The organism is Oharaeibacter diazotrophicus (assembly GCF_004362745.1).
Classification (GTDB): Bacteria; Pseudomonadota; Alphaproteobacteria; order Rhizobiales; family Pleomorphomonadaceae; genus Oharaeibacter; species Oharaeibacter diazotrophicus.
This window is the reverse complement of the sequence record NZ_SNXY01000007.1, coordinates 395710-507985: the sequence shown is the minus strand read 5'-3', so window position 1 is coordinate 507985 and position 112276 is coordinate 395710. Positions and strand designations below refer to the sequence as shown.

The 112276-nt window shown below is 71.0% G+C and carries 108 protein-coding genes, 2 tRNA genes and 5 pseudogenes (2 of these 115 running past the window's edge); 50 read left to right on the top strand and 65 right to left on the bottom strand.

Features of this window, described 5'->3' with window-relative positions:
* The 3 genes from EDD54_RS10920 to EDD54_RS10910 form a co-directional block, all read left to right on the top strand.
* Positions 1-173 carry the final stretch of a glutamine synthetase family protein gene (locus EDD54_RS10920; protein ID WP_126541198.1) on the top strand. Its footprint begins 1246 nt before the window's first position, so 173 of the gene's 1419 nt are visible here — the last part of the coding sequence; its start codon lies off the left edge, out of view; the stop codon is at positions 171-173.
* A gap of 160 nt (positions 174-333) precedes the next feature.
* Positions 334-1719, top strand: a complete 1386-nt coding sequence (locus tag EDD54_RS10915) for an aspartate aminotransferase family protein (protein ID WP_126541197.1) — start codon at positions 334-336, stop codon at positions 1717-1719.
* Between the two features lie 71 nt (positions 1720-1790).
* Positions 1791-3086 carry an NAD(P)/FAD-dependent oxidoreductase gene (locus EDD54_RS10910; RefSeq protein ID WP_245515723.1) on the top strand — a complete coding sequence of 432 codons (1296 nt, stop codon included), beginning with the start codon at positions 1791-1793 and terminating at the stop codon, positions 3084-3086.
* Positions 3087-3217: 131 nt separating this feature from the next.
* On the opposite strand, the gene EDD54_RS10905 is transcribed toward EDD54_RS10910, so the two are convergent.
* Positions 3218-3751: a BLUF domain-containing protein gene (locus EDD54_RS10905; protein WP_126541196.1), complete on the bottom strand. Its 534-nt coding sequence runs from the start codon at positions 3749-3751 to the stop codon at positions 3218-3220.
* Between the two features lie 341 nt (positions 3752-4092).
* Between EDD54_RS10905 and EDD54_RS10900 the strand changes: the two genes are divergently transcribed.
* Genes EDD54_RS10900 through EDD54_RS10885 form a run of 4 tightly spaced genes read left to right on the top strand, consistent with a single transcriptional unit; the run spans position 4093 to position 7402 of the window.
* Positions 4093-4401 (top strand): DUF2849 domain-containing protein, encoded by a 309-nt coding sequence (locus EDD54_RS10900; RefSeq protein WP_126541195.1) that lies wholly within the window; start codon positions 4093-4095, stop codon positions 4399-4401.
* A 22-nt stretch (positions 4402-4423) separates the two neighbouring features.
* Positions 4424-6079, top strand: coding sequence for a nitrite/sulfite reductase (locus tag EDD54_RS10895; protein ID WP_126541194.1), 1656 nt, complete (start codon positions 4424-4426; stop codon positions 6077-6079).
* Positions 6069-6839 carry a phosphoadenylyl-sulfate reductase gene (locus EDD54_RS10890; RefSeq protein ID WP_126541193.1) on the top strand — a complete coding sequence of 257 codons (771 nt, stop codon included), beginning with the start codon at positions 6069-6071 and terminating at the stop codon, positions 6837-6839. Before EDD54_RS10895 ends, EDD54_RS10890 begins: the two co-directional genes overlap by 11 nt.
* A 5-nt stretch (positions 6840-6844) precedes the next feature.
* Entirely contained in the window at positions 6845-7402 is a 558-nt protein-coding gene (locus tag EDD54_RS10885; protein WP_126541192.1) for a DUF934 domain-containing protein, read from the top strand.
* A gap of 88 nt (positions 7403-7490) precedes the next feature.
* On the opposite strand, the gene EDD54_RS10880 is transcribed toward EDD54_RS10885, so the two are convergent.
* Positions 7491-8537 (bottom strand): hypothetical protein, encoded by a 1047-nt coding sequence (locus EDD54_RS10880; RefSeq protein ID WP_126541191.1) that lies wholly within the window; start codon positions 8535-8537, stop codon positions 7491-7493.
* Positions 8538-8703: 166 nt separating this feature from the next.
* The gene (locus tag EDD54_RS10875; RefSeq protein ID WP_126541190.1) at positions 8704-9300 is read right to left on the bottom strand and encodes a DUF2585 domain-containing protein; all 597 of its coding nucleotides are present in this window, start codon (positions 9298-9300) and stop codon (positions 8704-8706) included.
* 236 nt (positions 9301-9536) lie between these two features.
* Between EDD54_RS10875 and EDD54_RS10870 the strand changes: the two genes are divergently transcribed.
* Complete coding sequence (locus tag EDD54_RS10870) at positions 9537-10832, top strand: efflux RND transporter periplasmic adaptor subunit (protein ID WP_126541189.1); 1296 nt, start codon at positions 9537-9539, stop codon at positions 10830-10832.
* An 18-nt stretch (positions 10833-10850) separates the two neighbouring features.
* A complete protein-coding gene (locus EDD54_RS10865; protein ID WP_126541188.1) occupies positions 10851-14048 on the top strand; it encodes an efflux RND transporter permease subunit in 3198 nt (1065 codons plus the stop codon).
* A 3-nt stretch (positions 14049-14051) separates the two neighbouring features.
* On the opposite strand, the gene EDD54_RS10860 is transcribed toward EDD54_RS10865, so the two are convergent.
* Positions 14052-14810 (bottom strand): amino acid ABC transporter permease, encoded by a 759-nt coding sequence (locus tag EDD54_RS10860; protein WP_126541949.1) that lies wholly within the window; start codon positions 14808-14810, stop codon positions 14052-14054.
* A gap of 38 nt (positions 14811-14848) precedes the next feature.
* Positions 14849-15637, bottom strand: a complete 789-nt coding sequence (locus EDD54_RS10855) for a substrate-binding periplasmic protein (protein ID WP_126541187.1) — start codon at positions 15635-15637, stop codon at positions 14849-14851.
* A 277-nt stretch (positions 15638-15914) separates the two neighbouring features.
* On the opposite strand from EDD54_RS10855, the gene EDD54_RS10850 reads away from it, so the two are divergent.
* Positions 15915-17564: a Na/Pi cotransporter family protein gene (locus tag EDD54_RS10850; RefSeq protein WP_126541186.1), complete on the top strand. Its 1650-nt coding sequence runs from the start codon at positions 15915-15917 to the stop codon at positions 17562-17564.
* Here EDD54_RS10850 and EDD54_RS10845 read toward each other — a convergent pair whose 3' ends face one another.
* Both EDD54_RS10845 and EDD54_RS10840 read right to left on the bottom strand, forming a co-directional pair.
* Positions 17565-18023 (bottom strand): VOC family protein, encoded by a 459-nt coding sequence (locus EDD54_RS10845; RefSeq protein WP_126541185.1) that lies wholly within the window; start codon positions 18021-18023, stop codon positions 17565-17567.
* 98 nt (positions 18024-18121) lie between these two features.
* Positions 18122-19399 carry an ROK family transcriptional regulator gene (locus tag EDD54_RS10840; RefSeq protein ID WP_126541184.1) on the bottom strand — a complete coding sequence of 426 codons (1278 nt, stop codon included), beginning with the start codon at positions 19397-19399 and terminating at the stop codon, positions 18122-18124.
* Positions 19400-19735: 336 nt separating this feature from the next.
* Here EDD54_RS10840 and xylF point away from each other — a divergent pair, with 336 nt between their 5' ends.
* From xylF to EDD54_RS10825, 3 genes are all read left to right on the top strand, one after another.
* Positions 19736-20779 (top strand): D-xylose ABC transporter substrate-binding protein, encoded by a 1044-nt coding sequence (gene xylF, locus EDD54_RS10835; RefSeq protein WP_126541183.1) that lies wholly within the window; start codon positions 19736-19738, stop codon positions 20777-20779.
* A 148-nt stretch (positions 20780-20927) separates the two neighbouring features.
* Complete coding sequence (locus EDD54_RS10830) at positions 20928-22247, top strand: sugar ABC transporter permease (RefSeq protein ID WP_126541182.1); 1320 nt, start codon at positions 20928-20930, stop codon at positions 22245-22247.
* 11 nt (positions 22248-22258) lie between these two features.
* On the top strand, positions 22259-23071 hold the full coding sequence (locus EDD54_RS10825) for an ATP-binding cassette domain-containing protein (protein ID WP_133673994.1): 813 nt from the start codon (positions 22259-22261) through the stop codon (positions 23069-23071).
* A 163-nt stretch (positions 23072-23234) separates the two neighbouring features.
* Here EDD54_RS10825 and glmS read toward each other — a convergent pair whose 3' ends face one another.
* From glmS to EDD54_RS10785, 8 genes are all read right to left on the bottom strand, one after another.
* Positions 23235-25061 (bottom strand): glutamine--fructose-6-phosphate transaminase (isomerizing), encoded by a 1827-nt coding sequence (gene glmS, locus EDD54_RS10820; RefSeq protein ID WP_126541181.1) that lies wholly within the window; start codon positions 25059-25061, stop codon positions 23235-23237.
* Positions 25062-25244: 183 nt separating this feature from the next.
* Positions 25245-26600, bottom strand: coding sequence for a bifunctional UDP-N-acetylglucosamine diphosphorylase/glucosamine-1-phosphate N-acetyltransferase GlmU (gene glmU, locus EDD54_RS10815; protein ID WP_126541180.1), 1356 nt, complete (start codon positions 26598-26600; stop codon positions 25245-25247).
* A 169-nt stretch (positions 26601-26769) separates the two neighbouring features.
* Positions 26770-26961, bottom strand: coding sequence for a CsbD family protein (locus EDD54_RS10810; protein ID WP_126541179.1), 192 nt, complete (start codon positions 26959-26961; stop codon positions 26770-26772).
* 61 nt (positions 26962-27022) lie between these two features.
* Positions 27023-27247, bottom strand: coding sequence for a hypothetical protein (locus EDD54_RS10805; RefSeq protein ID WP_126541178.1), 225 nt, complete (start codon positions 27245-27247; stop codon positions 27023-27025).
* A 10-nt stretch (positions 27248-27257) separates the two neighbouring features.
* A complete protein-coding gene (locus tag EDD54_RS10800; RefSeq protein WP_126541177.1) occupies positions 27258-27827 on the bottom strand; it encodes a sigma-70 family RNA polymerase sigma factor in 570 nt (189 codons plus the stop codon).
* 145 nt (positions 27828-27972) lie between these two features.
* A complete protein-coding gene (locus EDD54_RS10795; protein ID WP_126541176.1) occupies positions 27973-28596 on the bottom strand; it encodes a hypothetical protein in 624 nt (207 codons plus the stop codon).
* Positions 28597-28650: 54 nt separating this feature from the next.
* The gene (locus tag EDD54_RS10790; RefSeq protein WP_126541175.1) at positions 28651-29625 is read right to left on the bottom strand and encodes a YVTN family beta-propeller repeat protein; all 975 of its coding nucleotides are present in this window, start codon (positions 29623-29625) and stop codon (positions 28651-28653) included.
* A 65-nt stretch (positions 29626-29690) separates the two neighbouring features.
* Entirely contained in the window at positions 29691-30899 is a 1209-nt protein-coding gene (locus tag EDD54_RS10785; protein WP_126541174.1) for an ABC transporter substrate-binding protein, read from the bottom strand.
* Positions 30900-31305: 406 nt separating this feature from the next.
* Between EDD54_RS10785 and EDD54_RS10780 the strand changes: the two genes are divergently transcribed.
* The 3 genes from EDD54_RS10780 to EDD54_RS10770 all read left to right on the top strand — a co-directional run bounded on the left by EDD54_RS10780 (position 31306) and on the right by EDD54_RS10770 (position 33181).
* Positions 31306-31545 carry a hypothetical protein gene (locus EDD54_RS10780; protein WP_126541173.1) on the top strand — a complete coding sequence of 80 codons (240 nt, stop codon included), beginning with the start codon at positions 31306-31308 and terminating at the stop codon, positions 31543-31545.
* 77 nt (positions 31546-31622) lie between these two features.
* The gene (locus EDD54_RS10775; protein WP_126541948.1) at positions 31623-32375 is read left to right on the top strand and encodes an ABC transporter ATP-binding protein; all 753 of its coding nucleotides are present in this window, start codon (positions 31623-31625) and stop codon (positions 32373-32375) included.
* Entirely contained in the window at positions 32372-33181 is an 810-nt protein-coding gene (locus tag EDD54_RS10770; RefSeq protein ID WP_126541172.1) for an ABC transporter permease, read from the top strand. Before EDD54_RS10775 ends, EDD54_RS10770 begins: the two co-directional genes overlap by 4 nt.
* A gap of 18 nt (positions 33182-33199) precedes the next feature.
* Here the strand turns inward: EDD54_RS10770 and EDD54_RS10765 are convergent, their stop codons facing one another.
* From EDD54_RS10765 to EDD54_RS10750, 4 genes are all read right to left on the bottom strand, one after another.
* Positions 33200-33811 (bottom strand): NUDIX domain-containing protein, encoded by a 612-nt coding sequence (locus EDD54_RS10765; protein WP_126541171.1) that lies wholly within the window; start codon positions 33809-33811, stop codon positions 33200-33202.
* A 7-nt stretch (positions 33812-33818) separates the two neighbouring features.
* The gene (locus EDD54_RS10760; protein ID WP_126541170.1) at positions 33819-34775 is read right to left on the bottom strand and encodes an aminotransferase class IV; all 957 of its coding nucleotides are present in this window, start codon (positions 34773-34775) and stop codon (positions 33819-33821) included.
* A gap of 105 nt (positions 34776-34880) precedes the next feature.
* Positions 34881-35639: an anti-sigma factor family protein gene (locus EDD54_RS10755; RefSeq protein WP_126541169.1), complete on the bottom strand. Its 759-nt coding sequence runs from the start codon at positions 35637-35639 to the stop codon at positions 34881-34883.
* A gap of 53 nt (positions 35640-35692) precedes the next feature.
* Positions 35693-36184, bottom strand: coding sequence for an RNA polymerase sigma factor (locus EDD54_RS10750; protein WP_425374995.1), 492 nt, complete (start codon positions 36182-36184; stop codon positions 35693-35695).
* Positions 36185-36407: 223 nt separating this feature from the next.
* On the opposite strand from EDD54_RS10750, the gene EDD54_RS10745 reads away from it, so the two are divergent.
* Positions 36408-36599, top strand: coding sequence for a hypothetical protein (locus EDD54_RS10745; RefSeq protein ID WP_126541167.1), 192 nt, complete (start codon positions 36408-36410; stop codon positions 36597-36599).
* Positions 36596-38143 carry a S8 family serine peptidase gene (locus tag EDD54_RS10740; RefSeq protein ID WP_126541166.1) on the top strand — a complete coding sequence of 516 codons (1548 nt, stop codon included), beginning with the start codon at positions 36596-36598 and terminating at the stop codon, positions 38141-38143. Before EDD54_RS10745 ends, EDD54_RS10740 begins: the two co-directional genes overlap by 4 nt.
* A gap of 207 nt (positions 38144-38350) precedes the next feature.
* Here the strand turns inward: EDD54_RS10740 and EDD54_RS10735 are convergent, their stop codons facing one another.
* From EDD54_RS10735 to EDD54_RS10720, 4 genes are all read right to left on the bottom strand, one after another.
* Positions 38351-40120 carry an IlvD/Edd family dehydratase gene (locus EDD54_RS10735; protein WP_126541165.1) on the bottom strand — a complete coding sequence of 590 codons (1770 nt, stop codon included), beginning with the start codon at positions 40118-40120 and terminating at the stop codon, positions 38351-38353.
* Between the two features lie 242 nt (positions 40121-40362).
* Complete coding sequence (locus EDD54_RS10730; RefSeq protein WP_126541164.1) at positions 40363-41226, bottom strand: SMP-30/gluconolactonase/LRE family protein; 864 nt, start codon at positions 41224-41226, stop codon at positions 40363-40365.
* Positions 41223-41870, bottom strand: coding sequence for a 2-dehydro-3-deoxy-6-phosphogalactonate aldolase (locus EDD54_RS10725; RefSeq protein WP_126541163.1), 648 nt, complete (start codon positions 41868-41870; stop codon positions 41223-41225). The genes EDD54_RS10730 and EDD54_RS10725 overlap by 4 nt, the downstream gene beginning before the upstream one ends.
* Entirely contained in the window at positions 41867-42808 is a 942-nt protein-coding gene (locus EDD54_RS10720) for a 2-dehydro-3-deoxygalactonokinase (RefSeq protein WP_126541947.1), read from the bottom strand. The genes EDD54_RS10725 and EDD54_RS10720 overlap by 4 nt, the downstream gene beginning before the upstream one ends.
* A gap of 137 nt (positions 42809-42945) precedes the next feature.
* Between EDD54_RS10720 and EDD54_RS10715 the strand changes: the two genes are divergently transcribed.
* Both EDD54_RS10715 and EDD54_RS10710 read left to right on the top strand, forming a co-directional pair.
* Positions 42946-43818 carry an IclR family transcriptional regulator gene (locus tag EDD54_RS10715; protein WP_207620274.1) on the top strand — a complete coding sequence of 291 codons (873 nt, stop codon included), beginning with the start codon at positions 42946-42948 and terminating at the stop codon, positions 43816-43818.
* Between the two features lie 9 nt (positions 43819-43827).
* Positions 43828-44298, top strand: a complete 471-nt coding sequence (locus tag EDD54_RS10710; RefSeq protein WP_126541161.1) for a MarR family winged helix-turn-helix transcriptional regulator — start codon at positions 43828-43830, stop codon at positions 44296-44298.
* Between the two features lie 13 nt (positions 44299-44311).
* Here EDD54_RS10710 and EDD54_RS10705 read toward each other — a convergent pair whose 3' ends face one another.
* From EDD54_RS10705 to EDD54_RS10690, 4 genes are all read right to left on the bottom strand, one after another.
* Positions 44312-45862, bottom strand: coding sequence for a SpoVR family protein (locus EDD54_RS10705; RefSeq protein ID WP_126541160.1), 1551 nt, complete (start codon positions 45860-45862; stop codon positions 44312-44314).
* The gene (locus EDD54_RS10700; RefSeq protein ID WP_126541159.1) at positions 45859-47172 is read right to left on the bottom strand and encodes a YeaH/YhbH family protein; all 1314 of its coding nucleotides are present in this window, start codon (positions 47170-47172) and stop codon (positions 45859-45861) included. Before EDD54_RS10700 ends, EDD54_RS10705 begins: the two co-directional genes overlap by 4 nt.
* A 116-nt stretch (positions 47173-47288) precedes the next feature.
* Positions 47289-49232: a PrkA family serine protein kinase gene (locus EDD54_RS10695; protein WP_126541158.1), complete on the bottom strand. Its 1944-nt coding sequence runs from the start codon at positions 49230-49232 to the stop codon at positions 47289-47291.
* Positions 49233-49612: 380 nt separating this feature from the next.
* Positions 49613-51706, bottom strand: coding sequence for a putative bifunctional diguanylate cyclase/phosphodiesterase (locus tag EDD54_RS10690; protein WP_126541157.1), 2094 nt, complete (start codon positions 51704-51706; stop codon positions 49613-49615).
* A 289-nt stretch (positions 51707-51995) separates the two neighbouring features.
* On the opposite strand from EDD54_RS10690, the gene EDD54_RS10685 reads away from it, so the two are divergent.
* The 6 genes from EDD54_RS10685 (at position 51996) to EDD54_RS10660 (ending at position 58259) form a co-directional block, all read left to right on the top strand.
* Positions 51996-52709, top strand: a complete 714-nt coding sequence (locus EDD54_RS10685) for a FadR/GntR family transcriptional regulator (RefSeq protein WP_126541156.1) — start codon at positions 51996-51998, stop codon at positions 52707-52709.
* Complete coding sequence (locus tag EDD54_RS10680; RefSeq protein WP_126541155.1) at positions 52706-53890, top strand: PLP-dependent transferase; 1185 nt, start codon at positions 52706-52708, stop codon at positions 53888-53890. Before EDD54_RS10685 ends, EDD54_RS10680 begins: the two co-directional genes overlap by 4 nt.
* Before the next feature lie 39 nt (positions 53891-53929).
* A complete protein-coding gene (locus tag EDD54_RS10675) occupies positions 53930-55195 on the top strand; it encodes an ABC transporter substrate-binding protein (protein ID WP_126541154.1) in 1266 nt (421 codons plus the stop codon).
* A 233-nt stretch (positions 55196-55428) separates the two neighbouring features.
* On the top strand, positions 55429-56343 hold the full coding sequence (locus tag EDD54_RS10670) for a carbohydrate ABC transporter permease (RefSeq protein WP_126541153.1): 915 nt from the start codon (positions 55429-55431) through the stop codon (positions 56341-56343).
* A 7-nt stretch (positions 56344-56350) separates the two neighbouring features.
* Complete coding sequence (locus EDD54_RS10665; protein ID WP_126541152.1) at positions 56351-57181, top strand: carbohydrate ABC transporter permease; 831 nt, start codon at positions 56351-56353, stop codon at positions 57179-57181.
* Positions 57182-57194: 13 nt separating this feature from the next.
* Positions 57195-58259: an ABC transporter ATP-binding protein gene (locus EDD54_RS10660; protein ID WP_126541151.1), complete on the top strand. Its 1065-nt coding sequence runs from the start codon at positions 57195-57197 to the stop codon at positions 58257-58259.
* Positions 58260-58275: 16 nt separating this feature from the next.
* On the opposite strand, the gene EDD54_RS10655 is transcribed toward EDD54_RS10660, so the two are convergent.
* The gene (locus tag EDD54_RS10655) at positions 58276-59283 is read right to left on the bottom strand and encodes an LLM class flavin-dependent oxidoreductase (protein ID WP_126541150.1); all 1008 of its coding nucleotides are present in this window, start codon (positions 59281-59283) and stop codon (positions 58276-58278) included.
* 121 nt (positions 59284-59404) lie between these two features.
* Entirely contained in the window at positions 59405-60013 is a 609-nt protein-coding gene (locus EDD54_RS10650; protein ID WP_126541149.1) for a DapH/DapD/GlmU-related protein, read from the bottom strand.
* A gap of 180 nt (positions 60014-60193) precedes the next feature.
* Here EDD54_RS10650 and phnC point away from each other — a divergent pair, with 180 nt between their 5' ends.
* The 12 genes from phnC to EDD54_RS10590 all read left to right on the top strand — a co-directional run bounded on the left by phnC (position 60194) and on the right by EDD54_RS10590 (position 74515).
* Entirely contained in the window at positions 60194-61009 is an 816-nt protein-coding gene (gene phnC / locus EDD54_RS10645) for a phosphonate ABC transporter ATP-binding protein (protein WP_126541148.1), read from the top strand.
* Positions 61010-61054: 45 nt separating this feature from the next.
* On the top strand, positions 61055-61990 hold the full coding sequence (gene phnD / locus EDD54_RS10640; protein WP_126541147.1) for a phosphonate ABC transporter substrate-binding protein: 936 nt from the start codon (positions 61055-61057) through the stop codon (positions 61988-61990).
* Positions 61991-62063: 73 nt separating this feature from the next.
* The gene (gene phnE / locus EDD54_RS10635) at positions 62064-62948 is read left to right on the top strand and encodes a phosphonate ABC transporter, permease protein PhnE (protein ID WP_207620273.1); all 885 of its coding nucleotides are present in this window, start codon (positions 62064-62066) and stop codon (positions 62946-62948) included.
* A complete protein-coding gene (phnE, locus tag EDD54_RS10630) occupies positions 62945-63811 on the top strand; it encodes a phosphonate ABC transporter, permease protein PhnE (protein ID WP_126541146.1) in 867 nt (288 codons plus the stop codon). Before phnE (EDD54_RS10635) ends, phnE (EDD54_RS10630) begins: the two co-directional genes overlap by 4 nt.
* A 67-nt stretch (positions 63812-63878) precedes the next feature.
* Positions 63879-64343, top strand: coding sequence for a phosphonate C-P lyase system protein PhnG (gene phnG, locus EDD54_RS10625; protein WP_245515722.1), 465 nt, complete (start codon positions 63879-63881; stop codon positions 64341-64343).
* 15 nt (positions 64344-64358) lie between these two features.
* Complete coding sequence (phnH, locus tag EDD54_RS10620; protein ID WP_126541145.1) at positions 64359-64949, top strand: phosphonate C-P lyase system protein PhnH; 591 nt, start codon at positions 64359-64361, stop codon at positions 64947-64949.
* Positions 64950-64959: 10 nt separating this feature from the next.
* A complete protein-coding gene (locus EDD54_RS10615) occupies positions 64960-66069 on the top strand; it encodes a carbon-phosphorus lyase complex subunit (protein ID WP_126541144.1) in 1110 nt (369 codons plus the stop codon).
* On the top strand, positions 66066-66974 hold the full coding sequence (locus EDD54_RS10610) for an alpha-D-ribose 1-methylphosphonate 5-phosphate C-P-lyase PhnJ (protein ID WP_126541143.1): 909 nt from the start codon (positions 66066-66068) through the stop codon (positions 66972-66974). The genes EDD54_RS10615 and EDD54_RS10610 overlap by 4 nt, the downstream gene beginning before the upstream one ends.
* Before the next feature lie 46 nt (positions 66975-67020).
* A complete protein-coding gene (phnK, locus tag EDD54_RS10605) occupies positions 67021-67791 on the top strand; it encodes a phosphonate C-P lyase system protein PhnK (RefSeq protein ID WP_126541142.1) in 771 nt (256 codons plus the stop codon).
* Positions 67792-67793: 2 nt separating this feature from the next.
* Positions 67794-68501 (top strand): phosphonate C-P lyase system protein PhnL, encoded by a 708-nt coding sequence (gene phnL, locus EDD54_RS10600; RefSeq protein ID WP_126541141.1) that lies wholly within the window; start codon positions 67794-67796, stop codon positions 68499-68501.
* Between the two features lie 12 nt (positions 68502-68513).
* The gene (locus tag EDD54_RS10595) at positions 68514-69677 is read left to right on the top strand and encodes an alpha-D-ribose 1-methylphosphonate 5-triphosphate diphosphatase (protein ID WP_126541140.1); all 1164 of its coding nucleotides are present in this window, start codon (positions 68514-68516) and stop codon (positions 69675-69677) included.
* Between the two features lie 101 nt (positions 69678-69778).
* The gene (locus EDD54_RS10590; RefSeq protein WP_126541139.1) at positions 69779-74515 is read left to right on the top strand and encodes an SIR2 family protein; all 4737 of its coding nucleotides are present in this window, start codon (positions 69779-69781) and stop codon (positions 74513-74515) included.
* Between the two features lie 54 nt (positions 74516-74569).
* Here the strand turns inward: EDD54_RS10590 and EDD54_RS10585 are convergent, their stop codons facing one another.
* Together EDD54_RS10585 and ssuD are read right to left on the bottom strand one after the other, a co-directional pair.
* Positions 74570-75973: an FAD/NAD(P)-binding protein gene (locus EDD54_RS10585; protein ID WP_126541138.1), complete on the bottom strand. Its 1404-nt coding sequence runs from the start codon at positions 75971-75973 to the stop codon at positions 74570-74572.
* On the bottom strand, positions 75970-77142 hold the full coding sequence (gene ssuD / locus EDD54_RS10580) for an FMNH2-dependent alkanesulfonate monooxygenase (RefSeq protein WP_126541137.1): 1173 nt from the start codon (positions 77140-77142) through the stop codon (positions 75970-75972). The genes EDD54_RS10585 and ssuD overlap by 4 nt, the downstream gene beginning before the upstream one ends.
* Positions 77143-77350: 208 nt before the next feature.
* Here ssuD and EDD54_RS10575 point away from each other — a divergent pair, with 208 nt between their 5' ends.
* Positions 77351-77866, top strand: coding sequence for a flavin reductase family protein (locus EDD54_RS10575; RefSeq protein WP_126541136.1), 516 nt, complete (start codon positions 77351-77353; stop codon positions 77864-77866).
* 62 nt (positions 77867-77928) lie between these two features.
* The gene (locus tag EDD54_RS10570) at positions 77929-78579 is read left to right on the top strand and encodes a peroxiredoxin family protein (RefSeq protein ID WP_126541135.1); all 651 of its coding nucleotides are present in this window, start codon (positions 77929-77931) and stop codon (positions 78577-78579) included.
* 85 nt (positions 78580-78664) lie between these two features.
* Here EDD54_RS10570 and EDD54_RS10565 read toward each other — a convergent pair whose 3' ends face one another.
* Both EDD54_RS10565 and EDD54_RS22940 read right to left on the bottom strand, forming a co-directional pair.
* Positions 78665-79135 (bottom strand): RrF2 family transcriptional regulator, encoded by a 471-nt coding sequence (locus tag EDD54_RS10565; protein ID WP_126541134.1) that lies wholly within the window; start codon positions 79133-79135, stop codon positions 78665-78667.
* Positions 79129-79380 carry a hypothetical protein gene (locus EDD54_RS22940; RefSeq protein WP_126541133.1) on the bottom strand — a complete coding sequence of 84 codons (252 nt, stop codon included), beginning with the start codon at positions 79378-79380 and terminating at the stop codon, positions 79129-79131. Before EDD54_RS22940 ends, EDD54_RS10565 begins: the two co-directional genes overlap by 7 nt.
* Between EDD54_RS22940 and EDD54_RS10560 the strand changes: the two genes are divergently transcribed.
* The 4 genes from EDD54_RS10560 (at position 79379) to EDD54_RS10545 (ending at position 82762) form a co-directional block, all read left to right on the top strand.
* A complete protein-coding gene (locus tag EDD54_RS10560; RefSeq protein WP_126541132.1) occupies positions 79379-80332 on the top strand; it encodes an aliphatic sulfonate ABC transporter substrate-binding protein in 954 nt (317 codons plus the stop codon). The two genes, EDD54_RS22940 and EDD54_RS10560, sit on opposite strands and share 2 nt — an antisense overlap.
* Before the next feature lie 68 nt (positions 80333-80400).
* Positions 80401-81165: an ABC transporter permease subunit gene (locus EDD54_RS10555; RefSeq protein ID WP_126541131.1), complete on the top strand. Its 765-nt coding sequence runs from the start codon at positions 80401-80403 to the stop codon at positions 81163-81165.
* Positions 81166-81197: 32 nt separating this feature from the next.
* The gene (locus EDD54_RS10550; protein WP_126541130.1) at positions 81198-82028 is read left to right on the top strand and encodes an ABC transporter ATP-binding protein; all 831 of its coding nucleotides are present in this window, start codon (positions 81198-81200) and stop codon (positions 82026-82028) included.
* 113 nt (positions 82029-82141) lie between these two features.
* Complete coding sequence (locus EDD54_RS10545) at positions 82142-82762, top strand: glutathione S-transferase family protein (protein WP_126541129.1); 621 nt, start codon at positions 82142-82144, stop codon at positions 82760-82762.
* 25 nt (positions 82763-82787) lie between these two features.
* On the opposite strand, the gene EDD54_RS10540 is transcribed toward EDD54_RS10545, so the two are convergent.
* From EDD54_RS10540 to EDD54_RS10500, 9 genes are all read right to left on the bottom strand, one after another.
* Positions 82788-84014, bottom strand: a complete 1227-nt coding sequence (locus EDD54_RS10540; RefSeq protein ID WP_126541128.1) for an acyl-CoA dehydrogenase family protein — start codon at positions 84012-84014, stop codon at positions 82788-82790.
* A 68-nt stretch (positions 84015-84082) separates the two neighbouring features.
* Positions 84083-85507, bottom strand: coding sequence for an LLM class flavin-dependent oxidoreductase (locus tag EDD54_RS10535; RefSeq protein ID WP_126541127.1), 1425 nt, complete (start codon positions 85505-85507; stop codon positions 84083-84085).
* The gene (locus EDD54_RS10530; protein ID WP_126541126.1) at positions 85504-86319 is read right to left on the bottom strand and encodes an ABC transporter ATP-binding protein; all 816 of its coding nucleotides are present in this window, start codon (positions 86317-86319) and stop codon (positions 85504-85506) included. Before EDD54_RS10530 ends, EDD54_RS10535 begins: the two co-directional genes overlap by 4 nt.
* A gap of 67 nt (positions 86320-86386) precedes the next feature.
* A complete protein-coding gene (locus EDD54_RS10525; protein ID WP_126541125.1) occupies positions 86387-87748 on the bottom strand; it encodes an ABC transporter substrate-binding protein in 1362 nt (453 codons plus the stop codon).
* A gap of 89 nt (positions 87749-87837) precedes the next feature.
* Positions 87838-88905 (bottom strand): branched-chain amino acid ABC transporter permease, encoded by a 1068-nt coding sequence (locus tag EDD54_RS10520; RefSeq protein ID WP_425374994.1) that lies wholly within the window; start codon positions 88903-88905, stop codon positions 87838-87840.
* A complete protein-coding gene (locus EDD54_RS10515; protein WP_126541123.1) occupies positions 88905-89786 on the bottom strand; it encodes a branched-chain amino acid ABC transporter permease in 882 nt (293 codons plus the stop codon). The genes EDD54_RS10520 and EDD54_RS10515 overlap by 1 nt, the downstream gene beginning before the upstream one ends.
* A gap of 7 nt (positions 89787-89793) precedes the next feature.
* The gene (locus tag EDD54_RS10510; RefSeq protein ID WP_126541122.1) at positions 89794-90564 is read right to left on the bottom strand and encodes an ABC transporter ATP-binding protein; all 771 of its coding nucleotides are present in this window, start codon (positions 90562-90564) and stop codon (positions 89794-89796) included.
* On the bottom strand, positions 90561-91589 hold the full coding sequence (locus tag EDD54_RS10505; RefSeq protein ID WP_166653445.1) for a hypothetical protein: 1029 nt from the start codon (positions 91587-91589) through the stop codon (positions 90561-90563). The genes EDD54_RS10510 and EDD54_RS10505 overlap by 4 nt, the downstream gene beginning before the upstream one ends.
* Before the next feature lie 270 nt (positions 91590-91859).
* Complete coding sequence (locus tag EDD54_RS10500; protein WP_126541120.1) at positions 91860-92438, bottom strand: HD domain-containing protein; 579 nt, start codon at positions 92436-92438, stop codon at positions 91860-91862.
* A gap of 680 nt (positions 92439-93118) precedes the next feature.
* Between EDD54_RS10500 and EDD54_RS10495 the strand changes: the two are divergent.
* Both EDD54_RS10495 and EDD54_RS10490 read left to right on the top strand, forming a co-directional pair.
* A pseudogene (locus tag EDD54_RS10495) lies at positions 93119-93828 on the top strand (integrase core domain-containing protein).
* Positions 93825-93992: pseudogene (locus tag EDD54_RS10490) on the top strand (3-keto-5-aminohexanoate cleavage protein); the annotation flags it as partial. The pseudogenes EDD54_RS10495 and EDD54_RS10490, both read left to right, overlap by 4 nt.
* Before the next feature lie 60 nt (positions 93993-94052).
* On the opposite strand, the gene EDD54_RS10485 reads toward EDD54_RS10490, so the two are convergent.
* The 5 genes from EDD54_RS10485 to EDD54_RS22935 all read right to left on the bottom strand — a co-directional run bounded on the left by EDD54_RS10485 (position 94053) and on the right by EDD54_RS22935 (position 98345).
* A complete protein-coding gene (locus EDD54_RS10485; RefSeq protein ID WP_126541119.1) occupies positions 94053-96002 on the bottom strand; it encodes an asparagine synthetase B family protein in 1950 nt (649 codons plus the stop codon).
* Entirely contained in the window at positions 95999-96766 is a 768-nt protein-coding gene (locus tag EDD54_RS10480) for a GNAT family N-acetyltransferase (protein WP_126541118.1), read from the bottom strand. Before EDD54_RS10480 ends, EDD54_RS10485 begins: the two co-directional genes overlap by 4 nt.
* Positions 96763-97068 carry a PqqD family peptide modification chaperone gene (locus EDD54_RS10475; protein WP_126541117.1) on the bottom strand — a complete coding sequence of 102 codons (306 nt, stop codon included), beginning with the start codon at positions 97066-97068 and terminating at the stop codon, positions 96763-96765. The genes EDD54_RS10480 and EDD54_RS10475 overlap by 4 nt, the downstream gene beginning before the upstream one ends.
* Positions 97069-97092: 24 nt before the next feature.
* Positions 97093-98040 (bottom strand): hypothetical protein, encoded by a 948-nt coding sequence (locus EDD54_RS10470; protein WP_126541116.1) that lies wholly within the window; start codon positions 98038-98040, stop codon positions 97093-97095.
* Between the two features lie 143 nt (positions 98041-98183).
* The gene (locus tag EDD54_RS22935) at positions 98184-98345 is read right to left on the bottom strand and encodes a hypothetical protein (RefSeq protein WP_165644406.1); all 162 of its coding nucleotides are present in this window, start codon (positions 98343-98345) and stop codon (positions 98184-98186) included.
* A gap of 414 nt (positions 98346-98759) precedes the next feature.
* Here EDD54_RS22935 and EDD54_RS10465 point away from each other — a divergent pair.
* Positions 98760-99049 (top strand): annotated as a pseudogene (locus EDD54_RS10465) (transposase); the annotation flags it as partial.
* A 239-nt stretch (positions 99050-99288) separates the two neighbouring features.
* On the opposite strand, the gene EDD54_RS23200 reads toward EDD54_RS10465, so the two are convergent.
* The 7 genes and pseudogenes from EDD54_RS23200 to infA form a co-directional block, all read right to left on the bottom strand.
* The gene (locus EDD54_RS23200) at positions 99289-100137 is read right to left on the bottom strand and encodes a tyrosine-type recombinase/integrase (RefSeq protein ID WP_126541115.1); all 849 of its coding nucleotides are present in this window, start codon (positions 100135-100137) and stop codon (positions 99289-99291) included.
* Positions 100101-100214 (bottom strand): annotated as a pseudogene (locus tag EDD54_RS23780) (hypothetical protein); the annotation flags it as partial. The pseudogene EDD54_RS23780 and the gene EDD54_RS23200, both read right to left, overlap by 37 nt.
* A gap of 107 nt (positions 100215-100321) precedes the next feature.
* Positions 100322-100510, bottom strand: a pseudogene (locus tag EDD54_RS23775) (Arm DNA-binding domain-containing protein); the annotation flags it as partial.
* Positions 100511-100690: 180 nt separating this feature from the next.
* Positions 100691-100766 (bottom strand) — tRNA-Phe (locus EDD54_RS10450).
* A 382-nt stretch (positions 100767-101148) separates the two neighbouring features.
* Positions 101149-101337 carry a DNA gyrase inhibitor YacG gene (gene yacG, locus EDD54_RS10445; protein ID WP_126541113.1) on the bottom strand — a complete coding sequence of 63 codons (189 nt, stop codon included), beginning with the start codon at positions 101335-101337 and terminating at the stop codon, positions 101149-101151.
* Positions 101334-101957, bottom strand: a complete 624-nt coding sequence (locus EDD54_RS10440) for a Maf family nucleotide pyrophosphatase (RefSeq protein ID WP_126541112.1) — start codon at positions 101955-101957, stop codon at positions 101334-101336. The genes yacG and EDD54_RS10440 overlap by 4 nt, the downstream gene beginning before the upstream one ends.
* Before the next feature lie 31 nt (positions 101958-101988).
* Positions 101989-102207 carry a translation initiation factor IF-1 gene (gene infA, locus EDD54_RS10435; RefSeq protein WP_003503453.1) on the bottom strand — a complete coding sequence of 73 codons (219 nt, stop codon included), beginning with the start codon at positions 102205-102207 and terminating at the stop codon, positions 101989-101991.
* Positions 102208-102339: 132 nt separating this feature from the next.
* On the opposite strand from infA, the gene EDD54_RS10430 reads away from it, so the two are divergent.
* A complete protein-coding gene (locus EDD54_RS10430) occupies positions 102340-102828 on the top strand; it encodes a GNAT family N-acetyltransferase (RefSeq protein ID WP_165644404.1) in 489 nt (162 codons plus the stop codon).
* A gap of 20 nt (positions 102829-102848) precedes the next feature.
* Here EDD54_RS10430 and EDD54_RS10425 read toward each other — a convergent pair whose 3' ends face one another.
* From EDD54_RS10425 to EDD54_RS10380, 10 genes are all read right to left on the bottom strand, one after another.
* On the bottom strand, positions 102849-103301 hold the full coding sequence (locus EDD54_RS10425; RefSeq protein WP_425374989.1) for an arsenate-mycothiol transferase ArsC: 453 nt from the start codon (positions 103299-103301) through the stop codon (positions 102849-102851).
* Positions 103302-103306: 5 nt separating this feature from the next.
* Entirely contained in the window at positions 103307-103798 is a 492-nt protein-coding gene (locus EDD54_RS10420) for a UPF0262 family protein (RefSeq protein WP_126541109.1), read from the bottom strand.
* Between the two features lie 98 nt (positions 103799-103896).
* Positions 103897-104280 carry a nuclear transport factor 2 family protein gene (locus EDD54_RS10415; protein WP_126541108.1) on the bottom strand — a complete coding sequence of 128 codons (384 nt, stop codon included), beginning with the start codon at positions 104278-104280 and terminating at the stop codon, positions 103897-103899.
* Positions 104277-104693, bottom strand: a complete 417-nt coding sequence (locus EDD54_RS10410; protein ID WP_126541107.1) for an ACT domain-containing protein — start codon at positions 104691-104693, stop codon at positions 104277-104279. Before EDD54_RS10410 ends, EDD54_RS10415 begins: the two co-directional genes overlap by 4 nt.
* Before the next feature lie 26 nt (positions 104694-104719).
* The gene (gene hisD / locus EDD54_RS10405; protein WP_126541106.1) at positions 104720-106018 is read right to left on the bottom strand and encodes a histidinol dehydrogenase; all 1299 of its coding nucleotides are present in this window, start codon (positions 106016-106018) and stop codon (positions 104720-104722) included.
* 120 nt (positions 106019-106138) lie between these two features.
* The gene (locus EDD54_RS10400) at positions 106139-106570 is read right to left on the bottom strand and encodes a DUF2948 family protein (protein WP_126541105.1); all 432 of its coding nucleotides are present in this window, start codon (positions 106568-106570) and stop codon (positions 106139-106141) included.
* A 91-nt stretch (positions 106571-106661) separates the two neighbouring features.
* Positions 106662-107129: a GNAT family N-acetyltransferase gene (locus tag EDD54_RS10395; protein WP_126541104.1), complete on the bottom strand. Its 468-nt coding sequence runs from the start codon at positions 107127-107129 to the stop codon at positions 106662-106664.
* Between the two features lie 97 nt (positions 107130-107226).
* The gene (locus EDD54_RS10390) at positions 107227-108459 is read right to left on the bottom strand and encodes a choice-of-anchor tandem repeat GloVer-containing protein (RefSeq protein WP_126541103.1); all 1233 of its coding nucleotides are present in this window, start codon (positions 108457-108459) and stop codon (positions 107227-107229) included.
* Between the two features lie 251 nt (positions 108460-108710).
* Positions 108711-110000: a UDP-N-acetylglucosamine 1-carboxyvinyltransferase gene (gene murA / locus EDD54_RS10385; RefSeq protein WP_126541102.1), complete on the bottom strand. Its 1290-nt coding sequence runs from the start codon at positions 109998-110000 to the stop codon at positions 108711-108713.
* Positions 110001-110232: 232 nt separating this feature from the next.
* A complete protein-coding gene (locus EDD54_RS10380; protein ID WP_126541101.1) occupies positions 110233-110544 on the bottom strand; it encodes a hypothetical protein in 312 nt (103 codons plus the stop codon).
* A gap of 132 nt (positions 110545-110676) precedes the next feature.
* Between EDD54_RS10380 and EDD54_RS10375 the strand changes: the two genes are divergently transcribed.
* Positions 110677-110751, top strand: a tRNA-Thr gene (locus EDD54_RS10375).
* A gap of 234 nt (positions 110752-110985) precedes the next feature.
* Positions 110986-111981, top strand: coding sequence for a restriction endonuclease (locus EDD54_RS10370; RefSeq protein ID WP_245515721.1), 996 nt, complete (start codon positions 110986-110988; stop codon positions 111979-111981).
* Between the two features lie 100 nt (positions 111982-112081).
* On the opposite strand, the gene EDD54_RS10365 is transcribed toward EDD54_RS10370, so the two are convergent.
* On the bottom strand, positions 112082-112276 hold the final stretch of the coding sequence (locus tag EDD54_RS10365; RefSeq protein ID WP_126541099.1) for an SMP-30/gluconolactonase/LRE family protein. It continues 726 nt past the right edge of the window; only the last 195 of its 921 coding nucleotides appear in the window; the start codon falls outside the window, past its right edge — the gene reads right to left on this strand; the stop codon is at positions 112082-112084.

The window sequence follows — 112276 nt, the reverse complement described above, 5'->3', positions numbered from 1 at the left end:
TGCCCCGCGGCCTGCTCGAGGCCCTCGCCCTGTTCGAGGAGACCGAGGAGCTCGCCGACATCTTCGGCCAGCGCTTCGTCTCGACCTACCGCGCGATCAAGCAGCAGGAATACGAGACCTTCATGCAGGTGATCTCCAGCTGGGAGCGGGAGTATCTGCTGCTGAGCGTCTGACGACGCGGCAGTCGGCAGTAGGCAGTCGGCAGTAGGGGGCGTCGAGCGTGGGACGCCCGCCGCGCCCGAAGCCCTACTGCCGAATCCCTACTGCCGAAGCCCGACTGCCGAACCCCCACTGCCTACTGCCCAAGCCCTACTGCCTACCCCCGAGGCCGCCATGACCCTCCACAACAAGTACCCCACCGCGCACTACCGGGCGCTCGACGCCGCGCACCACGTGCATCCGTTCTCGGACACGCGCGCGCTCAACGCCGAGGGCAGCCGGATCATCGTCAAGGGCGAGGGCGTCTGGCTGACCGACAGCGACGGCAACCGCATCCTCGACGGCATGGCCGGGCTGTGGTGCGTCAACATCGGCCACGGCCGGGCCGAGGTGGCCGAGGCGGTGCAGCGCCAGATGCTGGAGCTGTCCTACTACAACACCTTCTTCAAGACCTCGCATCCGCCGGCGATCGAACTCGCGGCGCTGCTCGCCGAGATCGCGCCGGCCCGCTTCAACCGGGTGTTCTTCACCGGTTCGGGCTCCGAGGCCAACGACACCGTGCTGCGCCTCGTGCGCACCTATTGGGCGACGCTCGGCAAGCCCGACAAGCAGGTGATCGTCGCCCGCCGCAACGCCTACCACGGCTCCACCGTCGCCGGCGCCTCGCTCGGCGGCATGGGTCCGATGCACAAGCAGGGCGGCTTGCCGATTCCCGGCATCCACCACATCGCCCAGCCCTACTGGTTCGGCGAGGGCGGCGAGATGAGCCGCGACGAGTTCGGCCTGTGGGCGGCGCGCGAGCTCGAGAAGGCGATCGACGCCATCGGCGAGGACAAGATCGCCGCCTTCATCGCCGAGCCGATCCAGGGCGCCGGCGGCGTGGTGATCCCGCCCGACACCTACTGGCCCGAGGTCGCCCGCATCTGCCGCGAGCGCGAAATCCTGTTCGTCTCCGACGAGGTGATCTGCGGCTTCGGCCGGCTCGGCCGCTGGTTCGGCTCCGAGTATTTCGGCACCGAACCCGACCTGATGCCGATCGCCAAGGGCCTGTCGTCCGGCTATCTGCCGATCGGCGGCGTGATGATCTCGGACAAGGTCGCCGCCGTGCTGGAGGAGACCGGCGACTTCAACCACGGCTTCACCTATTCGGCCCATCCGGTCTGCTGCGCGGCGGCGATCGCCAACCTCGAGATCATCCGCCGCGACAAGCTGGTCGAGCGCGTCGCCGACGACATCGGACCCTACCTCCGCGAGCGCTGGTTGAAGCTCGGCGACCACCCGCTGGTCGGCGAGGCCCGGATGACCGGTCTCGTCGGCGCGCTCGAGCTGGTGCCGGCGAAGCCCTCGCGCCGCCGCTTCGAGGGCGACGGCAAGGTCGGCCTGAAGTGCCGCGACTTCTCGTTCAGGAACGGCCTCGTCATGCGCGCCGTCGGCGACACCATGATCATCTCGCCGCCGCTGGTGATCAGCCACGAGGAGGCCGACGAACTCGTCCGTCTCGCCGCCCGCACCCTCGACATGACCCACGACGCGCTGAAGGCCGAGGGGTTGATGGGCTGAGGCCGGTCGGGCGTCGACGGATCGCCGTCGGCGCCCCGCCTCCCCTTCCCTCGCCCCCGATCCACGAGCCCATGTATCCCACCGCCTTCATGCCGCCGCAGGGCGGCGCGCCGCACGTTTCGTCCTGGTACGCCGCCTCGGCCGGGCCGCTGCCGTCCTATCCGGCCCTCCGCGGCGACCGGCGCGCCGACGTCGCAGTGATCGGCGCCGGCTTCACCGGGCTGTCGACCGCGCTGTCGCTGGCGAAAGCCGGTTACGACGTCGTCGTGCTCGAGGCCAACAAGGTCGGCTGGGGCGCCTCGGGTCGAAACGGCGGCCAGATCCACCCGGGCCAGCGCCACGATCCCGACTGGCTCGCCGCCCGCTTCGGCGAAGCCGCGACCCGCAAGCTGCTCGCCTTCGCCGACGAGGCGCGGCTGTTCCAGCGCGCCCTGATCGCCGACCACGGCATGGACGTCGAGCTCGCCGACGGCCTGATCCACGCGGTGCACAAGGCCCGCTGGATCGACGACGCCCGCCGCGACGCCGAACGCCAGACCACCTACTGGGGCCGCGGCCCGATCCGCTTCCTCGACAAGGCCGAGACCGCCACCGCGCTCGGCACCGACGTCTACCACGGCGGGACGATCGACCCGCAAGGCGGCCATCTCCACCCGCTGAAATTCGCACTCGGCCTCGCCCGCGCCGCGGCGGCGGCCGGTGCGGCCATCCACGAGGACAGTCGCGTCCTGGCGATCCGCCACGGCGCCAAGGCGGTGCTGGAGACGCCGCAGGGCCGCGTCACGGCCGACACCGTGGTGCTCGCCGGCAACGGCTATCTCGGGGGGCTCGACCCGGACACCGACGCCCGGGTGATGCCGCTCAACAACTTCATCCTCGCCACCGCCCCGCTCGACGAGGATGTCATGCCCGGCGGCGAGGCCGCCAGCGACACCCGCTTCGTCGTCCACTATTGGCGCATGACGGCGGACCGCCGGATGCTGTTCGGCGGCGGCGAGAATTTCACGCCGCGCTTCCCGAAGGACATGACGGCCTTCGTGCGCCGGCACATGGCGCCGATCTACCCGCGGCTGAAGGACGTGCCGGTCGACCACGCCTGGGGCGGCACCCTCGGCATCACCGTCAACCGGCTGCCCTACCTGCGCCGTCCGAAGCCGAACGTCTGGGTCGCCGCCGGCTATTCCGGCCAGGGCGTCATGATCGCCCCCTACGCCGGGCACATCCTCGCCGAGGCGATCCGCGGCGTCGGCGAACGCTTCGACGCCTTCGCCGCCCTGCCCTGCCCGCCTTTCCCGGGTGGCACCTGGCTGCGCTGGCCGACGCTGGTCGCCGCCATGACCTGGTTCTCGATCCGCGACCGGCTGTGATACCGCGCCTGCAAAGTTCCAACCCGTGGTCGGAGCATTGCAGGCGAGAAGCGCCCGACCGGGCGCCGGCCGAAAGGCCGAAACCTCGCGAGGTCCCCACGAATCGGGACTTGGCGAGACAGGTACGAAGGTCAGGCCGGGGCGGTCGCCGGCCTGCCCTGGGCGCCGGGGAACACCGGCGTGACCTTGATCACTTCGACCGGCTCGGCCGGCGGCGGCGCCACCACGGGCGCGAGCGCCTTCGGATCGAGCCGGCACAGCGCCTCGGCGAGCCGTAGCGCGCTCTCGGCGCCCATGCGCGGCGGATCGAGGCCCTGGACGAGGCCGAAGTGCAGGTAGAGCCGGTCGACCGCGTCGGAATGGCCGGCGTAGACCGACAGCCAGTCGTCGAAGCGGCGCTCGTCGACCGCGCCGGCGGACATCACCGTGATCTCGCCGTTGCGGCGGTCGGCGGCGATGCGCATCAGGGCGGCCGAGACCATGCGGCGGTCGCCCTCCAGCACGCCGAGGAAGTGGCGCTCGTTGAACACCAGCGCGCCGGTGATGCCGGCCGCGGGGTTGTGGCGGTGGCCGGCCGAGATGATCGCCTTGAGTTCGGCTGCGAGCGGCAGGCCGAGGTCGCGGATCTTGTTGGTGCTGTAGTAGATCAACCTGTGGAGATACATTTCGGACGTCCTCCGGTCCGACCATGACCGATCGTGCGCCGGAATCTCTTCGCGAGCGTTTACGAAACCGCGCAAATGCAGCCCTCGCACCGCAATCGTGGCCGCCGCGTCCGTCGATCACGGAATGTCGATCGGATTGGTATGGTTTTCTCGAAACCGTGATCACGACCCGCGGGAGCTGCGCCGCGGACCGGCCGTCGGAGGATTTTTTCCCATCCGCGCGGCGACCGGAAATACATTCCGCGCCGACCGCGGAGATTGGAAAGCCCGACGGCGCGGCGGGCGGACATTTGTCCTATCTCATGGGCTCCCGACGAAAGTCCGTTCCGGAGACGCCAGAGATGCCGCAGATCGTCACCGCCAACCGCCTGATCGACGGCGAGGTCGTGTTCCGCGCCGCCGACGGCAGCTGGGTGCGGTCCGTGGACGACGCCGGCGTGCTGGCCGACAAGGCCTCGGCCGCCGTTGCCGAGGCCGAGGCGCAGAAGGACGTCGCCGGCGCCGTGGTGGTCGACCTCGCGGTGATCGACGTCAAGCTCGAGGACGGTCGCGTGGTGCCGGTGCGCCTGCGCGAGCGCATCCGCGCCTTCGGCCCGACCGTGAAGTCGGACCACCGCGCCGACCTGAAACCCTTCGCCGCCGACGCCTGAGCCAGAGAGCCCGAGACCCGCGATGTACCGTTACGACGAGTTCGACGCCGCCTTCGTCCGCGAGCGCGTGGCCCAGTTCTCCGACCAGGTGGCGCGCCGCGTCTCCGGCGAGATGACCGAGGACGAGTTTCGGCCGCATCGGCTGATGAACGGGCTCTATCTCCAGCTCCACGCCTACATGCTGCGCGTCGCGGTGCCCTACGGCACGCTGTCGAGCCGGCAGATGCGCCGACTCGCCCGGATCGCCCGCGTCTACGACCGCGGCTTCGGCCATTTCACCACGCGCCAGAACATCCAGTACAACTGGCCGGCGCTGAAGGACGTGCCGAAGATCCTCGAGGAGCTCGCCGAGGTCGAGATGCACGCCATCCAGACCTCCGGCAACTGCATCCGCAACGTCACCTCGGACCACTTCGCCGGGGCCGCCGCCGACGAGGTTGCCGACCCCCGCCCCTATGCCGAGATCCTCCGGCAGTGGTCGTCGATCCACCCCGAGTTCTCGTTCCTGCCGCGCAAGTTCAAGATCGCCGTCACCGGCGCCGCCCACGACCGGGCCGCGATCCGCACCCACGACATCGGCCTGCAGCTGGTGAAGAACGAGGCCGGCGAGATCGGCTTCCGCGTCTTCGTCGGCGGCGGTCAGGGCCGCACGCCGATGATGGCGCGCGAGGTGTCGTCCTACGTGCCGGCGGTCGACCTCGTCGCCTACGTCGACGCGATCCTGCGCGTCTACAACCTGTTCGGCCGGCGCGACAACAAGTACAAGGCCCGCATCAAGATCCTGGTGCACGAGACCGGCCTCGACGAGATCCGCGCCCGGGTCGAGGAGGAGTTCGCGGCGATCCGCGGCGGCGTCCTGACGCTGCCGGTGGAGGAGATCGAGCGCATCCGAACCTATTTCGCCCTGCCGGCGATGCCCGAGCGGCCGGCCCGGAGCGCGGCCTTCGAGGCGGCGCGCGCCGCCGATCCCGCCTTCGACCGCTTCGCCCGCACCAACCTGCACCCGCACAAGGTGCCGGGCTACACCTCGCTGACCATCTCGCTGAAGCCGATCGGCGGCATCCCCGGCGACGCCTCTGCCGACCAGATGGACGTGGTCGCCGACCTCACCGAGCGCTACGGCTTCGACGAGGTCCGCGTCAGCCACGAGCAGAACCTGATCCTGCCGCACGTGGCCCTCGACGACGTGCCGGCGATCCACGCGGTGCTCGCGGCGAACGGCCTCGCCACCGCCAACGCCGGCCTCGTCACCGACATCATCGCCTGCCCGGGCCTCGACTACTGCGCCCTCGCCAACGCCCGCTCGATCCCGGTGGCGAGCCGGATCTCCGAGCGTTTCGGTGCGCCGGAGCGGCAGGAGGCGATCGGGCCGCTGTCGATCAAGATCTCGGGCTGCATCAACGCCTGCGGCCACCACCACGTCGGCCACATCGGCATCCTCGGCGTCGACAAGAAGGGCGAGGAAGTCTACCAGATCACCCTCGGCGGCAGCCCGGACGAGACCGCCGCCGTCGGCGAGATCGTCGGCCGCGGCTTCTCCTCCGACGAGATCGTCGACGCGATCGAGACCGTGGTCGACACCTATCTCGGCCTGCGCACCTCCCCCGACGAGACCTTCCTCGCCGCCTACCGCCGCGTCGGCGAAGCACCGTTCAAGGAGGCGCTCTATGGCGCATGACGTCCTCGTCCCGGGCGAGGCCACGGCCGCGCCCGCCGCCCTGGCACCGGCCGAATACGCCCGCGTGCTCTCCGCCGCCTGGGACGGCCTCGACGCCGAGGCCGTGCTGCGCGCCGCCGCCGAAGGCCCCTTCGCCGGCGGACTGGCGCTGGTGTCGAGCTTCGGTGCCGACAGCGCCGTGCTGCTCGACATGATCGCCCGGATCGACCGCGCGCTGCCGGTGATCTTCATCGACACCGGCAAGCTGTTCGGCGAGACGCTGCGCTATCGCGACGCCCTGATCGCCCGGCTCGGCCTCACCGACGTCCGCTCGGTCAAGCCGACGCCGCAGCGGATCTCCGAGGTCGACCCGGACGGCACCCTGTGGTTCCGCGACACCGACGCCTGCTGCAACGTCCGCAAGGTCGAGACGCTGTCGATCGCCGTCGAGGGCTTCTCGGCCTGGATCACCGGCCGCAAGCGCTATCAAGCCGACACCCGCGCCGGCCTGCCGCTGGTCGAGGTCGACGGCGCGAAGTACAAGATCAACCCGCTCGCCGGCTGGACGTCGAAGGACGTCGAGGCCTACCGGATCGCCGCCGACCTGCCGCCGCACCCGCTGGTCGCGGATGGCTACAAGTCGATCGGCTGCATGCCCTGCACCTCGCGCGTCGCCGAGGGCGAGGACGAGCGGGCCGGCCGCTGGCGCGGCACGGCCAAGGTCGAATGCGGCATCCACCTCGGCCTGATCGGCCGCGAAGCCCAGGGAAGCGGAATCTGACCGCCATGACGATCCGGACCACGATCACCACGGCCGAACCCGCCACGGAGGGGGCCGACGTCTGGCGCAACGGCCGCTTCGAGGCGGACGGCTGGCGCCGCCTCGCCGACGACGAGGCGATCCCGGCCGAGGGCGGCGTGCTGCTGCCGGTGGCGCGCTTCCTCGGCGAGGCCGCCGCCGACACGCTCGGCAACAAGCCGGTCGGCGTGGTGGTCGGCCCCGCCGATCGCGTTCGCGACCTCGTCCCGCACTTCGACCGGCTCGCGGTGATCGCGGTCGACTTTCCGAAGTACAACGACGGCCGCGGCTTCAGCCACGCCACGCTGCTGCGCCGCGCCGGCTACGCGGGCGAATTGCGCGCGGTCGGCAACGTGCTGATCGATCAGGTCACGATGATGCGCCGCGTCGGCTTCGACGCGCTCGAGGTCCGCCACGCGGTCACCCGCCGCTACCTCGCCGAGGGCCGCGACCCCGCGCCGACGCTCTACTACCAGCCGGCCACCGCCGTCGAGGCGCCGGTCGGCACCCGGCCCTGGCTGCGCCGCCCGGAAACGATCGACTGAGACACGGGACCGCCCGCGGTCGCGATTTCCCCGCGTTCGACTTCCCCGCGTTCAACGGCCCGGCATCACACGCCGGGCCGCGCTCGTTTCACGGCGTCGCCGCGGTGCCGGGCGTCGGCACGCCACCGTCGGCGACCACCGGACCGCCCTTCGGCAGGCCGAGGAAGAGGTCGAGGCCGGCCATCTCGCCAGCGTCGAGCGGACTGCCGCCCGCGCCGAACAGCAGCGTCGGCTTGCCGCCGGCGCCGAGGCGGGCGTCGTGATAGGCCCGGAGCCGGCCCTCGAGCGCCGCGACGTCGGCGGGCCGCGCCACCTTCGGCCGCTCCACCGTGGTGCCGGCGCCGGGCAGCGCCGTCGAATCCTTGTCGACGGGGATCCCGAGCAGCTTGTCGATCGCCCGGATCGTCGCCTCGCTCGCCGGCCGCGCCGAAGCGGTCACGAGATAGGCGTTGGCCTTCTTCATCGCCGCGTTGCGGGCGGCGGGATCGGCGAGTTTCACCGCCGCGCGCTTGGCGGGATCGTAGAGCGCCAGCGCCGCCATGGTCGCGCCGAGGTCGATCCGGCGCGGCGCGGCGACGCCCGGCGCCGGTCCGCGCGGCGGTTCCACCGACGCCGGCGGGACGGCGGCGACGGGGGGCACGTCGATCGTGGCGCCGTCGGGAGCGCGGCCGACCGGATCGGGCGACGGCTCGGGCACGAGGGACGGCTCGGGTGCGCGCCGCACGATCCGCGGACGCACCGGTTCCGGCGCGGCGCGGGGGTCGTCGCCCTCCGGTCCCACGAGATAGCCGCGCGGGTCGACCCGGAACACCGGGGCGGGCCGGCCGGCGTCCGGGACGTCCTCCGGCGGGATCGGCGGCGGGTCGGACCAACCGGGTGCCGGTGCGGCGCGCGGGTCGGTGTAGACCGGCACGCCCTCGAAACCCGGCGGCGGGTCGGCGTAGACCGCGACCGGCGGCGGCGCGACGCGCGGTCTGTAGACCGGCGGCGCCTCGGGGATCGGCTCCGGCGGCACCGGGGCGAGTTCGACCCATTCGCCCCAAGCGTCGTAGTAGCCCTCGGCGACGGCCGGGGCCGTGACGGCTACGAGGGCGAGCGCGGCGATCGCGATGCGGGTGCGCCGGCGGTACGGCATCGGTGTCCTCGTCCGAAAATGGGGGCGCGGCGGCGCCGGCCCGGATCGCCGACGGCGCGGCGAACGGCGAAACCCTGGCAGGCGGTCGTGGCGAGGGTTTGGCCGGCCCGTGGCACCGAACGGGCGGGGGCGCGATCGGGTTCCGATGGCAGGACGTGGCCCGCGCTCAGGGCGCGGGGGGCATCGCTCCCTTCTGCCAGTCGAGCACGGCCTGGACCGGATGGACCAGCATCAGCACGTTGAGCGTGAGATTGTCGCGGATGACGACGAGGCAGAGGATCTCGAGGCCGATCCCGAGCGCGACCGTGGCGAGCACCGGCAGCCGGCGCGCGATCCAGAAGCCGATCATCATGGCGAGCACGTCGCAGATCGAGTTGAGGACGCTGTCGCCGTAATAGTCGAGCGCGATGGTCTGGGCGCGGTAGCGGTCGATGATGATCGGCGAGTTCTCGAGCAGTTCCCAGCCGATCTCGACCAGCATGGCGAGGAGCAGGCGCGCGCCGACGGGCATCCAGCCGGCCGGCAGCAGCCGGGCGAGCAGGAAGGTGGCACCGTAGAACAGGAAGCCGTGGATGACGTGCGAGGGCGTGTACCAGTCGGCGATCTGCTGCGAGTTGTCGGGCGAATAGACCTCCGGGGCGAACAGCTTGATCTCGCCGCAGGTGCAGATCGGCACCCGGCCCATGGCGAGCAGGGTCGCGGCGGTGGCGGCGAGGAGGACGAGCGCGGCGATCGCGGTATTGCGCGGCGAGAAGACGGCCATGGAGGCTCCGGCGGTGTCGGGTGGACGGGAGCTTGGCCGATTCCCGGGCGCCGCGATACCGGCGCGACGATCGCGACGGCGGCGTCCACGCCCGCGCCGTCACGTCATCGTGATCGGCGGGTGCGGCGGGAACCGCCGGTCGATACAAAGCGTGACACTTTCCGCCGTTTCCCTGCGGGACGGGCGTACAATATTGCCTGCGTTCCCGTGTCCCCGCGTTTCGGAGCCTTTCCCTCATGGCCGTCTGGAAGCAGGTCGTCCTCGTGTGCGTCCTCGCCGTCGCCGGCGTCTTCGCCTGGGGCGCCTATGATCCGTCCGCACGGGCGACACTGGCCGGGCTCGGCGTGCCCGAGGCGGCGCTGCCCGCCTGGGCCTTCCTGGCGCGACCGGAGGCCGACGCGGCGGCCGGCCCCGCGACCGCCGGGGCCGGCAAGCGCCCGGCCGGCGGCGGACAGGCCGGTGGTGTCCAGGCCGGTGCCGCCCAAGGTGGATCCCGCTCGGGCGGCGGCCAGGGCGGCGGCCGCGGCGGTCCGTCCGGGCCGATCACCGTCGTCGCGGCGCCGGCGTCGACGCAGAAGACCAACGACCGCGTCGTCGCGATCGGCACCGCCGAAGCGGCGCGCACGGTGACGCTGTTCCCGCGCTCGACCGGCGAGGTCACCGAGATCGGCTTCCGTCCCGGCGAGGTCGTCAAGGCCGGCGCCGTGCTGGTGCGTCTCGACGACGACGCCGAGAAGATCGCCCTCGCCAAGGCCGAGCTCACGCTCTCCGACGCCCGCGCCAAGGCGACGCGCTACGAGACGCTGGCCGGCTCGCGCGCCATATCCGCGGTCGACCGCGACACCGCGCGCTCCGAACTCCAGGCGGCCGAACTCGCCGTCCGCGACGCCCGGCTTGCGCTCGACCGCCGCGTGATCCTGGCGCCCTACGCCGGCGTCGTCGGCCTGACCACGGTGGAAGTCGGCGCCATGGTGTCGTCGACGACGGAGATCGTCACCCTCGACGAGCGCGCCACGCTGAAGATCGAGTTCCGCATCCCCGAGGCCTTCGCCTCCAAGGTCGCGCTCGGCCAGTCGGTCTCGGCGGTGACGCCGGCCCGGCCCGGCGACGACTTCGAGGGCGAGGTCACAGCGCTCGGCAGCCGCGTCGAGAGCGACAGCCGGACCCTGGTGGTCCAGGCCGCGCTCGACAACGCCGCCGACCTCCTGCGCCCCGGCATGAGCTTCCACGTCACCCTGCGCTTCTCCGGCGACGACGAGATCGCCGTGCCCGCCCTCTCCGTGCAGTGGGACCGCGACGGCTCCTACGTCTGGCGGGTGAAGGACGGCGCCGTCGAGCGCGTCGCGGTCCGGATCGTCGAGCGCAGCGCCGAGACCGTGCTGGTCGACGGCGACCTCGCCGCCGGCGACACCGTGGTGGTCGAGGGCGTGCAGCGGCTGCGGCCCGGCGCCAAAGTCGCGCTCGCCGACGCCGCCCGCGGCGACGGGCCGGCGGCCGCGACACCGCCCGCGCCCGCCGGCACTCGCGGCTGACGACAGGGGAGAGAACCGATGGTCTCCGGCGCCGCCGCCTTCACGGCCCTGTTCGTCCGCCGCCCGGTGCTGGCGCTCGTCGTCAACGCGCTGGTGGTGGTCGCCGGCCTCGCCGCCTTCCGCGGCATCGAGATCCGCGAGTTGCCCGACATCGACCGCCCGGTCGTGACCGTGACGGTGACCTACACCGGCGCTTCGCCGGAAACCGTCGACGCCGAGATCACCTCCACGGTCGAGGGCGCGGCGTCCAGGGTCGCGGGCGTCGAGAACATCTCGGGCCAGTCGCAATTCGGCCGCTCGCGCGTCACCGTGGAGTTCTCCGACGACGTCGACCTCAACGTCGCCGCCAACGATCTCCGCGACGCCGTCTCCCGCGTCCGCAACACCCTGCCGGACGACGCCGACGAGCCGCAGATCGTCAAGGCCGACGCCGATTCGGACCCGATCATGCGGGTCGCGGTGACGTCCGACACCCTCTCGATCGAGGCGCTGACCACGCTGGTGGAGGAGCGCGTCCTCGACCGGCTCGCCGCCGTCGACGGCGTCGCCGACGTCCAGGAGTTCGGCGACCAGGAGGCGGTGTTCCGGGTCGACATCAACCAGGCCGCCCTCGCCGCCCGCGGCCTCACCGTCGCCGACCTGTCGGCTGCGCTCGACAGCGTCGACTTCGACGCCCCGGCGGGATCGCTGCAGAACGCCGACCAGAGCCTCGTCGTGCGCGCCGACGCTCGCCTCGTCGACGCCGCCGCGATCGGCAACCTGCTGATCGACCCGAACACCCGGCTCGCCGACGTCGCCGCGGTGACGCTCGGACCGGACCTCGAGACCTCGCAGTTGCGCGTCAACGGCCATACCGGCATCGGCCTCGGCATCGTGCGGGCCGCCAAGTCGAACACGATCGAGATCTCCGCCGGCGTGCGCAAGGCGGTCGCCGAACTCGCCGCGACGATGCCGCCGGGCGTCGAACTCTTCGTCACCTCCGACGACGCCCAGTTCATCCGCGGCGCGCTGCACGAGGTCGAGATCGCGCTCGGCCTCGGCGTCGTCATCGTCGTCGCGGTGATCTTCCTGTTCCTCGGCGACCTCAAGGCGACGCTGATCCCGGCCGTGACCATCCCGGTCTCGCTGATCGGCACGCTGGCGGCGATGTGGCTGGTCGGCTTCTCGGTCAACATCCTGACCCTGCTCGCCCTGGTGCTCGCCACCGGCCTCGTGGTCGACGACGCCATCGTGGTGCTCGAGAACATCGTCCGCCGCCGCGCCATGGGCGCCCGAGCGCGGGCGGCGGCCGTGGTCGGCACCCGCGAGGTGTTCTTCGCGGTGCTGGCGACCACCGCGACGCTCGCCGCCGTCTTCGTGCCGATCTCGTTCCTGCCCGGCGTCGCCGGCGGCCTGTTCCGCGAATTCGGATTCGTGCTGGCGATCTCGGTGCTGATCTCGTCGGTGACCGCGCTCACCTTCGCGCCGATGCTGGCGGCGACCATCCTCGGCGACGCCGGCCGGGCCCGGCGCCGCTCGATCCTCGGCCGGATCGTCGGCGGCGCGGGCAACCTGCTCGCGGCGCTCTACGCGAGGCTGCTGAGGGCCGCACTCGCCGCGCCGCTGGTGGTGATCGTGGCCTCGTCGGCCTTCGCCTTCGCCGCCTGGATCGCCTTCCTCCAGCTGCCGCAGGAACTGACGCCCAAGGAGGACCGCGGCAGCGTGGCGCTGTCGGTGACGGCGCCGCAGGGCGTGTCGATCGACTACATGGGCCGGCAGATGGACCGCATCAACGCGGTGCTGAAGCCCTATCTCGACAGCGGCGAGGGCGCGGCGGTGTTCACCATCGCCGGCCGCAACGGCGCCAACAGCGGCTTCGCCATCCTGACGCTGGCACCGTGGGAGGAGCGCGCCCGCAGCCAGACCGACATCGCCGCCGAGATCGGCCGCAAGGTCGCCGGCGTCCCGGGCGTGCGCGCGTTCACCCTGTCGTCGAACTCGCTCGGCATCCGCGGCGGCGGCCAGGGGCTCCGGATCGCGCTGCTCGGGCCGGATTACGCCAGCCTCGCCACCGAGGGCGACAAGCTGGTCGCCGCGCTGGAGGCGACGCCGGAACTCGCCAATGTCCGCCTGGACTTCCAGGCGACCCAGCCGCAGCTTTCCGTCGTGATCGACCGCGACCGGGCGCAGGACCTCGGCGTCTCGATCACCGGTCTCGGCGAGGCGCTGCAGGCGGTGCTCGACGGTCGCGAGGTCGCCACCGTCAACGTCGCCGACCAGTCGATCCCGGTGAAGCTGGTCTCGACCGGCAACCCGATCGACGATCCAGGCGACCTCGCCGGCGTGTTCGTGCGCACCCGCGACGGCCGGATGGTGCCGATGTCGTCGATCGCGACCATCCGCGAGGAGGCGACGGCACCGTCGCTGTCGCGCGAATCGCAACAACGCGCCGTGCCGATCACCGCCGACCTCGACAACAGCACCGCGCTCCGCGCCGGTCTCGACGCCGCCCGCACGGTGGCCGCGGCGACGCTGCCGCCGGGCTTCCGGATCGTGCCGCTCGGCGAGGCGGCGACGCTGGAGGAGACCTCCGGCGGTTTCGCCACCACCTTCGGCTTCGCCTTGGTGGTGATCCTCCTGGTGCTGGCGGCGCAGTTCGAGAGCTTCGTCGCGGCGCTGATCATCATCGCCACCGTGCCCTTCGGCCTCGCCGCCGCGGTGTTCGCGATCGCGCTCACCGGCGGCACGCTGAACCTCTACAGCCAGATCGGCCTCGTGATGCTGGTCGGCATCATGGCCAAGAACGGCATCCTGATCGTCGAGTTCGCCAATCACCTGCGCGACGAGGGCCGCGGCGTCCGAGCCGCCATCCTGGAGGCCAGCCTGACGCGGCTGCGCCCGGTGTCGATGACGATGATCGCGACCGTGGTCGGCGCGGTGCCGCTGGTGCTCGCCTTCGGCGCCGGCGCCGAGGCGCGGGTGGCGCTCGGCTGGGTGCTGGTCGGCGGCCTCGGCTTCGCGACGGTCTTCACGCTGTTCCTGACACCGGTCGCCTATCTCCTGCTCGCCGGCTTCTCCAAGCCCCGCGCCGAGGGCGAGGCCCGGCTCGCCCGCGAACTCGAGGAGGCCGAGGAGGCTCGCCTCGCCGGCGACGACGAACCCACAGCGCCGACGGAGCCCATCCCGGAGCCGTCGTCCGTCGCCCCCGCACCTCCGGCCCCCTCGCCCGCCGAGTGACCCTCAGCGTTCGTAGCGGCGGCGCAGCCGCCGTTCGACCCAGCCGAGGCCGAGCGAGAGGCCGAGGGTCATGACGAGGTAGAGGAAGGCGACGATGTTGTAGGTCTCGAAATAGCGGAAGTTGGTGCTGGAGGCGGTCTTGCCCATGTAGGCGATGTCGGCGACGCCGATCGCCGAGACCAGCGCGCTGTCCTTGACCATCGAAATGAAGTCGTTGCCGAGCGGCGGCAGCACGACCGGCACCGCCTGCGGCAGCACGATCAGGCGGAACACCTGGAACCGCCCGAGCCCCAGCGCGGTCGCCGCCTCGACCTGCCCCTTCGACACCGACAGGATGCCGGCCCGAAAGATCTCGGCGAGGAAGGCGGCGTAGCCGATCGTCAGCGCGAAGACGGCCCTCCAGACGAGGTCGACGTCGCGCGTCAGCACCGCCGGCATCAGCCCCGCCTCGATCGCCGGCGCGAACACCGTGCCGTAGGCGGCCACCAGCAACGGCACGCCGACGAAGGCGGTGTAGGACAGGATCACGATGATCGGGATGCCGCGGACCAGCTGGACGTAGAAGATCGCGGCCTGCCGCAGCGGGCGAAAGCGCGACAGGCCGGCGGCGGCGATCGCCAGCCCGAGCACGGACGCGGCGACGAAGCTCGCCAGCGTCACCCAGATCGTGGTCAGGACGCCCCGGGAGACCACGGCGAACAACCCGGCGTAGACCGGGTCGCGCCAGATCATCACGGCGAGGCCGCCGAGCAGGACGACCATCGCCACCAGCCACCAGGGGAACTCGCGCTCGCCCCCGCTCACTTGTGCGAGAGCCACTTCTCGTCGAGCTTGGCGGTGGTGCCGTCGGCTTTCAGCGCCGCGATGGCGGCGTCGAACGGCGCGACGAGGTCGGAGCCCTTGGGGAAGACGAGGCCGAAGTCCTCCGAGCCGAGCACCTCCGGCAGCGCCTTCAGCTTGCCGCCGGAGTTGGCGACGAACTTGTCGGCACTGAAGCTGTCGGTGAGCAGGAGGTCGACGTCGCCGGCGTTCAGGGCGAGCAGGCTGTTCTCGAAGGTGTCGAACTGCTTCAGGCGCGGATTGCCTTCGGTGCCGCCGAAGAAGGTGCCGACCGCGACGTAATATTGCGACGTGCCCGGCAGGGCGACCACGGTGAGATTCTCGTCGGCGGCGAAGCCCTTGGCGTCGGAGAAGCGGGTCTCGTCCGCGCGCACCAGCATGCGGGTGGCGGCGGTGAAGTAGGGCGCGGAGAAGTCGACCACCTCGCGGCGCTCGTCGGTGATGGTGATGCCGTCGGTGCCGGCGTCGAACTGACCGTCGCGGATCGCCTGGAGCATGATGTCCCAGGACACCACCTTCCACTCGACCTTGGCGTTGAGCTTGGCCGCGGCCGCCTCCACGAAGTCGACGTCCCAGCCGATCGGCTTTCCGGTGGCGGTGTCGATGTAGGAATAGGGCGTGTAGTCGCCCGCGGTCGCGAAGGCGATGGTGCGGCCCTTCAGATCCGGCAATTCGGCGGCGACGGCGGCGCCGACCGACACGACGGCGGCGAGGACGGCGGCGGCCGCCGTCCGGACGAGATCGAACATGATGCCCCCTGTGGCTGAGCGGTTCGACGTGGCGAGGGCCGCGATCAAAGAGGAAGCCCGGCGGGGAATCAAGCAAATCCCTTCCCCGCCGGGGGCGCCCCGGGGAACGCCGCGCGCCTCGAGCCGGCGGCCCCGGTCCGCCCGTGACGAAGCCGATGTCGCGGGCGTCCGCCCGAGGTGTCGCTTTCGCCCGGTTTCGTCGACCGTTCAACGCCCTTTCGTTTCACCGGCTAAGGAGTAGACTGGCAGTTTCGGCGCATTCGCGAGGCGGTTCACGATGGCGGACCACCAGTTCCTGCTCGATCTCCTCGGCGGCATCGCCCTGCTCGTCTTCGCCACGCGCATGGTGAAGACCGGCATCCTGCGCGCCTACGAGAACGCCCTGCGCACGCTCTTGCGGCGTGCGACCGCGACGCGGATCGGGGCGCTCGCCGCCGGTGTCGCCGCGGCCGCGGCGCTGCAGAGCTCCACCGCCGCCGGCCTGTTGACCGCATCCTTTGCCGAGCGCGGTCTCGTCACCCTCTCGGCCGGGCTCGCCGTGATGCTCGGCGCCGACGTCGGCTCGACGCTGGTGGTGCAGGTGATGTCGGTGAACCTCGCCGCGCTGGCGCCCGTGCTGCTGGTCGTCGGCGTGCTCGCGTTCCTCGACGGGCGGCGGCCCCGCGTCCGCCAGATCGGCCGCGTGATCGTCGGGCTCGCCCTGATGATCCTGTCGCTGAAGATGATCGTCGCGGCCTCCGGCCCCGCCCGCGGCAGCGCGGCCTTCGACGCGGTGATCGCCGGCGTCGGCGGCGACGTGCTCCTGACCGTGGTGTTCGCCGCCGCGGCGACCTGGATGGTGCACTCCTCGGTGGCGATGGTGCTGCTGTTCATGTCGCTGGCCGCGTCGGGCGCCGTACCGGTGCCGGTGGCGCTCGCCCTCACCCTCGGCGCCAACGTCGGCTCGGGCATGATCCCGCTCGGGCTCACGGCCGGTTCGGGGCCGTCGGTGCGGCGCATACTCTGGGGCAACTTCGGCTTCCGCGTCGCCGGCGCCGCCGCCGCGGCCGCGCTGCTGCCGTGGATCGGGCCGGTGCTGGGCTCGACCGGCCTTTCGCCGGCCGCGCAGGTGGCGCTCGCGCACACCGGCTTCAACCTCCTGCTCGCCGCCGTCTTCCTGCCGGTGACCGGTCCGGTGGCTGACCTCCTGGTCCGGCTGGTGCCGGAGCCCGTGGTGGCACCCTCGCCGTCGCGGCCGCTGCACCTCGACGACGACCTGCTCGACCGGCCGGGCCTCGCGCTCGGGGCGGCGACGCGCGAACTGATGCGGCTCGCCGACATGGTGGAGGCGATGCTGCGCGAGGCGATCGTCGCCTTCGAGCCGGACGGCGCGGTGTCGCGCGCCTCGATCGCCTCGCAGGACACCGCGATCGACGAACTCCAGGAGGAGATCAAGCTCTACCTGACCCGCCTCACCCGCGGTCCGCTCGGCGAGGCCGAGGCGCGGCGCGCCTTCGACCTCGTCGTCTTCACCACCAACCTCGAGCACGTCGGCGACGTCATCGACAAGAGCCTGCTGCCGCTGGCCGAGAAGATGCGTCGCCGGCACGTCGCCTTCTCCGACAGCGGCTGGCGGGAGATCCGGGAGATGCACCGCACCGTCCTCGAGCAGATGCGGCTCGCCCTCACGGTCTTCGTCACCCAGGACACCGCGATGGCGCGCGACCTGATCGCGCGCAAGGACGAGATCCGCAGCCGCGAGCGCGAGGCGATCGCGCTCCATCTCGAACGGCTGCGCGCCGGCACGCCGGCCTCGATCGAGACCAGCGCGGTCCACCTCGACGTGATCCGCGACCTGAAGCGCATCGCCGCCCACGTCGCGGTGGTCGCGCACCCGATCCTCGAACAGGCCGGCCTGATCGGCGGGTCGCGCCTGAAGAGCGCGTGATCAGGCCGCCTCGATCGTGGCGATGTCGAGCTTGACCATCTCCATCATCGCCGCCATCGCCCGCGGCGCGCGGACCGGATCGGCGAGCAGCTCCAGCATGCGGCGCGGCACGATCTGCCAGTGGATCCCCCAGCGGTCGACCAGCCAGCCGCATTGCAGCGGCCTGCCGCCCTCGACCAGCGCGGCCCACAGCCGGTCGACCTCGGCCTGGTCGTCGCAGCGCACCAGGAGCGACACCGACATCGACGGCTCGGCCGGCTGGCCGCCGTTGAGGGCGAGATAGGGCTGGCCGGCGAGGGTGAACTCGACCAGCAGCACGTCGCCGGCCGGGCCGGACGGCGTGTCGACCGGGCTGCGGCGGACATGGTCGATCCGGCTGTCCGGCAGCAGCGAGACGTAGAAGGCGGCGGCCGTCTCGGCGTCGCGGGCGAACCACAGGCAGGGCGAGATCTTCGACATCGGGCGTCTCCGTGGTGGGGCGCGGTGCCGCCGCGGCGGCGGCCCGTCCACCCGAGGACGGTCGCGGTCGGCCGCATCCGACATCCCCGCGGGTGACGTCAGGCGCGGAAGCGGCGGGCGTTGACGGCCTGCGAAAAGACGTCGTGGTCGAGCCGGCGCAGCGCGTCGGAGATCAGCCCGGTCGCGATCATGTCGCGGTCCCAGGGCAGCGCCTCGACGACGGTGAAGCGGCGCAGGTCCTCGACCAGCGCGGCGTCGATCGCCGCCTCCATCGCCGGCCGGAACAGCGGATAGGCGCGGGTCGAGGCACCGGTCAGCACGATCCGGCTCGGGTTGACCAGCGCCATCAGCCGGGCGAGGCCGTAGCCGAGCGCGGTGCCGACGCCGTCGTAGACCGCGGCGAGGCGGGCGTCGCCGCCGTGGGCGGCCGCCTCGAGGGCGGCGAGTTCGCCGGCGCTCGGGCTGGCGACCAGCGGGTCGGTGTCGGGCGGCAGGCCGCGCGCCTCGCGGGCGATGGCGTAGTCGGCGGTGAAGGCCTCGAGGCAGCCGCGCCGGCCGCAACGGCACAGCGGCCCACCGGGCATGTGGTTCATGTGGCCGAACTCGGCGGCGGAACCGTCGGCACCGTGGTGCAGGCGGCCGGCCACGAACAGGCCCATGCCGACGCCGTAGTCGACGAACACGACCGCGAAGGTGCCGTCGTAGGTGGCGGGGTCCACGGTGTGGAGCGCCTGCGCGATCATGTTGGCGTCGTTGGAGATGGTGCAGCTGCGCCCGAACGCGGCCTCGAGCGGGGCGACGATCGGGATGTTGCGCTCCCGTGCCGCCGGCGACCACATCAGCGTGCCCGAGCGGGTGTCGACGAAGCCCTGGGCGGCGACGGTGATCTCGGCGAGGTGCTCGACCGGCACGCCCTCCTCGGCGAGGAAGCCGCCGACGAGCTCGACCAGCATGGCGCCGAAGCCGTCGCGGTCGCGGTCGATCGTGCGGGGCGAGAGGTCGCGCCGGGCCCGGAGCGTGCCGCCGAAATCGGCGAGCAGCAGCGTGACGTGGTTGGTCGAGAGCTTGACGCCGAGCACCAGCGCGGCGCGCGGATCGAGCCGCAACATCACCCGCGGCCGACCGCGGCGGGCGGGGGCGTCGTCGAGGTCGGCGGTCTCGTCCGGCACGGTCTCGACGAGACCCTCGGCGATCAGGTCGGCGGTGATGGCGGTGATGGTGGCAGGCGACAGGCCGGTGGCGACGCCGAGGTCGACGCGGGCGATCGGCGCGAGGCGCCGGAGCGTCGACAGCACCAGCGAACGGTTCTGACGGCGGACGTGGTCGCTGTCCGCCTTGCCGTAGGCGGCGGTCCGCAAGTGTCGCCCGCCGGTCATCCGCCGCGCCTCGTCGTGCCGGATGCGGCTCCGCCGCGCCGCGGCGCCGGGCGCCGCCGATCCTGTCCGTTCATCGAAGTCCTCCCGCTCCGGCAGGGTCCCGATCGCTTTCCCGGCCTCCGTTCTGACGAGATTTCCTCACCAGCCCGGGAAAATCGATCCACCGGCACGTCCGGAGTTCGCGAAGCATATTGACAGCACCGGGGGTTTCGGTCCAACCTTTTTTCGAGCCTTGAATTATGTTCGAGGCCTACCGATCCGACTGCGGGGGGAGGCCCGCTGGGGACGGGTTCCACAACGGTCCACCCGTGTGTGGACCACAGGGAGGATGACACCATGGTGCGGATTCGTTCCGTCGTCGCCGCCGCGCTGCTGTCGGCGGCTTCGCTGGTCACCGTCGCGCAGGCCGAGGGCCTCAAGGTCGGCGTCAGCTGGTCGAACTTCCAGGAAGAGCGCTGGAAGACCGACGAGGCCGCGATCAAGGCCGCGCTCGAGGCCGCCGGCGCCGAGTACATCTCCGCCGACGCCCAGTCGTCGCCGGCCAAGCAGCTGACCGACGTCGAGAGCCTGATCTCGCAGGGTGCCAACGCCCTGATCATCCTGGCCCAGGACACCGACGCCATCACCCCGGCGGTCGAGAAGGCCGTGGCCGAGGGCATCCCGGTGGTCGGCTACGACCGCCTGATCGAGAACCCGGCCGCCTACTACATCACCTTCGACAACAAGGAAGTGGGCCGCATCCAGGCTCGCGAGGTGTTCAAGGTCAAGCCCGAGGGCAACTACGCCTTCATCAAGGGCGCTTCCACCGACCCGAACGCCGACTTCCTGTTCTCGGGCCAGATGGAGGTCCTGAAGGAGGCGATGGACGCCGGCAAGATCAAGAACGTCGGCGAGGCCTACACCGACCAGTGGCTGCCGGCCAACGCCCAGAAGAACATGGAGCAGATCCTCACCGCCAACGACAACAAGGTCGACGCGGTGGTGGCCTCCAACGACGGCACGGCCGGCGGCGTCGTCGCCGCGCTCGCGGCCCAGGGTCTCGCCGGTTCCGTGCCGGTCTCCGGCCAGGACGGCGACCAGGCGGCGCTGAACCGCGTCGCGCTCGGCACCCAGACCGTGTCGGTCTGGAAGGACGCCCGCGAACTCGGCAAGAAGGCGGGCGAGATCGCCGTCGCCCTCGCCGGCGGCACCGCGATGGACAAGGTCGACGGTACGGTGAAGTTCTCGGGCGGCCCGAAGGGCGCCGAGATGAACGCCACCTTCCTGACCCCGGTCGCCATCACCAAGGACAACCTCAACGTCGTCATCGACGCCGGCTGGGTGTCCAAGGACGTGGTCTGCCAGGGCGTCGCGGCCGGTTCGGTCGCCGCCTGCAACTGATCGACGACGACGGGCGGGGCTCGCGCGGCGAGCCCCGCACCGGTCCGGACACGGACCATCCCCGTGGCGCACGCCGCCGCGGGGTTCCCGCACACCGGCGCGCACACCCCGCCGGACGTCCGCCCGACGAGCCCCGGGACCCTCCCCCATGACAGACAACGCCACCGCGCGCGCTTCGGCGCCGTCGGGGTCGCCGCCGCAGGCGCAGACGACCTCGTTCATTTCCGCCCTCGAGATCGACGTCCGCTTCCTCGGCATGGCCGCGGCGCTCGCGGTGATCTGGGTCGGGTTCCACATCCTCTCCGGTGGCACCTTCCTGACGCCGCGCAACCTCTGGAACCTCTCGGTCCAGACCGCGTCGATCTCGGTGATGGCCACCGGCATGGTGCTGGTCATCGTCACCCGCAACATCGACCTCTCGGTCGGCTCCATGCTCGGCGTCACCGGCATGGTGATGGCGGTGGTGCAGTCGGCCTACCTGACGCCGGGCCTCGGCTTCGACCATCCGGCGGTCTGGATCCTGACGCTGGTGATCGGCATCGGCTGCGGCGTCGCCATCGGCGCGCTGCACGGCTTCGTCATCGCCTATCTCCAGGTACCCGCCTTCATCGTCACGCTCGGCGGCCTGCTGGTCTGGCGCGGCGCGGCGTGGTGGGTGGCGAGCGGCAAGACCATTCCGCTCACCGACAACAATTTCAAGCTCATCGGCGGCGGCGCCGACGGCGCGATCGGCGCGTCCTGGAGCTGGATCCTCGCCGCGGTGGCGATCGTCGCGGTGGTGTTCGCCGCGCTCAACGCCCGGCGCCAGCGCCAGCGCTTCAACTTCCCGCTCCGTCCGTTCTGGGCCGAGGCGGTGGTGGTCGGCGCCGGCGCGCTCGCGATCGTGGCGGCGACGGTGATCGTCAACAGCTACCTGCTGCCGCCCGCCCTCGCCAAGAAATACGCCGAGACCGCCGGCATCGCCCTGCCGGCCGACGGCTCGCCGCTGCAGGTGCCGTTCGGCTTCGCCGTGCCGGTGCTGATCGCGATCGGCGTCGGCGTGGTGATGACCTTCGTCACCCGTCGCACCAGCTTCGGCCGCTACGTCTTTGCCATCGGCGGCAATCCCGAAGCGGCCGAACTCGCCGGCATCAACACCAAGCTCGTCACCATGGCGATCTTCGCCCTCATGGGCGGCCTCGCCGCCCTCGGCGCGGCGATCACCACCGCCCGCCTGACCTCGGGCACCAACGCGGCCGGCACGCTCGACGAGCTCTACACCATCGCCGCGGCGGTGATCGGCGGCACCTCGCTCGCCGGCGGCTCCGGCACCATCGCCGGCGCCATGCTCGGCGCCCTGGTGATGCAGAGCCTGCAGTCGGGCATGGTGCTACTCGGCCTCGACACGCCGCTGCAGAACATCGTGGTCGGCTTCGTCCTCGTCGTCGCCGTCTGGGTCGACGGCGTCTACCGCTCCAGGATCAAGTGAGGGAGGGTCCGATGTCCGACAACCGCGGCACGCCGCTGGTCGAGATGCGCGACATCTCGATCGCCTTCGGCGGCATCAAGGCGGTCGACCACTGCTCGGTCGACCTCTACCCGGGCGAGGTCGTCGGCCTGCTCGGCCACAACGGCGCCGGCAAGTCGACGCTGATCAAGTGCCTGTCCGGCGCCTATCGGGCCGACGCCGGCGAGATCCTGGTCGAGGGCCACAAGGTCGAGATCGCCACGCCCCGCGACGCCAAGCGTCACGGCATCGAGACGATCTACCAGACGCTGGCGCTCGCCGACAACGTCGACGCCGCCGCCAACCTGTTCCTCGGCCGCGAGCTGAAGACGCGCTGGGGCACGCTCGACGACGTCGCCATGGAGGCGGCGGCGCGCAAGGTGATGGGCCGGCTCAACCCGAACTTCCGCAAGTTCAAGGTACCTGTGAAGGCGCTGTCCGGCGGTCAGCGGCAGTCGGTGGCGATCGCCCGCGCGATCCACTTCAACGCCCGCATCCTGATCATGGACGAGCCGACCGCCGCGCTCGGCCCCCAGGAGACCGCCCAGGTCGGCGACCTGATCAAGCAGCTGAAGGCCGACGGCATCGGCATCTTCCTGATCAGCCACGACCTGCACGACGTCTTCGACCTCGCCGACCGCGTCTTCGTGATGAAGAACGGCCGCCTCGTCGGTCAGGCCCGCACCAGCGACGTCAGCAAGGACGAGGTGCTCGGGATGATCATCCTCGGCAAGTGCCCCCCGGGCGCGATCCGCGGCCCGGGCGCGATCTCGGATGCCGAACTCGCGGCGGTCGGCGCGGCGTGAGGGTAGAGCACCTTCTCCCCTTGCGGGAGAAGGTGGCCCGTCAGGGCCGGACGAGGGGGATCCTCCTCGTCCGGCCGTCCGGGCTCCGGCGAGCCTCGAACGGCGGCGGTTCCCCCTCATCCGCCTGCCGGCACCGTCTCCCGCAGGGGGAGAAGGCGTCCTCTCACTCCACCGTGACGCTCTTCGCCAGGTTGCGCGGTTGGTCGACGTCGGTGCCGATCGAGACCGCGGTGTGGTAGGCGAGCAGCTGGATCGGGATGGCGTAGACCAGCGGGGCGATTGTGGCCGGCATCTCCGGCAGCACGATCGTCTCGAACGGCTCGACGCCGGTCGCCTCGGCGCCCTTCGGATCGGTGATCAGGATGATCCGGCCGCCGCGGGCTGCGACCTCCTGCATGTTCGAGACGGTCTTCTCGAAGATGCGGTCGTGCGGGGCGATGACGATGACCGGCATGGTCTCGTCGATCAGCGCGATCGGGCCGTGCTTGAGCTCGCCGGCGGCGTAGCCCTCGGCGTGGATGTAGCTGATCTCCTTGAGCTTCAGCGCGCCCTCGAGCGCCAGCGGGAAGGACGTGCCGCGGCCGAGGTAGAGCACGTGCTCGACCTTGGACAGCGTCTTCGCCAGCTTCTCGATCTGCGGCTCGCGCTTCAGCGCCTCTGCCATGTAGCGCGGGATCTCCATCAGCGCGGTGACGAGGCGTTCCTCGTCGGCCTCGGAGAGCTCGCCGCGGACGCGGCCGGCAGCGACCGCGATGGCGGCGAGCGCGGTCAGCTGGCAGGTGAAGGCCTTGGTGGAGGCGACGCCGATCTCCGGGCCGGCCAGCGTCGGGAACACCGCGTCGGCCTCGCGGGCGATGGTCGATTCCTGGACGTTGACAACCGCGGCGACCTTCTGGCCGGCACCCTTGCAGTAGCGCAGTGCCGCCAGCGTGTCGGCGGTCTCGCCGGACTGCGAGACGAACAGCGAGACGTCGCCGGGATCGAGCGGGGCCTCGCGGTAGCGGAACTCCGAGGCGATGTCGATGTCGACCGGCAGGCGGGCGAAGCGCTCGAACCAGTACTTTGCGGTCAGGCCGGCGTAGTAGGCGGTGCCGCAGGCCGAGATCACCAGCCGGCGCACGCCGCGGAAGTCGAACGGCAGGTCGTCCGGCAGCCGGGTCCGGCCGGTGGTGAAGTCGACGTAGCGCGACAGCGTGTGCGAGACGACCTCCGGCTGCTCGTGGATCTCCTTGGCCATGAAGTGGCGGTGGTTGCCCTTGTCGACCAGGAAGGCGGAGGCGTTGGACTGCATCACCTGCCGGGCGACGACCGCGTTCGCCTCGTTGCGGATGGTGACGCCGTCGTGGGTGATGGTGGCCCAGTCGCCGTCCTCGAGATAGGCGATCGTCGAGGTGAACGGGGCGAGCGCGATGGCGTCGGAGCCGAAGAACATCTCGCCGCGGCCGTAGCCGACCGCCAGCGGCGAACCGCGGCGGGCGCCGATCATCAGGTCGTCGCGGCCGTCGAACAGGAAGGCGAGCGCGAAGGCGCCGGTCAGCTTCGGCAGCACGGCGGCGACGGCCGCCTCGGGGTCGCGGCCGGCCTCGAGCTCCTCGGAGACCATGTGCGCGACCACCTCGGTGTCGGTGTCCGACTGGAAGCGGCGGCCCTTGGCGATCAACGCCTCGCGCAGGTCGCGGAAGTTCTCGATGATGCCGTTGTGAACCACGGCGACGCGGTCGGTGGCGTGCGGGTGGGCGTTGCGTTCGGTCGGCGCGCCGTGGGTCGCCCAGCGGGTGTGGCCGATCCCGACGTGGCCGTCGAGCGGCGCCGCGGCGAGCTTGTCGCCGAGGTTGACCAGCTTGCCCTCGGCGCGGCGGCGGACGATGTGCCCGGCCTCCAGCGTCGCGACGCCGGCGCTGTCGTAGCCGCGGTACTCGAGCCGCCTCAGGCTCTCCACCAGCCGCCCCGCGACGGCCGAACGCCCGACGATGCCGACGATTCCACACATGCTGCCCGTCTCCGCTGTCCGCGCGAGGTTTAACCGGAAAAGCCCGAAGGTCCGGTGAACGCACGGCCGTGTCTCGTGCGCCCCTCTATAATCGGAGGAATGCGGTTAACGGAAATCAACAAGGTTTTCGGTTCGTTGCGCCGGCCGATCTGCTTTGGCCGCCGCCGGGCGCCGGCCGCGGCGTCAGCCCTTGCGTGCCTTCTTCGCCGCCAGCGCCTCGCGGATCTCGCGCGCCCGGCCCGGCTTGTTCTCCTGGCGGGCGCGGCCGAAGGCGACCGCGTCGGCGGGGACGTCCGCGGTGACGACGCTGCCGGCCGCTGTATAGCCGCCGTCGCCGATCGCGACCGGGGCGACCAGCGTGGTGTTGGAGCCGACGAAGACGCCGGCGCCGATCCGGGTCAGGTGCTTGAAGACGCCGTCGTAGTTGCAGGTGATGGTGCCGGCGCCGACGTTGGTGCCCGCCCCGACCACGGCGTCGCCGATGTAGGAGAGGTGGTTGATCTTGGCGCCGGCGGCGATGTCCGCCTTCTTGATCTCGACGAAGTTGCCGATGTGGGCGCCCTCCCCGATCGACGCCTCGGGCCGGAGCCGGGCATAGGGCCCGAGCGTGGCACCGGCGGCGACCGTCGCGCCCTCGAGATGGCTGAAGGCGCGCACCACGACGCCATCGGCGACGGTGACGCCGGGGCCGAACACCACGTTCGGCTCGACGACGACGTCGCGGCCGAGCCGGGTGTCGTGGCTGAAGAACACGGTCTCCGGCGCCTGCAGCGTCGCGCCCGCCCGCATCGCCGCGATGCGGGCGCGGCCCTGGAACACCGCCTCGGCGACGGCGAGCTGGACGCGGTCGTTGACGCCCAGGAACTCGTCCTCGGGGCCGACGACGACGCCGGTCGCGAGGCCGCGACCGACCGCGATCTCGATGGCGTCGGTCAGGTAGTACTCGCCCTTGGCGTTGGCGTTGCCGACCGCGTCGAGCAGGCCGGGCAGAAGGTCGCCGCGAAAGCCCATGATGCCCGAGTTGGAGAGCCGGATCCGCCGGGTCTCGGCGTCGGCGTCGCGCTCCTCGACGATGCGCACGAGGCGCTCGCCGTCGAGGACGAGGCGGCCGTAGCCGGTGGGATCGGCGGCCTCGAAGCCGAGCACGGCGACGTCGACGCCGGCGGCGAGGCGGCCGCGTACGGCGGCGATGGTCTCGGGACGCACCAGCGGCGTGTCGCCGTAGAGCACCACGACCTCGTCGGCGGGCTCGGCGAAGGCGGCGCGGGCGGCGAGCACGGCGTGGGCGGTGCCGAGCCGCTCGGTCTGCTCGTGGATCGAGGCGTCGGGAGCGGTGCGCGCGAGGTGCCGGCGCACGAGGTCGGCGCCCGCACCGACCACGACGGCGACACGGTCGGCGCCGGCGGCACGGGCAGAGGCGATCACCGCGTCCAGCATCGGCCGGCCGCCGACCGGGTGCATCACCTTCGGCAGGGCCGAGCGCATCCGCGTGCCTTCTCCGGCGGCGAGGACGACGGCGAGGCAGCGGCGGGCAGTCATGCGGCGAACTCCGGGCGAAGCGGGACGGCCGCATTTGGCGGAGCGCCGGTTTCCGGGTCAAGACCCCCGGGCCGCCGCTCCGCGTCCGAACGGCGACGGGCCGCCGCCCGGGTGGACGGCGGCCCGCGCCGGGCGTCCCGCCTGAACGGGACGCGGAGGGATCGGCCGGTCAGGCGCGGTCGATCACGTTCTTGACGGCTTCCTTGGCCTTGCCGACGGCCTGCTGGGCCTCGCCCTTGCGCTCCTGCACGACGCCTTCGGCCTGGAGATGCTTGTCGTCGGTCGCCTTGCCGACGGCCTGCTTGACGTTGCCGACGGCCTCGTTGGCCATGCCCTTGATCTTGTCGGTGGTGCTGCCCATCGGAGTCACTCCTTCGATCGTTGTCTGTGGTCGGCCCGCGTTCGGCGGGCGGGGTTCGCCCTCAGCGGGCGGTGGTCGCCGGCTCCGTCGGCATGCCGACGGCTCCGGTCGTCTCGGGGACGTCGACGGTCTTCACGGAGACGTCGACGTCGGGGAGCTTCCCGGGATCCTTCACGGTCACCTCCACGTCGGGGAGGCGGCCGGCGTCGACGACGCGGACGTCCAGGAAGTACCAGGCGGCGCCGGCGATCAGGGCGACCGCCAGCAGAAATCCGAAAGCTCTCATGTCGGTATCCTCACCAGGCGGCGGCGGCCGCGGCGCCGTATTGGCGCATGGTCATCGGCCGCGTCGGCGTCGCCGTCTTCGGCGGCGCGGGAAGCTCGAGCCCGAGCAGGGCGGCGAGGCGGCTGCGGCCGCGGTTGACGCGGGACTTCATGGTGCCGACGGCGCAGCCGCACACCTCGGCGGCCTCCTCGTAGGAGACGCCCATGGCGCCCACCAGCATCAGCGCCTGACGCTGGTCGTCGGAGAGGCTGGCGAGGGCGGCACCGATCTCGCCGCCGTAGACCGACCATTCCTGCTCCGGCGGGGCGGCGCCGCGATCGACGATGCCGTCCTCGGCCGACGTCACCTCGCGACCGTGCTTGCGGTGCCCGGAGTAGAAGGCGTTGCGCATGATGGTGAACAGCCACTGGCGCAGCTGGGTGCCGGGCGTGAACTTGTCGAGGTTGCCGTAGGCCTTCAGCAGGGTCTCCTGCACGAGGTCGTCGGCGTCCGTCGCGTTGCGCGTCAAGGACCTGGCGAAGGCGCGCAGGGAAGGGATCAGCGCGACGATCTCGTCGCGCGGCAGCTTCACGTCCGTCATTCGTCGTCGTCCCTGTTGATACCGGAACAACGTCCGCCCGCGCCTACGGTTCCAAGCCTTTAGTATAAACCCCTATGCGCGGTCGACGTGGGCCGTGGAACCGCGGTCCGGCCCGGCATGGCCGCGCCGGACCGGAGCCGTCACTTCACTTCAGGGCGGCCTGGATGGTGCGGCCGACGTGGCCGAGCCGCTGCTCGATCAGAACCGGCACCTCGCAGACGTAGGTCAGCGACTTCTGCCGCTCGTCGAAGATGCGGTTGTGCAGCGTGACCTCGTCGAGCTTGGCCTGCAACGCCTCGAAGACGACCTTCGAATCGTTGCGCATGGCCTCGAGGTCGGCGTTCTCGGCCTTGAGCCCGTCGGCCATCTTGCGCTGCTTGGTGGCGAAACGGTCGATGCCGGACATGACGTCCTTGCGCTCGCGGTTCAGCTTCTGGAACAGGCCGGTGAACAGCGCGCCGAGCCGATCGGCGCGCTTCTCCCCCGCCTTGGCCGCGAAGTCCTTCACCGCGGCGTCGGCCTCCTCCAGCGAGACGCGCCGCTGGGCGACGTACTCGACCAGTTGCACCACCTCGGGATCGTCGCGCCACGCGGTCGAGGCCGAATCGACCGGCGGCCCGGCCCAGACGGTGGCGACGTCGAGTTCCGGTACCTTGCGCTGGACGCAGGGCCAGTTCGGATCGCCCGGGTCGGGCCGGCTGGCGGCCGCGGCGGGCGCGGCCGCGGCGACGGCCGCCAGGAACAGGCAGACACGATGGAGGCTGGTCATGGTCCCTCTCGCTTCCCCACGCAGTCTATCGCCCCGAACCGCCCGCGGCCGCGGTCAGTTCGGCGACACGGTGACGCCCCAGGGCATCGACCCCACGGGGATCGACTTGATCACCTCGCGGTTGGCGACGTCGATCACCGAGATGTCGTTGGAGACGCCGTTGGTGGTGAAGAGATACTTCTGGTCCGGCGAGAAGGCGAGCTGCCAGACGCGCTGGCCGACCAGCAGATAGTCGAGCACCTCGTGGGTGGTGCCGTCGATCACCGCGACGCGGTTGGCCGGCCCGAGCGCCACGAAGCCGGTCTTGCCGTCCTTGGTGATCTTGATGCCGACCGGCTGGATCGCCTCCGAGCGCAGGCCCGGGATCTCGAAGGTGATGGTCTTGGTGACCTCCTGGGTGGCCGGGTCGATCACCGAGACCGTGCCGCCGATCTCGGCGGAGACCCAGAGTTCGGAACCGTCGTCCTTGAACTGGGCGTAGCGCGGGCGGGCGTCGACCAGCGTGTTGCCAACGATCTCGTGGCTCTCCGCGTCGATCCAGTGCGCCATGTTGGTGGTTTCGGAGGTGTTGATGATGATCTTGCCGTCCGGCGAGACCGCCATGCCCTCCGGCTCGACGCCGACCGGCACCTCGGAGACCATGTCGCGCTTCTTGGTGTCGAGCACGGTGACGAGGTTGTCGTTCTCGTTGGCGACGTAGAGATACTGGCCGGAGGGGGCGAGCGTGAACAGCTCGGGGTCCGGCCCCGACGGCAGCGTGTGCGTCATCTGCATCGTCTTCGGATCGAACACCTGCACGGTGTCGTCGTCGGAGGCGCAGAGGTAGAGCTCGGAACCGTCGTGGGCCATCAGGATGCCGCGCGGGCGCTGGCCGACCTGGACGGTCTTGACCGGCTCCAGCGTCTCGCCGTCGATGACGGTGACGGTGTTGTCCTTCTCGTTGGAGACGTAGATCTGGTAGGCGTCGGCCGGCGCCGCCCACACGAGGACCGCGGCCGATACGGCGAGGCTCGCGCGAAGTCTCGACATTGTCTCTCCTCCCTGGTGTCGTTGTCCGTCGATCGCCGGCCTTGCTCCCGCACCGGCGGTCCTGGTCAGAACTTGCAGGCCGTCTCGGGCTGGTCGATGCCGAGCGTGTCGAGTTCGGTGCGCTCGTGCAGGAAGCCCTCCTGCGGCGACACCGACACCACAGTGCCGCGGTCGGTCAGCAGGATCGGCTGGCGCAGCTGGTGGTTCCACGAGCGGATCGTCAGCTTCTCGCCCTTGTAGGCGGCGATCTGCATCTTCGGGCCGAGCACGTAGTCGCGGATCTGCTGCGGATCGGACGTGCGGGCGCGAGTCGCGCCTTCGCCGATGATGCGCACGGCGGTCCAGGCGTCGGCGTCGATGGCGCGCATGCCGCGCTTGGCCATGTTGCGGAAGCGGTCCTGGGTCTGCCAGCCGCCCCACTGCTCGTGCGAGGGATCCCACTCGGTCGGCACCAGCCCCGCCGAGCCGCCCACCGGGCGCGGGTCCCAGGTACGGTAGGGGATGTACTGGCCGAAGATCTGGCTCTCGTCGGCCACCAGCACGAAGTCGTGCTCGGGCGCGTTCTGGGTGAACACCGGGATCTGGCGCTGCACCTGGGTGTGGCCGCTGTCGGTGCGCGCCGAGGTGTCGGTCGAGGAATAGACCCGCTCCTCGACGATCTCGCCGCCGAAGCGCTCGGCCGCCCGCTTCAGGGCGTCGGCCCAGATCTTGTCCTGCGGCAGCGCGCCCGTCAGCAGCAGCCAGCGCGGCCACTTCTTCCAGACGAGATACTGGGCGAGGCCGTCGGCGAGCATGCTGTAGGTCGGCGCGACGTGGACGACGTTGGCGCGGCAATTCTCCTCGCGCAGGGAATCCTCGCGCGCCGAGACGTTGAAGATCAGGCTGGCGGGGTCCTTGTCGCGGTCGGCGAGCGCCAGGATGCCGTCGGCAGGGAGGTCGGCGACCACCATCTTGACGCCGGCGGCGGCGAGCTCGTCGTAGGCCTTCACCGCCTCGTCCACCGACGCGACGACCTTCTCGACCAGTTCGTAGTGCTGCTTGGTGAACTTGCCGGTGGTGTTGTTGTCGTCGATGGCGAGGCGGGCGCCGGCGACGCCCCGGTCCGGGGTCGGAAGGTCGACGATCGACAGCGTCGCGCGCGGCACGCCCCACTGGATGTACCCGACCGAGATCGTCGCGGGATCCTCGGCCCGGGCGGCCGGTGCCGCGAGCGTGGTGGTGGCCGCGACCAGCACGGCGGCCAGGCGCGTCGCGCCCCGGTTCAGAAGTTCCATCCCGTCATCCTCCCGAAACCCGTCAGGCTCCTCGATCGTCCGGAACATTAAAATCTTGTCATGATCCAGAACACCGAGGACGAAACGGGAAACATTCTCTATTTGATTTGGTCTGTTGTTCCCGTCTCCATGCGAAAATCGATGGCCCGGCGCACTTCTTCAAGACCGAGACGCGGATCAAAATGACGCACCGTCGCCCTGTCAAGGTCGATCGGCACCGGCTCGCGCCCCCCGATCCGGCGAAATCCGCCGTCCCGACCCGGGTGCCGGCGGCGAAACGCCGTCACCACCGCGGCTTGACCCACCCCGGTCCGCGGATATTGTCGTCAGCCCGGAAGGAGCCGGTCGGGAGGAACCGCCGCGAGCGGAGGGGAACCGGCGCCACGGGAGGAGTTCTGAAGGTCCGATGAACATCTTCGACATCGTCATGATGCTCTGCATGGCAAGCGATCCCTCGTCCTGCCACGAGCAGCGCCTGCAGTTCGAGAGCTACAAGTCGCTCAACGAATGCGTCTTCGACGCCCAGTTCTACATCGCCAGCTGGCAGGCCGAGAACAAGGGCTGGACGATCAAGAACTGGCGCTGCGAATACGCGCCGGAGCCCGGCGCCGACGACACCGACGAGCAGCCGGCCGCCAAGCCCTGACGTCGCCGCGGTCCGGCGCCGCCGCGCGCCGGACCGTCGGCCGACAGCGACCAGCGAAGGGAGGTTCGCCGGTGACCATGCAGTCCGATGCCGTGCTCGAGGTGAAGGACGTCTCCTTCTCCTACGCCGGCCGCCTCGCCCTCGACGACGTCGGCTTCACCGTCCGCCGCGGCCGTTTCACCGCGCTGCTCGGCCCGAACGGCGCCGGCAAGACCACGCTGTTCTCGCTGATCACGCGGCTGTTCGACACCCGCGTCGGGTCGATCGCGATCTGCGGGCGCACGCTCGCCGAGGCCGGTCCGCAGGCGCTCGCCCCGCTCGGCGTGGTGTTCCAGCAGACCACGCTCGACCTCGACCTCACGGTGCGGCAGAACCTGCGCTACTTCGCGCGGCTGCGCGGCATGTCGATCCGCGACGCCGACCGGCGCATCGAGGAGGAGCTGTCGCGCCTCGACACCGCCGAGCGCATCGACGAGAAGGTGCGCGCCCTCAACGGCGGCCACCGCCGCCGGGTCGAGATCGCCCGCGCCCTGCTGCACGACCCGCAGCTGGTCGTGCTCGACGAAGCGACCGTCGGCCTCGACGTGCCGACGCGCAAGGCCATCGTCGGCCACGTCCACGAGCTCGCGCGCACCCGCGGCCTCGCGGTGCTGTGGACCACCCACCTGATCGACGAGATCCACGCCGACGACGACCTCGTCGTCATGAACAAGGGGCGCATCGTCGCCAGCGGCACCGCCGCCGGCGTGGTGGCGTCCACCGGCACGGCGAGCCTCGACGCCGCCTTCGCCAAGCTGATCGGCCGTCCGGCCCGGGAGGATGCGGCGTGAACCTCACCGTCTACCGCCGCGCCTTCGTCGGCATCGTCGGCCGCGAGATCCTGCGCTTCCTGCACCAGCGCGAACGCTTCTTCTCGGCGCTGGTGCGGCCGCTGGTCTGGCTCCTGATCTTCGCCGCCGGCTTTCGCGCCGTGCTCGGCCTGTCGATGCAGCCGCCCTACCGGACCTATGTCGAGTACGACGTCTACATCGTGCCCGGCCTGTTGGCGATGATCCAGCTCTTCAACGGCATGCAGTCGTCGCTGTCGATGGTCTACGACCGCGAGATGGGCTCGATGCGCGTCCTTCTGACGACGCCGTTGCCGCGGTGGTTCGTGCTGTTCTCCAAGCTCTTCGCCGGTGCCCTCGTCTCGATCATCCAGGCCTACGCCTTCCTCGCGGTCGCCTATCTGTTCGGCATCAAGATGCCGGCCTGGGGCTACCTGACCGCCCTGCCGATCCTGATGATGACCGGCCTGATGCTCGGCAGCCTCGGCATGCTGCTGTCGTCGACGATCCGGCAGTTGGAGAACTTCGCGGGTGTGATGAACTTCATCATCTTCCCGACCTTCTTCATGTCGTCGGCGCTCTATCCGCTCTGGAAGATGCGCGAGAGTTCGTATCTGGTCTGGCAGCTTTGCCAGCTCAACCCGTTCACCTACGCCGTCGAGGCGCTGCGCTTCGGGCTCTACATGCGCGCGGAATGGTGGTCGCTCGGCGTCGTCGGCGGCACGCTGGTGCTGTTCCTCGCCGGCGCGGTCTACGGCTACAACCCGAGCCGCGGCTTCACCGTCCGCAAGGCCGGCGGCGGCGAATAGCCCGCCGCCGTTCCCTCCTCACGCGAAAAGGTCCGGCCGGCGACGCCTGAGCGTCTCCACCAGGAGCAGCGTCTTCATGTCGATCAGCCGGCCGTCGTCGGCCATGACGGCGAGCAGGCGCAGCGGCACGTCGAGCACCTCGATCTCCTCGTGCTCGTGGGCGACGCCGCCGCCGCCGGTGCGCGGGGCAGTCGGATCGATCTCGGCGAGATAGAGCCAGAGCCGCTCGGTCAGCGCCCCCGGCGAGGCGTAGGGATTGGCGACGAGGTCGAGCGAGACGAGCACGACGCCGGCCTCCTCGCCGGCCTCGCGCCGGGCGGTCGCCGCCGGATCCTCGCCGTGGTCGACGAGTCCGGCCGGCACCTCGAGCGTGACGCCGGCGCCGTCGGCGACCAGGGCGGCCGCGCGGACCTGACGCACCATCACGGCCGTGCGGCGGGCCGGGTCGTAGGCGAGCACGGCGGCGCCGTTGCCGTGGTCGTGGACCTCGCGGCGCAGCCGCGTCGGCACGCCGCGCACCAGCGTGTCGATCACCACCACGTCGAGAGCGAGCCAGCCTTCGTAGACCCGGCGCCGGTCGGCGACGCGGGCGGGCGGAAGCCGGCTCGGCGGCAGGGCGTCGTCGGACATCGCCCGCTCAGCCCCGGGCCGCTGCGCGCTCGGCCGCGGCCGCGCGGTCGCGCACGACGAGGTCCTTGTAGAGCCCGCGGATGCGGCGGAACATCGGGCCGGGGCGGCCGTCGCCGATGGTGCGGCCGTCGATCGAGACCACCGGGGTCTGCGCGCCGAAGGTGCCGGTGACGAAGGCCTCGTCGGCGCCGTAGGTGTCGACCAGCGAATAGTTGCGCTCGAACACCGGGATGCCGGCGCCGCGGCAGGCCTCGATCACCTTGCGGCGGGTGATGCCGTTCATGCAGTGGTCGCCGGACGAGGTCCAGACCTCGCCCTTGCGGACGATGAAGAAGTTGGTGGAATTGCAGGTGTTGACGAAGCCGTGCGGGTCCAGCATCAGCGCCTCGTCGCCGCCCGCCTTCAGCGCCTGGATCAGCGCCAGGATGCAGTTCAGCTTGGAGTGCGAGTTGAGCTTGGGATCCTGGCTGTCCGGGGTCTGGCGGTGGACGTGCACCGTGAACAGCGACAGGCCGCGCTCGACGGTCGCCTCGGAGGCGACCTTGTATTCCGGGATGATCACGATGGTCGGGCCGTAGACCGACAGGCGCGGATCCTGGAACGGGTTCTTCTTCTTGCCGCGCGTCACCATCAGGCGGATGTGGACGCCGTCGGTCATGCCGTTTGCGGCGAGGGTGTCGTAGAGCACCGCTTCGAGCGCGGCGGGGGTCATCCCGATGTCGAGGTCGATCGCCTTGGCGGCCTCGTAGAGCCGGTCGAGATGGTCGGCGAGGAAGGCGACGTGGCCCTCGTAGAGCCGGAGGCCCTCCCAGATGCCGTCGCCCATCATGAAGCCCGAATCGTAGACCGAGACCTTGGCCTCCTCGCGCGGGTAGAGCTTGCCGTCGACGTGGATGAGGACCGCCGCGTTGCGCGGATCCTCGGCGGAATCGTGGGTGCTGACCTTGGTGCTCGCGTCCTGCATCGCCGGCTCTCGGAATGAACGACCGGCCGTCCGGGCCGGATCCCGTCCATCCCTAGACCATCGTGCGCCCCGGTGGAAACGGAACCTTCCGGGCCGGCGGCGCGCTCAGCGCAGCGCCGCCAACGCCGCCGCCTCGGCGACGGGGTCGAGCGGCGAACCGGCACCGACGGCGTCCAGGTAGCCGTCGATCGCCGTGGCGCCCGAGGCCGGCGCATAGCCGTCGACGGCGGCCGGCTGCCGCGCCGAGAAGCGCACCTCCCAGCGGCCCGCCGCCCGGCAGGCCAGCGCGGAAGTCGCACCGGAGGCCTCCTCGACCGCGATCTCGCGGCAGAGCGAGCCGTCAGCGAGCACGTAGCTCTGGACCAGCGAGACCCGGGCGCCGTCGATCGTGACGCCGTCGCCGGCGGCCCGGGTCGAGAGCGCCTCGGCGGTCTCCGGGCGGTCGAGGACGGCGACCGCGGTCGTCTCGGCCGACGGCCCGCGCCCGACGTAGAGGCCGGCGCCGGCGGCGACGGCCGCCACCGCGGCCGCCGCCGCGGCGCCGCGCAACAGGCCCGAGAAGCCGCCGCCGATCGGCCGACGCGGCCGGAACGGCACCACGCTGCCCTCCGCCTTCGGCACGGTCCGGGCTTCGACGGCCGCGATCCGGGCCTCGACGGCCTCGCGCAGCGCCGGCGGTACCTCGACCGGTTCGGCGGCGAAGGCGGCGCGGACGAGGCGGCGGCTGCGCTGGAACGCCATGACGCGGCGCGCGACGTCGGGATCGGCCGCCATGGCGATCTCGACGCGGCGGGCGGAAGCCTCGTCGAGTTCGCCGTCGGTATAGGCGACAAGGTGCTCGTCGGTCAGGTGTTCCAAGGCCATCTCACGCATCCACCATCGTCTCGCCAACCCCCGGCACCCGATGCGACCACGGCTCACGCCGCGTCGGTCGCCTCCGCCAGCCGGCGCCGCGCCCGCGCCAACCGGCTCATCACCGTGCCGATCGGCACGTCCAGCACTTCCGCGACTTCGCGGTAGGACATCTCCTCGACGCAGACCAGCAGTACGACCTCGCGCTGATCGGTCGGCAGGGCGTCGATCGCGCGCCGGACGTCGTCGAGCGTCAGCTTCGCCATCGCCCGCTGCTCCCCGGACTCGTGGACCTCGCCGTCCACCGCCTCCACCTCGGTGACGACCCCGGCCACCTTGCGGCGGCGCAGGCCGTCGATCCACGCGTTGCGCATCACCCGGAACACCCAGGCGTCGAAACGCGTGCCCGGCGTCCACCCCGACGCACCCGCCAGGGCCTTGACGCAGGCGGTCTGCACCAGGTCGTCCGCTTCCGTGGACGATCTGGTCAGCGACAACGCGTAGCGCCTCAGCCGCGGCAGCAGCAGGACGAGGTCTGGGCCGATCACGGTCTGCATCTGGGTCGACAACTGCCCTTTGACGGAACCAACGATCCGGACCCATTCTCTATTCCCGGTCGGGCAGAGTCGGGGCGAGGGAATCGCGTTCGCGATGGTGTCCCCAGAATATCCCGGCCGCGGGATTAGGTCGCGCGCGTGACGCGTTCTCCAGGGGGAGAGCCGGACGCCGGGACACCGGGGCGACGCCGCGGCGGTGCGGCCCCGGCACGGGAGGCGGACGATGTGGAACTTCTTCGACGGCGACAGGCCGCCCACGACGGACCGCGGCGGTGCCGCGACGGCCGAACGGCGGGCGACCGGGGCGGCGGAGGCCGCACCCGAGGCCGACGCGGCGGACTGGACCGCCTGGCTGCCCGTGACCTTCCAGATCGCGGCGCGGCGTTCCGGCGAGCGCAGGGGTGACGGCGAATGAAGGGCCTCCTGTTCAGGGGCGCCGCCGCGGCGGCGCTCCTCCTCGCACCGACCGTGCCGCTCGCCGGCGGGATATCCGTCGCGAGCGTCGTCCTGGCCGCGACCGCTTCGCCCGCCGCCGCGCGCGAGCATGGCGATCACGACGACCACGGCAACCGCGGCGGCGGCGAGCACGACCACCCCGGCGACGGCGACGAGAGCGTCGACGACGATCCCGAGGACGGCGACGACCACGGCGGCGGCTCCTACGAGACGCCCGACGGCCGCCACGGCGGCGTCCGGGACTTCGCCGGTGACGACGGCTCCGACCGCGACGACGACGACGACACCTCCGGCCGCGGCGAACCGCCGGCGAAGGCCGCTCCAGAACCGCAGACGATCGCCACGGTGCCCCGATCCGTCCGCCGCCCGGGCGAGCCGGCCTACGCCCCCGAGGAGATGGTGGCCTCCGGCCTGACCGCGGCTGACGTGAAGGCGCTGGAGGCGCGCGGATTCGCCGTGATCGGCCGCACCGGCGCCCGGCTCGACGCCACCGTGTGGCGCCTGAAGCTGCCGAAGGGCAAGTCCCTGGTCGACGGCTACGGCGAGATCCTGTCGGTGTCGGCGCGCGCGCTCGCCGCCACCAACGACTACTACTACACCGAGGCGGGCGACTGCACCGGCGAGGGCTGCGTCGCGCCGACACTGGTGCGCTGGAGCCCGTCGGCCACCGCGGCCTGCGGCGCACCGCCGACGATCGGGCTGGTCGACACCGGCGTCGACACCGGCCATCCGGCCCTGCGCGGCGCCCGGCTGGAGGCCTCGGCCGGTCGCGGCGACGCCACGGAGCCGTCCACGACCGACCACGGTACCGCCGTCGCGGCCCTTTTGGTCGGCCGGCCCGACAGCCCGACGCCGGGCCTGCTGCCCGGTGCCCGCCTCGTCGCGGTCGACGCCTTCTACCGCGACGGCGGCACCGCCGACCGCACCGACGTCGCGACGCTGGTCGGCGCGCTGGAGCGGGTGGTCGGCGCGGGCGCGAGCGTGGTCAACCTCAGCCTGTCCGGACCGCCCAACCCGATGCTGGAACGCGCCGTCGAGGCGGCGGTCGCCCGCGGTGTCGTCGTGGTGGCCGCGGCCGGCAACGGCGGCGCCACGGCACCGCCGTCCTATCCGGCGGCCTATGCCGGCGTCGTCGCGGTCACCGCCGTCGACGGCCGGCTCGCCGCCTATCGCCGCGCCAACCACGGCGACTACATCGACCTCGCCGCCCCCGGCGTCGACGTCTGGACCGCCGCCGCCGGCGGCAGCGCCGCCAAGCGGACCGGCACCTCCTTCGCCGCGCCCTTCGTGACCGCGGCGGCCGCGCTCGCCCGCTCCGGCGGCCGCGGCGGCTCGCCGGCCGGCGTCGAGGCCGTGCTGGAGGCGAGCGCGCACGACCTCGGCCCCGCCGGCCGCGACCCGGTGTTCGGTGCCGGCCTGCTCGACGCCGAACGGCTCTGCGGCGGCGGCCGATCCGCCGCCGCCACGCCCGCCGACGCTATCGTGCCGGCGTCGGGCGACTGACCCCGGTCTCGCAAAGTCCCGACTCGTCGGGACCTTGCGCGGTTTCGGCCAACCGGCCGGCACCCGGTCGGGCGCTCTTCGCGCGATAAGCTCCGACCACGGGTTGGAACTTTGCGCGCTCGGTATGACGAAAACGGCCCGGCCCCGCGTGGATGCGGGTCCGGGCCGGGTCGGCTTGCGAAACACCGGGACGTCCCGTCGTCCTCGTCAGTGGTTGTCGCGCGGGATCTTCTCGTAGACGTCGCGGTACTTGACCGCGAGTTCGAGCACCGCGCCGTCGGACTGCTGGCCGACCTTCTCGCGGAAGATCTCCTGCCAGGGCGTCTGGCTCTCGGGATAGTTCGGCACGAAGGCGGCGCGGCGGCGCTCCCACTCGGCGGGCTCGACCAGGGCGTCGGCGGCGCCGGTGTTGAGATCGATGCGCACGACGTCGCCGGTCTCGAGCAGGCCGAGTCCGCCGCCGATCGCCGCTTCCGGCGAGGCGTTCAGGATCGACGGCGAGCCGGAGGTGCCGGACTGGCGGCCGTCGCCGATGCAGGGCAGCGAGGCGACGCCGCGCTTGATGAGGGCGGCGGGCGGCTGCATGTTCACCACCTCGGCCGCACCGGGCCAGCCGATCGGGCCGGAGTAGCGGATCACGAGGATGGTGTTCTCGTCGATGCCGAGCGCAGGATCCTCGATGCGGTGGTGGTAGTCCTCCGAACCGTCGAACACCACGACGCGGCCCTCGAGCACGTTCTCCCGGCCGGGGCGCGACAGATAGCGGGCGCGGAAGTCGTCGGAGATCACCGAGGTCTTCATGATCGCGCTGTCGAACAGGTTGCCCTTCAGCACCACGAAGCCGGCCTTTTCCTTCATCGGCGCGGCGAAGGACTTGATGACCTCGCCGTCCGGCGCCCGGGCGTCCGCCACGTTCTCGGCGGCGGTACGGCCGGAGACGGTCAGCGCGTCGCCGTTGAGCTTGCCGTTGGCGAGCAGCTCCTTCATCACCACCGGCACGCCGCCGGCGCGGTGGAAGCCCTCGGAGAGATACTTGCCGGCCGGCTGCACGTTGACCAGCAGCGGGACGTCGTAGCCGACGGTCTGCCAATCCTCCGGCACGATCTCGACGCCGGCGTGGCGGGCGATGGCGGTGATGTGCGGCTGGGCGTTGGTCGAGCCGCCGATCGCCGAGTTGACCAGGATGGCGTTCTCGATCGCCGCGCGGGTCAGGATCTTCGACGGACGCAGGTCCTCGTCGACCATCTCGACGATGCGCTTGCCGGTGAGATAGGCCATCTGGCCGCGCTCGCGGTAGGGCGCCGGGATCGAGGCGTTGCCGGGCAGGCACATCCCGAGCGCCTCGGCCAGCGAGTTCATCGTCGAGGCCGTGCCCATGGTGTTGCAATAGCCGGTCGACGGCGCCGCCGCGGCGGCGTGCCCCATGAACTCGTCATAGCCGATCTCGCCGGTGGCGAGGCGCAGGCGGCTCTCCCAGATGATGGTGCCGGAACCGGCGAGCCGGCCGTCGACCCAGCCGTCGAGCATCGGGCCGGCCGAGAGCACGATCGCCGGCAGGTTCACCGTCGCCGCCGCCATGATGCAGGCCGGCGTGGTCTTGTCGCAGCCGGTGGTCAGCACGACGCCGTCGAGCGGATAGCCGTGCAGGATCTCGACGAGGCCGAGATAGGCGAGGTTGCGATCGAGCGAGGCGGTCGGGCGGCGGCCGGTCTCCTGGATCGGGTGGACCGGGAACTCGAAGGCGATGCCGCCGGCGGCGCGGATGCCCTCGCGCACGCGCTGGGCCAACTCGAGGTGGACGCGGTTGCAGGGCGACAGGTCCGAGCCGGTCTGGGCGATGCCGATCAGCGGCTTGCCGGACTGCAGCTCCTCGCGCGTCAGGCCGTAGTTCAGGTAGCGCTCGAGGTAGAGCGCGGTCATGCCCGGGTTGTCCGGGTTGTCGAACCAGAGGGCGGAGCGGCGGGTCGGCTTGGTCATGGCGTTTCCGAGTTGTTTCGCAGCCGGCGCGGGCGGCGCGCGTGACGGGCCCTCCCGCCGGCGCGGGCGTCGCTCGTGTCGACGCGGGGGACTTTCTTGTCGCGCGTCAGACTCGCCCGTCTCGGCGGCGCCCGCAAGGCGGAAGCGATAGCCGAACGATGAAGAGTCGGCCGCATCCGATAACCGTCCGGTTATCGCTCGACAACTTGTCTCACCCTGGCTCCGACGCGTCGGCCCCCGCGTCAGCCTTCCCCGAGCCGCACCGCCGGGTCGTGACGGCCGCGGAACGGGCCGTCGAGCAGGAAGGTCTGACCGGAAAGCGGGTCGGCGGCGCGGGCGGCCTCGTCCATGCCCTCCTGCGCCGAGGTCACCACCATGCGCTCGCCGACGAAGGCCGGGCAGGAGCTCTGCGTCGCCGGCACGGCGAGGCGCGCGACCTCGCGGCCGTCGCGGTCGTGGGCGATCACGGCGCCGGCGCCCCAGCGGGCGCTCCAATAGAGGCCGTCGGCGTCGACCACCGCACCGTCCGGGCCGCCGTCGCCGCCGTCGAGGAACAGGGAGGGATCGCCCACCGGCAGGCCCGTGGAGGGATCGGTCGGGATGCGCCAGACCTTGCCCGGCCGGGTGTCGGCGTAGAAGGCGTGGGTGCCGTCGGGCGCGAAGGCGATGCCGTTCGGGATCGTCAGCCCGCCGATCAGGCGGCGGAGTTCGCCGTCGCGGTACCACCAGATCGCCGCGGCGCCCTCCTCCGCGGTCCGGCTCATGGTCGAGAGCCAGAGCGCGCCGGCGGGATGGACACGGCCGTCGTTGCTGCGGATGCCGGGGTCCTCGGCGACCAGCGGCCGGTGCAAGGTCAGCGCGCCGTCGGCGATGCGGCGGACGTGGAGCCCGCCGGCGCCGACCACGAGCTGGCGGTCGTCGTCGACCGCCGCGATCACCGAGGCGTTGAACGGGAGCTGGTGCACGATCGTGCCGGAGCGGTCCGGCCGCTTCTCGAGCAGGCGCTTCTCCAGGATGTCGAACCAGTAGACCCGGCCGCTGTCCGGGTGGAACGACGGCCCCTCGCCGAGGTTGCAGACGACGTCGCTGAAGACGGTGGCGGTCATCTGGCGGCTCCGGAGGCGAAGGTGTCGTCGTAGGCGCGGACGGCGGCGGCGGCGCGGGCGGCGACGTCGGCGGCGGAGGCGCCGGGCTTGTAGAGGCTGGAACCGAGGCCGAAGGCCGTGACGCCGGCAGCGGCATAGGCGGCGAAATCGGCCTCCGAGACGCCGCCGACGGCGCCGATCACCGTGCCCTTCGGCAGCACGGCACGCACCGCGGCGATGCCGGTCGCGCCGAGGGCGGCGGCCGGGAAGAACTTCAGCGCCGAGGCGCCGGCGGCGAGCGCCTGGAACGCCTCGGTCGGCGTGAACACGCCGGGCATCGTCACCATGCCGCGGGCGGTGGCGGCGGCGATCACCAGGGGATCGACGTTGGGCGCGACCAGGATGCGCCCGCCGACGTCGGCGACGCGACCGGCGTCGGCGGCGGTCAGCACCGTGCCGGCGCCGACCAGCACCGAGGCCGGCAGACGGGCGGCGAGGCGCTCGATCGAGGCGAAGGGATCGGGCGAGTTGAGCGGCACCTCGATCGCCTCGAAACCGGCCTCGACCAGCACGTCGCCGACGGCGTCGACGTCGGCGGGTGTCAGGCAGCGCAGGATGGCGACGAGGTTGCGGGCGAGCCGCGGCCAGGGCACGGAAACGGTCACGGCTGGATCTCCGGCCAGAGGGCGCGGGCGGCGTGGACGAGGCCGCCGCGCACGGCGGCGTCGGCGTCGACGAGGCGGTGGGAGCGGCCGGCGGCGCGCAGGGCCGCGGCGTAGAGCGCGGCGAGCCGGCCGGAGGCGACCAGCACGACCTCGGCGCCGGCATCGGCCCGGGCGAGCCGCGCACCGACCTCGGCGCCGATCAGCAGGCCGGACAGTCGGTCGGCGGCATCGGCGGCGGGAAGGCCGGAGAGGAGGCCGGCGGCGCGGATCCCGAACAGGCGGGCGAGCGCGTCGTCCGGGGCAGAGAGGCCGTCGGCGAGGCCGCCGACGAAGGCCGGCGCGGCGGGATCGCCGCTGCCGGACGAACCGGCGACCGTGTGGCGCAGGATCGACTGGCCGGCGAGCAGCGCGTAGAACTCGCCGGTCATCACCGTCGAGAAGCCCGCGACGCGGCCTTCGTCGAGCGTCACCCACTTGGAATGGGTGCCGGGCATGCAGACGGTGGCCGAGAGCGCCGGCGCGTCGAGCACGAGGCCGAGCAACTGGGTCTCCTCGCCGCGCATCACGTCGGGTCGGTCGCCGCGGGCGGAGAGACCGGGCAGGATGCGGGCGTCGAGGCCGTCGGCGGCGGGGGAGACGGCGCGGCCGGCGACGGCGTCCAGCGGCGCGGGCACGTCGACATAGACGGCCTCGCGCCAGCCCTGGCGGGCGCCGACCATGCCGCAGAGCACGACGCGCAGCGGCGTCGGCATCGCCGCGACGGCGGGTCCGAGGCCCTGCAGGCGGCCGCGCAGCACCGGCTCGAAGGCATCCGGCGACAGGCCGCCCATGCCCTCGGCCGAGCGCGTCTCGGCGAGCACGGCGCCGTCGGCCGCCATCAGCCAGAGCCGGAGGCTCGACGTGCCCCAGTCGACCGCCACGAAGGCGGGAGTCTCCACGCGCACCGAGCCGTTCTCCCTCTTCGCCAAAGGGGGCGCCCAACGCCCCTTGACCAGATGTTCCATTCAATGGAACATGGTTTCGTTGGATGGAAATCCTGGAGCGGGACGCGGTGCAAGTCAACCGGGGGGACGCAGTGCAGGTCAACCGGGGCCATGCGGCGCACGGCGACCGGCAGCTCGACGTCGACGGCGCGGCGGACGGGCCGCTGACGCGGGCGCTGCGTCTGCTCGACGTGGTGGCGGCCGCCGGTGAGCCGGTGCGATTCTCCGAGGTCCAACAGGCGGCTGGCCTGCCGAAGGCGACGCTGTCGCGGCTGCTGCGCCAGCTCGAGGCCGAGGGCATGCTCGCCTTCGACCCGGCGAGCCGGCGCTACCGGCTCGGCCTGCGTCTCGTCCGCCTCGCCCACGCGGCCTGGGAGGGTGCGACCCTGGTCGAGGCGGCGCGACCGGTGCTGGACCGGCTGGTCGGCGACGTCGGCATGACCGTCCACCTCGCCTGCCTCGACGGCGGTCAGGTGCTCTATCTCGACAAGCGGTTGGCACGCCCGGCGGTCCGGATGTTCTCGGCGCCCGGCCGGATCGGCCCGGCCCATTGCACGGGGGTCGGCAAGGCGATGCTGGCCTTCCTGCCCGCGGACGCGCAGGCAGAGGCGATCGCCCGCCAGTCCTTCGTTCGCCACACCCCGCGCACCATCGTCGACCCCGCCGCGCTCGCCGCCGAACTCGACGCGATCCGGGCGCGCGGCCACGCGGTCGACGACCAGGAGCACGAGGAGACCATCGTCTGCCTCGCGGTGCCGATCCTCGCGCCGGCCGGCGGCCTCGTCGGCGGGCTGTCGCTGACCACCACGATCCACGCCGGCGGCCTCGCGGCGCTGGAACGCCACCGCCCCGCCCTCGCCGCCGCCGCCGCCGAGATCGCCGTCGCCGCCGAGACGATGATGCTCGCGCCGCGCGGTGCCACTGCGGTAACGAACGACCTCGCACAATTCGATCTTGCGCGATAGAATGGCGCCATGACTACGCCCCCGGATCGTCTCCACCTCGACCGCCAGCTCTGCTTCGCCGTCTACGCCGCCGGCCACGCGATCACGCGCGCCTACAAGCCGATGCTGGACGCGCTCGGCATCACCTATCCGCAATATCTGGTGCTGCTGGTGCTGTGGGAGGACGACGACCTCACCGTCAAGGCGATCGGCGAGCGGCTGATGCTCGACTCCGGCACGCTGACGCCGCTCCTGAAGCGGATGGAGGCCGGCGGCCTCCTCGCCCGCCGCCGCGACGCCGCCGACGAGCGCCAGGTCCGCGTCGGCCTCACCGAGACGGGGCGCGCGCTCCGCGAACGCGTCCTTTCCACCGACAATCCGCTCGTCTGCCGCGGCGGCCGCACACCGGCCGAACTCGCCGCCCTCAAGGACGACCTCGTCCGCCTGCGCGAGGCCCTCGACGGGACGGCGCCGACCGGGGGCGACGGCGGGCCGGTCTGAAGGCCTCCCCGCCTCAGAAGAACATGCCCGCCCGCGCGGTGGTGCGGTGTTCCTTCAGCGTCGCGCCGGTGTCGGCCGACACTTCCTCGAGGACGACCTCGTAGCCCCAGAGGTCCGCGATGTGCTGGAGCACGCGGCGGGCGTCGTCGGGCTGGAGCAGGATGCCGTCGAGGACCCGGTGGCGCAGCACCAGCCGACGGGTGTCGTCGAGATCGACGTCGACGACCTGGATGTCGGGAGCGAGCCAGGCGATGTCGTACTGCCGGGCGAGCGAGCGGCGCAGCGCCCGGTAACCGCGCTCGTCGTGGATGCGCTCGACCCGGAGCACCGGCTCGTCGGCGTCGTCGCGAACGTGGAAGAAGCGCCACTTGCGTATCAGGTTGGGCGACAGGAACTGCGCGATGAAGCTCTCGTCGCGATAATTGGCCCAGACGTCGCGCAGCGTCCCGATCGGATCGCCGTTGCCGGCGAGGTCGGGGAACCACGCGCGATCCTCGTCGGTCGGCGTGGTGGCGATGCGGGCGATGTCCTCCATCATCGCGTAGCCGAGGGCGTAGGGGTTGATGCCGTTGTAGGAGGGATCGTCGTACATCGGCTGGCGCACGACGTTGGTGTGCGAGGTCAGGAACTCGAGGAAGGACCCGTCGGAGATGCGGCCCTCGCGGTGCAGACCGGTCATCAGCTGGTAGTGCACGAAGGTGGCGCAGCCCTCGTTCATCACCTTGGTCTGCATCTGCGGATAGAAATACTGCGCGACGTTGCGGACGATGCGCAGGATCTCGCGCTGCCACGGCGCGAGGCGCGGCGCGGTCTTCTCGAGGAAATACAGGAGGTTCTCCTGCGGCAGCCCGAGCAGGGCGCGCCGGCGCTCCTCGCGGCGGCGCCGGGCATCGCCACCGGCTGGCCTCGACGGCAGCGTGCGCCAGAGGTCGTTGTACATCCGCTCGGCGTGGGCCTGGCGGTCGCGCTCGCGGCGTTCCTCGGACAGGAGGTCCGGCACGCTCTTGCGCGGGTAGCGGTGGACGCCCTGGGACTGCAGCGCGTGCCCGGCGTCGAGCACGCGCTCGACCGCGGCATGGCCCCAGCGCTCCTCGCAGGCGGCGACGTAGCTCTTGGCGAAGGCGAGGTAGTCGAGGATCCCAGAGGGGTCGGTCCACTGCTTGAAGAGATAGTTGTTCTTGAAGAAGTGGTTGTGGCCGAAGGCGGCGTGGGCGATCACCAGCGTCTGCATCGTGGCGGAATTCTCCTCCATGATGTAGCTGATGCAGGGATCGGAGTTGATGACGATCTCGTAGGCGAGGCCCATCAGTCCCTTGCGATAGACCGTCTCGTGCTGGGCGAAGTGCTTGCCGAAGCTCCAGTGCTTGTAGAACAGCGGCATGCCGGTGGAGGCGTAGGCGTCGAGCATCTGCTCGGCGGTGATGATCTCGATCTGGTTGGGAAAGACGTCGAGCCCGAGGCTGCGGCGCGACAGTTCCTCCACCGCGTCGTGGATGCGGCGGATGGTGTCGAAGTCCCAGTCGGCGCCCTCGAACAAGAGCCGGTTCGGCGCGAAGGCGTTCATGCACCCACCCTTTCCCCGACCGCGTCGCGGCGCTGGAACAGCTGCCGGAACACGGCGTAGATCTCCTCCTGGCGGCTGACGCGGCGCATGTCGAAGCGCGCGCCCGCGAGGCCGAGCGCCTCGTAGGTCCGCCACAGCGAGGTCGGACCCTGGCCGATGAAGCCGAACTGGCTGCCGGGGGGATCGCCGACCTCGAGATAGGCGAAATACTGGCAGGCCGGCAGGACGTGGTCGCGCAGCAGCACGGCGGTGCGCTCGGCGTCGGAGGACATGTTGTCGCCGTCGGAGGCCTGCGCCGCGTAGATGTTCCAGTCGGCCGGGTCGTAGCGCTCCTCCACCACCCGCTTCATCTCGGCGAGCGCGGAGGAGACCAGGGTTCCGCCGGTCTCCGGCGAATGGAAGAATGTGTCCTCGTCGACCTCGGCGGCGCGGTCGGTGTGCCGGATGAACACGACGTCGACGTGCTTGTAGCGCCGCGTCAGGAAGACGTGCAGCAGCATGAAGAAGCGCTTGGCGACGTCCTTCTTGTGCTCGGTCATCGAGCCCGAGACGTCCATCAGGCAGAACATCACCGCCTGCGCGACCGGGCGCGGGAACGGCTCGTAGCGGCGGAAGCGCAGGTCGAGCGGGTCGATGTAGGGGATGCGCCGGCGCCGCGTCTCGAGGGCGTCGCGCTCGGCCCGGAGTTCCTCGGCGCGGCCGCTCTCGCCGACCGCCTCGGCGGCGGCGATGCGCTCGTCGAAGGCGGCGACGTCCGCCGTGGTCGGCCGGTTCAGGGCGATGCGTCGGGCGAGCGCGATCTTCATCGTCTGCCCGAGGGCGAGGTTGGCCGGCGAGCCGGTGGTGGTGTAGCCGGCGCGGCGGATGCCCTGGACCTCGGTGACCGCGAGCTTGCGCTTGGCGAGATCGGGCAGTTCGAGGTCGTCGAGGAAGATGTCGAGGAACTCCTCGCGCGTCAGCACGAAGCGGAAGCCGTCCTCGCCGCCGCCGCCGTCGCCCGCCTGTCCCCCGCCCCCGCCGCCGCCGGCGCCGCCGTCGGGACGGGCGATCAGGTCGCCCTCGACGTGGTCGCGGTTGCCGGGCAGCAGGTGGTCGCGCCGGCCGCCGCTGGACGCGCGCCGGAACGAGGGTTCGCGGATGCCGTCGATCGGGATGGTGATCTCGCCGGACTGGTCGAGATCGCGGATCTCGCGACCCTTCGAGGTCTCGCGGACGGCGCGCTGCACGGTCTCCTTGGCACGGCGGAGGAAGCGCTGACGGTTGGGCAGGCTCTTGCCGCCCGGATTGAGACGCCTGTCGACGATGTGCATCGAGGCTCCGCTTCAGGTGGATCCGCTTCGGGCGGATCCGGGGAACGCGCGGCGCCGCGCGGACGCGACGCCGTGGCTTTCCGGCGGCTCGGCCGAGCCGCGGCCGGCCGGAGGCCTCAGCCGGCCTGTTTCACTCGCATGTACCACTCGACCAGCCGGCGGACCTGCCGCTCGGTGTAGCCGCGCGAGACCATGCGCTCGACGAAGTCGGCGTGCTTCTTCTCGGTGTCGCTGTCCTTCTTCGAGCCGAAGCTGATGACCGGAAGGAGTTCCTCGACCTGGCTGAACATGCGCCGCTCGATGACGTCGCGGATCTTCTCGTAGCTCGCCCACGACGGGTTGCGTCCGCCGTTGGTGGCGCGCCAGCGCAGCGCGAACTTGACGACCTCGTTGCGGAAGTCCTTGGGGTTGGCGATGCCCGCGGGCTTCTCGATCTTGGTCAGCTCCTGGTTCAGCAGTTCGCGGTTGAGCAGCTGGCCGGTGTCGGGATCCTTGAAGTCCTGGTCCTCGATCCAGGCGTCGGCGTAGTCGATGTAGCGGTCGAATAGGTTCTGGCCGTAGTCGTTGTAGGATTCCAGATAGGCCTTCTGGATCTCGTTGCCGATGAACTCGGCGTATCGCGGCGCCAACTCCGCCTTGATGAACTCGAGGTAGCGTTTCTCGGTCTCCGGCGCGAGCTGCTCGCGGCGCAGCGCCTGCTCGAGCACATACATCAGGTGGACCGGATCGGCCGACACCTCCACGGTGTCGTGGTTGAAGGTCGCCGCCAGCACCTTGAAGGCGAAGCGGGTGGAGACGCCGTCCATGCCCTCGTCGACGCCGGCGGCATCGCGGTATTCCTGCAGCGAGCGGGCACGCGGATCGACCTCGCGCAGGCTCTCGCCGTCGTAGACCCTCATCTTGGAATAGAGGTTGGAGTTCTCATGCGTCTTCAGGCGCGACAGCACCGAGAAGCGCGCCAGCATCTCCAGAGTCGCCGGCGCGCAGGGGGCCGCGGCGAGTTCCGAACGGGAAATCAGCTTGTCGTAGATCCGCTGTTCCTCGGTGACGCGCAGGCAGTAGGGCACCTTGATGACGAAGATGCGGTCGATGAACGCCTCGTTGTTGCGGTTCGACTTGAAGCTCGCCCACTCCGCCTCGTTGGAATGCGCCATGATCACGCCGGTGAAGGGGATGGCGCCGATGTTCTCGGTGCCGATGTAGTTGCCCTCTTGGGTCGCCGTCAGCAGCGGGTGCAGCATCTTGATCGGCGCCTTGAACATCTCGACGAACTCGAGCATGCCCTGGTTGGCGCGGTTGAGGCCGCCGGAATAGGCGTAGGCGTCCGGATCGGCCTGCGACAGCGTCTCCAGCTTGCGGATGTCGACCTTGCCGACCAGCGAGGAGATGTCCTGGTTGTTCTCGTCGCCGGGCTCGGTCTTGGCGATGGCGACCTGCCGCAGCCGCGACGGGTTGACCCGCACCACCCGGAATCGCGAGATGTCGCCGCCGAACTCGTCGAGCCGCTTCAGGCACCACGGGCTCATCAGGCCGGTGAGGCGGCGGCGCGGGATGCCGAAGCGGTCCTCCAGCATGGCGCCGTCGCGCTCGGGATCGAACAGGCCGAGCGGGCTCTCGAACACAGGCGAGATCTCGTCGCCGGCCTTCAGCACGTAGATCGGGTGGACCTCCATCAGTTGCTTCAGCCGCTCCGCCAGCGACGACTTGCCGCCGCCGACCGGCCCGAGCAGGTAGAGGATCTGCTTGCGCTCCTCGAGGCCCTGGGCGGCGTGACGGAAGAAGCCGACGATGCGCTCGATCGTCTCCTCCATGCCGTAGAACTCGGCGAAGGCGGGGTAGACGCGGATCGTCCGGTTCATGAACACCCGGCCGAGCCGGCTGTCGCGGGAGGTGTCGACCATCTCCGGCTCGCCGATGGCGGCGAGGATGCGCTCGGGCGCGCTCGCCCACATGGTCGGATCGGTCCTGCAGCCTTCGAGATAGTCGCGCAGCGACATCTCGACCTCGCGGCGCGCCTGGTAGGTCCTTGCGAATTCCGTGAAGAGATCGAAGTCAGCCATGGTTCTGTCAGCCCCACCGGTGGCGAGTGCGCGATACGGAGAACCCATGGAACCGCTCGAGTGGCCGATCGGATCCACCGGCACTTCCGGACACGTCGATGATGCTTCGGGCGCCGTGGCGAAAGCATGGCGGCTAAGCTCGGCCGCTGCGCCCCGTATCACCGTCTCACCGTCGCTCGGGCGCCCTGTCGGGCGCCGCCCGCCGGTTGATCCGGCATTGGGTGGGCGTGGTCGGCGACAGCCCTGGACCGGGACGCTTCCTCCCTCGCGGCACGCCGCGCGAAGCGATCCCGACAAGGGATGCTAGCGCGAATCGCGGGCGTGGCGAAGCGGGTTTCGCCGCCGGGCGACCATCGGCCGCCGGGGCGGGCGGATCGCGGTCAGCCGGTGCGGGCGAGTCCTTCGCGGGCGCGGTTCAACAGGACGGGCACGTCCTCGCCGCGGCAGGGCCGGCTGAAGAAGTAGCCCTGGCCCTCGTTGCAGCCGACGGCGTCGAGCAGGCCGACGGCGGCCTCGTCCTCGATGCCCTCGGCGGTGACGCGCATGCCGAGGCTGCCGCCGAGGGTGACGATCGCCCGCACGATCGCCACCGCCTCGGGGTCGGAGGCGACGTCGCGGATGAAGGACTGATCGATCTTGATCTTGTCGAAGGGAAAGCTGCGCAGGTAGCTGAGGCTGGAATAGCCGGTGCCGAAGTCGTCCATGGCGATCCGCACGCCGAGGGCGCGCAGCGCGTGCAGCGTGGCGAGCACGTTGTCGGTCCGCTCGAGCAGCAGCGCCTCGGTGATCTCGAGCTCGAGCCGCGTCGCCGGCAGACCGGTCTCGAACAGGATGCGGCGCACGGTCTGGAACAGCGTGCCCGAGCGGAACTGCAGCGGCGACAGGTTGACCGCGACGCGAACCTCCTCCGGCCACGCCAGCGCGGTGCGGCAGGCCTCGCGCAGCACGAACTCGCCGATCCGCCCGATCAGGTTGCCCTCCTCGGCGAGCGGGATGAACTCGACCGGGGGAATCGCACCGCGCTCCGGGTGCTGCCAGCGCACCAGCGCCTCGAAGCTGGTCACCGTCCGCGTCGAGAGGTCGACCAGCGGCTGGTAGTGGACCGAGAGCTGGCCGTCGTCGATCGCGGTGCGCAGTTCGAGCTCGAGCGCGCGCCGCTTGCGCAGCCGGGCGTCCATCTCGGTCTCGAAATAGCGGTAGGTGCCGCGACCCTCGGCCTTGGCGCGGTAGAGCGCCAGGTCGGCGTTGCGCAGCAGTTCCTCGGGCGTCGCGCCGTCGGCCGGCCAGATCGCGACGCCGATGCTCGCCTGCGGCCGGATCTCCTGTTCGTCCACGGTGATCGCCGGGGCGAAGGAGGCGATCAGCGCCTCGGCGGTGGCGCCGAGGTCGGCGACGTCCTCGAAGGTGGTGACGACGACGAACTCGTCGCCGCCGAGCCGGGCCGCGACGTCGCCGGGGGCGAGCGCCGCGCGGATCCGGCGCGCCACCTCCTTCAGGAGGGCGTCGCCGGCATGGTGCCCGAGCGTGTCGTTGATCGACTTGAAGTGGTCGAGGTCGACCAGGAGGATGCCGACCGAGGTGCCGGGCTCGGCGCCCTCCAGGATCTCGCCGAGACGCAGGTTGAGATAGGAGCGGTTGGCGAGGCCGGTGAGATAGTCGTGGTGGGCGAGATAGGCCGCCTCGGCCTTGGCGCGATTGCGCTCGGTGACGTCGAACAGCGCCAGGAGCACGGCGTCGTCGTCGCCGAAAACGTGCGGGCGGGCGTAGATCTGCATGTCGACGACGTCGCCGGCGGCGGTGACGCAGCGGCGCTCCTGCGCCGGATCGTCGGCGTCGCGGTCGGTGGCGAGGTCGTCCTCGCCGTCGGCCATCAGCACGAAGGGGCGCCCGATCAGGTCCTCGGCCGGGAAGCCGAACTGGTCGACGGCGGCGCCGTTGGCGGCGAGCACGGTGCGGTCGTCGGCGGCGAGCACCAGCATCGGCACCGGGTTGTCGTCGAACAGCTGGCGGTAGGCGGTCTCGCGGCGCTTGAGGTCGGTGACGTCGACGCGGATGCCGATGTAGCCGCCGTCGCTGGTCGGGCGCTCGTCGATCAGGATCCAGCGGCCGTCGGCGAGGCGCTGCTCGCTCTTGCCGGCCGGGTTGCGGATCGCGTGCAGGCGGCGGGCGATCCACTCCTCCTCGCGGCCGATCGCCTCCGGATAGTGGCCGCGCCGCACACCGACCCGCAGGGTGTCCTCGAGGCGGGCGCCGACGCGGAACAGGTCGGCGCTGCCGCTGTAGATGTCGGCGTAGCGCGGGTTCCAGTGGACGTAGCGGCCGTCGGAATCGAGCAGCACCACGCCCTGCGGCAGCGAATCCAGCACTTCGCGCAAGGCGGTGCGCCCGGTCACCCACGACCGCGCGACCGAGAGCCCACGGCGCAGCATCTCGACGGGGCGGGGACGGGGCAGGCGGCGGGATCGATTGTGCATCGCGAAGACCTCTCGCGGCGCAGAATGACGGGCGAAATTGAATCATTCCTTATTGTTCGTCAAATGGATGCGCCCTTTTGTTGTGCAGCCGCGAATTTCATCGGGAGAGCTACGGACGGGGCGGATCCCGATGCGTCCGACGTGGAAAGGGTGCCCGCACCGGCGCGCCCCGAGCTCCCGGCCTTGACAGCGCCGACGGCTGCGGCGAACCTGACAGATGTCAGACCAATTTTGCCCGCGGACGGCGCGCACCGTCGCATTCCGTGGGCATCGGAGCCCGCCGAACCGGATGTCCGAACCCGCCGCCCTCCTGGCCCCGCTGCCGTCGATGGACCGCGCCCGCGCCGTGATGAACGCGCTGGCGGACTACATCGACCGCTCCGGCCTGAAGCCCGGCGACCGCCTGCCCGCCGAGCGCGAGCTGATGGGCGCGCTGGCGGTCGGGCGCTCGACGGTGCGCGAGGTGATCCGGCAGTTGCAGGCGCTCGGCATCGTCGAATCGCGCAAGGGCAGCGGCACCTACCTGCTGAGGACCGTGTCGGCGGCGACGGTGCACATGCCGCTGTCCTTCGACGCCACGCACCTGCGCGACGTCCTCTTGCAGACGCTCGACGTCCGCCGCGGCCTCGAAGCCGAGGCGAGCGCCCTCGCCGCCCTGCGCCGCACCGACGCCGACCTCGCGGTCATCGGGGCGCGGCTCGACGAGATGGAGCGGGTCCACCAGGAGAAGGGCACCGCCGGCCGCGAGGATCTCGCCTTCCACCTCGCGATCTACGACGCCACCCACAATTCGCTGTTCCCGCAGCTGCTCGAGCAGATGCGGGAGGCCTTCGAGAGCTTCTGGGCCAAGCCGTTCGACCGGCCGGACTTCGCCCGCCGCTCCTTCCCCTTCCACCGCGAACTCTTCGACGCCATCGCCGCGCGCGACCCCGACGCGGCCCGCGAGAAGACGCTGGCCATTCTGGCCGTCGTCGAGGAGGACATCAGGGACATGTCGCAATGACCGCCGACCACGACGACCCCTTCGACGTCGCGCGCCTCGTCGTCGCCCACGACGAGGCCAACGCCTACGACGCGGTCGTCCCGCCGATCGCGCAGACCTCGCTGTTCACCTTCTCGTCCTACGCCGAGATGGAGGAGACCTACCGCGGCCTCAAGGTGCGGCCGACCTACACCCGCGGCCTCAACCCGACCGTCCGGATGTTCGAGGAGAAGCTCGCCGAACTCGAGGTCGCCGAGGACGCCCTCGGCTTCGCCTCCGGCATGGCGGCGATCTCCTCGACGGTGATGACCTTCACGAAGCCGGGCGACCGCATCGTCTGCGTCCGCCACGTCTATCCGGACGCCTACCGGCTGTTCGAGACGCTGCTGAAGCGCTGGAACGTCGCGGTCACCTACGTCGACGGCCGCGACGAGGCCGAGGTCGAGGCGGCGCTGCCGGGGGCGGCGCTGTTCTACATGGAGAGCCCGACCAGCTGGACCATGGAGGCCCACGACGTCGGCGCGCTCGCCGCCCTCGCCCGCCGCCACGGCGTCCTGACCGCGATCGACAATTCCTGGGCGACGCCGATCTTCCAGCGGCCGCTGACGCTCGGCGTCGACCTCGTGCTGCACTCGGCATCGAAGTATCTCGGCGGCCATTCCGACGTGGTCGCCGGTGTCGTCGCCGGATCGAAGGCGCTGATCGGCGAGATCCGCCGCACCGCCTATCCCTATCTCGGCGGCAAGCTGTCGCCCTTCGACGCCTGGCTGCTGATCCGCGGCCTCAGGACCCTGCCGCTGCGCATGAAGGCGCACGAGGCGTCGGCGCTGGAGATCGCGCGCCGGCTCGCCGCCCACGACGCCGTCGTCTCGGTCGCCCACCCCGGCCTCGGCAACGCCCTGCCGACCGGCCTCGAGGGCACCTCGGGTCTGTTCTCCTTCACCGTCCGCGACGACGTCGATGTGCCGACGCTCGCGGACGCCCTGTCGCTGTTCAAGCTCGGCGTCAGCTGGGGCGGCCACGAGAGTCTCGTCGTGCCGGCCGAGGTGGTGCGCAAGCAGGCGGCCGGGCCGAACTCGGCAATCGATTTCGGCGTCGACGCGCGGATGATCCGCCTGCACGTCGGCCTCGAAGGCACGGACGCGCTGTGGCGCGACCTCGACGCGGCGATCGACGCCGCGTCCAACAAATCCCGAGCCTGAACGGCCGGATCAACGAGAGAAGACGAGGGGAACCTGACCATGACGAGGACGCTGGCAGCCGCCGCGCTGATGACCATCATGATGGCGGGCACCGCGCTCGCCGACACCACGCTGAAGCTGGTGGAGGTGATCACGAGCCCCGAGCGCACCGAGACGCTGAAGGGCATCGTGAAGACCTTCGAGGAGGCCAACCCGGGCACCACGGTGGAGATCGTCTCCCTGCCCTGGGGCGAAGCCTTCGAAAAGTTCGCCACCATGTACGCCGCGGGCGAGATCCCGGACGTGATGGAGATGCCGGACACCTGGGTGTCGCTCTACGCCAACAACGGCGCGCTCGAGAGCCTCGAGCCCTACCTGAAGGACTGGGAGCACGCCGGCGACCTGTCCGCCCGCGCGCTGGAGTTCGGCCGTCAGGTCAAGGACACCGCCTACATGCTGCCCTACGGGTTCTACCTCCGGGCGATGTTCTACAACAAGAAGCTGCTCGCCGAGGCCGGCGTCGCCGAGCCGCCGAAGACCCTCGACGAGTTCGCCGAGGCGGCCAAGAAGGTCTCGGCGCTGCCGGGCAAGTCGGGCTACTGCCTGCGCGGCGGTCCCGGCGGCCTCAACGGCTGGGTGATGTTCGGCGCCTCGATGGCCGGCAGCGACGCCTTCTTCCACGAGGACGGCACCTCGACCTTCGCCGATCCGGGCTGGGTCAAGGGCATCACCTACCTGGTCGACCTCTACAAGAACGGCTACGCCCCGAAGGACTCGGTCAACTGGGGCTTCAACGAGATCGTGGCCGGCTTCTACTCCGGCACCTGCGCCTTCCTGGACCAGGACCCGGACGCGCTGATCGCGATCGCCGAGCGCATGAAGGCCGAGGACTTCGGCGTCACCACCATGCCGAAGGGCCCGGACGGCAAGACCTTCCCGACCATCGGCTACGGCGGCTGGTCGATGTTCGCCGCCTCCGAGCACAAGGACCTCGCCTGGAAGCTGATCGCGACCCTCGAGGGTCCGGCCGGCAACATCGCCTGGAACAAGCGCACCGGCGCCCTGCCGGCGCTGACCTCGGCCTCGAACGACCAGTTCTTCGCCTCTGAGCAGTTCAAGGGCTGGTTCGCCGAACTCGCCGACCCCGACGCCAAGCCGATCTCGATGCCGACCTACCTCGAGGAATTCGCCTTCTTCAAGGACAGCCTCGTCATCAAGACCAGCCAGCAGGCCCTGCTCGGCGAGATCACGCCGGAAGAGCTCGCCAAGCAGTGGGCCGACTACATGACCATCGCGCAGCAGAAGTATCTCGCGAGCAAGAAGTGAGGGACATGGGGGAGGCGCCCCGTCGCCTCCCCCGCCGTTCGTTCCTCCGCCTCCCCCGCGCCGTCGGCGCCACCCCACCCCGGCGGCCTCGCGGCCGCCGACCCTCCCCACGAAGGGGAGGGTAGGACCGTCCCGCGCCGCCGCGCCCCTGACCCTCCCCTCGTGGGAGGGTCGGCGCGAAGCGCCGGGGAGGGTGGCGCCGACGTGCCCGGCCTTGCGCAACCAGGGAATCCATGACCGCCCTCCCCGCCCGACGTCCCGTCCTGCGCCGCCTCGCGCACGCCGCCGAGCCCTGGCTCTACGCGGCGCCGGCGCTGATCCTGATCGTCGCCGTGATGCTGGTGCCGCTGGCGCTCGGCATCTCCTACGCCTTCCGCGACGTCCGCCTCCTCAACCCGTTTTCCGGCGGTTTCGTCGGGCTGCAGCACATGCGCGCGCTCGCGACCGACGCGTCCTTCGCGCAGGCGCTGAAGAACACGCTGTGGTGGACCGGCGCGTCCGTGTTCTTCCAGTTCGCCCTCGGCCTGATCCTCGCCCTCCTGCTCGACAAGCCGTTCCGCGGCCGGGCGATCGCGCAGGCGCTGTGCTTCCTGCCCTGGGCGGTGCCGAGCTTCCTGTCCGGCCTCGACTGGGCCTGGATGTTCAATCCGGTGATCGGCCCGCTGCCGCACTGGATGGCGGCGCTCGGCATCCTCGACGCCCCCGACAACATCCTGTCGAACCCGAGGCTGGCGATGTGGGGGCCGATCGTCGCCAACGTCTGGTGGGGCATCCCGTTCTTCGCGATCACCCTGCTCGCCGCCCTCCAGGCGATCCCGCGCGACCTCTACGAGGCCGCCGCGATCGACGGCGCCGGCCCGTTCGAACGCTTCCGCGCGATCACCCTGCCCTTCCTCGCGCCCACCATCGCGATCACCGTGCTGTTGCGCACCGTTTGGATCTCCAACTTCGCCGACCTGATCGTGGTGATGACCAACGGCGGCCCGGCCGACCGCACCCAGATCGTGGCGAGCTACATCTTCACCACCGCCTTCCGCCGGCTCGACTTCGGCTACGCCTCGGCGATCGCGTTGGTGCTGCTCGCCCTGCTGCTCGCCTATTCGCTGCTGATCGTGCTGCTCCGGCAGTCGCTGACGTCGAGGAGCTGACCCGCCGATGCGCCGATCTTCCGTGCTCACCGTGGCGCACCGGCTGGCGATTCTCGCCTACGTCGCCTTCGCGCTGTTCCCGCTCTACTGGCTGCTCAAGGTCTCGGTGACGCCGAACGACCTGCTCTATTCCGAGGGCGTCCGGATGTGGCCGTCGCGGACGAGCTTCGAGCACTACGGCTTCGTGCTCGCCCACAGCGACTTTCCGCTGTTCTTCCGCAACAGCGTGGTGGTCTCCGGCTCGACCGCGCTGATCGTGACCGCGATCGCCGCCCTCGCCGGCTACGCGCTGTCGCGCTTCGCCTTCCGCGGCAAGATGGCGATCGTCGCGCTGATGCTGGTCACCCAGATGTTCCCGCTGGTGATGCTGATCGCGCCGATGTTCAAGATGCTGTCGCCGCTCGGGCTCACCAACAACCTCGCCGGCCTCGTGGTCGTCTACGTCGCCTTCAACGTGCCCTTCGCCACCTTCCTGATGCAGTCCTTCTTCGACGGCATCCCGAAGGACCTCGAGGAGGCCGCGATGATCGACGGCGCCACCCGCTTCGGCGCCTTCCGCGAGATCATCCTGCCGCTGACGCTGCCGGGCGTCGCCGCCACGCTCGGCTTCGTCTTCACCGCGGCGTGGAGCGAACTCCTGTTCGCGCTGATGCTGATCTCGGGCAACCAGTCGGCGACCTTCCCGGTCGGCCTCCTGTCCTTCGTCTCGAAATTCTCCGTCGACTTCGGGCAGATGATGGCCGCGGGCGTGCTCGCCCTCGTGCCCGCCTGCCTCTTCTTCCTCCTGATCCAGCGCTATCTCGTGCAGGGCCTGACGGCCGGCGCGGTGAAGGGCTGAGGGGTATCCGACCATGGCCTCCATCGAGATCGCCGGCGTCCACAAGGCCTACGGCGCCGTCCGCGTCCTCCACGGTGTCGACCTCTCCATCCGCGACGGCGAGTTCGTCGTGCTGGTCGGCCCGTCCGGCTGCGGCAAGTCCACCCTCCTCAGGATGATCGCCGGGCTCGAGGACATCTCGGCCGGCGAGATCCGCATCGCCGACAAGCGCGTCAACGACCTCGCGCCCAAGGACCGCGACATCGCCATGGTGTTCCAGTCCTACGCGCTCTACCCGCACATGACCGTGGCCGACAACATGAGCTACGCCCTCAAGCTGCGGAAGACGCCGAAGGAGACGATCGCGGCGACGGTGGCGCGCGCCGCCGAGAAGCTGGAACTGCCGGCGCTGCTCGAGCGCCGGCCGAAGGCGCTGTCCGGCGGCCAGCGCCAGCGCGTCGCCATGGGCCGGGCGATCGTGCGCAGCCCCAAGGCCTTCCTGTTCGACGAACCGCTCTCGAACCTCGACGCCCGCCTGCGCGAACAGATGCGCGCCGAGATCAAGACGCTGCACCGCGACCTCGGGGCGACCTCGATCTACGTCACCCACGACCAGATCGAGGCGATGACGCTGGCCGACCGCATCGTCGCCATGCACGGCGGCGTGGTTCAGCAGGTCGGCAGCCCGCTCGACCTCTACGACCGCCCCGCCAACCTGTTTGTCGCCGGCTTCATCGGCTCGCCGGCGATGAACGTGCTCGACGGCGTGCGCCGCGGCGGCGGCGTCGAATTGGCGGGTGGTGCCGTGCTGCCGGCGCCGGCGGGGCTCGCGGTCGCCGAGGGCGCGGCGGTCAAGGTCGGCGTCCGGCCGGAGCACCTGCAGCTCGCGCCCGCGGGCGGGCCGGGGTTCGCCGGCACCATCGACATCGTCGAGCCCACCGGCTTCGGCACCATCGCCCACGTCCGGCTGTTCGACCGCGACGTCAAGGCGTTCACCCTCGACCGCGCGGTCGCGGTCGCCGGCCGTACCGTCGCCGTCACGATCGACCCGGCGCGTCTGCACTGGTTCTCCGCCGACGACGGCCGTCGCCTCGACTGAGCCCGAACCCGGGTCCTCACGCCGCGGCGCGGCCGGCCCGCAAGTCCGCGGCGACGTCGGCGAGGATCTCGTAGGAGCGCAGCCGGGCGCCGTGGTCGTGGATCGCGGCGGCGGCGATCACCTCGTCGACGCCGGTCTCGGCGACGAAGGCGGCGAGACCGGCCCGCACCGTCTCGCGCGAGCCGACGAAGGAGCGCGCCAGCATGCCCGACACGTGGGCCTTCTCGCCCGGGGTCCAATAGGCTTCGATGTCGGCGATCGGCGGCTGCAGCCGGCCGCGCCGGCCGCGGATCATGTTGGTGAAGGCCTGCTGCGTCGAGGTGAACAGCCGGCGCGCCTCGACGTCGGTGTCGGCGGCGATCACGTTGACGCCGGCGATGGCGTACGGCCGGTCGCTCTGCTCGGACGGCCGGAAGCCTGCGCGGTAGAGCGCCAGCGCCTCGATCAGCGCCTGCGGCGCGAAATGCGAGGCGAAGGCGTAGGGCAGCCCGAGCAGGCCGGCGAGTTCGGCGCCGAACAGCGAGGAGCCCAGGATATAGAGCGGCACCTCGGTGCCGGCGCCGGGCACGGCGCGGATCACCTGATCCTCGCCCGCCGGCGCCAGCAGCGCCTGGAGCTCGACGACGTCGCTCGGGAAGCGGTCGGCCGCCTCGGGGGTGCGGCGCAACGCGCGCAGCGTGCGCTGGTCGGTGCCGGGCGCGCGGCCGAGGCCGAGGTCGATCCGGCCGGGGTGGAGTTCCGCCAGCGTGCCGAACTGCTCGGCGATCACCAGCGGGGAGTGGTTCGGCAGCATGATCCCGCCGGCGCCGACGCGGATCGTCGAGGTGCCCGCGGCGACGTGGGCGAGCACCACCGCCGTCGCCGCGCTGGCGATGCCGACCATGTTGTGGTGCTCGGCGAGCCAGAAACGCCGGTAGCCCCAACCTTCCGCGTGGCGGGCGAGGTCGAGCGAGTTGGCGAGCGCCTCGCCGGGCGTCCGGCCCTCGGCGACGGGGGCGAGGTCGAGGATCGAGAAGGCGGTCATGGGCGTCGGTCCGGATCGGGGAGCATCGGTTCGACAATTCCGATCTTCCGAGCCGTTCCGCAAGACCGCACCCCCGGGCGATGACGCGATCGTGTAGGCGGCCGCGCCGACGCCCGAGCTCTCAACCGCCGTGCTTCTCCAGGAAGGCCTCGACCGGCAGCGCCCGGAAGTCGGGCAGTGCGCGACGCAGGCGATCGTGGTCCCAGTCCCACCACGCCAGCACCTGCAACCGCGCCGCCACCGTCTCCGGGAAGCGGCGGCGGATCGGCTTGGCCGGAACGCCGCCGACGATGGTGTAGGCCGGCACGTCGCGGCTGACCACGGCGCCCGCCGCGACGACCGCACCGTCACCGACCGTGACGCCGGGCAGGATCACCGCACCGTGGCCGATCCAGACATCGTGGCCGATGGTCACCGGGGTCGAGCGCCGCCAGTCGAAGAAGGCGGCCTCGTCGGCTTCGCCCTCGAAATAGAGCGAGGACCGGTAGGTGAAATGCGCCTGCGTCGCCCGGTGCATCGGATGGTTGCCCGGGTTGATCCGGGTGTGCGAGGCGATCGAGCAGAACCTGCCGATCGTCGTGTAGATGATCTCGGCGTCGTGGGCGACGTAGGAATAGTCGCCGAACACGGTCTCGGTGACCTGCGAGCGCTCGCCGACCTCGGTGAAGCGGCCGAGCGTCGAGGCGACGACGCGTGCGCCCTGGTGGATGGTCGGATCGACGCCGAGCATGGAAATCTCCCCTTCGCCGCGATGGAAGTGCGGGCGCGGCAGAGGGAATCAGCCGGTGATGACGGTTTCGTGTCGCGGGTTGCGAGACTTGTTCATAAATTACCCGGCTCATTATTAGCCGACCGTCACTAAATTTACGTGAAACTCCAATAACTCCGAGGCCGGCACGGAGGTTGGACGATGCTGGTACTCGACGGCGTCAGCCGCAAATTCTCGGACAAGACGGCGGTGGACCAGGTGTCCGCGGAGTTCGCGCCCGGGAGCTTCGTCGGCATCATCGGTCGTTCCGGCGCCGGCAAGTCGACGCTGCTGCGCATGATCAACCGGCTGGTCGACCCGACCGCCGGCGCGATCCGCTTCGGCGACCGCGACGTCACCCGCCTGAAGGGCGCCGAGCTCGACGCCTGGCGGGCGCGCTGCGCCATGATCTTCCAGCAGTTCAACCTGATCGGCCGCCTCGACGTCCTCACCAACGTGCTGATGGGCCGGCTCGACCACGTCTCGGCGCCGCGGGCGCTGCTCCGCCTGTGGTCGGACGAGGACCGCGCGATCGCGCTGTCCGCGCTCGAGATGTTCGGCATCGCCGACCTCGCCGCCAAGCGCGCCGACCAGCTCTCCGGCGGGCAGCAGCAGCGCGTGGCGATCGCCCGCGCCCTGGTCCAGGAGCCTCGGATCGTGCTCGCCGACGAGCCGATCGCCTCGCTCGACCCGCGCAACACCAGGATCGTGATGGACGCCCTGCTGCGGATCAATCGGCACTTCGGCATCACGGTGCTCTGCAATCTCCATTCGCTCGATCTGGCGCGCGGCTACTGCGACCGCCTGATCGGCATGTCCGCCGGCCGCGTCGTGTTCGACGGCGCGCCCGCCGCGCTCACCGACGACGTCGCCCGCGACCTCTACGGCCTCGAGGCCGGCGAGGTGATGGACGCCGCCCACGCCGCGCCCGCCGCCCACGCGGGCGGTGCGAGCCAGCCTTCCGCCGTCCCCGCCTGACGGCGGAGCCGGCCCGAAACCTCTTTGTCCCGATAGGAGATCAGCATGCTCGATCGTCGCAGCTTCGTGGTGGCCGCCGTCGCGGCCGCCACCCTCGCCGGCACCGCCTCTGCCGCCTTCGCCGAGGGCTGGAAGGACCAGTATCCCGAGCTGTCGCTGGCGGTGATCCCGGCCGAGAACGCCTCGACCACCACCGACCGCTACGGCCCGCTCGCCGACTACCTCTCCAAGGAGCTCGGCGTGAAGGTCACGCTGCGCGTCGCCAACGACTACGCCGCGGTCATCGAGGCCCAGCGCGCCGGCAACGCCCAGATCGCCATGTACGGCCCGGCCTCCTACGCCCGCGCCGTCATGACCGGCGTCGAGCTCGACCCGCTCGTCGTGCCGCGCCACTCGAACGGCATGACCGGCTACTTCTCGGTCGTCTACGTCCGCGCCGACAGCGCCTACAAGACCATCGAGGACCTGCGCGGCAAGACCCTCGCCCTGGTCGACCCGAACTCGACCTCCGGCAACAACGCCCCGCGCTTCTTCCTGGACCGCGCCGGCTACTCGGTCGACACCTTCTTCGGCAAGTCCTTCTTCGCCGGCAGCCACGACAACGCCGTCCTGGCGCTCGCCCAGGGCACGGCCGACGCCGCCGCCAACTCCTGGAACTCCGAGGACGACTCCAACCTCACCCGGATGATCACCAAGGGCGTGCTCAAGGACGCCGCCGGCAATCCGATGAAGAAGGAGGACTTCCGCATCGTCTTCAAGTCGGACTTCCTGCCCGAGGGCCCGTTCTCGGTGCTCTCCGCCCTGCCGGAGGACCTCAAGGCCCAGATCAAGCAGGCCTTCCTCGACATGCCCTCGAAGGATCCGAAGGGCTACGCCGCCCTGTCCGACGGCAAGGACAAGGAGTTCGTCGGGATCGACCGCGCCGCGTTCGACCCGATCATCGAGATGGTCAAGTTCAACGACGCCGCCCGCAAGTCCTGACGCAGGCCTTCACCGGGGCCGGGTTCCGCCGCGCGCGGGATCCGGCCCCGGCCCCTTTCCAGGAGCCGCCGCCTTGAGCCTCGTCCCGGTGCTGCCCGACGCGCAGCGCGTCAGCCTCGCGAGCGGCTACGCCGCCACCGTGCGCGCCCGCCGCATCCGCCTCCTCGTCGGCCTCACCGCGGTCGTCCTCCTCGCTCTGGTGGCCGGATGGGCCGCCGAGGTCCGGATCGGCACCTTCGCGACCAACCTCTGGCGCTTCACCAGCTACCTCGGCCGGATCACGCCCGAGTTCTCCTGGGCGACGCCGTTCCAGAGCCTTGCGGCCTGGTACTGGAACCTGCCGCACTGGCTGTCGCTGCTCGCCGAGACGCTGCTGATCGCCTATCTCGGCACGCTGATGGGCGCCGTCGTCGGCTTCGCCCTCTCCTTCCTCGCCGCCGCCAACCTCAACCCGAACCCGACCTCGCGCTTCCTCGTGCGCCGCACCATGGAACTGCTGCGCACCGTGCCGGGCGTCGTGTTCGCGCTCCTGTTCGTGATCGCCTTCGGCCTCGGGCCGATGCCCGGCGTGTTCGCCGTGGCGCTGCACACCGCCGGCGCGCTCGCCAAGCTCTACGCCGAGGTGGTCGAGAACGTCGACATGAAGCCGGTCGAGGGTGTCGCCGCCGCCGGCGGCTCCTGGCTCGCCCGGGTCCGCTTCGCCGTGCTGCCGCAGGTGTTGCCGGGCTTCGCCAGCTACACGCTGCTGCGCTTCGAGATCAACGTCCGCGAGAGCGCGGTGATGGGGTTCGTCGGCGCCGGCGGCATCGGCGAGGACCTCGTGACCTCGATCCGCCAGTTCTACTACCCCGACGTCAGCGCCCTCCTGATCCTGATCGTCGCCACGGTGATGGCGATCGACTTCCTCACCGAGAAGCTGCGCCACCACCTGATCGGCCTCGAGGGACGCGCCCGATGACCGCCGCCGCCACCTCTCCGCTCGCCGCCCTCGCCGCCGAGAACCTCGACCGCCTGCGCGCCGCCCATCCGGCCGCCTTCGACGACCGCCGCAGGCTCGTGCTCGGCGCCGCCGCGGCCGCCGCCGTGGTCGGCCTCGCCGCCTTCGCGCTCTGGTATCTCGACTTTTCGATCCTGGCGATCTGGAACGGCGTCGGCCGCCTCGGCGGTTTCCTGGTGCTGATGATCCCGCCCTCGCCGGACCGCTATCTCTGGACCTATCTCCAGGCGATGGCCGAGACCGTCGGCATCGCCTATCTCGGCACGCTGGTCGCGGCGATCATAGCCTTCCCCTTCGGCTTCCTCGCCGCCCGCAACGTCATTCCCAACGTGTTCGTCCACGTCGGCGTCCGCCGCTTCCTCGACACGCTGCGCGGCGTCGACACGCTGATCTGGGCGCTGATCTGGGTGAGCGTGGTCGGCCTCGGTCCGTTCGCCGGCGTGCTGGCGATCATCTGCTCGGACATCGGCGCCTTCGGCAAGCTGTTCTCCGAGGCGATCGAGACCGCCGACCGCCGGCCGGTCGAGGGCGTGATCTCCGCCGGCGGCTCGCGCCTCGCTGGCCACCGCTTCGGCATCCTGCCGCAGATCGTGCCGGTGATGGTCAGCCAGGTGCTCTACTACTTCGAATCCAACACCCGCTCGGCCACCATCATCGGCATCGTCGGCGCCGGCGGCATCGGCATTCCGCTCGCCGAGGCGATCCGCACGCTCGAACTTCAGCAGGTCGCCTTCCTCGTGCTGATGATCCTCGTCGTGGTCACCGTGATCGACCTTGTGTCGAGCCGCATCCGCTTCGCGGTGATCGGTAAGCCGGCTCACTGACTTCCCGCCCGCCTTCATCACAGCGTCATCGGAGCCGGCGAAACAGGCGGCCCGGAGCCGGAGAGCCATGCCAGAGTCCCGTATCGCCCCCGACGTGACCGCCCGCCGCCGCGCCATGGCGGCCTTCGCCGAGGCCACCGCCGACGAACTCGCCGGCGCGCTCGACGCCATCCTCGGCGAGACCGCCGCCACGGACCTCCGCCGCCCCGAGGCCGGCCTCGTGATGGTGCGCGGGCGGATCGGCGGCGACGGCCCGGCCTTCAACCTCGGCGAAGCCTCGGTCGCCCGCGCCTCCGTCACGGTCGGCGGCCTCGTCGGCCATGCCTACCGCCTCGGCCGCGACACCGGCGCCGCCCGCCTCGCCGCCATCGCCGACGCGCTCTGGCAGGACCCTGCCCGCCGGCCCGCCGTCGAGGCGGCGCTGGTCGCCCCGGTCGAGGCCCGCCTCGCCGCCGACCGCGACGACGCCTCGCGCCGCGCCGCCGCCACCCGCGTCGACTTCTTCACCATGGTCCGCGGCGACGTGGACTGACCGGATCCGAACGCCATGTCAGCCGTCCAGCCCCTGCCGGGCTTTCCCGCCCCCGTCGACGACGCCCAGCGCGTCTTCCGCGCCGTGATGTCCGCGCTCGCCGAGCCAGGCCGGATCGTCGCGCTCGCCGACCTGCCGACGCCGCCGGCGCCGCTGTCGGCCACCGCCGCCGCGATCGCGCTGGCGCTCGCCGATTACGAGACGCCGATCGCCCTCGCCCCGGGCCTCGCCTCCGATGCGGCCGCCGCCTTCCTGCGCTTCCACACCGGCGCCGCCGTCGTTTCCGACACCGGGCGCGCGGCCTTCGTGATCGCCGACGCCGCCGGCTTCGCCGGCCTCGAGGGCCTCGCGATCGGCACGTTCGACTATCCCGACCGCTCGGCGACGCTGATCCTCCAGGTCGACGCCCTCGCCGCGGACGGTCCGCTGACCCTCGCCGGCCCGGGCGTGCCCGGCACCCGTCGGCTCGGCATCGATCCGCTGCCGTCCGCGCTCGTCCCGGCGCTCGCCGCCAACCGCGCCCTGTTCCCGCGCGGGGTCGACCTCGTGCTCGCCGCGCCGGACGCCGTCGTCGGCCTGCCGCGCTCGACCACCGTCACGCTCTGAGGAGGCTCCGATGTACGTCGCCGTCAAGGGCGGGGAGAAGGCGATCGAGGCGGCCCACCGCCTGCTCGCCCACGAGCGCCGCGGCGATCCCGCCGTGCCCGAGCTCGGCACCGACCAGATCCGCGGCCAGCTGACGCTCGCCGTCGACCGCGTCATGGCCGAGGGCTCGCTCTACGATCCCGGCATCGCGTCGATCGCGATCAAGCAGGCGCGCGGCGATCTGATCGAGGCGATCTTCCTCACCCGCGCCTACCGCACCACGCTGCCGCGCTTCGGCTATTCCGAACCGCTCGACACCGGCCGGATGGACGTGGTGCGCCGGGTCTCGGCGACCTACAAGGACCTGCCCGGCGGGCAGGTGCTCGGGCCGACCTTCGACTACACCCACCGCCTCGTCGACTTCGACCTCGCCGAGAGCGGCGCACCCGCCGCCCCGGCGGTCGCGCCGACGCCGCTCGAGCCGGCGCCGCACGTCACCGCCCTCCTCGACGGCGAGGGCCTGATCGAGCGCAACCGCGATCCCGCCGATGCGGGCGAGCCGGGCGACCTCACCCGCGAGCCGCTAGCCTTCCCGGCCGGCCGGGATGTCCGCCTGCAGACGCTGGCGCGCGGCGACGAGGGCTTCGTGCTCGCGCTCGGCTATTCGACCCAGCGCGGCTACGGCCGCACCCACGCCTTCGCCGGCGAGATCCGCATCGGCGACGTCGAGGTCGAGTTCTTCGCCGAGGAGGTCGGCTTCGCCGTGCCGCTCGGGCGCATCCGCGTCACCGAGTGCGAGATGGTCAACCAGTTCGTCGGCTCGGCCGAGGTGCCGCCGCAGTTCACCCGCGGCTACGGCCTCGCCTTCGGCCAGCTCGAGCGCAAGGCGATGTCGATGGCGCTCGTCGATCGCGCTCTGCGCGCCGCCGAACTCGGCGAGGAGACCGGCGCCCCGGCCCAGGACGAGGAGTTCGTGCTCTCGCACGCCGACAACGTCCAGGCGACCGGCTTCGTCGAGCACCTCAAGCTGCCGCACTACGTGGACTTCCAGGCCGAGCTCGGCCTCGTCCGCCAGATGCGCCGCGAACACGCCGAGCGCCGCGCCGCCGCGGCCGCCGAGATCGGGGAAGCCGCCGAATGACCGCGTCGCCGACAACCGCGCAGATCCGGGAGCGCGAGGCCCGCTACAACTTCGCCTATCTCGACGAGCAGACCAAGCGGATGATCCGCCGCGCGATCCTGAAGGCGATCGCCGTGCCGGGTTACCAGGTGCCCTTCGCCAGCTGCGAGATGCCGATGCCCTACGGCTGGGGCACCGGCGGCGTCCAGGTCACCGCGGCGGTGCTCGGGCCCGACGACGTGCTGAAGGTGATCGACCAGGGCTCGGACGACACCACCAACGCGGTGTCGATCCGCAAGTTCTTCGAGAAGACCGCCGGCGTCGCCACCACCACTTCGACCGGCGCGGCCACCGTGATCCAGACCCGCCACCGCATCCCCGAGCAGCCGCTCGCGGCCGGGCAGATCCTGGTCTACCAGGTGCCGATCCCCGAGCCGCTGCGCTTCCTCGAGCCGCGCGAGACCGAGACGCGCACCATGCACGCGCTCGCGGAATACGGGCTGATGCACGTCAAGCTCTACGAGGACATCGCCCGCCACGGCCACATCGCCACCACCTACGCCTATCCGGTGACGGTGGCCGGCCGCTACCTGATGGATCCCTCGCCGACGCCGAAGTTCGACAATCCGAAGATGCACATGAGCGCCGCGCTGCAGCTGTTCGGCGCCGGCCGCGAGAAGCGCATCTACGCGATCCCGCCGCACACCGAGGTGGTCAGCCTCGACTTCGAGGACCACCCCTTCGAGGTCAACAAGTTCGACCGTCCCTGCGCGCTCTGCGGCGCCGAGGGCGTCTATCTCGACGAGGTCGTGCTCGACGACCGCGGCGGGCGGATGTTCGTCTGCTCCGACACCGACCACTGCGAGACCCGCCGCGCCGACGGCCACGTCGGCGAACTCGGCGTCGCCGCGGCGGTCGGAGCGTGACGTCCACGCCCGCCTCCCGCGCCGCTCCCCTCCGGAACACCCGCCCATGACCGACACGCCCCTCCTCTCCGCCCGTGGCGTCACCAAGCTCTACGGCCCGCGCGTCGGCTGCCGCGACGTCTCCTTCGACCTCTACGAGGGCGAGGTGCTGGCGATCGTCGGCGAGTCCGGTTCGGGCAAGTCGACGCTGCTGTCGGTGCTGTCGACCCGCCTCGCCCCCACCGCCGGCGCCGTGCTCTACCGGATGCGCGACGGCGAGGTGCGCGACGTGCTCGCCCTCGACGAGGCGCGCCGGCGCCTCCTGATGCGCACCGACTGGGGCTTCGTCCACCAGGACGCCCGCGAGGGCCTGCGCATGGCGGTGTCGGCCGGCGGCAACGTCGGCGAGCGGCTGATGGCCGTCGGCGAGCGCCACTACGGCCGCATCCGCGACACCGCGCTCGACTGGCTCGGCCGCGTCGAGATCGACGAGAGCCGCATCGACGACGCCCCGCGCGCCTTCTCCGGCGGCATGCGCCAACGCCTGCAGATCGCCCGCAACCTCGTCACCAGCCCGCGCCTCGTCTTCATGGACGAGCCGACCGGCGGTCTCGACGTCTCGGTGCAGGCCCGCCTGCTCGACCTCGTGCGCGGCCTCGTCGCCGACCTCGGCCTCGCCGTCGTCATCGTCACCCACGACCTCGCGGTCGCCCGGCTGCTGTCGCACCGGATCATGGTGATGCGCCAGGGCCGCGTGATCGAGACCGGTCTGACCGACCAGGTGCTCGACGATCCGCGCGAGCCCTACACCCAGCTCCTCGTGTCCTCGGTGCTCTGACCATGACGGCCGCTGCGATCACCCTCGAAGGCGTCGGCAAGACCTTCGTCATGCATCTCCAGGGCGGCAAGCGCCTGCCGGTGGTCGGGGGCGTCGCCCTCGAGGTCGGGGCCGGCGAGTGCGTCGTGCTCGGCGGCCCGTCCGGCGCCGGCAAGTCGTCGATCCTGAAGATGATCTACGGCAACTACCGCTGCGACGCCGGCCGCATCCTGGTGCGCGACGGCGACGAGACCGTCGACGTCGCCACTGCCGAGCCGCGCCGGATCGTGGCGCTCCGGCGCCGCACGCTCGGCTACGTCAGCCAGTTCCTGCGCGTCATCCCGCGCATCGGCGCGCTCGACATCGTCGCCGCCGCCGCCCGCGACCAGGGCGTCGCCGAGGGCGAGGCCGAGGCCCGCGCCCGCGACCTCCTCGCCCGGCTCAACGTTCCGGAGCGGCTGTGGTCGCTGCCGCCGGCGACCTTCTCGGGCGGCGAGCAGCAGCGCGTCAACATCGCCCGCGGCTTCGTCGCCGACCACGCCTGCCTGCTGCTCGACGAACCGACCGCCTCGCTCGACGCCCGCAACCGCGCCGCGGTGGTCGAGCTGATCGCCGAGAAGAAGCGCCGCGGCGTCGCCATGCTCGGCATCTTCCACGACGAGGACGTCCGCGACCGCGTCGCCGACCGCATCGTCGACGTCACCCGCTTCGCCGCGCCGATCGCCGCCTGAAGGAACGCCCCCATGCTGCAGCCCCTGCCCGACGCCGGCGGCGCCGTCGCCCTCTCCGCCCGCCGCATCGTCCTCGCCGACCGCGAGACCGCCGGCACCGTCCACGTCGAGCGCGGCCTGATCGTCGGCATCGACGAGGACCGCTTCGATCCCGACGCGATCGACTGCGGCGACGACGTTCTGATCCCCGGCCTCGTCGAGCTGCACACCGACCATCTCGAGCCGCACTACACGCCGCGTCCGAAGGTGACCTGGAAACCGCTGTCGGCCGTGTTCGCCTACGACGCCCAGATCGCCGCCTCGGGCATCACCACCGTGTTCGACAGCCTGCGCGCCGGCTCCGACGGCGACCGCCGCTCGCTCGGCGCCGGGCTGCTCGCGCTCGGCGAGGCGATCGAGGCGGCCAAGGGCACCGGTCTCCTGCGCGTCGACCACCACACCCACCTGCGCTGCGAGATCTGCTCGGAGGACGTGCTGACCGAGGCCGAGGGCTTCCTCGCCCGCTTCGACGTGCGGCTGATGTCGCTGATGGACCACACGCCCGGCCAGCGCCAGTTCCGCGACATCGTCAAGCTGCGCGACTATTACCGCGGCAAGAGCACCATGAGCGAGGCCGAGCTCGACCGCTTCATCGACAAGCGCCGCGCCCTCCACGACGCCCACGGCGCCGAGCACCGCCGCGCCCTGGTCCGGATGGCGCACGGGCGCGACGTCGCGCTCGCCAGCCACGACGACACCACCGAGGACCACGTGGCGGAATCCCTCGCCGACCGCGTCGCCATCGCCGAGTTCCCGACCACGCTCGAGGCGGCCGAGGCCTCGCACATGGCCGGCCTCGCCGTGCTGATGGGCGCGCCCAACGTGGTGCGCGGCGGCTCGCACTCCGGCAACGTCTCGGCGGTCGAGCTCGCCGAGGCGGGCCTCCTCGACATCCTCTCGTCCGACTACGTGCCGGTCAGCCTCGTCGAGGGCGCGTTCGCGCTCGCCGGCGTCCCCGCCCTCGGCGGCCTGCCGGGCGCGATCCGCACCGTCTCGCTCACCCCCGCCCGCGCCACCAGCCTTTCCGACCGCGGCGCCATCGCCGAGGGCCTGCGCGCCGACCTCGTCCGCGTCGCCCTCATCGACCGTCACCCGGTCGTCCGCGAAACCTGGCGCCAGGGCCGCCGGGTTAGCTGAGCGGCGCCGGCGCCCGATATGAAGAAATCATGAACTCGCTCTGATTGACAGTGTGAACAGAGGCATCGACAATCCATGGTCGTCGAGGGAGGGCGGCGACCATGTGGACACACGTACACCCCTACGAGGACCCGGCCCTGACGGTGCGCTCGATCGAGTTGCACGGGCGGATGGCCTTGCAACGGGCCCTCAATCTCCGCCGCCTCGTCACCTTCGTCGGATCCGGTGCGTCCATCGTCTACGGCCAGCCGACCTGGACCGAGCTCGCCGCCGTGGCGGTGGACGCGGTGCGCGATCAGTTGGGGCGGCACGGGACGTTGCAATGGAGCGACGAGGTCGCCGCCCTGGCGACCATGCTCAACGCCCAGCCGTCGCAGATCCGGGCCCATGACACCGCGTGCATCGCGATCACGGCGGCCAACGAGGGCAAACTGACCGGGCGGCTCACGATCGTCATCGAGCAGTGCGAGATGATCCTCGCCAAGTCCGGCGACGGCGCATCGGCGCGCACGCGCATCGCCGAGCGCCTGCTCGCCTCGCCGCGCAAGATCGCGGCGATCCGGATCGCGCGCGCGCTCGGTGTGACGCCGGGCGAGTATCCGGCCGACGCGGACCGTGACGACAGGTCGCTGGTCGACCTCGCCGACTTGGCCTTCTCGTTCATGAAGACGACGCCCACCGACTGGGGGGCCATCGTAACAGAGGTACGGAGCGCGAAGCCCGTCGAGATCGGCGATCTCGGCTGCGATGTGCTAGGCACTCTGCTCGACCTCGATCTGCAACGCTTCGTGACGTTGAACTACGACGTCGAGATCGAGCGGCGCATCGCGCGCGACCTGCCCGGCGAGACCTTCGACCGTCTGGTCGGCCGTCCCGAGGAACGCGGAGCGGCGGCGCGACGCGCGACCGCCCACGATCCGGGCGACGTTCCCAGCGTCAGCGTCACCCTCGACGACCGGACCGTGACGGACCTCGTCAACTTCTCCGTCCACCCCCGGCGTGCCCGTCGCGGCGTGATGCACCTTCACGGCCGGGCGGATCGTCCCGAAGGTCTCATCCTGACCGAAGCAGACTACAAGCGCCTCTACGTCAAGGACGACGTCGCCGGCCACATGCTCCGCGACGCCCGGCAGGTGCTGTTCGCCGGAAACGACGTCCTGTTCGTGGGCACCGGCATGGACGAGGCCGACGTCCTCGGCGTGCTGCGCCTCTACATGACGCGCGAGCAACTTGCCCGCGGCGAGGCCCGGCAGAGCTTCGCGCTCTTGGAGGCGACGGCCCCGGTCGCGGCCGACGCCAGCGAAGCGGAGTGGGCGGCGGCGGGCAATTCCCCGAGCGAGGAGGACGTCAAGAAGGCGCTCGAGCTGAAGCTGAAGTACGACATCCATACGATTTTCTATGGCGCCCATGACAATCAGTACAAGATGATTCGCGCCTATTTCAATGATTACATCAGGAATGACAAGAATCTAGACAAAATTATTGAGTACACCACCGACAGTCACGCAACCGGTAAAAAGCTGAAAACAACCACTGTAAGCGGCGATGAGGTCGAGACAATCAAGAATTCAATCGCGAACTTGACCGGAAGCACAGCGGCTGCCGCGGAAATTCAAAAGAAATTGCTTCACTTGGTTCTCGGCACGATCAACGGCCGCATGCAGGCGCGTGCATTGATCCACGAGATCTCCCGCATCGACGTCAAGCGAAGGCAATGGTGGGACGAGTGGCGGGTCGTGCCGCGTCAGCGTCGCCCCGTCTATCACCAGCGGCCTGAAGACAAATCCGAGGACGGGCGCGTCGGACCTTGGACCCATCCCGTATGGGTCCGATTCGCCCCCCGCCTCGCTCCTGCCCCGGCGACGGGTTCGTCGGAGCGTTCCATGTTCTCGAAATCGATCTGGGACTTCCTGACGTGGAGGCGGCCGCTCCTCGCCGCACGCCGCAAGATCGCGCGACACCCCGGGGGACAGCCCGCGACGCCGCGTCTTCGCGTGATGCGCCTCGCGATGCGCCGTGGTTCGGGCCGTGGAACGCTGGTGGCGTTGCTGCAGGACCGCTCCGTACAGCGAGAGCTGTTCGATCGGCGCGGCGTCGGGTACGCGGGCGCCTTCATCGCGACCACCGCGTTCGGCACGCAGTTCTCGTCGGTGATCAGCGCCCTGTCGTCGTTCGTCGCGGGACGCATCGCGTGGCACCGGAGCAGGGATCTCGCCGTCCGCGAGGCCGCGATCGCGATCGCGATCGCCGAGGAGCGGCCGCAGTCGGTTCTCACCGCCGTCGATCCCGCCGAACTCGGCGGCCATCCCCATCGCCTGGAGATCCTCGAGCTGCTGCTGCGGGAGCACGCCAAGGGCGCCCGATCGGAGGACCGGCTGTTCGTCTGTCTGGCCGGACTGGACCGCCTGTGCGACGAGCACGGCGACGGCTACAGCCCCGCTCACCGCGCCTTCTTCCGGCTGATCACCGGGCAGGTCCAGGGCGGAGACTGGCCGATCGATCTCGTGCTGGTGTCGGGGAGTGTCGACCCGTCCTTGGCGTATCTCTCGGAGCCGGGGAGCCCGGGTGAACACACCGTCAGCGCCACCGGAAAGGCCTGGAAGCCGTGGACGATCCTCCCGCGGCTCACCTTCCGCGACAAGATCAAATTGTTGGTGGCTACGGCTCCGATCACGACGACCGGTGATGGCAGCAGGATCGAAGCCATCGGGACGTTCCTGCAACAACAGGCCGATCGCTCGCTGAAGGACCACGACGGTCCCTTCCACGGCCGCCTCTCCATTCAGCGTGCAATCGAGCAGAGCACGGCTCTCACCATGTGGTGCTTTCGGTACTATACCGAAAGAGTTCAGCGAGTTGCCCCCATACGCCCGTCGGGCGAACCGCTCGACGAGGCCGTGGCCGAACTCGGCAGATACGTAGGAGACCTCGAAGGCGCCGCCGGAGGCGACGGCCTGCACGGCGTGCTGCGGTATCTCCTGCGCGAATGGCACCGCGGCGACTGCCTGGACGGCACCGGCAGGGACCTGGCGAACCTGCGGCAGCAGATCATGCGCCATCTGGTGTTGTTCGTGACACCCGTCGAGATCTTGCCGCTGCTGCGCTGTCCCAGGATCGAGGAAGCGATTCCACCGCTCGAGTTCCTCGGGCCGGACAATCCCGCGCGCCCGCTGCGCCGGATCCACGAAGCGATGGACGTCCCCGTTCGGCGCGGGCTCGTCGTCGCGATCGAACCGGCCGGCGGACCGGAGCGCGCCACCGAGACGCGCCTTCGCTACGTGCTCCACGACCAGATCCGCGAACATCTCGCTCACGAGATGAAGCTCTTCGTACCGGATGGCGGAGAGCGGAACCACTTCCAGGTGTCTCTGCACTGCTCGCAACCGAGGGACCTGCCCACGCCCACGCCCGAGCACTTCGACTGGGTCCGTGACATCGTGCGCAACGGGCTGACGCAGTGCCGAGACACGCTCGGCTTCTTCTACAAGTGCAAGAGCGGCAAGGCGGCGACAAGGCCGGCCGTGCTCTACGAGTTGCCCAGGCGCATCGCGCCTGAGATTCGGCGCTTCGCCGGCGACAAGGCCCGCGTCGAGGCGGTCGAGCAGACGGTGCGCGCGATCTACGGCATGCTGCGGGGGGGCTTCTCGATCAGCGCGGTCGCCCGCATCGCCATGCCCGAGAGCGCACGCGAACGTCGCTTACCATTCGACGAGTACCGTGACTGGCTGCGCAGTCTCGTCAACGTGGCGAACGGCATCGACCATTGCGCCCGCGAGATGAATGCGTTCGCGAGCGCGGAAATCACGGCTGCTCCCGGTGACCCGCCTTCGACCGTTGCCACGCCGGCCATCCGTCGGGCGTTCTTCACCGACGAGATCGCTTGGCTGCTCAACGAGCGCGGACTGGTCTCCTACGTGCAGGGGCGTACCTTCGACGCCGTGCAGCACTTCCAGCGCGCCTTCGAGGTGGTTCGTCACACCCGCGGTGCCCGCATGCACGACGCCTCCTATCACGCGATGGAGCGGCGCATCGGCGTCAACTGGGTCGCGGCGCAGATCGATCGCGGCAACATCGTCAAGGCGGCGAAGCTCTGCGAACAGATCCTGGCCGCCACCGGCTATCGCGACGGCACCACGCCCAGCCTGACCCGCACCTACGCCGGCGGATACGCGGCATTGTGCAACCACATCTCCGGCAGCCTCGAGCCGGCCGAGGAAGGATACCGGCGGGTCGTGGAGACCTGCAATCGCATCGGCAACATGCGGGGCGTGGCGATCTTCCAACGCCACCGCGCCGATCTCGCCGCCGGCCGCGACGACTTCGACACCGCGGCCGAGTTGATCCGGATCGCCATCGCCGCTGCCGGCCGTTCCGAGCAGCAGGACGTCCTCCACGAGGCGCTTCTGAGCCACGCCTCCCTGCTCAGCCGCAAGGACAGGACGCGCGAAGCGCTGGAGCGGATCGATCAGGTCGAGAACTACGCGCGCGGTGCCGGCATCCTGAAGACGCATGCGGACGCATTGCGCATGCGCGCCGAAATCATGTTCCGCCAGGGCGAGACCGACGCGTCGGCCAACCTCGTGTGCCGCTCGATCGCCCTGTGCAATCGACACGGGATGCGACTGCGCAAGCTCCACGGTCTCATGGTGTACGCCGAGATCCTGCACGGCGCCGGCAAGGTCGAACACGCCCGACAGATCCTCGTCGAAGCGCGCGGCGCGGCGGAGCGCCACGGCTATCACACCAAGGCCGCGCGGGCCCACAGGCTGCTCGCCCGCTATGCGCACGAGTTGAGGGACCCATCGGAAACGGAAAATCCACTCGATCGCTGGCGCTGACGGCCGATTCCGCGGACCGCGCAACCGGGTACCGTATCCATCGCGGCCGCGCCGTCACGCCGCCGCCGTCGACGGGCGGACCAGCCGGGCGACGGCGGTCGCGACGAGGACGGCGTGGTCGGTGACCTGGGGCAGGCCCATCAGCTCGCCGAAGGTGCCGCGCGCGAGCGGACCGGCGACGAAGAGATCAGGCTCGGCCTTGCCGTCCGCGCGGAGCGCGCGCGCGCCGTCGTCGCAGGCGATGCCGAGGCCGATCGGGTCCGGCTTCAGCACCCCGGCGGCGGCGAGACCCTCCAGATGCGGCTGCGAGGCCAGCACCGTGCCGTGGGCCGGACCGGTGGCGACGATCAGCGCGCCGAAGCGTCGCCGGACCACGGTCCCGCCGGCGCGCAGGCGGATCTCGACCGCGAAGCCGCCACCCGGCTCCGCGGCGGCGCCGACGACGCGGCCGGCGACGTGTTCCACGCGACCCGCCGTCAGTTCGGCGACGAGGAGTTCGTCGAGCTGCGGGGCGATGCGGAAGCGATGGACGTCCCAGAAGCTGCGCAGGTGCCGCACCAGCCGGCGCCGCTCCGCGATCGACAGCGCGCGCCAGATCGCCCCGCCCTGGAGCCGCAGCGCGTCGAACACCGGGTGCCACGTGAGCCCCTCGTCCGCTGCGGCACGAACCTCCGCCCGCACCCGCCGCAACAGGGCCAGCGCGGTCGTGGCGGGGCGGGAGACGAAATCGCCGCGTGGCACGGCGGCCTGCCCCGCGGGAGCGTGACCGCGCGAGCGCAGCCCGTGGCGCGACACCAGCGTGATCCGGCCGCGGTGGCCCTGCGCGCGCAGCGTGCCGACGATGTCGGCCGCGGTCAGCCCGGCGCCGACGACGAGCACGTCGGCGTCGGTCGCCAGGGCGTCGAGCGCGCCGGCCGCGGTCGCGTCGGCGACGAAGCCCGGCGCGCCCTCGGCTTCGCGCAGCACCGTCGGTGGCACCGGCGGCGGATGCGAGGTCGCGAGCACGACGACGTCGGCGTCGAGCCGCGCGCCGGACGCGGTGGCGACGCGCCAGCGTGCGCCGGCCCGCGCGATGCCGGCGACCGGCTCGCGGACGTGCTCGACGATCCCGTCGGCGACGAGCGGGCGCAGGTGGGCCGCGACGTAGTCGCCGAACAGCGCCCGCGCCGGGAAGGCGCTGCCGTCGGGACGGACTGCAACCGGATCGGCGGCGAGCCGATCGCCAGCCGCCAGCCAGCGCGCGAAGTGCGCCTCGTCGTTCGGCAGCAGGCTCATCTTCGCCGCCGGCACGTTGATGCGATGAACGGGGTCGTCGGTGCCGTAGGCGAGGCCGGCCCCGAGCTTGGCCCGGGGCTCGAACACGACGATGCGGACCGCGCGCGCGTCCGAGGCGCACGCGAGGTGGAAGGCGACGGCGGCGCCCGTGAAGCCGCCGCCGACGATGGCGACGGTCTTCACGACGCCGACGCCCTGACGGTCGGGCGGATGTCCGAGGCGATGGTCTCGCCGAACGGACCGGTGTTGACGGAGCCCTCGCGCCGGCGCGCCGGATGGGCCGTCGGCAGGTCCGGCAACACGAGTTCGCCGAAGCGCCAGGCCTCCTCGAGGTGCGGGTAGCCGGAGAAGATGAAGCTGTCGATGCCGACTTGGCGGTATTCCTCGATGCGCGCCTTAACCTCCTCCGGGTTGCCGACCAGCGCCGTGCCGGCGCCGCCGCGGACGAGGCCGACACCGGCCCAGAGGTTGGGGGCGATCTCGAGCTTGTCGCGCCGGCCGCCGTGCAGGCGGCTCATGCGGTTCTGGCCGACCGAGTCCATCCGGGCGAACACCGCCTGCGCCGCGGCGACGGTGTCGTCGTCGACGTAGCGGATCAGGTCCTCGGCGGCCTTCCAGGCTTCGGCCGAGGTCTCGCGCACGATGACGTGGAGACGGATGCCGAACGAGACCTCGCGGCCCTCGGCCCTGGCGGCGGCCCTGACGACGGCGATCTTCTCGGCGACGTCGGCCGGCGGCTCGCCCCAGGTCAGGTACTTGTCGACGGTACGGGCGGCCACCTTGATCCCGGCGTCCGAGGAACCGCCGAAGTAGATCGGCGGCAGCGGCTTCTGCACCGGCGGGAAGATCAGCTCCGCGTTCTCGACGTCGTAGTGCTTCGTCTTCGCGGTGACGGTCTCGCCGGCGAGGACGCGCTTGTAGATGTCGAGGAACTCCTCGGTGATCTCGTAGCGCTCGGCATGGGAGAGGTGGATGCCGTCGCCCTTGTTCTCGACCGGGTCGCCGCCGGTGACGACGTTGATCAGGAGGCGGCCGTTGGAGAGCCGGTCGAGTGTCGCGGTCATGCGGGCGGCCAGCGTCGGCGGGATTAATCCCGGCCGGACCGCCACCAGGAAGCGCAGCCGCTCGGTCAACGGCGCCAGCGCCGAGGCCACGATCCAACTGTCCTCGCAGCTCTTTCCGGTCGGGATCAGCACGCCGTGGTAGCCGATCTGGTCGGCCGCCTGGGCGACCTGCTTCAGGTAACCGAGGTCGACGGCGCGGCCGCCGATCGAGGTGCCGAGATGGCGGCTGTCGCCGTGGGTCGGCAGGAACCAGAAGACGTTGATGCGGTCGGGGGCGGTCTCGGACATGGCGGCCTCGCTTCGTTGGACGGTACGGCACGGTCGGCGGAACGGGTTTCGCTCCGGCCCGGACGAGCCGCGAAAACGCGTTTCCCGGAACGATCTATAAAAGCTATAAACTTGGTCGACAATTCTGGTTCGGAGCCGTCATTCTCGCTACCAGAGCCAACAGGCCAGCCGTCCCGACGGACCGGCGGCAGAACGACGGAGATCTTCGATGACCCTGGCCCTCGCGAGGACGGACGCCCCGGCAACCGACGCGGCCGCGCTCAGGACCGCGATGCGCACGCTCGCCGGCGGCGTCTCCGTGATCACCGCCGGCTTCGGCGACGAGCGGACGGGCGCGACAGTGACGTCGGCGACGTCGCTGTCGATGGACCCGCCGACGATGATCGTGAACGTCAACCTCGCCTCCTCGACCTGGCCGGCGATCCGCCGCCACGGCCATTTCGCCGTGAACATCCTCGCGGACGACCAGCAGGCGATCGCCGATCGCTTTGCCGGCCGCGGCGGCCTCAAGGGCGCCGAACGCTACGCCGGCGCGGACTGGGTGACGCTGGTGACCGGCGCACCGGTCCTGGTCGGGGCGCTCGCCACCGTCGACTGCGAGCTCGAGGAGGCGATCGAGCGGCACAGCCACGCGATCGTGCTCGGCCGGGTCAGGGCCGTCACCGTCGGCGCCGGGTCGTCGCTGGTCTACGCCGCCGGCCGCTACGGCCGCTTCGCCGGGTGACTGGGGCGTCTCGCCCCGCCGTGGCCGCGGCGGATCCACCGTCCAACGACAGGAGACTTCCGATGTCCCTCGCCGAGATGATCGTCGCACAGCCCCGTGGCCAGCGCGCCCCGACCGGCAGGGCGGCCGTCCACGCCGACATGGCGGCTGTCGCCGATCGGCTCGACCGCTCCGAGATCGTCCGGCGCACGCCGCTGACGCTGCCGGTGCTCGAGGACCACGACGACCGCCCCCGCGATCTCTCCGAGACCTTCGAGGGCCGCGGCGTGCTGCTCGCCTTCTATCTCGGAGGCTGGTCGGAGCCCTGTACCGCGGCCCTGCGCCAGCTCGAGGCGGCGCGGGCCGAACTCGCCGGCCGCGGTGTCGACGTCGTCGCCGTGACCGCCGACGCGGTCGGTCGGATCGGGGCGACGCGCGAGCGCAACCGCCTCGGCTTCCTCGCCGTGCACGACCACGGCGCCCGCTTCGCCCAGTCGCTGGGGCTGGTCTACCGGCCTTCGGCGAAGGTGCGTTCGGATTTGCGGTCGGTCGGCGTCCGACTGCCGGACTGGACCGGCGGTACCGGCCACGCCCTGACGCTACCGTCCACGCTCCTGCTCGACGCGGACCGCACGGTGCGGCTCTTCGTGCCCGCCGATCCCTCGGGCGTCCGTTCGGACGTGGCCGAGGCGGTGGCGGCGACGCTCGACGAGTCCGCTTTTCCGACCGGGTGAATCGTCGGGTCGATGGCACATCGCTCCGGAACCGGCGAGCCGGAGCAATCTTCGATCCGGATCCACGACTTGGGTCGCGGAAAGCCTAGCCGGCGGACGAGCCTGTCCCGCCGTCCGGCGCGAGCTGCTCGACGCCCGCCGGGCCGGCTGCCGCCATCTCCGCGAGCGTCATGTTGTCGAGGATGTCGGCGATGGCGTCGCGCACGCGGCTCATCGAGCGCCGGACCTCGCAGGCGGCGGGGTCGGCGCAGTCGGTGCAGGGCTCGAAGGCGGTGCGGCTGGCGCAGCGGATCGGCGCGAGCGGACCGTCGAGCACGCGGACGACATGGCCGATGCTGATCTCCGAAGCCGGCTTCGCCAGCGCGTAACCGCCGCCGGGTCCCTTCTTCGAGCGCAGGATCCCGGCCTTGCGCAGGTCGAGCAGGATCGCGTCGAGGAACTTCTTCGGTATGGAGTTGCGCTTGGCGATGTCGACGATGAAGGCGGTGTTGCCGGGTTCGAGACGCGCCAAGTCGACCAGCGCCTTCAGACCGTACTTGCCCTTGTTCGTCAGCATCGTCGACCGCCGGCTCCGGCGCCCGCGCGCCGCGGCGGGCGCGGGTCGGCCTCGCGCGGCAGATAGCGGAACGGCCCGGAAAGCTCAAGCGTACGACCGGCGGGCCCGGCGGTCGCCATTTTCCGCCGCGTCGCGGAAAATGAAAAACCTTTTTCTCGATCGATTTTATAGGAAATGTGATCGTCCGGGACATCGAAGCCGACGGCGTCCTCGCCGGGCGCGCCGAACCGAACCGGAGGTCCCATGTTCCGACGCCACTTCCTGAAGGCCGCCGCCGCGCTCGCGGCCGCCACCCTCGCCCTGCCCGCGGTCGCGGCCGAGGGCCTCACGACCTTCAACGTCGGCTATCAGAAGATCGGCGTGCTCGTAGTCGCGCGCCAGCAGGGCCTGATCGAGAAGGCCCTCGCCGACAAGGGCATCGCGGTGAACTGGGTCGAGTTCCAGGCCGGACCGCCGCTGCTCGAGGCGCTCAACGCCGGCGCGATCGACTTCGGCTACACTGGCGACTCCCCGCCGGTGTTCTCCCAGGCCGCCGGCGGCAATCTCGTCTACGTCGGCGCCATCCCCGCCTCCGGACGCGGCTCGGCGATCCTCGTTCCGAAGGACAGCCCGATCCGCTCGCTGGCGGACCTGAAGGGGCGCACCGTCGGCTTCACCAAGGGCTCCAGCGCCCACAACGTGATCGTGGCCGCGCTCGAGAAGGCGGGTCTGACCTATGCCGACATCACCCCGGCCTATCTGACGCCCGCCGATGCCGCCGCGGCCTTCGCCTCCGGCGCGATCGACGCCTGGAGCATCTGGGATCCGTTCTACGCGGTGGCCGAGAAGGCGCAGGGCGCCCGCCTCCTGGCGGACGGCAAGGAGATCCTCGGCATCACCAACGGCTTCTTCCTCGCCAACCGGACCTTCGCCGCCGAGCATTCCGAGGAGCTGAAGTCGGCGCTCGCGGCGGTCACCGCGGCCGGCGAGTGGGCGGACGCCAACCACGACGCCGTCGCGGCGGCGCTGTCGGAGGTCACCAAGGTGCCGGTCGACATCCAGAAGGCCGCCGCCGACCGCACCGAGTTCACGGTGACGCCGCTGACCGACGAGATCGTCGCCTCGCAGCAGGCGGTCGCCGACCGCTTCGCCGAGCTCGGCCTGATCCCGAAGCCGATCGTGGTGAAGGACATCGTCTGGACGCCGCCGCAGTCCTGACCGCCACCGCGGCGGGCCGCGACACCGGCCCGCCCGCCCCTCTCGGACACCACACGTCGGAGCCCGCCGTGACCGACCGTATCCGAACCGCGATCGTCCCCTACCTGCTGCCCGCCGCCGTCCTCGCGCTGTGGCAGGCGGCGGTGTCGACCGGCTTCGTCGCCCGCACCGTGCTGCCCGCGCCCTCGGACGTGTTCACGGCCTTCGTCGAGCTCGCCGGCAACGGCGAGCTCGTCCACCACGTCTGGGTCAGCCTGTGGCGGGCGATCTCGGGCTTTGCGATCGGCGGCGCGGTCGGCTTCGGCCTCGGCCTCGCCAACGGACTGTCGCGCCGCGCCGAAACCGCCACCGACACCACGGTTCAGATGGTGCGCAACATCCCCCATCTCGCCCTGATCCCGCTGGTGATCGTCTGGTTCGGCATCGGCGAGCAGGCCAAGCTGTTCCTGGTCGCCCTCGGCGTGTTCTTCCCCGTCTACGCCAACACCCTGCACGGCATCCGCTCGGTCGACCGCCAGCTGATCGAGATGGCCGACGTCTACGGCTTCACCCGGGCCGAGATGTTCCGGCGCGTGGTGCTGCCGGGCGCGCTGCCGTCGGTGCTGGTCGGCGTGCGCTACGCCCTCGGCATCATGTGGCTGACGCTGATCGTGGCCGAAACGATCTCCGCGTCGTCGGGCCTCGGCTACATGGCGATGCAGGCCCGCGAATTCATGCAGCTGCAGATCGTGGTGCTGGCCATCCTGATCTACGCCGTGCTCGGCAAGCTCGCCGACGCCGTCGCCCGCCTGCTCGAGCGCTCGACGCTCGCCTGGAACCCGGCCTACCGCTGACCGTCCCCCCATCCGAAACGAGGAGCGCACCCTTGCCGCAGGCCCTCACCGCAACGCTTCCCCGCACCGGCCGCGCGTCGGCGTCGTCCGCCGCCCGCACCACGGTCGCCGCGCCGGCCGGCACCGCCGCCGGCGCGGCCGTCGAGATCTCCGGCCTCGTCAAGCGCTTCGGCGACAAGACCGTGCTCGACGGCATCGACCTCTCTTTCCGGCCCGGCGAATTCGTCGCCGTCGTCGGACGGTCCGGCTGCGGGAAGTCGACCCTCCTGCGGGTCCTGCTCGGGTTGGAGAGCGCCGACGCCGGCTCGGTGCGCATCGCCGGCGCCCCGGTGGCGCGCGCCGGCGGCGACGTCGCCCGCTTCGTCTTCCAGGAGCCGCGCCTGCTGCCGTGGGCGCGCGTAGCCGAGAACGTCGCGCTCGGCGCTAGCCGGAAGGTGCCGCGCGAACGGCGGCTCGGTCTCGCCGGCGAGGCGCTCGCCGAGGTCGGCCTCGCCGACCGGGCCGGCGAGTGGCCGTCGGTGCTGTCCGGCGGCCAGCGCCAGCGCGTCGCCCTCGCCCGTGCCCTGGTCGCCCACCCGCGGCTCTTGGCCCTCGACGAGCCGCTCGGTGCGCTCGACGCGCTGACGCGCATCGAGATGCAGAGCTTCGTCGAACGGGTCTGGCGCCACCAGGGCTTCACCGCCGTGCTCGTCACCCACGACGTCTCGGAGGCGGTGGCGCTGGCCGACCGGATCGTGCTGATCGACGGCGGCCGCGTCGCGCTGGACGTCGCGGTGCCCCTGCCCCGCCCGCGCCAGCGCGGCACCGCCGAGTTCGGCACGATCGAGGCACGGGTGCTGGACCGTCTGTTCGCCCGCGGCTGAACCCGCCCGCAGCCGCCGGCGCGAGTTCACCGACCCGTGAGGCGCCGCGCGCGCGTCGGCGCGCTAGGTTGCCCCGCGCCGGCACCTCGACCGGCCTCGGGGAGAGACCGACCATGCCGACACTCTGGGGACGCGCCAACTCGACCAACGTCAAGAAGGTGCTGTGGTGCCTCGCCGAAATCGGGCTGCCGTTCGAGCACGTCGAGGCCGGCGGCGCCCACGGCGTCGTCGACACCCCGGCGTTCCGGGCGATGAATCCGAACGGGCTGGTGCCGGTGCTGCGGGACGGCGACCTCGTCCTGTGGGAATCCAACGCCATCGTCCGCTATCTCGCCGCCGTCCATTCGTCCGGCCGGCTCTACCCGACCGATCCGGCGACCCGCGCCCGCGGCGATCGTTGGATGGACTGGTGCTCGACGACGCTGGCCCCGGTGTTCCGCACCGTGTTCTGGGGACTGGTGCGCACGCCGCCCGAGAAGCGCGACGGCGCCGCCATCGCCGCCACAACGGCCGAGGTCTCCCGCCTGCTCGCCATGGTCGACGCCGAACTCGCCGGCAGCCGCCACCTCGGCGGCGACGACTTCTCCATGGGCGACATCCCGCTCGGGGCCTACGCCTACGCCTGGTTCGAGATGCCCGTCGAGCGGCCGCCGATGCCCGGCCTCGAACGCTGGTACGCCGCACTCCGCGACCGCCCGGCCTACCGCGCCGCCATCGTCACGCCGCTGACCTGACGCGGCGACGGCGGCGCGGCCGCCGTCAGCCCGGCAGGCCGATGCGCCACTGGTAGGGCGGCGGCGTGCCGTTGACGGCATAGTCGCCGACGATGCGCTCCTTGTAGATGCGCGGGTTGTGCGAGGCGAGCGTGCGGGCGTTGCGCCAGTGGCGGTCGAGCGCGAGTCCCTGCCGCGTCGAGGAGGCGCCGAGGGCGTCGAACAGCCGGCCGGCACTGGCGACGACGAGGTCGATCACCGTGTTCTGCGCCTGGGCGGTCTCGAGCTCGGCCAGCAGGTTGGCCTCGTCGTCGGCGGCGATGTCCCCGCCCCGGCGCGTCCGCGCGGCGAGTTCGACGGCTTCGGCAGCCTTCAGCACGATCGCCCCGGCCGAGTAGGCCCGGCCGCGGATCTCGCCGACGACCTGGAGCACCTGCGGGTCCTCCGCCGGCCGCGCCGCGGCGGCGTTGGTGAAGCTGCGCCGGCGCTCGGCGACCGCGGCGGCGACGTCGCGCGCGATCGCGCGGCCGATGCCGGCGATCGTGGCGAGGTGGACGAGCTGGTAGAAGGCCGCGCCGTAGCGCAGCTTCTCCTCCGAGAGCACCACGTCGGCCGGATCGACCGATACGCCCGTGAAGATGCCGGTGCCGCTGGCGGTCAGGGTCTGGCCGAAGCCGTCCCAGTCGTCGACGATCTCGACGCCGGGCGCGCCCGCGGGCACGATCACGCCGACGTCGCGGCCGTCGGCGTCGCTGGCGCCGACGTCGATCCAATCGGCGTAGAGCGAGCCGGTGGTGTAGTACTTGCGGCCCGTGAGGGCGAGCCGGCCGTCCACCGGACGGACGGTGGTGGAAAAGCCGCTCTGCACCGCCGTGCCGACCTCGGTCCAGGCGCCGCCGAAGATCTCGCCGCGGACGAGGCGCGCGACGTTGCGCGCCCGCAACGCGGGATCGGGGCTGCCGACGACGTCCTCGGCGGTGCCGAAATGCGCCCGGAGCGCCTGGGTCACGTTGGAATCGGCCTCGGACAGTTCGATCAGCAGGGCGAACAGTTCGGGCGCGGTGGCGCCGGCGCCGCCCTCGGCCTCGGAGACGCGCAGCGCGCCGAAACCGGCCCGCTTCAGGAGCCCGATCGGCTCGTGCAGCGGGATGCGGCCGCGCTCCCGCTCGACCGCTCCCGCGGCGATCTCCGCGAAGATCGGGCGGAAGCGGGCCGCGAGGGTCTCGTAGCGGTCGGTCGGGCCGGAGCCCCAGGCACGGCGTCTATCGGTCATGTCGTCTTCCGGGAATGGTGGTGCGGGTGGTATCGCCGGGACCGGGCGGCCCGGTCCCGGCGCAGGGTTCAGGCGGTCTCGAGGATGCGCTCCGCCGCGCCGGCCCGGGCGGTCGCTTCGGCGGCCTTGACCGCCTCGATGTCGCGGTAGCGGGCGGCCGGATGCGGGGCGGCGAGGCGCGGACCGTCGCCGAACAGCTTCTCGCGCAGCGTGCCCGGGCGGTAGGCGGTCGGGTAGGCGCCGCGGCGCTGCAATTCGGGCACCACGTAGCCGACCACGTCCTCGAAGCTGCCCGGGGTCACCGCATAGGCGATGTTGAAGCCGTCGACGTCGGTCTCCTCGACCCATTCCTGCAGGATGTCGGCGATCCGCCCCGGCGCGCCGACGAACACCGGGCCGAGCCCGCCGATGCCGCCGAAGGTCGCGAGTTCGTCGATGGTCCAGGACTTATCGCCGCCGGCGAGGTGCTCGACCACCGAGACGATCGCGTTGGTCTCGACCTTCCTGACGAGGTCGGTCGGGGCGTACTGGCCGAAGTCGATGCCGCTCCAGCCGGACATGAACACCAGTGCGCCGTCGTAGGAGACGTGGGCCTTGTAGTCCTCGAACTTGGCGAGCGCCTTGGCCTCGGTCTCGTCGGTGATCACGGTGACGAGGGTGTAGATGTAGAGCTTGCGCGGGTCGCGTCCGGCGCGGGCGGCCCGCTCGCGGATGTCCTTCACGTAGGCCTTCAGGACGCTCTTGGTCGGCGCGGCGACGAAGACGCACTCGGCGTGGGCGGCGGCGAAGTCCTTGCCGGCCCCGGAGGCGCCCGCCTGGTAGAGCACCGGGGTGCGCTGCGGCGACGGTTCGCAGAGATGATAGCCCGGCACGTCGAAGAACCGTCCCTTGTGCCCGATCTCGTGGACCTTCTCCGGATGGGTGAAGATGCGCTTGTCGCGGTCGCGCACGACCGCGCCGTCCTCCCAACTGCCCTCGAGCAGCTTGTAGAGCACCTCGACGTATTCGGCGGCGACCTCGTAGCGGTTGTCGTGGCGCCTGAGGCCGCCCTCGCCGATGTTCTTCGCCCCGCTCTCGAGGTAGCTGGTCACGATGTTCCAGCCGACGCGCCCCTTGGTGTGGTGGTCGGCGGTCGAGAGACGGCGGGCGAAGGTGTAGGGATGCTCGAAGCTGGTCGAGGCGGTGATGCCGATGCCGAGATGCTCGGTGGCGAGCGCGATCGGGGCGGCGAGCTGCAGCGGGTCGTTGACCGGGATCTGCGCCGCCTGCTGGATCGCGTGGTAGTTCGAGCCCTTGTAGACGTCGTAGTAGCCGACGACGTCGGCGATGAAGACGCCGTCGAAGACGCCGCGTTCGAGGGTGCGGGCGAGGTCCTGCCAGTAGTCGAGGTCCTTGTAAGTCCACGATCGGTCGGACGGGTGCGTCCACAGGCCCGGCGACTGGTGGCCGACGCAGTTCATGTCGAAGGCGTTGAAGCGGATCTGGCGTGTCATGGTCCGATGTCCGGTTGGATGGAGGGGGCGGGACGGCGCCGACGCGGCCGGACGGCCGGTTCGCCGCCGCCGAGGTAGCTCGCGGCAACGTCGTCGCGGCCGGCGAGGTCGGCGGCAGGGCCTTCGGCGACGACGCGGCCGTTTTCGAGCAGATGGGCGTGGTCGGCGTAGCGCAGGGCGAGATGGGCGTTCTGCTCGGCGAGCAGGAAGCTGACGCCGGCTTCGCGGTTCAGCTGCCGGACGATCTCGAAGATCTCCTCGACGATGATCGGCGCGAGACCCATAGACGGCTCGTCGAGCAGCACCAGCTTCGGCCGCGTCATCAGCGCCCGACCGATCGCGACCATCTGCTGCTCGCCGCCGGAGGTGTAGCCGGCCTTGGCGGCACGGCGGACCTTCAGGCGCGGAAACCAGGCGTAGATGCGCTCGAGATCCTCGGCGATCTCCGCACTGGCGGCACCGCGGACGTAGGCGCCGGAGACGAGGTTCTGCTCGACGGTGAGCTGCGGGAAGACGTGGCGGCCTTCCAGCACCTGCACCAACCCCTCGGCGACCAGCCGTGACGGGTCGGCGTCGACGATGTCGGTGCCCCGCCAGCGGATCCGCCCGGCGGTGACGCGGCCGCGCTCGGAGCGGATCAGCCCCGAGATCGCCTTCAGCGTCGTGCTCTTGCCGGCGCCGTTGGCCCCGAGCAGGGCCGAGATCCCGCCGGCACGGACCGTGAGCCCGACACCGCGCAGGGCGAGGACGACACCGCCGTAGACCGCCTCGACGGCCTCGACGGCGAGAATGGGTTCGGCATCGGCCGACATGGCGAGGATACTCCCGCGAGCGTGGTCCGGGGCGGCCGGCGCGGCCGCCCCGCTGTCGATGTCCGGTTCAGTTGGCGGCGCTGTCGGAGCTGCGCGGGGTGATGCCCTTCTCCTTGGCGTAGGCCGCGGCGCGCTCGTAGATCAGCGGCAGCAGGAGGTCGCGGTCGGACTTGACCCAGCCGTTCGAGACGATGTCCCAGCCCTCGCCGTTCCACTGGATGACCTTGCCGGCGCCGCCGCCCTCGTGGTCCTTGATCGAGAGTTCGAGCGGTTGGACGAGCCCCTCGGCACCGATCTCCTTCAGGCGGGCGTCGTCGAGCTTCAGGTGCTCGAGGCCCCACTGGCCTTCCTCGCCGGTGATCGGACGGTTGCCGAACTTGCCCTGCGCGGTGCGGATCGCCTCGACGGCGATGATCGCCTCGATGACGCCGGAGTTGTAGTAGACCGACCCGAAGCTCTTCGGGTCCTTCAGGTCCGACAGGCCCTTGTCGAGGATCTCGGCCTTGATCTTCTTCAGGATCTCGAAGTCGGCGCCGGCCGGGAACGGCGTGATCGCCTTGTAGCCCTTGCCGACCGCGCCGGCCGGCCGCACGTCCTCCTCGGACCCGGACCAGATGCCGCCGATGACGTGGTCGACCGGGAAGCCCGTCTTGGCGGCGGTCTTGATGGCGACCGGCGTCATCACGCCCCAGCCGCGCAGGAAGACGTAGTCCGGCTTCAGCTGGCGGATCTTGGCCCACTGCGCCGACTGTTCGTTGCCCGGGTGCGGCACCGGGATCTGGATGTCCTCGAAGCCGTATTTCTCGGCGAGGAAGGCGAGCGGGGTCTGGGTCTCCTTGCCGTAGGGGCTGTCGTGGTAGACCGTCGCGATCTTGAGGCCCTTCAGCTTGTCCTTGCCGCCCTCGATCTCGGCGATGTAGTTCACCACCGACGAGGCTTCCGACCAGAAGCTGAACAGCACCGTGAAGGAATACGGGAAGACGCGGCCATCGATCGCCTCGGTGCGGCCGTAGCCGGTGGTCACCAGCGGGATCTTGTCGGCGACCGACTTCTCGGTCAGCGCCTTTGAGATCGGGTCGCCGTGCGGCAGGAACAGCGGCACCGGCGAGCCGTCGCGGCCGGCCTTGACGCGCTCGTAGCACTCGACGCCCTTCTCGACCTCCCACTCGGTCTCGCACTCGTCCCAGAACAGCTTGACGCCGTTGATGCCGCCTTCGACCTCGTTGATGTAGCGGAAGTAGTCGATCGTGCCCGCCCAGACCGGGATGCCGGACGAGGCGTAGGCGCCGACGCGGAAGGTGGCGAGCGGGAAATACTGCTGCTTCGCCTCCTCGGCGTGCGTGGCCGGAGCGGCCGCGACCGTGGCCGCAAGGGCGAGGACGGCGGCGGCGAGGACGGATCGGAACGATCGATTCGGACGTGTCGGCATGGGTGTACCCCCCAAAGCAGCGCGTGGGTTCGGATCAGGGGCCGGCGCGGTCCCGAGGGACGCGTCCGGCGGCGGTTTCCGGTCGCTCGTCAGGGCCGGAGCGGCCAAGTGGCGAGGCGGCGGCGGAACTTGGCGAAGAGCGCGGCGAGCCCCGCCGGCTCCTTGATCAAGAGGACGACGATCAGCGCGCCGAACAGGATCTTCTGGAGATTCTCCAGTTGACCTGCGTCGACCGCGCCGGCGAAGAAGGTCGTGGCGACGTTGCTGATCAGGATCGGCAGCAGGATCACGAAGGCGGAGCCGACGAAGGCGCCGGCGATCGAGCCCATGCCACCGATGATGACGATGAAGAGCACGGTGAAGGAGCGGTCGAGGTCGAAGGAGCGGCTGTCGACCGTGCCGAGATAGGCGAAGGCCCAGAGCGCCCCGGCGACGCCGATCACGAAGGACGACACCGCGAAGGCCGTCAGCTTGGTGCGGGCGATCGGCACGCCGGCGACCGCGGCGGCGGTGTCCATGTCGCGGACCGCCATGAAGGCGAGCCCGGCCTGCGAGCGGACGAGGTTGATCGAGAGCCACGTCAGCACCGCCACCGCGGCGAGCGTCACGAAGTAGCGGCCCTGCGGCGTCGAGAGGTCGAGCCCGGCGAATTCCAGCCGAGGCGCCGAGATCGAGCCCGACGTGGTGTAGTTGGAGAACCAGCCGTACTGGTTGAACGCCCAGGGCAACAGGAACTGCGCCGCCAGCGTCGAGGCGGTGAGGTAGAAGCCCTTGATCCGAAGGCTCGGCAGCCCGAACAGCACGCCCGCCGCCGCCGCGAACAGGCCGCCGCCGACCAGCGCGAACGGCAGCGGCAGACCCGGCAGGCGGAGCAGGAGGTTGTAGGTCGCGTAGGCGCCGACCGCCATGAAGGCGCCGGTGCCGAGCGAGGCCTGGCCGGCATAGCCGGTTAGGAGATTGAGGCCGAGACCGGCGAGCGCCATGATCAGGAACGGGATCAGGATCGCGTTGAACCAGTAGTCGTCGACGGCGAGGCCGGCGAGGACCGCGACGGCGAGCAGGCCGAGGCCGGTGACGAGACCGGTCGAGGTGCGGTGCAGCGGCAGCAGCACGGGTGCGGGCACGGAAACGGCGGCGGCGAGGCTCGACATCGGGATCACACGCGTTCGATGGCACGTTCGCCGAACAGGCCGGCGGGGCGGACGAGGAGGAAGCCGAGCGCGACGACGTAGGCGAACCAGGTCGAGACCGAGCCGCCGAGGAGGTCGCCGACGTAGATCTCGGCAAGGCTCTCGGTCGCGCCGATCAGGAGCCCGCCGACGATCGCCCCGGCGATCGAGGTGAAGCCGCCGACGACCAGCACCGGCAGGGCCTTGAGCACCACCAGCGTCAGCGAGAACTGCACGCCCTGGCGCGCACCCCAGAGCAGGCCCGCGACGAGCGCGACCACGCCGGCGACACCCCAGACGATCCGCCACAGCCGCTGCAGGCGGATGCCGATCGACTGGGCCGCGAGCGGGTCGTCGGCGATGGCGCGCAGCGAGATGCCGGTGCGGGTGAAGTTGAAGAACAGCGACAGGCCGACGACCAGCGTGCCCGCGGTCGCCGCGGCGACGAGGTCGAACCGGCTGACCAGCACCGGACCGAATTCGATCGGCAGGTCGTCGACGCCGAGGTCGAGTTCGTGGACGCTGGCGCCCATCAGGATCTGGGCGAGGCCCTCGATCACGAAGGAGAGGCCGAGCGTCGCCATGAACAGCGTCAGGTCGGATTGGGCGACGAGGGCGCGCAGGACGAAGCGCTCGATCGCGACGGCACCGGCCACCACCACCGCCAGCGTGACGAGGAGGGCCGGCACGAAGCCCCATTCGGCCTCCCGCAGCGTGACGAAGGTCAGCGCCGCGAAGAGCACCATCGAGCCCTGCGCGAAATTGAAGACGCCGGACGCCTTGTAGATCAGCACGAAGCCGATCGCGACGAGCGAGTACATCACGCCGGCGAGCAGTCCGCCGACCAGGGTTTCGATGAAGAAGGCCATGTTCGCCTCAGTGCCGGGTGCCGAGATAGGCGGCGACGACGTCGGGGTTCTCGCGCACGTCCTCGGGCCGGCCGTCGCCGACCTTGCGGCCGTAGTCGAGCACGACCACGTGGTCGGACAGCCCCATCACGACGCCGATGTCGTGCTCGATCAGCACGACCGTGGTGCCGAGCTCGGCGTTGACGTCGACGATCAGGCGCGCGATCTCCGCCTTCTCGTCGTGGTTCATCCCCGCCATCGGCTCGTCGAGCAGCAGGAGGCGCGGCTCGGACACCAGCGCGCGGGCGAGTTCGACGCGCTTCTGCACGCCGTAGGGCAGTTGCCCGACCAGGGCGTCGCGGTGGCCCTGCAGGTCGACGAAGGCGATCGCGGTCTCGGCGAGGTCGCGGAACGCCGCGGCCTCGCGCCGCGCCCGGCCGGTGCGGAAGACATGGTCGAACAGGCCGGCGCGCGCGGTGCGGGAGAGGCCGGCGAGAACGTTGTCGAGCACGGTCAGGCGCTTGAACAAGGCGTTGTTCTGGAAGGTGCGCCCGATGCCGCGCCGTGCCGCCTCGATCGGGGTCGGGCGATCGAACCGCTCGCCGGCGAAGACGATCTCGCCGGCGTCGGCCCGGTAGACGCCGTTCAGCACGTTGAGCAGCGAGCTCTTGCCGGCCCCGTTGGGGCCGATCAGCGAGCAGATCTCGCCCTCGGCGACGTCGAAGGAGAGCGCGGTCAGCGCCTTGATGCCCTTGAAGGACAGCGAGACGTCGCGCACGGAGAGCAGCGGGCCGGTCACAGCGGATAGCCCGGCGCCAGGGTGAAGTCGGAGAACGGCCGCTCCGCCTCGCGCTCCGGCGGCGTGCGCGGCACGAAGTCGGCGACGTCGACGCCGAGCGCACCGAAGAGCGAAAGCGTGGCCGGTGCCGGCGCGCCGGCGACGAGTTCGATCTCGCCGAGCGAGGCGAGGCCGAGCCGAGTGCGCACCAGAGCGCGCAGCCCGACTGCGAGCGGCGAACGGCCGCCGACGAGCACCGGGCGGAGCAGACGGGCACCGAGCCCCGCGTCGGGCAGCCGGTTCGCGATCGCCGCGGCCGCGCGGTCCAGCGCGTCGGCGGTGGCGATCCAGCGCGTCGGCGCCGCGGCCGTGCGGTCGCGGAGCGCCGATCCGACCCGCTCCGGCAGCGCTAGCACCGGGGCACCGCCGATCCAGGCCTCGAGGACGCGCTCGAGGACCGGGCCGGAGACGACAGTCTCCTCGAGCCACGTGGATCCGCCGGGTGCCGCGCGCGATCCGCCGCGCAACCCGTCGGCCCAGCCGCGGGCCGGCGCCAGACGGCGCAGCGCCTCGACGACGACGATCCGCTCGTCGGGCGAGCGCCGTTCCGGCGTGGCGTGGTCGAACACGATCGGGACCGCCAGCGCCGGGCGATCGTCGGCGAGCCAGGTCTCGAGCGCGTCGCGGCCCTGGACGATCGCGGCGGCGAGGGCGCCGTCGGTCGGCAGGGCGCCGAGGTCGACCACGGTCGGCGCCACCGGCACCGCGACCAGCCGCGCACCGGCGGCTCGCGCCGCCGCGGCGACCAGCAGCAGATCGGCCGACACCTCGCCGCCGACGGCCACGGTGCGCCCGGCGCCGACGCCGAGCGCCGCCAGTCCGGCCGACAGCCGGTCGATCTCGGCCACCACGTCCCGCCAGCGCCGGAGCACCCGGCGTCCGAAGTGGTCGTGGATCAGCGCCGGTCGATCGGCATTCGGCGACGCCGTCGCGATGAGCCTCTCGACGAAACCGGCCCCTGCCCCGTCACGTTCATATTTCGTCATCACCATCCATCCCGTCGTTCCGCCGTCCGTTCGGAGGCGGGAAGCGAGGCGGCCTGCCGATCCGGGACCGGCGGCGGCGGCGATCGCTCCGAAGTGCCGCCATTGAAGCGGGGAGCGGCGCGCGGTGACAGCGATGGAATTCTATAATTTTTGTAGACTAAGGAGATCCGATCCGGTTCGGGCCGCCGCGACGCCCTCTACGCACCTTCCCTCATCCCCGCGGCGTCTACGGCGAGCGCCGGGAAACGGACGGTGCCCGGACCGATCACGTCACGCCAGCCCCGCCACGATCCGGCCCAACTCGTCCGCGAGCGGTCCCGGCAGCGCGGTCGCGAACACGGCCGCGAGGCTGCGGTAGTACCAGAGGCTCCCCTCGTGGCCGCCGGTGAACCGCTCCCACACGGCGTCGCCGACGATGCCGCGGTCGAAGGCGATGGCACGGGCGTTGTGGGTCTTGTCGGCGAGGCTGACCAGCAGCGAGGCCGCCGGCTTGCCCGGGAGCGCGGCGAGATAGGCGACCTTGCGGGTCTTCCAGTCGGGCTTGGGCTCGACCCACGAATCGGTGCAGTCGGCGACGATCCGCGCGACCGCGGGTCCGAACAGCGCCTCGATTTCGCGCAGGCGGGGTTCGCCGCCCTGGTCCTCGGCCGCGTCGTGCAGCAGCGCCCCGACGGCCTGATCCTCGTCGCCACCGTTCTCGATCACGATCGCGGCGACGGCGAGGAGGTGGGAGACGTAGGGCACGTCCGAGCCCTTGCGCGTCTGTCTGCGGTGGAGCGCGCTCGCATAGGCGAGCGCGCGGTCGAAGCGCTCGGTCAAGAGAGTTCGGGTGGCTTCGGGAGCGTCCAAGGCAACCTCCAAGCGGCCGTGCGCCGCGCGGCGTGGCCGGTGGCGTCGGTGTTCGACGGGATCGGTGATTGGGAAGGCGACGGGCCGCGATCGACGGGTCTTAGAGATGCTACCAGACGCGGTGCGGTCCGGGAACACCCGCCCGCGCCCTCACCGCTCGCGGCAATCGCCCGCCTGGGTCATGGCAGCGCCGCGCACCGCGCGCCACCGCCGACGGCAAGGCGAACGACCGCCCGTGCCGCCCGGTCGACGAGGGCCGAACCGCGGCGACGACCCTCGGCGAGGGGCTGAAACGGTTTGCGATTTCAAGGGCTTGAGTGGCGCCGGGGCGGCGTCGAACAAGCACGCCAAGAAACTGGAATACAACACCAACTACGAAGTCGATTTCAGCAGTCCCCCCAAACATACCCCCACTCCGGGGCGATGCCGTGTGGGCGACTTGGGGCGCGCGCACATTCTCCCGCATGTGCGAGTCACCCTATGGTGCGACAGCCTGTCGCGTCGGAGCCGACTCTAGGCCTACCATGCCCGAAATCGACCGGATCGGCTATCTCGTTCGTCGCCGCTTCCCGATCATGCCGAGAGTGGCTCCAGTGGGACACGGGAACGATCGCAACTGCTGTGACCCCCGCATTTCGGTCCATCTGACGCTAGGTTCGTCCGATCGAGAGGACCGGACCATGACGCGATCGAGGGTCAAGGAAGAGCGGATCATCGGCGTGTTGCGCGAGCAGGAGGCGGGCGGCAAGACGGCGGAGGTCTGCCACCGCCACGGCATCGGCACTGCGACGTTCTACGCCTGGAAGGCGAAGTTCGGCGGCATGGAGGTCTCCGAGGCGAAGCGGCTGAAGGCGCTCGAGGACGAGAACGCCAAGCTGAAGCGCCTCCTGGCCGACGCCATTCTCGACGCCTCTGTCCTGAAAGACCTGCTGGCAGAAAAATGGTGACGCCCGCCACCGTTCGGGAAGCCGTCGCCCATGTCTAGCGCGAGCACGACATCGTCAGCGACAATGGAACGGAGTTCACCTCGAATGCCATCCTGGTCTGGGCGAAGCAGGTCGGCGTCGAGTGGCATTGCATCGCTCCCGGACGGCCGATGCAGAACGGCATCCGCGAAGCGTTCAACGGCCGTATGCGGAACGAACTCCTCGACGAGACCCTGTTCCGAGATCTCCACCATGCCCGTTCGGCAGTCGCCCGTCGGATCGTCGACGACAACGATCACCGCCCGCATTCCGCCCTCGGCCACCCGTCGCCGAGGCCGTTCGCTTCGACCTCTACCCCGACGGACGATCGGCTGCGCAACCCCGACCAGCTCAGCCGATCGACCGTCGCTCACCCGGCGCACCGGCGTCGAAGTCACCCGCGGACTCTGGTGTCAGCTGGATGAGAGACCGGGCTCGCGGCAGTGGCAACGTCTGCGTCGGGCTGGACGATAGCGTGTTCGTCGGCGGCGGCGAACTGGCACAATCCAATGCCGGTCGGGTGCGGAAGGCGGCGCGCATTCTCGAGCGGCTTGGGATCGCCATCGCCCCTCCGGCCGAGGCGCGCGAAATGCTCAGGCTCAAGGTGGCCGACGCAGCGGGGTTCTGGCGCGAGACGATCGCCCTGGGCTCACGCGTTGCCGCCCTCGACCTGCCGAATGAAGCGGCCGACGGCAAGGCCGCGCGCCAGCCCGATCGCATAGGGATACCGCACCGCCCGGCTGCCCCAGCCACCGGTCGGCCAGTCCGCCAGCATGCGCCGCATGCGCGGCAGGTCGAGTGCTTCGCTCGCCAGCGGGCTGTGCGCGAGCCGTTCGATCTCGCGCGCGATCTCGTCGCGCGCGGCGCCCATCGCGACATGCCAATCCGCCGCCTGCAACGCACGGCGCGGTTCGTTGAGCACGGCGGGCGGCAGCACGCCGCTCATCGCGCGCCGAATCAGCGCACGCTGCTCGCCGTCGCGCAGGAATTGCTCCTGGGGAATGGCGAGGCAATATTCGACGAGCCGGCGGTCCGCGGTGGGATCGAGCAATTCGATGCCGAACCGGCGCTTGGCCGCACGCCCGAACATCGCCAAGTCGAATGTCTGGAGCATCAAGACGCGCAGATCGGTATCGCCGCGGTCGAGATTGTTCACATCGCCGGCGAGATCCCGCGCCTCTTCGACAACGTGCAGCCGCGCCGCGAATTCCGGCCGGATCAGCGACATCTCGCGCAGCGCCAGCTCCGGCCTACCCATCAGCGCCCGTAGCCGCGCGCGCACCGGGGTCGGAAGCTGCGCGATCAGATAGCGATTGATCAGGCTCGGCCAGTTCGCGCCGCGAGCCGCCAACGCACGAAGCTGGCGGAACGCTTCACCCCAGCGCCGCTGGCGACATAGATCGACCAACCAGCCATTGCCATCGTAGCTGATCGTCACATTGCCCGCCTGGCCGATCAACAGCACGCCCAAGCCGCGCCGGCGCGCCTCGTCGCTGATCGCATCGGCCCAGATGTGATTGATCGGCGCCCATACCGGCTCATCCACGGCGAAGTTGGCGCGATCGACCGCATCGAACAGCGGGCTCGCCAGTGTGGACACGCAGACATGATCGATATTGGGAAACGCCGCGGCCGTCAGCGCGGCGAGCGGCCCTTCGTCGACCAGCCGCCCGGGATAATCCGCCGGATCGATCTCGCTCCCCGGCGTGGCGGTGAAGGCGGTAAGGCGCAGACCTCGCGCGTGCAACTGGCGCGCCGCGGACGCGGTCACGCTTGCGCTGTCGAGCCCGGCGCTCAAATGCCCGCCCACCGCCGCGTGCCCGGCGATGCGATCGCGCACCGCCGTATCGAGCATCGAGCGCAACCCGTCGGCATAATCCGCGTCGCGCGCAAAGCGGATCGGGGCGAGCGTTTCCGGCCGCCAGTGCCGCCTTTGCAGCAGGCCCCCGGTCCCGCTCTGTATCCCGCCGCCGCTCCCGCCCGCCACGCGCATGGCATGGCCCTGCATCACGCGCGCGATGCCGCGGTAGAAGCCGGCGCCCGGCTTCTGCGGCACTGCCGCAAGCGAGCGTGCCACCCATTCCGCGTCGATGGTCTTCGGGATCGCCGGCTGCGCGAACAATCCGCGCGGCTCGGTGGCGAAGAACAGGCCGTCGCGATCGTGCCAGTAGAACAGGGGCCGCGCCCCGATCGCGTCGCGCGCCAGCAGCAGCGACCGTGCCGAAGCGTCCCAGATCGCGCAGGCGAAATCGCCGATCAGCCGGTCGGGAAAATCCTCGCCCCAGCGCGCATAGGCCGAAAGCACGATGTCGCAGTCATTGGCCGAAGGCGAGACGCCATCCTCGCGCAGCAGGCTCAGCAACTCGCCGCGATTGTCCAGCCGGCCGTCGAGCGCCGCGAGGATCGAGCGCCCGTCGGCGATCCGCGCCGAAACCAGGCCGTGGTCGCACTGCCCGAAGACAGCGGCACCGACGCGATGCGTGCGCGCGCGCGACCGCGTCGACCCCGCGCCCAGCGTCATCGCCGCCAGCGAACGCTCGATGTCCGGCGGAGCGCGCCAATCGCCGTCGAGCAGGCAGGATCCGGCAATCGCCATCATCGGTCTCCTGGAATGGAAGCGACTGCGCGTGCCCCGGGATCTTCCGCGATCGCGCCGCCCGCCGATGCTTTTCGGAGGGTGTCGAAGGTCAGCAGGACGCCCGTCGAATCGAGGATCGCCGGCAACGGCTGCAAGCCGCGATCGAGATAGAAGCGCCGCGTCTCGGCCGACAGCACCGGGACCCACAGCGCGGGCGCGCCGCAGTGCCCCGCGAGCGACGCCGCGCGAAGCACCGCCTGGCGCAGCAGCGCCGATCCGAACCCCCGGCGCTGCGCCGAACGATCCACCGCGAGCCGTTGGAGCTGGATGAGCGGAATGGTATCGGCTTTGGCCTCGGTTCCCGCACCCGCCTCCGCCCCGGCGCGTCGAACGAAGCTGATACGCTGGGTGAAATAGGCGACGACGCGCCGCTCGTGCAGCACGACGAAGGTGCCGCGCACGCGTTCGTCCCGCCGGGAATCGTCGTGCCGCGTGGCCGGCTTCGCCGCGTCGCGCCGCAGCGCTTCGTCGAGCAACGCAACGCCGCAAGAGAAATCGCGAACCTCGGCGTCGGCCGTCCACGGCTCGGCGACCGGTGCCTCGCCATGCGACGCCAGAAAGGCGCGCAGCCTTGCGTTGTCCCGCGCCGGCGCGGCTAGCAAGGCCGTGAACACCGCCCATTGCACGGCATTCAGCTGATAGTCGGGCTTGCTTTCCGCGCTCGCCCCCGTGCCCGATGCCGGCGGCTCGGCGCCCGCGAGCAACGACGCCGGCGAAATCGTCATGTCGCGAGCGTCGCGCTGCGCTGGATCACACCTTCGCCGCGCAACTGCTCGAGCAGCGCGAGCACCTGCGCTTCGCAGGTCGCGCGGTCGACGTCATAGCGCGCGACCAGCGCCGAACAGATGCTGCTCACGCTGCCGGGCTCGGCGAGCGCCGTCCAGATCCGCGTCGCGATCGCGTCGAGCGCGTAGCACTCACCCGTGTCGGGATGCAGCACGATGATCTCGCCGTCGAGTTCGGTCTCGATGACGAAGGGTGCGCGGCGCACGATGTCGGTTGTGGAAAGTGCTGCCCTGTCAGACACGCGTTACTCCTCTTGAACGGTCGGTCACGGCGCCGTCGAAACCGGTTCGGCGCCGGTCCGCGGCAGCGCCGCGTGACGCAGCAACCGATCGGCTTCGCGCTCGAACACATCGAAGCCCCATTCGCGCGGCGCGACATAGACCTCCGCCCCCTTGGCCAGCGCGATGCTCTGCCGCAAATGCCGCGTCCGCAGCCCCATAGGCCCGATGAACGGGCTGCGATAGGTCTGCGCGGCGATCGCCTCGATCGCGCTCGCGCCGCGTAGCCGGACGAACTCCGCCGCTTCCGCCTCCTGCTTTCCCAGGATATAGAGCCGCCGCAAGGGGAACGGCGCGGAGCCGATGTCGCGCGAAAACGGCACGTGAAATTTGTCCCAGCGCGCGCCGACGCGTTCGAGCCGATCGCCGTCATGACCGAACGCGCTCGCCGCATCCGCCCATAGTTTGAGGCTCGGCGGGCCGGGCCAGGCGAGCGGCCGGCCGTCCGCGTCGAAGCTGAGCACGCAGATGTCGTCGCACAGCAGTTGCTGGCCGCTGCGCTGGAAATAGGCGGCAAGCGTGGATTTGCCCGCGCCGCTGGTCCCGGCGAACGCGACCGCCTCGCCGTCCATCACGATCGCATTGGCGTGCAGCGGCATCAGACCGCGCTGATGACAAAGAAGCCCGAATGCCGAGCCGAGCAGGTAGAGGCGGACGTCGCGCATCGCCGCACCCGGCGCCGGCGTCACCACGATCTCGTTGCCGTTGGCGACGTGATATTGCGCGACGTCGGGAACGGAGAAGATCACGCCGAAATCGGAAACTTCGAAGCGCGGGGCCGCGCCCCCTTCGCCGCCGATCCGCGGCGCGGCCTCCCCGAGCCTCACGACGGCGCGCGACAGCCGGCCGTCAGGCTCCGCCGCATCCTGAATTTCCGGCAATGCGATTTGCGAGCGAATGTTCAGGCCGAAGCAGGCGTAGACATGATCTTCCATGTTGCCAGCCGCTCCGCCGATCCCTTCGGGCGATTCAAGGCAGGTTCGAGCCCGAGAACATCAGTCCCATGCCGCGGCGGGCGGCAGCGCTCCGCGTGACGATCGCGAGCCGACCCCGAAATCGAGAACCTGCCAAACGAGGCTCAGGAGGATTTCCCAAACCCATCGCCCCCGATCCCCGGATTGAACTCGGCGTCCGCGAGGCTGAGCCGGCGGAACGACGGGACATTCCATTCGAGCAGCGTTTCGGAGCGCTCCGCGCTCGCGAGAGCGTCGTTGGAAATTCCATTATCCGGAGTGGCCATGTTTATATCCGGAGTGGCCATGTTGACCTCGCTCGGACTGAAGCTACGATTTTTAGCCAAATCGCTAGCCGGAAGGCGTCTGGACTGTCAAGGCGAACATGCCGCGCTGCGGCGAACGCTCGAAGCGACGAGATTTCGATACGCGTTAGGCGGGGACGCGATCTTCCATGTCCCCACCCGCTCCGCCGCCCCCTTTCGGACAATTCAACGGAGGTTCGAGCCGGAAATTATCAACCCTTGCCGAAGCGTAAGGTTGCGTCGCGCATGTCGCTCTGAAGCCGATCCCGAAATCGAAAACTATCGAGACGAGGCTCAGGATGGCCTTCACAAATATGCCGCTCCCGACCCGCTGCCGTGAGCCCCGTATTTCGGTCCATCTGACGTTGGAGTCCGTCCGATCGAGAGGACCGGACCATGAAGCGATCGAGGTTCTCGGAAGAGCGGATCATCGGCGTGTTGCGTGAGCAGGAGGCGGGCGGCAAGACGGCAGGGATCTGCCGCCGCCACGGCATCGGCACGGCGACGTTCCACGCCTGGACGGCCAAGTTCGGCGGCATGGAGGTCTCCGAGGCGAAGCGGCTGAAGGCGCTCGAGGACGAGAACGCCAAGCTGAAGCGCCTCCTGGCCGACGCCATTCTCGACGCCTCTGTCCTGAAAGACCTGCTGGCAGAAAAATGGTGACGCCCGCCACCGTGCACGACGCCCAGAGAAAAGATCATAGATCGGACTTCTTGACTGCCATTTTACACAAAACCGAAGTGTTTCATTTCTTTGTGACATCGACCGATGTGATTTCGCCGGTTCGTAAGACCATACTCATTTCCGCTTCCAATACGAAAGGACGATGGTCGTTCGAGCTTTCCTTGAAGATCGGATCGTTGGCGTTCGGCCTTTTTGGGCTCTAGGCGCTTGGCCGCAAGACCGCTGAGTGCACGGCACGGACTTAGACCATGACGGAACCGGCACTCACGGATATTGTAGAATCGACTGTTAGCCCGTCCAAATGAGCAGCCCACCACTGCATCATAGGGACACGCTCGTCCCAATGCCCCCCACGCGCATAGGCGCGTCGAACGTCATTGCCTTCGACATGGGCGAGCTGCCGTTCGATCGCGTCGGCGTGCCAAAGCCCGCTTTCGTTGAGGAGTGACGAGGCGGTCGCGCGGAAGCCGTGCGCGGTGACGTCGTCGGGGGTGTAGCCGAGCCTGCGCAGGGCGGCGTTCAGAGTGTTCTCGGAGATAGGACGGGTGACGCTGCGCACACACGGGAAGAGCAAGCGCCTGGATCCGGTGACAGCCTTCAAAGATCGCAGGATGGAGACGGCCTGCGCCGGAAGCGGCCCGCGATTGGCGCGCCGCATCTTGGTGCGGCTCGCGGGGATAGTCCAAACGGCCGCGTCGAGATCGAACTCGCTCCATTCCGCCGCCCTGAGCGCGCCGGGGCGCGGGAAGAGGATAGGCAGCAGCCGCAAAGCGGCCGACGTGGTCGGCTGACCGTCGAAAGCGTCGAGGCTGCGCAGGAAGGCGCCGAGCCGCGTCGGATCGGTGATGGAGGCGCGGTGACGGACCGTCGGGGTCGGCAGCGCCCCTTTGAGGGCGAAAGTCGGCTCGTTCTCGGTGCGGGTCGTGGCCACGGCATAGCGGAAGATGGTGCCGACGGCCGAGCGAAGACGGCGCGCCGTCTCATGAGTGCCCCCGCTTCGACCGACCGGAGCACGCGCAACGCGTCCGCCGGGAGTATGGATCGGATCGGCCGGTCGCCGATCTCCGGAAAGGCGAACGCGGGAAGCCATTCGGTCTTCGCGAGGGTGGCGGGCGCCCTCCCCTCGCGCCGCAGCTTGGCGACCTGCTCCTCGGCGATGTTCCGCAAGGTATCGGCGGCGAGGCGTTGGGCCTCGCGCTTCTCTTACTGCCGACGTCCGACGGATCGACACCATCCGCAAGCAGGACCTTCGCTTCGTCCCGCCGCTCGCGCGCCTTCGCCAAGGTGACGGCCGGATAGGCGCCGAGCGCGAGAAGCCGCTCGCGCCGGTCGAACCGGTACTTCAATCGCCAGAGACGCGACCCGCCGGGGTTCACGAGCAGGAACGGCCCGCCGCCATCGAAGAGCTTGAAGGGGGCTTCGGCGGGCTTGGCGTTGCGGATCCCGGCGTCGGACAGCGCCATGGGGGCATCGCCTCGGTGGGGGTACGGAGAGCGGGGGTATTTGCCGCTACCCCCGAATCATACCCCCAACGCCCTCGGATGCACTCGCACCGACCTGGACGCGGTCGGACGGGAAAACCGCCAAAACCCGGCGAAAACCTGGGTGACTTGGAAGTTTCTGGACTTGATTGGATGCTTGAGTGGTGCCCGGGGGCGGAATCGAACCACCGACACTGCGATTTTCAGTCGCATGCTCTACCAACTGAGCTACCCGGGCGCCGTGCGTTCCGTGGGGTGTTGGTGGTCCCCACCGGCGAAGCACGGGCCTTATAGAAGGCGGCGCGGACGCTGTCCAGAGGCTTCGGCGAGAAAAATCGGCGGCGGGGGAAAAGGGCGCGACGGGCGCGAATTGCGCTGTCAGATCAGCATCTTGCAATGCTGCGGTAGCCGCGGCGGCGCGTTCGTCGGCAAAGGGTGGCACCGCGACCGTCGCGCGGGTTGACGCGCCCGGTGGCGGGGCGCGACGTGCCGTCGTACCTCTCACGCAATGTCCCGACTCGTCGGAACTTTGCGAGGTTTCGGCCTATCGGCCTGCGCCCGGTCGGGTTCGTCCCGCCCACGACGCTCCGACCACGGGTCGGAACGTCGCGAACTCGGTATCAGTCGGAACCGCCGTCGCCGGCGTCGCCGTCGTCGTCGGATTCGACGGCCGGGATGGCGTAGCCGCCGGCGAGCCAGCGGTGGAGGTCGACGTCCTTGCAGCGGCGCGAGCAGAACGGCGCGAAAGCCGCTTCGGACGGCTTGCCGCAGACCGGGCAGCGCGCCCGCCGGGCCGGGACCGCGGTCACGGCGCGGTGCCGCCGGTCCAGCCGGCGCGGACGGGATAGCCGGCGCCCTCGAGCAGGCCGAGCGTCTCGGCGAGCGGCAGGCCGACGACCGACTGGTAGGAGCCGACGAGGTTGACCACGAAGCCGCCGGCGAAGCCCTGGATGGCGTAGCCGCCGGCCTTGCCCTGCCATTCGCCGGTGGCGAGATAGGCGTCCATCTCGGATCGCGACAGCCGCTTGAAGCGGACGCGGGTGTCGACGAGGCGCTCGCGGACGCCGCGCGGGCCGGCGAGGCAGACCGCGGTGAAGACGCGGTGGGCCCGGCCGGAGAGCAGCGCGAGGCAGTCCTCGGCTTCCTCGAAGGTCTCGGCCTTGGGCAGGATGCGACGGCCGACCGCGACCACGGTGTCGGCGGCGAGCACCAGCGCGTCGGCGACGCCCTCACCGGCGAGGCGGCTCAGGGCGACCTCGGCCTTGGTGCGGGCGAGGCGGCGCGCCAGCGTGCGCGGCAGCTCGCGGCGGCCCGGCGTCTCGTCGACGTCGGCGGGCATCAGCCGGTCGGGCGCGATGCCGACCTGGGCCAGCAGCGCAAGGCGGCGCGGGCTGCCGGAGGCGAGCACCAGGACCGGACGGTCGGCCATGTTCAACCCTCTGACCGGAAACGCCGCGGCATCACTTGAAGCGATAGGTGATGCGGCCCTTGGTGAGGTCGTAGGGGGTCATCTCGACGAGGACCTTGTCGCCCGCGAGGACGCGGATGCGGTTCTTGCGCATGCGGCCGGCCGTGTGCGCAATGATCTCGTGGTCGTTCTCGAGCTTCACCCGGAAAGTGGCGTTCGGCAGCAGTTCGGTCACGATGCCCGGAAACTCCAGGACTTCTTCCTTGGTCATGCGGTGTGGGATCCGATCGGAAATAGGATGGCGGGATAACTAGCGGATCGCGCGCCGGAAAGAAACAGCCGCCTGCAAGGAAAAGCGGCGTTCCGGGCAACGGTCCGGCAGGGAGGGGACGGAGCGATGCGGTTGACGGTCACTTCGATGCAACTCGTCCGCCCGCCGGTGCCGCCGCGCCGGCCCCTGCCCTGCGCGGAATGGACGGTGGTCGAGGCGAGGATCGCGCCCGCGGCCTTCCTCGCGATCTACCGCACGGTCGGCGACACGGTGCAATGGGACGACCGCGCGCGCATGACGCCCGCCGCGCTCGCCGCCCACCTCGCCGCGCCGACGACCCGCGTGTTCCTGCTCGAGGGAGCGGACGGCCCGGCCGGGCTCTGCGAGTTCGAGGCCTGCGACGGCGCGGGCGCGGTGCTGGCGAATTTCGGCGTCGTGCCGGCCCTGCGCGGCCGCGGCGTCGGACGGTACCTGCTCCACCGGGCGCTGGAAGCGGTCCTGCGGCCGGGCGGCACCATCCGGCTCGACACCGACACCAACGACGACCCGCGGGCGATCGGCGTCTACCGCGACGCCGGCTTCGAGGTCGTCGCCGTCGGACCGAAGGACTTCCCGGACTGATCCCCGCCTCGCGCCGGGCCTCACGCCCGGCCGATCATCGGCCGCCAGTCGAGCCGCTGCTTGATGCGCCGCTCGAGGCCGTCGCGGACGGCGCGGTAGGCGTCGAGGATCTGGTCGCGCGAGCCGGTCGTCAGCGTCGGATCCGCCGTCGGCCAGTATTCGGCGTCGAGGGAATAGTAGCGGGTCAGCTCGAGCGCCTTGTGGTGGGCCTCCGGCGCGAGGCTGACGACGAGGTCGAAGGAGGTGTCCTCGAGATCCTCGAAGGTGTGCGGCTTGTGGCGGCGGATGTCGAGGCCGATCTCCTCCATCACGGCGACGGCGAAGGGATCCGGCTCGCCCCGGCGCACCCCGGCCGAGGCGACGTAGACCGTGCCCGGGAAGAGGTGCCGGGCGATCGCCGCGGCCATCGGCGAGCGTACGGCGTTGAAGGAGCAGGCGAACAGGACCGCGCCGGGCCGCTTCGCCTCGCTCACGGCGCTCACCCCTTCCAATGGAGGACGCTGAGCAGCGTGAACAGGCGGCGCGCGGTGTCGACGTCCACCGACACCTTGCCGTCGAGCCGCTCGATCAGCAGGCGCGCGCCCTCGTTGTGCAGGCCGCGGCGGCCCATGTCGATCGCCTCGATCTGGCTCGGACTGGCGGTGCGGATCGCCTGGTAGTAGCTGTCGCAGATCATGAAATAGTCCTTCACGACCCGCCGGAACGGCGTCAGCGACAGGACGTGGGTGACGACCGGCCCGCCGTCGGGCGTCGTCACCTCGAGCACCAGCTTGCGGTCGACGATCGAGAGGCGCAGGCGGAATTCGCGCTCGTCGCGGCCGGCGGGCTCGAAGGTGTTCTCCTCGATCAGGTCGTAGATCGCGACGCGGCGCTCGTGCTCCACCTCGCTCGACGAACGGCCGATCGAGGCCTCGTCGAGATCGACCGCGACCAGCCTGCCGCGGTTGCGCCTTGCCGTGAGATCCACCACGCCTGCCTCCGTCCGCGCCACCCGCCCTGCTTAGCACGGGCCGCCGCACCGGGCGAAGTGCGCCGAAGGTCGCCGCGGCAGGGCGCGGCCGGGCTCCGTCAGCCGGCCGCCGCGGCGTCGAGGCGGCGTTCGCCCATCCGGAACCACGCCCGCACGATCAGACCGCCCGACACCTCGTAGAGGCAGACCACCTCGACCTCGCCGCGTCCGTCGGGAAAGTTGCGGGTGACGGTCTCGTGGTCGACCACGAGATTTCCGACCACCACGCGCGACAGCAGCCGGCCGTGGAGGTCGGGTTCGCGAAACCGCTCGACGTGGCGCGCCCTGATCGCCGCGGCGCCCTCGGCGAGCGGCGTGTCGGGAAAGGCGAAGCAGCGGGCGTCGTCGGCCCACCAGCGCATGAAATCGTCGATGTCGCGCCGATTGTAGGCGTCGAGCTGCCGCCGGACCGGCTCCGCCACGTCGTCCGCTCGTCCGTTCACGCCCGTCCCTCCCCTTCTCCCGCCTCGGCCGGATCGATCCGGTGCCCGGCCGCCGCGAGGAGGCCGCACGCCGCGGCGAAGTCCGCCGCCTTCACGAGCAGGTGGTCGCCGTCGAAGGTCGACGCCACGAACACGCCGAGCCCGTGGGCAGAGACCGGCCCGACCACCGACGCGACGATGCCGGCTTCCCCGAAGGCGAACGGCCCAGCGAGGGCGAGGCAGCGCCAGTCGAGGTCGCGGCGCACGTCCGCGGGGATGCGGTCCTGCAGGCAGACCACGGAGAGCTCGTCGGCCGTCCGCGTCAGACTGACGAAGCCGGGGCCGTCGCCCCAGGCCGGCAGCGGCGCGCCGGGCGCGAGGCGGGCGATGCCGTAGCGCCCCGCGAGCGGGACGAGGCGAACCGTGACGGCCATGGCGTCGTCTCCCGCGAGGTGCGGGCTCACTCCGCCGGGTTCATCCGGATCGCCACGGAGCGCGCGTGGGCGCCGAGCCCCTCGGCTTCCGCGAGGGTGATCGCGGCCGGACCGAGGGCGCGCAACGCGTCGGGCCCGACCTTCAGCAGCGAAGTGCGCTTCATAAAGTCGAGCACCCCGAGGCCCGATGAGAAGCGCGCCGAGCGCGCGGTCGGCAGCACGTGGTTGGAACCGCCGACGTAGTCGCCGATCACTTCCGGCGTGTTGCGGCCGATGAAGATCGCCCCGGCGTTGCGCACCTTCGCCACCATCGGCTCGGGGTCGGCGACGGCGATCTCGAGATGCTCGGCGGCGATGCGGTCGGCGAGCGGGATCGCGGACGAAAGGTCGCGCACGAGCACGATCGCGCCGTAGTCGCGCCAGGAGGCGGCGGCGGTCTCGCCGCGCGGCAGCGTGCGCAGCTGGCGCTCGACGGCGGCTTCCACCGCGTCGGCGAGGCCGGCGTCGTCGGTGACGAGGATCGACTGCGCCGCGGTGTCGTGCTCGGCCTGGGCCAGGAGGTCGGCGGCGATCCAGTCGGGGTCGTTGTCCCGATCGGCGATCACCAGCACCTCGGACGGGCCGGCGATCATGTCGATGCCGACGGTGCCGAACACGCGCCGCTTGGCGGCGGCGACGTAGGCGTTGCCGGGGCCGACGATCTTGGCGACGGGCCGGATGCTCTCGGTGCCGTAAGCGAGCGCGGCGACGGCCTGGGCGCCGCCGATGCGCCAGACCTCGTCGACGCCGGCGAGCCGCGCGGCGGCGAGCACCAGCGGGTTGAGCCGCCCGTCGGGGGTCGGCACCACCATCACCAGCCGGTCGACGCCGGCGACCTTGGCCGGCACCGCGTTCATCAGCACCGACGAGGGATAGCTCGCCGTGCCGCCGGGCACGTAGAGGCCGACCGCCTCGATCGCGGTCCAGCGGTGGCCGAGTTCGACGCCGAGGGCGTCGGCGTAGCGCTCGTCGGCCGGGCGCTGGCGGGCGTGGTGGCTCTCGATCCGGTCGCGGGCGAGCTTCAGCGCGTCGAGGGTCCGCGCGTCGACGGCGGCGAGCGCCGCGTCGATCTCGCCCTCGGTCACGCGCAGGCCAGCCGCGCGCGAATCGAAACGGTCGAGCTTGGCGGTCCAGTCGTGGAGGGCGTCGTCGCCGCGGGCGCGGACGTCGGTGATGATCGCGGCGACCGCCTGGTCGACGTCGTCGGAGACTTCGCGCTTGGTGGTGAGAAAGGCCGCGAAACGGGCTTCGAAATCGCCCTCGCGGTCGTCGAGCCGGATCGCCACGGGTCGCGTTCCCTGATTGCCTTGGACCGACGGCGTTCTAGCCCCCGCCGCGCCCGCCGTCCATGGCCGCCGCGGTCGCGCGGAGGCGCGCCGTCCCGGGCGACCTGGCCGGAATGCCCGTCACACCTCGTGCAGCGGCCGGTTCTCGGTCGCCCAGGCCGCGCCGAGGTCGGCGAGGCCGGCCTCGATGCACTCGACCGAGAGCCGCAGCGAGGCGCCGCCGGAGAAGTCGAGGTAGACGTGGCCGGCCGGGGCCTCGCCGGCCTCGAAGCGCACGGTCAGGAGGTTCAGCACCGCGTCCGGGGCGTCGCGGCGGATCCGGCTCGCCTGCACCGCCTCGACGCGGGAGAAGTGCAGCGCCGCCCGGCGGCGCTCGAAGCCGCGGCCCTTGCGGTCGGCCGCCTCCCAGACGAAGCGGTTGAGCTGGACCACGAGGCGCTTCTCGCGCGGCCGCCACTCGATGTCGCCGACCTTGAGGACGGCGTCCTGGACGTGGGCGGCGACGACGGCGAGATCCTCGGTGTCGAGGGCGGCGAGCTTGAGCATGGACATTGCGGCACGACGCTCCTTGGCTGCGGGCTGCCGCCGAGATAGGTCGCCGGCGCGGCCGACGCAACCGCGACCGCGGCCTCGGCGGCGACGATCAGGCCGCCGACGCGTCCGGCTTCGGCAGGTCGACCTGATAGACGATCATCCCGGTCGCCGGCTTGTAGCTGTCGTAGAGCCGGCGCGCGGTCGCGTTGGTCTCGTAGGTGTGCCAGTAGACCCGGTCCCAGCCGGCGGCACGGCCGAGGGCGAGCAGGTCGTCGATCAGCGCCCGGCCGGCACCGCTGCCGCGCACGGCCTCGTCGACGAACAGGTCCTCGAGGTAGCAGAGCGGCGCCGACGCCCAGGTGCCCTCGTGCAGGACGTGGGTGGCGAAGCCGACGACGCGCTCGCCGTCCACCGCCACCCGGCAGCCGATCGGCGCCGCCGGGTCGAGGAAGCGCGCGAAGGTGTGCGCCGTCACCGCCTCGGGCACGGTCGCGGCGTAGAACACCAGATAGCCGTTCCAGAGCCGGCGCCACGCCGCCTCGTCGGATGGTTCGATCCAGCGGACGACCACGGCCATGACACCCCCCTGCCCCGTTGCGCGCGGGACGGCCGACACGGCCGCCCCGCAACGGCAGATGCCTCGTTTCAGCGGTGATCCGCAAGGGTTTCGCCGATCAGGGCACCAGCCGGAACACCGTGCCGAGTCCGGTCGGGCCGCCGGCGAAGGTCGTGCCGTAGAGGGCACCGTCGGCGCCCTTGACCGGCGTGCACCACGGCGCCACGCCGTCCGGCGCGGTTCCGAACACGTGCAGGACGCTCTCGCGCCACGTCGCGCCCGCCGGCGTCAGCTTGAACGCGGTCCTGGACGTGACCCCGTAGAGGTTTCCCTTGGCGTCGCGCAGGAGGCCGGCCTGCGGCCCCGCGCCGTCGTCGCCGCCCTTGAAGCGGTAGATCACGGTCTCCTTCCACGCCGCCGCCGCGCTCGCCCCGGGGGCGAGGGCGAACACGACGCCGTAGCCCGGACCGGCGCCGATGCCGCCGCCGCTCGCCGCCGTGCCGTAGAGGACGCCCCCGGGGCCGACCAGGAGCTCGCCCTCCGGCTGGTGGCCGTCGTCGCCGGCGCCGAAACCGTAGAGCAGCGTTTTGGTCCACTTGCCCGTCGCCGACGCCGGGCGGCGCAGCCGGTAGACCGTGCCCTGCCCGGCCGCGCCACCGCCGAGCGTGGTGCCGTAGAGATTGCCGGCCGCATCCAGCGACACGCCGCCGAGCGGCACCGATCCGTCGGAACCGCCGGCGAAGGTCGCCAGCAGCCGCTCGGTCCACTTCGGGCGCGACGGCGTCGGCGGCGACAGCGCGAACACGGTGCCCCTGGCGCCGACGCCGCCGTTGTAGGTGGTGCCGTAGAACGTGCCGTCCTTGCCGCGGACGAGGCCGGCGAAGGGATTGGCGCCGTCGCGGTCGCCCTTGAACCGGTAGAGCACGGTGAGCGCCCAGGTGCCGCCGGCCTTCGCCGGAGGCGCGAGGCGGAAGACGTTGCCGAGACCGGAGGCGCCGCCGGTCGTGGTACCGTAGAGCGCACCGCTCGCCGCGTCGAACCACAGGCGTCCCTGCGGCCGCTCGCCGTCGGCGGCGTCACCGGTGAAGCTGTGGATCACGCGCTCGCTCCACGCGCCGCCGGCCTTGGCGGGCGGCCGCAGCTCGTAGACCGCGCCCTTGCCGCCCGCCCCCCCGAAGGGTGAGACGCCGTAGAGCGCGCCGCCGCGGCCGGCGACAACACCGGACTCGGGAAAATACGTATCCGCACCACCCTTGAAGCCGTAGATGACGGATGTGGTGGACGCTTCGGCGCAACCTGCCGACGCCAGAAGAACAAGCAGCGTTCTGAAGAACGGAAAGGACAAGGCCATGACGCCTCCGGTGCACGGGCGCCGGCGCGGTTGAACAAGGCGCCGGCGCCCGAGACTTTCCGATGACTTTGAAAAAAGCAACGACATCTTCGTGTCGCTGTGACGCAGGCCCGTCGCACGCCCCCGCCGCCGCCAGCGAAGTCCGGCTCTCGGGATCTCCGCGGGATCACGGCCGCGCGTCCGCCCCCGCGAGGGAGCGATCTCGCCCGCGGCGTTCCGCCCGCGGGGCGGAGATCGCCGCGGGCCCTGCGTCAGCCCGCGATGCGCTCGATCACCGCGCCGCAGCGGCCGATCTTGTCCTCGAGGCGCTCGAAGCCGCGGTCGAGGTGGTAGACGCGGTTGACCATGGTCTCGCCCTCGGCGGCGAGGCCGGCGATCACCAGTGACACAGAGGCGCGCAGGTCGGTCGCCATCACCGGGGCGCCGCGCAGGCGCTCGACCCCCTCGACGGTCGCCACCTGGCCGTCGAGCTGGATGCGCGCGCCGAAGCGGGCGAGTTCCGCCACGTGCATGAAGCGGTTCTCGAAGATGGTCTCGGTGATCCGCGAGGTGCCCTTGGCCATGGTCATCAGCGCCATGAACTGGGCCTGGAGGTCGGTCGGGAAGCCCGGGAACGGCTGGGTCTCGACGTCTGTCGCCACGATGCCGTGGCCGTTGCGGCGGACCTGGAGGCCGCGGTTGGTCTCGACGATCTCGGCGCCGACCCGGCGCAGCACCTCGATCGGCTCGCCCAGCAGGTCGGCCTCGGCGTTCTCGAGCAGCACGTCGCCGCCGGTCATCGCCACGGCCATGGCGTAGGTGCCGGCCTCGATGCGGTCCGACACCACCTTGTGGCGGGCGCCGCGCAGGCGGTCGACGCCCTGGATCCGGATCGTCTCGGAGCCGGCGCCCTCGATCTCTGCGCCCATGGCGGTCAGGCAGCGGGCTAGGTCGACCACCTCGGGCTCGCGGGCGGCGTTCTCGATCACGGTCTCGCCCTTGGCGAGGGCGGCGGCCATCATCAGCGTGTGGGTGGCGCCGACCGAGACCTTCGGGAACACGATCCGGCCGCCGACGAGGCCGTTCGGCGCCCGCGCCACCACGTAACCGCCGTCGACGTCGATCTGCGCGCCGAGGCGCTCGAGACCCATCAGGAACAGGTCGACCGGCCGGGTGCCGATGGCGCAGCCGCCCGGCAGCGACACCCGGCACTCGCGCATGCGGGCGAGCAGGGGGCCGATCACCCAGAAGCTGGCGCGCATCTTCGAGACCAGCTCGTAGGGCGCGGTGGTGTCGGTGATCGAGCGGGCGGTCAGGCTCACGGTCTGGCCCGCGAGTGCGTCCTCGCCGGGGCGCTTGCCGTTCACCGCGTAGTCGACGCCGTGGTTGACCAGGATGCGCTGCAGGCCGTTGACGTCGGCGAGCCGGGGCACGTTCTCGAGCGTCAGCGTCTCGTCGGTCAGCAGGCTGGCGATCATCAGCGGCAGCGCGGCGTTCTTGGCGCCGGAAATCGGAATGGTGCCGTTCAGCCTGTTGCCGCCGACGATCCTGATCTTGTCCATCCGTGTCACCCCGTTGCGGCGGCGCGGACGGCCGCGCCGTCCCTCGTCCGCCGGCCGTCCGGCCCGCCCCTCTCGGGCGTCGGCCGCGGCTGTCGTTCCCATGATCCCGCCGCGCGTCGCTCCCGACCCGCGGATCCGCCGCCCGACGCGTGCCCCGCACGCCGCGCCGGCGCTCTCGCGCCGCGGACGGCCGTCGGAGTACCACCGACGCTCGGACGCCGGCGCCAGGGCGTCACCGTTCCGGCGCCGCGGCCCCGTCGCCGAGCGAATCAGCATCGGCCGATTCGCCCGCCGCGTCGACGTCGGCGATCCCGGCGGCCGGCAGACCGGCCCGGCCGTCGGCCTCGCCGGCGCGCCGGCTCTTCGCCTGCGCCTTGCGACGCTTCAGGTTCGCCCTCAGCGCCTCGGCCAGCCGCCGTGCCCGCTCGTCGCCGCCCTCGCCCGTCGCCATCGTCCCCGGCACGCCTTGTCGTTCGTCGTCCCTTCCATGACGGGGAAGTTCGACGGAAACAAGGGAAAAGCGCGGCTTTCCGCGCTTCTCCACGCCTCCGCCCGCCACCCTTCCGCCCACGCCGGCCCGTTTTCGCCACGACGGCGCTTGCATCCCCCCGGGATCTGTGGCAGAGGAGCCGCCATCGACACGGGGCCGCCGACGAGGCCTCCCGACGTCGCCGGCGCTGCCGTAGCTCAGTGGTAGAGCACTCCCTTGGTAAGGGAGAGGTCGAGAGTTCAATCCTCTCTGGCAGCACCATCAAATCCCCTTGAAATCGCAGAAGCTTTTGCCTCCCTTGGGTTTTCGACCGCCATCCGGTACACGGGGGTGGTACACGGTCGCCCTCGCGATGCCCTCGCCGACCGAGCACCCGACGACCTCGCGTAACGATCCCCGTTGGGATCTGCGGCGTCGGCGGGTTGCAAACGCGGGCCGAATGGGTGGTACGGTACCGCCGTCGCGTGATCGACGCCGGAAGGGGCGGGTCGGGGGATGAGCAAGCGAGGCTGGATGGTCCGCGCGGAGCGCGGCGGCAGGCTGTACGATCTCTTCAAGGACCGATCCCTCGTCGCGATCGGGCTGGGCGAGATCGGCGACCTCTCCCGTCTGCCGTCACGGGACAAGATCGCCGCTGCGGTGGTACAGTCCCGCCCCGACTGGAAGGCGCAGGCCGTGGCCATGTCCACGGGACAGCTCCATCGATTTCGGTCGGAGATGAAGATCGGGGACGTCGTCGTCACCTACGACCCCGGCCGTCGGATCTACCTCGTCGGCGAGATCGCCGGCGATTACGGGTTCGATCCCGCGGTCGACCCCGAGGATCCGCACGTGAGGCCGGTGCGCTGGCATCGCGAGATCTCGCGAGACTTGCTGAGCGCCGCGAGCAGGAATTCACTGGGGTCGATATCGGCGCTGTTCGCCCTCGGCAAGGACGTGCTCGACGACATCGAACGCGCCCTGACGTCCGAGCGCCCCCTGCCGCCACCGGCCGCGGCCGAGAGCGCGGTGGTGGAGGAGGACGTCTTCCAGGACATCCAGGCCAAGGCGCTGGAGTTCATCAAGGACCGGATCGCCGCCCTCAGTTGGTCGGACATGCAGGAGCTGGTCGCCGGGCTCCTCAGGGCGCTCGGCTACAAGACCCGCGTCTCGCCGACCGGACCCGATCAGGGCAAGGACATCGTCGCCTCACCCGACGGCTTCGGGTTCGAGCCGCCGCGGATCGTCGTGGAGGTCAAGCACCGGCAAGGCGCGATCGGCGCCCAGGCGATCAGGAGCTTCCTCGGCGGCCGACACCCGCAGGACAAGGGGCTCTATGTCTCGACGGGCGGCTTCACGAGGGATGCGCGCTACGAGGCCGACCGCGCGAGCATTCCGCTCTCCCTGATGACGGGCGACGATCTGGTGACCGCGATCATCGAACAATACGAAAAGCTGGATCTGAAGACGCAGCAACTCGTACCGCTGAAGAAGGTCTACTGGCCCGCCTGATCCGTGGCCAAGTGCGCGGAAAGGCGCACCAACCCGCGCACCGCTCCCGCACCCTCGCCGGCCGGATGCCTTCGGGAGGGGCCGAAAGGGCCACGCCCCCTCAACCCCGCCCCGCGCCCGTCGTCGCCGTATACACCGCGTAGAGCGAGCGCGTCGCGGTGATGAAGAGGCGGTTGCGGCGGGGGCCGCCGAAGGCGACGTTGGCGACGGTCTGGGGCACCAGGATCTTGCCGAGCAGGGTGCCGTCGGGGGCGAAGCAGTGGACGCCGTCGCCGGCGCTGGTCCAGACGTTGCC

Bases quoted from the DNA above. Each gene is read 5' to 3' on its own strand.
- EDD54_RS10915 (WP_126541197.1), top strand. From the start codon at position 334: ATGACCCTCCACAACAAGTACCCCACCGCGCACTACCGGGCGCTCGAC.
- EDD54_RS10910 (WP_245515723.1), top strand. From the start codon at position 1,791: ATGTATCCCACCGCCTTCATGCCGCCGCAGGGCGGCGCGCCGCACGTT.
- EDD54_RS10905 (WP_126541196.1), bottom strand. From the start codon at position 3,751: ATGTATCTCCACAGGTTGATCTACTACAGCACCAACAAGATCCGCGAC.
- EDD54_RS10900 (WP_126541195.1), top strand. From the start codon at position 4,093: ATGCCGCAGATCGTCACCGCCAACCGCCTGATCGACGGCGAGGTCGTG.
- EDD54_RS10895 (WP_126541194.1), top strand. From the start codon at position 4,424: ATGTACCGTTACGACGAGTTCGACGCCGCCTTCGTCCGCGAGCGCGTG.
- EDD54_RS10890 (WP_126541193.1), top strand. From the start codon at position 6,069: ATGGCGCATGACGTCCTCGTCCCGGGCGAGGCCACGGCCGCGCCCGCC.
- EDD54_RS10885 (WP_126541192.1), top strand. From the start codon at position 6,845: ATGACGATCCGGACCACGATCACCACGGCCGAACCCGCCACGGAGGGG.
- EDD54_RS10880 (WP_126541191.1), bottom strand. From the start codon at position 8,537: ATGCCGTACCGCCGGCGCACCCGCATCGCGATCGCCGCGCTCGCCCTC.
- EDD54_RS10875 (WP_126541190.1), bottom strand. From the start codon at position 9,300: ATGGCCGTCTTCTCGCCGCGCAATACCGCGATCGCCGCGCTCGTCCTC.
- EDD54_RS10870 (WP_126541189.1), top strand. From the start codon at position 9,537: ATGGCCGTCTGGAAGCAGGTCGTCCTCGTGTGCGTCCTCGCCGTCGCC.
- EDD54_RS10865 (WP_126541188.1), top strand. From the start codon at position 10,851: ATGGTCTCCGGCGCCGCCGCCTTCACGGCCCTGTTCGTCCGCCGCCCG.
- EDD54_RS10860 (WP_126541949.1), bottom strand. From the start codon at position 14,810: ATGGTCGTCCTGCTCGGCGGCCTCGCCGTGATGATCTGGCGCGACCCG.
- EDD54_RS10855 (WP_126541187.1), bottom strand. From the start codon at position 15,637: ATGTTCGATCTCGTCCGGACGGCGGCCGCCGCCGTCCTCGCCGCCGTC.
- EDD54_RS10850 (WP_126541186.1), top strand. From the start codon at position 15,915: ATGGCGGACCACCAGTTCCTGCTCGATCTCCTCGGCGGCATCGCCCTG.
- EDD54_RS10845 (WP_126541185.1), bottom strand. From the start codon at position 18,023: ATGTCGAAGATCTCGCCCTGCCTGTGGTTCGCCCGCGACGCCGAGACG.
- EDD54_RS10840 (WP_126541184.1), bottom strand. From the start codon at position 19,399: ATGACCGGCGGGCGACACTTGCGGACCGCCGCCTACGGCAAGGCGGAC.
- xylF (WP_126541183.1), top strand. From the start codon at position 19,736: ATGGTGCGGATTCGTTCCGTCGTCGCCGCCGCGCTGCTGTCGGCGGCT.
- EDD54_RS10830 (WP_126541182.1), top strand. From the start codon at position 20,928: ATGACAGACAACGCCACCGCGCGCGCTTCGGCGCCGTCGGGGTCGCCG.
- EDD54_RS10825 (WP_133673994.1), top strand. From the start codon at position 22,259: ATGTCCGACAACCGCGGCACGCCGCTGGTCGAGATGCGCGACATCTCG.
- glmS (WP_126541181.1), bottom strand. From the start codon at position 25,061: ATGTGTGGAATCGTCGGCATCGTCGGGCGTTCGGCCGTCGCGGGGCGG.
- glmU (WP_126541180.1), bottom strand. From the start codon at position 26,600: ATGACTGCCCGCCGCTGCCTCGCCGTCGTCCTCGCCGCCGGAGAAGGC.
- EDD54_RS10810 (WP_126541179.1), bottom strand. From the start codon at position 26,961: ATGGGCAGCACCACCGACAAGATCAAGGGCATGGCCAACGAGGCCGTC.
- EDD54_RS10805 (WP_126541178.1), bottom strand. From the start codon at position 27,247: ATGAGAGCTTTCGGATTTCTGCTGGCGGTCGCCCTGATCGCCGGCGCC.
- EDD54_RS10800 (WP_126541177.1), bottom strand. From the start codon at position 27,827: ATGACGGACGTGAAGCTGCCGCGCGACGAGATCGTCGCGCTGATCCCT.
- EDD54_RS10795 (WP_126541176.1), bottom strand. From the start codon at position 28,596: ATGACCAGCCTCCATCGTGTCTGCCTGTTCCTGGCGGCCGTCGCCGCG.
- EDD54_RS10790 (WP_126541175.1), bottom strand. From the start codon at position 29,625: ATGTCGAGACTTCGCGCGAGCCTCGCCGTATCGGCCGCGGTCCTCGTG.
- EDD54_RS10785 (WP_126541174.1), bottom strand. From the start codon at position 30,899: ATGGAACTTCTGAACCGGGGCGCGACGCGCCTGGCCGCCGTGCTGGTC.
- EDD54_RS10780 (WP_126541173.1), top strand. From the start codon at position 31,306: ATGAACATCTTCGACATCGTCATGATGCTCTGCATGGCAAGCGATCCC.
- EDD54_RS10775 (WP_126541948.1), top strand. From the start codon at position 31,623: ATGCAGTCCGATGCCGTGCTCGAGGTGAAGGACGTCTCCTTCTCCTAC.
- EDD54_RS10765 (WP_126541171.1), bottom strand. From the start codon at position 33,811: ATGTCCGACGACGCCCTGCCGCCGAGCCGGCTTCCGCCCGCCCGCGTC.
- EDD54_RS10760 (WP_126541170.1), bottom strand. From the start codon at position 34,775: ATGCAGGACGCGAGCACCAAGGTCAGCACCCACGATTCCGCCGAGGAT.
- EDD54_RS10755 (WP_126541169.1), bottom strand. From the start codon at position 35,639: ATGGCCTTGGAACACCTGACCGACGAGCACCTTGTCGCCTATACCGAC.
- EDD54_RS10750 (WP_425374995.1), bottom strand. From the start codon at position 36,184: ATGCAGACCGTGATCGGCCCAGACCTCGTCCTGCTGCTGCCGCGGCTG.
- EDD54_RS10745 (WP_126541167.1), top strand. From the start codon at position 36,408: ATGTGGAACTTCTTCGACGGCGACAGGCCGCCCACGACGGACCGCGGC.
- EDD54_RS10740 (WP_126541166.1), top strand. From the start codon at position 36,596: ATGAAGGGCCTCCTGTTCAGGGGCGCCGCCGCGGCGGCGCTCCTCCTC.
- EDD54_RS10735 (WP_126541165.1), bottom strand. From the start codon at position 40,120: ATGACCAAGCCGACCCGCCGCTCCGCCCTCTGGTTCGACAACCCGGAC.
- EDD54_RS10730 (WP_126541164.1), bottom strand. From the start codon at position 41,226: ATGACCGCCACCGTCTTCAGCGACGTCGTCTGCAACCTCGGCGAGGGG.
- EDD54_RS10710 (WP_126541161.1), top strand. From the start codon at position 43,828: ATGACTACGCCCCCGGATCGTCTCCACCTCGACCGCCAGCTCTGCTTC.
- EDD54_RS10705 (WP_126541160.1), bottom strand. From the start codon at position 45,862: ATGAACGCCTTCGCGCCGAACCGGCTCTTGTTCGAGGGCGCCGACTGG.
- EDD54_RS10700 (WP_126541159.1), bottom strand. From the start codon at position 47,172: ATGCACATCGTCGACAGGCGTCTCAATCCGGGCGGCAAGAGCCTGCCC.
- EDD54_RS10695 (WP_126541158.1), bottom strand. From the start codon at position 49,232: ATGGCTGACTTCGATCTCTTCACGGAATTCGCAAGGACCTACCAGGCG.
- EDD54_RS10690 (WP_126541157.1), bottom strand. From the start codon at position 51,706: ATGCACAATCGATCCCGCCGCCTGCCCCGTCCCCGCCCCGTCGAGATG.
- EDD54_RS10685 (WP_126541156.1), top strand. From the start codon at position 51,996: ATGTCCGAACCCGCCGCCCTCCTGGCCCCGCTGCCGTCGATGGACCGC.
- EDD54_RS10680 (WP_126541155.1), top strand. From the start codon at position 52,706: ATGACCGCCGACCACGACGACCCCTTCGACGTCGCGCGCCTCGTCGTC.
- EDD54_RS10675 (WP_126541154.1), top strand. From the start codon at position 53,930: ATGACGAGGACGCTGGCAGCCGCCGCGCTGATGACCATCATGATGGCG.
- EDD54_RS10670 (WP_126541153.1), top strand. From the start codon at position 55,429: ATGACCGCCCTCCCCGCCCGACGTCCCGTCCTGCGCCGCCTCGCGCAC.
- EDD54_RS10665 (WP_126541152.1), top strand. From the start codon at position 56,351: ATGCGCCGATCTTCCGTGCTCACCGTGGCGCACCGGCTGGCGATTCTC.
- EDD54_RS10660 (WP_126541151.1), top strand. From the start codon at position 57,195: ATGGCCTCCATCGAGATCGCCGGCGTCCACAAGGCCTACGGCGCCGTC.
- EDD54_RS10655 (WP_126541150.1), bottom strand. From the start codon at position 59,283: ATGACCGCCTTCTCGATCCTCGACCTCGCCCCCGTCGCCGAGGGCCGG.
- EDD54_RS10650 (WP_126541149.1), bottom strand. From the start codon at position 60,013: ATGCTCGGCGTCGATCCGACCATCCACCAGGGCGCACGCGTCGTCGCC.
- phnC (WP_126541148.1), top strand. From the start codon at position 60,194: ATGCTGGTACTCGACGGCGTCAGCCGCAAATTCTCGGACAAGACGGCG.
- phnD (WP_126541147.1), top strand. From the start codon at position 61,055: ATGCTCGATCGTCGCAGCTTCGTGGTGGCCGCCGTCGCGGCCGCCACC.
- phnE (WP_126541146.1), top strand. From the start codon at position 62,945: ATGACCGCCGCCGCCACCTCTCCGCTCGCCGCCCTCGCCGCCGAGAAC.
- phnG (WP_245515722.1), top strand. From the start codon at position 63,879: ATGCCAGAGTCCCGTATCGCCCCCGACGTGACCGCCCGCCGCCGCGCC.
- phnH (WP_126541145.1), top strand. From the start codon at position 64,359: ATGTCAGCCGTCCAGCCCCTGCCGGGCTTTCCCGCCCCCGTCGACGAC.
- EDD54_RS10615 (WP_126541144.1), top strand. From the start codon at position 64,960: ATGTACGTCGCCGTCAAGGGCGGGGAGAAGGCGATCGAGGCGGCCCAC.
- EDD54_RS10610 (WP_126541143.1), top strand. From the start codon at position 66,066: ATGACCGCGTCGCCGACAACCGCGCAGATCCGGGAGCGCGAGGCCCGC.
- phnK (WP_126541142.1), top strand. From the start codon at position 67,021: ATGACCGACACGCCCCTCCTCTCCGCCCGTGGCGTCACCAAGCTCTAC.
- phnL (WP_126541141.1), top strand. From the start codon at position 67,794: ATGACGGCCGCTGCGATCACCCTCGAAGGCGTCGGCAAGACCTTCGTC.
- EDD54_RS10595 (WP_126541140.1), top strand. From the start codon at position 68,514: ATGCTGCAGCCCCTGCCCGACGCCGGCGGCGCCGTCGCCCTCTCCGCC.
- EDD54_RS10590 (WP_126541139.1), top strand. From the start codon at position 69,779: ATGTGGACACACGTACACCCCTACGAGGACCCGGCCCTGACGGTGCGC.
- ssuD (WP_126541137.1), bottom strand. From the start codon at position 77,142: ATGTCCGAGACCGCCCCCGACCGCATCAACGTCTTCTGGTTCCTGCCG.
- EDD54_RS10575 (WP_126541136.1), top strand. From the start codon at position 77,351: ATGACCCTGGCCCTCGCGAGGACGGACGCCCCGGCAACCGACGCGGCC.
- EDD54_RS10570 (WP_126541135.1), top strand. From the start codon at position 77,929: ATGTCCCTCGCCGAGATGATCGTCGCACAGCCCCGTGGCCAGCGCGCC.
- EDD54_RS10565 (WP_126541134.1), bottom strand. From the start codon at position 79,135: ATGCTGACGAACAAGGGCAAGTACGGTCTGAAGGCGCTGGTCGACTTG.
- EDD54_RS10560 (WP_126541132.1), top strand. From the start codon at position 79,379: ATGTTCCGACGCCACTTCCTGAAGGCCGCCGCCGCGCTCGCGGCCGCC.
- EDD54_RS22940 (WP_126541133.1), bottom strand. From the start codon at position 79,380: ATGGGACCTCCGGTTCGGTTCGGCGCGCCCGGCGAGGACGCCGTCGGC.
- EDD54_RS10545 (WP_126541129.1), top strand. From the start codon at position 82,142: ATGCCGACACTCTGGGGACGCGCCAACTCGACCAACGTCAAGAAGGTG.
- EDD54_RS10540 (WP_126541128.1), bottom strand. From the start codon at position 84,014: ATGACCGATAGACGCCGTGCCTGGGGCTCCGGCCCGACCGACCGCTAC.
- EDD54_RS10535 (WP_126541127.1), bottom strand. From the start codon at position 85,507: ATGACACGCCAGATCCGCTTCAACGCCTTCGACATGAACTGCGTCGGC.
- EDD54_RS10530 (WP_126541126.1), bottom strand. From the start codon at position 86,319: ATGTCGGCCGATGCCGAACCCATTCTCGCCGTCGAGGCCGTCGAGGCG.
- EDD54_RS10525 (WP_126541125.1), bottom strand. From the start codon at position 87,748: ATGCCGACACGTCCGAATCGATCGTTCCGATCCGTCCTCGCCGCCGCC.
- EDD54_RS10515 (WP_126541123.1), bottom strand. From the start codon at position 89,786: ATGGCCTTCTTCATCGAAACCCTGGTCGGCGGACTGCTCGCCGGCGTG.
- EDD54_RS10505 (WP_166653445.1), bottom strand. From the start codon at position 91,589: ATGACGAAATATGAACGTGACGGGGCAGGGGCCGGTTTCGTCGAGAGG.
- EDD54_RS10485 (WP_126541119.1), bottom strand. From the start codon at position 96,002: ATGATGGCGATTGCCGGATCCTGCCTGCTCGACGGCGATTGGCGCGCT.
- EDD54_RS10480 (WP_126541118.1), bottom strand. From the start codon at position 96,766: ATGACGATTTCGCCGGCGTCGTTGCTCGCGGGCGCCGAGCCGCCGGCA.
- EDD54_RS10470 (WP_126541116.1), bottom strand. From the start codon at position 98,040: ATGGAAGATCATGTCTACGCCTGCTTCGGCCTGAACATTCGCTCGCAA.
- EDD54_RS22935 (WP_165644406.1), bottom strand. From the start codon at position 98,345: ATGGCCACTCCGGATAATGGAATTTCCAACGACGCTCTCGCGAGCGCG.
- EDD54_RS23200 (WP_126541115.1), bottom strand. From the start codon at position 100,137: ATGGCTTCCCGCGTTCGCCTTTCCGGAGATCGGCGACCGGCCGATCCG.
- EDD54_RS10440 (WP_126541112.1), bottom strand. From the start codon at position 101,957: ATGGCCGACCGTCCGGTCCTGGTGCTCGCCTCCGGCAGCCCGCGCCGC.
- infA (WP_003503453.1), bottom strand. From the start codon at position 102,207: ATGACCAAGGAAGAAGTCCTGGAGTTTCCGGGCATCGTGACCGAACTG.
- EDD54_RS10410 (WP_126541107.1), bottom strand. From the start codon at position 104,693: ATGGCCGTCACGGTTCGCCTCGTCCCGCTCGCGGGGCGCTACGGCATC.
- EDD54_RS10400 (WP_126541105.1), bottom strand. From the start codon at position 106,570: ATGTCCATGCTCAAGCTCGCCGCCCTCGACACCGAGGATCTCGCCGTC.
- EDD54_RS10395 (WP_126541104.1), bottom strand. From the start codon at position 107,129: ATGGCCGTGGTCGTCCGCTGGATCGAACCATCCGACGAGGCGGCGTGG.
- EDD54_RS10390 (WP_126541103.1), bottom strand. From the start codon at position 108,459: ATGGCCTTGTCCTTTCCGTTCTTCAGAACGCTGCTTGTTCTTCTGGCG.
- murA (WP_126541102.1), bottom strand. From the start codon at position 110,000: ATGGACAAGATCAGGATCGTCGGCGGCAACAGGCTGAACGGCACCATT.
- EDD54_RS10370 (WP_245515721.1), top strand. From the start codon at position 110,986: ATGAGCAAGCGAGGCTGGATGGTCCGCGCGGAGCGCGGCGGCAGGCTG.